The following is a 115,343-nucleotide window of genomic DNA, read 5'->3' as shown; positions in this document are numbered from 1 at the left end:
AAGGAGATTCACCACGAGTTCCGGCTGACGCTGATCTACGTCACGCATGACCAGACCGAGGCGCTCACCTTTGCCGACCAGGTGGTGGTGATGTCGCGCGGCAGGGCGGTGCAGGTGGGGCCGGCCGATGCGCTGTTCGAGCGCCCGGCGCATACCTTCGTTGGCAACTTCATTGGCTCGCCGGGCATGAACTTCCTGGCAGGGGCATGGCGCGATGGCGCCATCGAAATTGCCGGTCGGCGCTATATGCCAGAGTTCGCGCCGACCGTCGCCACGGCCTTGCAGGCGGCCGGCAGCTTCAAGGTCGGCGTGCGCCCCGAGTACCTGCGCCTGGCCGCGAGCACCGATCCGCAGGCCGTGCCCGCACGCGTGGAGCGCGCGCAGGACATTGGCACCTACTGGCTGGTCACCGCCACCGTGCAGGATGCCAGCGGCCACGCTGCCACCGTGCGCGGCCGGCTCGGCAATGAGGGCGCGGCGCTGCGGGCGGGCGAGACCGTGTGGCTGTCCGTGTTCAACCGTCATACCTGTTACTACGTCAACGAGGAGCTGGTGGCATGAGCACGCTGAAGCCCGTCAACCAGAAGGCCTGGCTGCTGGTCATCCCGGTGGTCCTGTGCGTGGCGTTCTCTGCCATCCTGCCGCTGATGACCATCGTCAATTACTCCGTGCAGGACATCATCTCGCCCGAGCGGCGCGTGTTCGTCGGCACCGAATGGTTCCGCACCGTGCTGCGCGACGGCGAGCTGCACGACGCGCTGCTGCGTCAGCTTGGCTTTTCGCTGGCGGTGCTGGCGGTGGAGATCCCGCTGGGCATCCTGCTGGCGCTGTCGATGCCGGCCAAGGGGGTGAAGGCGTCGGCGGTGCTGGTGGTGATCGCGCTGTCACTGCTGATTCCATGGAACGTTGTGGGCACGATCTGGCAGATCTTCGGGCGCACCGACATCGGCTTGCTGGGTGCGGGGCTTGCCGGCATGGGCTTTGCCTACAACTACACCGGCAGCGCGGTGGACGCGTGGTTCACGGTGCTGGTGATGGACGTGTGGCACTGGACGCCGCTGGTGGCGCTGCTGTGCTACGCCGGCTTGCGCGCGATTCCCGACGCGTACTACCAGGCCGCGCAGATCGACGGCGCCTCGCGCCTGGCGGTGTTCCGCTATATCCAGCTGCCCAAGCTGCGTGGCGTGCTGATGATCGCGGTGCTGCTGCGCTTCATGGACAGCTTCATGATCTACACCGAACCCTTCGTGCTGACCGGCGGCGGGCCTGGCAATGCGACCACGTTCCTGTCGCAATACCTCACGCAGAAAGCCGTGGGCCAGTTCGACCTGGGCCCGGCCGCGGCATTCTCGATCGTCTACTTCCTGATCATCCTGCTCATGTGTTTCATTCTCTACAACTGGATGCAGCGCGCGGGCACCGCCGGCAGCGAGGACATGCCCAATGCGTGAAGCCAAACGTGAAGCCAAGCAAAGCGCCACTTACTGGCGTGCAGTCTTCCTGGTGGTGTACCTGGTCTTCGCCATCCTGCCGATCTACTGGATGCTGAACATGTCGTTCAAGTCCAACGAGGAGATCGTTTCCACGCTGTCGCTGTGGCCCAACGATTTCACGCTGGAGCACTACAAGACCATCTTCACCGATCCGTCCTGGTACTCGGGCTACATCAACTCGATGATCTACGTGGCGATGAACACGGTGATCTCGATCACAGTGGCGCTGCCCGCGGCCTATGCGTTTTCGCGCTACCGGTTCATCGGCGACAAGCACGTCTTCTTCTGGCTGCTGACCAACCGCATGACGCCACCGGCGGTGTTCCTGCTGCCGTTCTTCCAGCTCTACACCACCATCGGCCTGATGGACACGCACCTGGGCGTGGCGCTGGCGCACCTGGTGTTCAACGTGCCGCTGGCGGTGTGGATCCTGGAGGGCTTCATGTCGGGCGTGCCGCGCGAGATCGACGAGACGGCCTATGTGGATGGCTATTCCTTCCCGCGCTTCTTCATCACCATCTTCCTGCCGCTGATCAAGGCCGGCGTGGGCGTGGCCGCATTCTTCTGCTTCATGTTCAGCTGGGTGGAGCTGTTGCTGGCGCGCACGCTGACCTCGGTCAACGCCAAGCCGATCGTTGCCACCATGACGCGCACGGTGTCGGCCTCCGGCATGGACTGGGGCGTGCTGGCCGCGGCCGGGGTGCTCACCATCGTGCCCGGCGGCATCGTGATCTGGTTTGTGCGGCACTACATCGCGAAAGGCTTCGCGATGGGCCGCGTGTAAGGAGAGGATGCCATGTTCAACTGGATGGTATGGACCACCCCGGTGGCCGTGTTCTTCATCAGCATCGCGGTGATGCTGGTTGGCATGACGATGTGGGAGACGCGCGCCCCTACCATGGAGCGCAAGGGCTTCCTGCCCATCGCGACCACTCGCGGCGACCGCCTGTTCATCGGCCTGATGTGCGCGGCCTGGATCAACCTGGCGTGGGTAGGCCTGGGCGAGAAGATGATGGCGTGGTTTTCGCTGGCGGAGGAGCCTTCGATCTGGATCAGCCTGGTGCTGTCCATGCTTGCGCTGAGCCTGGTGATGCGCAAGGGCTGAGCCGCATGCGGATCGCGTACCTGAGCCGACAAGAATAAAGCGACGGATTTTTCGTCAATGGGCATAGCGGCCTGCACCTTCCCCGGACCGCGACCCAGACAAAGAGCAGGGAGGGGGATTCTCGAGGAGACGTCAATGAAGGTGCACGTGAAATTGGGCATGACGGCGCTGGCCTGCGCAGCGGCGCTCGCTTGCGGCCACGCCGCTTGGGCAGGCGAGGCCGAGGCCAAGAAGTGGATCGACAGCGAGTTCCAGCCGTCGTCGCTCGCCAAGGACAAGCAGCTCGCTGAAATGAAGTGGTTCATGGACGCTGCCGCCAAGCTCAAGGCGAAAGGCGTGACGCAGATCAGCGTGGTCTCGGAGACCATCACGACCCACGAGTACGAATCCAAGACGCTGGCCAAGGCCTTCGAGGAAATCACCGGCATCCAGGTCAAGCACGACATCATCCAGGAAGGCGATGTGGTGGAGAAGCTGCAGACCTCGATGCAGTCCGGCAAGTCGATCTATGACGGCTGGATTTCCGACTCCGACCTGATCGGCACGCACTATCGCTACGGCGCCATCCTGCCGCTGACCGACTACATGGCCGGCGCCGGCAAGGAGTGGACCAATCCCGGGCTGGACGTGAAGGATTTCATCGGTACCAAGTTCACGACCGCGCCGGATGGCAAGCTCTACCAGCTGCCCGACCAGCAGTTCGCCAACCTGTACTGGTTCCGCGCCGACTGGTTCGCGCGCAAGGACCTGCAGGACAAGTTCAAGGCCAAGTACGGCTATGACCTGGGCGTGCCCACCAACTGGTCGGCCTACGAGGACATCGCCAGCTTCTTCTCCAACGACGTCAAGGAACTCGACGGCAAGAAGGTTTACGGCCATATGGACTACGGCAAGAAGGATCCGTCGCTCGGCTGGCGCTTTACCGACGCCTGGCTCTCGATGGCCGGGTCGGCTGACAAGGGCCTGCCCAACGGCATGCCGGTGGACGAATGGGGCATCCGTGTCGGCGCTGACAAATGCACGCCGGAAGGTGCATCGGTCTCGCGCGGCGGTGCCACCAACAGCCCGGCCGCGGTCTATGCGCTCACCAAGTACATCGACTGGATGAAGAAGTACGCGCCGCCGCAAGCCATGGGCATGACCTTCTCCGAAGCCGGCCCGGTGCCGGCGCAAGGGCAGGTGGCGCAGCAGATCTTCTGGTACACGGCCTTCACCGCCGACATGACCAAGAAGGGGCTGCCGGTGGTCAATGCGGACGGCACGCCGAAATGGCGCATGGCGCCGTCGCCCTATGGCCCGTACTGGAAGCAGGGCATGCAGAACGGCTACCAGGACGTGGGCTCCTGGACCTTCTTCAAGAACACCGATCCCAACCGCCTCGCGGCGGCCTGGCTCTACGCGCAGTTCGTGACGTCCAAGACGGTATCGCTGAAGAAGTCGCTCACCGGCCTGACCTTTATCCGCGACAGCGACATCCATCACGAGTACCTCACCAAGAATGCCGCGCAGTATGGCGGCCTGATCGAGTTCTATCGCAGCCCGGCGCGGGTGGCGTGGACGCCCACCGGCACCAACGTGCCCGACTACCCCAAGCTGGCCCAGCTGTGGTGGAAGAACGTGGCGACCGCTGTGACCGGCGAGAAGACGCCGCAGGCCGCGATGGACAACCTGGCCGAGGAAATGGACCAGGTGATGGGGCGGCTGCAACGCGCCGGCATGACGAACTGCGCGCCCAAGCTCAACGCCAAGAGCGATCCCGCCAAGTGGCTGTCCGACGACCACGCGCCCTGGAAGAAGCTGGCCAACGAGAAGCCGAAGGGCGAGACCATCGCCTATGACAAGTTGTTGCAGGCATGGAAGGAAGGGAAGGTGCGGTAAGCGCCATCCCCGATGGCGTAGCGGACGGTGGCCTTGTGCCACCGTTTTTTCTTCCGGAGTTTGTGATGCGTTATCGACAAAAGCGATCTCCTGAAAAACCCCTTGACTATCTATCTACCAGTAGATAATATTCAGCACATGGAAGCCGCTGCTCCGCCCCAGCAAGAAAAGCTGCAGCAGGAAAGGGGATCCAGCGCATCACCCGGGGAATTCCCGTTTTTTTTGGCCAGCTCATCTATCTACTAGTAGATAACAGGCGAAGGAAGCGAAGGGTTCCAAAGCGTACCGATTCGATTCCGCCCAAGCGCGGGTCCTCAAATGCAAATGGAGAACATCATGACCTCGAACCTCTTCGCCAAGACCCTGATCACCGCCGCCGCCCTTGCTGCTGCTTTCGTTGCCGGCACTGCCCAGGCTTCAGGCCCGAAGGACAGCACGTTCTCGGGTGACAAGTACGGCTACGTGTTCCGCACCACCACGCCCGACGCCTTCACCGACGGCGCGCGCAGCGGCAAGTTCGACCCGTTCACCGAAGGCGCACGCGTTGGCAAGGCTGACCCGTACACGGACGGTGCCCGCATCGTGGCCGGCCTGGATCGCACCGGCGTCTCGGCTTCGCCGTCGCGGGCCGTTGACCAGTTCACCGACGGCGCGCGTGCCGGCAAGTTCGACCCGTACACCGATGGCGCACGTATCGTCGCCGGCCTGGATCGTAGTGGCGTGTCGGCCAGCCCGGCTCGCAGCGTGGACGCCTATACCGACGGTGCCCGTACCGGAAAGTTCGATGTGTTCACGGAAGGCGCCAACGCTTGAGCTACGCGCGACGCCTGAGCACGCTGTGAATCCATCGGTCATCCAATGAATGCGGTGATACGTGCAAAGAGCCGGTAACACCGGCTCTTTGCCATTGCCGGCGCCTCGAGGGTCCGCCGAAAGGTGGATGCATGCCATGACGACTCCGTCCGTACGCGATCAACTGCTGGAGCACACCCTGGTGCTGGTGCGGCAGCGGGGGTTCAATGGATTCAGTTACCGGGACCTTGCCGAGCGGGTAGGGGTCAAGACCTCCAGCATCCATTACCACTTCCCCTCCAAAGAGGATCTGGTGCAGGCGGCGGTAACGGAGTACAGCGCCCGCAATTCGCAGCGCGTGCGCGGCATCGACACCAGCCTGCCGGTGGACGAGCAGGCTCGCGCTTACCTCGCACCCTGGCTGGCTACCGCGGGTGGCGACGCCATCTGCCTGGTGGGCATGCTGTCCACGGATGCCGTGTTCCTGCCGGAAGCGGTGCATCGCATCCTCAAGGATTTCTACCGCCTGCACGAGACCTGGCTCACGCGCCTGCTGGAAACCGCGCAGGCCGTGCAGCACAAGGCTTTGCCGATCCCGCCGCAGGCGCTGGCGCAAGCCGTGTTCGGCGCGCTGCAAAGCGGACTGGTGGTTGCGCGGCTGTTCGGCGCGCCACAGCGTATCGAGGCGGCGGCAGACCTGTTGACAGCATCGGTATCCGCCTAGGCGGCCCCGGGGCGTGTCACGGGCCAGGGGCCCCGAGCGCTCCGCGTGCGGCAAGCCGCCGGCGCCGGTTGAGCCAGAGCGGCACCGCGCCAACCGCGATGCCGCCCAGGGCCACCAAACGCGTGGCCAGGTCGAAGCTGGGGATGCTGTACAGCCCGATGAACCACAGGAACGCCGCGCTGCAAGCGGGCCAAAGCACTAGCAGCAACAGCCTGGCGGGTGCGCGGGCGGCACCGCGCCGGCAGTGCCAGGCACAGGCGAAGCCGGCTAGCCCGTAATAGAACGCCACCTGGAAGCCGATGGCATTGACCGAGTCCTGGATGATCTGGCCCACGCTGTTGAAGCAGGCGGACAGCGCCAGCAGCAGCAAGCCGAACGAGGCAATCACCGCGGTGGCCACCCACGGCGTGCGCCAGGTGCGGTGCAGCTCGGCATAGCGCGGGTGCAGCAGGCCATCGCGGCCTTTGGCGTAGAGCGTGCGGGTGAACTGCAGGATCGAGGTCTCCAGCGTGCCCACGGTGCTGAGCATGACGGCCAGCACGGCCAGGTAGTCCCACGGGCGCGGGAGCAGCCGCGCGGCGAGCGCAAACACCACGTTGGTGCCGGCTCGGCGGATCTCCTGGTCGCTCAGCACGGCCTGGCTGGCGATGACGAAGGCCATGAACAGTGCCAGCACGATGACCATCGCCATCAATGCGCCGCGCCCGGGCGCATGCGCCGGATCGCGCGTTTCCTCGGTCAGGTTCGCCGTCACGTCCCAGCCCCAGAAAAAGAACAACGCCACCAGCGCCCCATTGGCAAACAGCTGCGGGTTAAAGCCAAATGGTGACAGCATGGCCAGCGAGGGCGGGTGGGCAAGCGGCAGCGGCGCACGCAGCAGGGCGGCGAGCACGATCGCGGCCAGCACCCCGACCTCGACCAGCGTCATTGCCACCTGGGTGTAGCTGGTCAGCTTGACTCCCTTGACCACGACCACGCTGACCGCCAGCAGCCAGCCTGCGGCGACCAGGGTCACCACGGGCGGGCGCTCCGCCAGCGCCGGATCGAACAGGAGCAGGGTGGCGGTGGCAGCCGGAATGGTGCCGGATACCATGAATACCGCCGACGCCACCAACAGCGTCCAGCCCGCGAAAAAACCGAGCACCGGATGGAAGATCTCGCAGACCCAGGTGTAGCAGGCGCCCGCGCTGGGCTGCAGCCGGTTCAGTTGCTGGTAAGACAGCGTCACGCCGAACATGATCAGGCCGCAATACAGCAGGCTGGCCGGCGCCAGGCTCCCCACCGTCGCGACCAGGGTGGCGGTGGTGGCCGCCAGGCTGAAGGCGGGCGCCGTGCCCGCCACGCCCATGACGACGGATTCGCCCAGCCCGAGTGCGCCTGCGTCCAGCGTTGCCGGTGAATTCCGATCCATGGCGAAGCTCCCCGTGCCATCGGTGGCCGGTGGTGGCCTGCCGACAGCACCGTGCGCGAGCCCGTGGGGGCGGGCATGCTTCAGGCAACTATACTGCCTGCCTCCGCCTTTTCAACCGCTTCCGAGGCTCACGGGCATTGCCGCAGTTCCCCGGCCAGCCAGTCGATCACGGGCCGGAACCGGGAAGCGCCGCGAAACTCCTGCGGATATGCCAGCCAGATTTCCCGTACGACCTCCGGCACCTCGCGCACCAGCGCGAGCCGGGCATCGTCCCGCGCCAGATAGTGCGGCAGCAGGCCGATGCCCAAGCCGTTGCGAATGGCCTCGCGCACTGCCAGCAGGTTGTTCGACTGGAACCCCGTGCGTGCCGCCAGCGTGCGCGTCCATTCGGATTCCGGCAACGCCAGGCCTTCGTCCAGCAAGCCGCACAATGGCGCGCCGTCGAGATCCTGCTCGCGCCACGGGCCGGCGTTGGCGGGCCGTAGCGGCGCATACAGGCCAAAGCCCATGCTGCCCGCGCGCTGCGCGATGGCATCGCTTTCCTGCGGCCGCGCCAGCCTTACCGCGATGTGGGCGCGGCGCCGTGCCAGGCTGGCGATGCGATTGTCCGTTTCCAGCCTGACCTCGAGTTGCGGGTGCGCGCGATAGAGCCCGAACATGCGTGGTGTCAGGAAGTGGCTGCCGAGCGCGGCGGTGCAGGCGATGCTGACCACGCCGGAGACGCCGCTGCCGGCGTCCTCCACTTGGCGCAGCAAGCGCTGCGCCGAACTCTCCATCTGCTGCGCCGCGGCCAGCGCCGAGCGGCCGGCCGCAGAGAGCGCGAACGCGCCATCGGTGCGTGTTGCCACGGGCTTGCCGAGCGCCGTCTCCAGCCGCCGGATGCGGCGGATCGCTGTCGCGTGCGTGACTTCAAGCTCGCGGGCGCAGGCCGAGTAGTTGCCGGTGCGGATCAGCGTGGACAGGGTGAGCAGGTCATCCCAGTGGAGTGAACGTTTTTGCACAATGGATGTGAGCCAGTTGAGAATTGGCGAACAGCATAGCGCGGCTTATCATCGCTTGCATGGTAGTCACCCTGGTGGCGCCTGCCCGTGTATTTCCACGCCGTTTCCGACATCTGACGCACAAGCACTAGGAGCCATGATGACCACACCCTTTACCCTGCTCGACCTCGCCGGCGCCAGCCGCCTTCCTTCGGCGTGGGAAGCTGCCACGCTGGTGCTGATCGACCACCAGCGCGAGTATGTCGACGGCAAGCTCCCGCTGGTGGGCATGCCCGCTGCCATCGCGGCCTGCGGCGAGCTCCTGGCGCTGGCGCGCCAGCATGGCAGCCCGGTGGTGCACGTGGTGCATCACGGGCGGGCCGGCAGCGGCGGCGCCTTCGATCCCGAGGGCCCGTATGCGGCCATCATCCAAGGGCTGGAGCCGCTTGGCGGCGAGCACACCGTGGTCAAGGGCCTGCCCAACAGCTTTGCCGGCACCACGCTGGCCGCCATGCTGGACAAGCTAGGGCGCAAGGAGCTGATCGTGGCGGGCTTCCAGACGCATATGTGCATCAGCGCCACGGTGCGCTCAGCGCTCGATCATGGCTATCGCAGCACCGTGGTGGCATCGGCCTGCGCCACGCGCGACCTGCCTGACCCGCTGGGCGGGGCGCCGCTCTCGGCAGCGGAAATCCACCGTCACTCGCTGGCGGCGCTGCATGACCGCTTTGCCACCGTGGTGGCTGGCCCTGGCGCCTGGGCCTGAGTTGGCGGGAACGGGGCGCAGAGGGCCACCTGATGCGTGGTGGATCCTCTGCCGACCGTATGTCCCACGCTGGTACCCATGTTAAGGAAAGTCAAAGGAAAATGCGGTGTACCGCTGGCTGGCGCCGGGTGCCGCGCGAATCCCATGCGGGGCCGTCGCAGGGCTTGCAAATTGGTGCGCCGCCCATGGGGCTGGTGCATACTACGGCCTCGCTGCCAGCCAGCGAGATCCGTCCGCAACCCGATTCTCCATTTCCATGAAACGCATTCTCCTCATCAAGATCACCTCTCTGGGCGATATGGTGCACACGCTGCCGTTGGTGTCCGACCTGCGGCGCGCCTATCCCGAGGCCAAGATCGACTGGGTGGCCGATGCGTCGTGCGCCGATATTCCGCGCTGGGCCGTGGGCGTGGATCGCGTGATCGCGCCGCCGCTGCGCGGCTTCAAGAAATCCCGCAGCTGGGCCGACCTGCGTGCCATCATCGGCGCGCTGTGGGCCCTGCGCCGCGAGAAGTACGATGTGGTGGTGGATGTGCACGGCGTGTACAAGAGCGCCATCGTGGCCTGGCTGGCGCGCTCCAGCCGGCGCCTGGGCTACGCCGCCGAGTACCTTGGCGAGGCGCGCGCCGTGTTTGCCTACACGCAGATCTTCGGGCCGCATGGCGACGCTACCGCGCGCCACAAGATGCGCATGGTGGTGGCCAACGCGCTTGGCTATCCGCTGGATCCCGTTGAGCATTACGCGCTGCGCGTGCCCGCGCCCGCGGCGCCGCTCAATGCCGATGGCGTGCCGCGCGCGATGCTGTTCCACGCGACGTCCGTCGAGGCCAAGAAATGGCCTGCGCAGCGCTGGATCTCGGTCGGCAGGACGCTCACCGAGCGCGGCTACCGGATCCAGCTGCCCTGGGGCTCGCCCGCGGAGCGCGAGCAATCCGAAGCCCTGGCAGCGGAGATCCCCGGTGCCGAGGTCCTGCCGCGCATGACCATTACCGAATGCGCGCAACGGGTGGATGCCGCCGCGCTCGTGGTTGGCACCGATACCGGTTTCGTGCATCTGGCGGATGCGCTGGGCAAGCCGTCGGTGATGCTGTTCACGGTAACCGACAGCCAGCACTTCGGCATTAACACGCCCGGTCAGTCTGTCTCCGTTGGCGCGCGTGGCGTGGTGCCGGAGATTGCGGACGTGCTCGCCGCGATCGGCCAGGTCACGGCCGGCCAGTCCAGGCCGCAACTGGTGGCCGCCAGCCAGGGCTGAGCGCCGCCCGCCCCGCCGCAACGGCGGGGCGTCCTGTCCACTTGCGCGGTACCGGCAGTGCCCGGCGCCCGCGCCGCTCCCCTTGTTCATCACGGAATGCAGGCCGTCCATCCGGGCGGCCGTCTGCGTTGCCCACGCTTGCCCGCATTTTTGCCTTGTGTTCTATATCGACCGATATATAATGCGTTCTATATCGTGTGATACAGAATCTATCCACCCCGACCGACCCAAGTCAGGCAAGCCGGAGCCACCATGGCGCGACCACGCGAATTCGATGAGCAGCAGGTGCTGGAGGCAGCGGGAGACGCATTCTGGGCGAATGGCTTCGAGGCCACCTCCACACGCGATCTCGTGAAGTGCACGGGATTGACGCAGCCCAGCCTGTACAACGCCTTCGGCGACAAGCGCGGGTTGTTCCTGCGGGCGCTGGAGCACTACCTAGACCGTACCCTGCGCGAGCGCATCGGCCGGCTGGAATCTTCGCAATCGCCAGCGCATGCCATTGCGGCGTTCTTTGGCGAGATCGTCGAGCGCTCGGTCGCGGACGTGCAGCACCGCGGCTGCATGCTGGTCAATGCCGCGGTGGAGTCCACGCCCGGCGACGAAGCCTGCCGGAAAGGCATCGCCGACGAACTCGCCCAGATCCAGGATTTTTTTCAGCGCCGCATGGTAGCGGGGCAGGCGAGCGGCGAGATTCCCGCGGCCATGCCGGCGGCGGATGCGGCTGCGCATCTGCTGGCGGTGCTGCTCGGCGTGCGCGTGCTGGCCCGGGTCAGGCCCGAACGGGCGTTGCTGACGGGGGCCGTTGCCCCAGCGCTTAGCCTGCTGGGCCTGCCGCCGCTGCCCGCCGGACCGCGCACGGCATGAGCTCGCATGAGCGCAACAAACGCACACACCGTATCCGTAGGAATGCATCATGTCCGAGCACACAGCCACCATCCCCGGTCCCATGGCATCGACACTCGATGCCCGCGCGTTGTTCGCCACACTGGCCGGGTTGTGCGCCAGCCTGGTGGCCATCGGCCTGGCGCGCTTCGCCTACACGCCGCTGATTCCGCCGCTGATCCAGGCGCAGTGGTTCACGTCGTCGCAGGCGGTGACGCTGGGCGCGGCGAACTTCGCGGGCTACCTGGCCGGCGCGCTGCTGGGCCGTCCGCTTGCCACGGCGCTGTCGAACCGTAATGCGCTGCGTCTGCTGATGGTGATTGCCACCGCCGCGTTCTTTGCCTGCGCGTATCCGTTGTCGGTGAGCTGGTTCTTTGTCTGGCGCTTTGCTTCCGGCGTGTCCGGCGGCGCCATCATGGTGCTGGTCGCCACCACGATCCTGCCGCATATCCCGGCCGCGCGGCGCGGCTTTGCCAGCGGCATGATCTTCCTGGGGCTCGGGCTGGGCATCGCCGCCTCGGGCACCATCATTCCGGAGTTGCTGCGCCTGGGTTTGAAGGACACGTGGATCGGCCTGGGCGTGTTCGCGGCTATCCTCACCGCCGTGAGCTGGTTCGGTTGGCCGGGCGCCACACCGGCGGCACCGGTGGTAGCGGGGTCCAGCGTGAACGCAAGGCCGGCTCGGCGTGCGAGCACCGCCATGCGCGTGCTGTACGGCCAGTACGCCGCGAACGCGCTGGGCCTTGTGCCGGCCATGGTGCTGCTGGTCGACTACGTGGCGCGCGGGCTCGGCCGAGGCGCGGAGATCGGCGCAGGCTACTGGGTCTTGTATGGTGTTGCTGCCATCGCCGGCCCCCTGGTGTGCGGCAACGTGGCCGACCGCATCGGCTTTGGCCCTGCCTATCGCCTCGCGTTGCTGTTGCAGGCGATCGCCGTGGGTACGCTCGCGTTGTCGGGTAGCCCGGTGCTGGTCGGCGTCGCCACCGTGGTCCTGGGCCTGTTCACGCCCGGCATCGTGCCGCTCGTGCTTGGACGCATCCACGAGATGGTGCCGCATGACCATGCCGAGCAGCGCGCCGCGTGGAGCCGCGCCACCACCGCTTTCGCGCTGTTCCAGGCGCTTGGCGGTTACGGCTACTCGTACCTGTTCACGGTGTCCCACAACAATTACGCGCTGATCTTCCTGTGCGGCGCCACGGCGCTGGGCGTGGCGTTGGTCGCCGATCTCGTCACCCGGCGCGCGCCGCTTGCGGTGGCTGCGCACTGAAATGGCGCGACGACGCAAAAAAACCAGGCGTTCTAGAATGAAACGCCATGCCTGCCGCAAGCCGGCGCTACAGACAGCAAGGAGTCTCTCCCATGAGTGAAAGTCAGTTGTTCCAACCCTTTTCGATTGGCAATCTACGGCTGGAAAACCGCATCGTGATCGCGCCCATGTGCCAGTACTCGGCCGAGGAAGGCTCGGCCGAGTACTGGCACATGATCCACCTTGGCCAGCTCGCGCTGTCGGGCGCCGCGATGCTGATCATCGAGGCCTCGGCCGTGTCGCCGGAGGGGCGCATTACGCCGGGGGATCTCGGCCTGTACTCGGATGCAAACGAGGCGGCGCTCGGCAAGGTGATCAAGGCCGTCAGGGCGCATTCGCCGATCGCGCTGGCGATACAGCTGGCGCATGCCGGGCGCAAGGCATCGAGCCACGCACCCTGGGAAGGCGGTAGCCAGATCCGGCCGGACCAGCCGTCAGGCTGGAAGACACTGGCGCCATCCGCCGTGCCGCACGCCGAGGGCGAGGATGCGCCGTTGGCGCTCGACCGCGCGGACATGGACAAGGTGCGGGACGATTTCGTTGCCGCGGCCAGGCGCGCGGCCCGCCTTGGGCTCGATGGCATCGAGCTCCACATGGCGCATGGCTACCTGCTGCATCAGTTCCTGTCGCCGCTGGCGAACAAGCGTGATGACGAATACGGCGGCAGCCTGGAGAACCGCATGCGGTTCCCGATCGAGGTGTTCGACGCCGTGCGCGCGGCTTTTCCCGCGGACAAGCCAGTCTGGGCTCGCATCTCGGCCACCGACTGGGTGCCGGGCGGGTGGGATATCGAAGGCACGATCGCGCTGTCGAACGCGCTCAAGGCACGTGGCTGCGCGGCCATCCATGTGACTACCGGCGGCGTTTCGCCGGCGCAGGCGATCAAGCTGGGGCCGGGCTACCAGGTGCCTTACGCGCAGCGGGTCAAGGCGGAGGTGGGCTTGCCGACCATCGCGGTGGGGCTCATCACCGAGCCCGAGCAAGCGGAAGCCATCATTGCCAATGGCGAAGCCGATGCGGTGTCGCTGGCGCGCGCCATGCTCTACGATCCGCGCTGGGCGTGGCATGCGGCGGCCAAGCTTGGCGCGCAGGTGCATGCGCCAAAGCAATACTGGCGCTCGCAGCCGCGCGAGTACAAGGACCTGTTCATTGATGCCAGTTTCGGGCAGCGCTAGGCTGCGCCGGAAAGCAAACGGCGTCCGGATTCCGCGGGGGAAGCCGGACGCCGTCGCCTTGCACAGGCTCAGCCAGTCGATCCATCAATCGGCCTGGATGCCGAACTCCTTGACGATCTTGGCGTAGCGTGTCGAGTCCGACGCGATCAGTTTGCTTAGCGTTGCGGGCTCGCCGCCAACGGGCGTGATGGCGATGGTTGCCATGCGTGCCACCACGTCAGGCATTTTCAGGATGTCGTTGACGTGCGCATTCAGCATTTTCACCAACTCCGGCGGCAGTCCCTTGGGTGCCAGCAGCGCTTGCCACGCGCCCACCTCCACATCCTTGTAGCCCAGCTCCGCGAGCGTCGGCACATTCGGCGCGAACGGCGAGCGTTTCATGTCCGCGACGGCCAGCGGCACGATGGCGCCCGTCCCTATGTATTGCGCCACCGCGCCCAGCGTGGAGTACGTCATCGGCACTTGCCCGCCGAGCACGTCGACCACCGCCGGCGCGGTGCCGCGATACGGCACCTGTGAGATGTTCACGCCCGCGGCCTTGTTGAACAGCTCGCCAAGGATGTGCATGGGCGATCCGTTGCCAGGCGTGGCGTAGGTCTGCACCGTACCCGCCTTGGCGCGCGCGACCAGCTCGGGCAGCTTGGTGATGCCGGTGCCTTTGTTGACCACCACGAATAGCGACTGCACGCCAAGCTGGGCCACCGGCGTGAAATCGCCGCGCACGTCGTAGCTGGCGCCCGTGCCGTTCTTGAGCACCAGCGGCGCGATGGCAACGGTGTTGGGCGCGACCAGCAAGGTGTAGCCATCGGCGGCGGATTTGGCGACGTACGAACTGCCGATGGTGCCGGCCGCGCCGGTGCGGTTCTCGACCACCACCGACTGGCGCAGGCGCGCCGAGAGTTTCTCTGCGAGCAGGCGGGCCAGTACGTCGGTGTCGCCGCCGGCCGGGTAGGCAACGACCAGCGTGATGGGTTTGGTGGGGTAGGCCTGCGCTCCGGCGCCGCCTGCCATCATGGCCGTCGTGGCCGCGATGGCAGCAAACAGAATGCGAGTTGCGAGCTTCATGGGGAAACGCCTCTAGATTGACTTCGTGCTGGCATGCAGCGCGTTGCGCGCCGCATGCCAGCCAGTGCCGCGCAGCGACGCGCCGGCGCTTAGAACGTGTGCTTGATGCCGATCATCGTGCCCAGTTGGTTGCCGCCGGGCTTCGGGTTGGAACCCGTCTGGGCACCGCTGACCGACAGGGCGAGCTGGCCGCCGTTGTCGATGAAGCCAGCCGTGGCGTACACGGAGGTGCGCTTGGAGAAGGCGTAGGTACCACGCAGCGCGTACAGCATCGCCTTGTTGTCGCTGTTGTGGTACTTGAGGTAGTAGACCTGGCCGGCCAGCGTGAACGCCGGCGTGATGTCATACGCCAGGCCCGCATACCAGAGGTCGCTGCGCGGCGTGGGGCTGCCGTCATTGTCGCGGCGGATCACGCCCAGGCCCATCTTGGTCTTGGACAGCAGCACGTAGCCGTTGAGCGAGAGCCGGTCGTCCGTCAGGTTGCTCTTGGTCAGGCCGCCAAACGCGCCAGGCCCGCCACGCAGCGAGTCATAGGCCGCGGCCACGCCCCACCACTTGTTGTCGTACTGGAGCAGGGCCGACCATTCGCGGCATTGCTTGCTGTCGGCCGCATTCTCGCCCGCGCAGTTGGTGCCGGCCGGGCTCGGGCCCGCGTTCACCGTATCGCGGCCAAAGCTATAGGTGGCACCCACCGTGAAGCCGCCAAACGTGCCCTTGTAGGAAACGGCGTTATCGGCGCGCGCGTTCGGCAGATAGCTGTCGAGCGAGCCCGAGCCGTACACGTTGGGGCCGAGGATGTCCGGGTCCAGCGTGGCCCAGAACAGCATGGTGTACTGGCGGCCCAGGGCGACCTGGCCCCAGGGGCCGGAAAGTCCCACCAATGCCTGCCGGCCGAACAGGCGCGCGCCCTGGTTGGAGGTGCCGGAATCGGGGGCGAATCCGGATTCGAGCACAAACAGGCTCTTGAGCCCGCCGCCGAGATCCTCCGTGCCGCGGATGCCCCAGCGCGATGGCACCGTGCCCGTCAGCGTGTTCACGCGGGCCACGTTGTCCTTCGCCGCGCCAACATTGTTCACATACTCGATACCGGTATCGACGACGCCATACAGCGTCACCGTCGATTGGGCCGAGGCCAGCATGGGTACTGCGGCTGCAAGGGCAGCCAGTGCAATCCGTCCAAGTTTCATCGTTCGTTTCCTCTTCCTTTTCCTTTTCCGCCGTGTCGATCGGTTGGCGTTGCAGCGCTTCGTCAGGCCATCTTCGAGCTGGGTTTGTGCCTGCTGCCAGGAGCACTTTCCCATTTCTTTTGTTTTATAGGTAAAACATCGGATTACATAAGAAACAACGGGCAAAATATAGCTGGTCATTTCGGGAAACACATGGGTGGGTAATCCCTAGTGATGCGGAGAAGCGACGAGTGGCCTGCACCAGAACGGCGCTGTTGCGCACCATGCTGCGCAACAGCGAGGAGGGCGGCGCGCAGCCACCAGGCCGGGGAGCCGCACCCGTATTGGTATGCAAGGCCGTTGCGCCAGAAAGGGGATTTGCGGGCGCTCCAACGTCGGCGGAGAGCCGGGCCTGACGAAATTTTTTTGCAGGGGGTTAACCCGGATCAATTTCCAGATTCAGGCGGTCTATATTTCTTAAGTTTTATTAGAAAACTATGGTTTCATATATGGAACAAAATAATCTGGTGCAGGCACCCCAGCCGGCTGAAGCGTTGCTCCGCGCACTCGATAGCGGCTTCAGCGAGCGGCGCATAGCCGCCGGCCGCGACGGCGCGCCGCTCGCTTACCGGTGCGGCGGCAGCCACGGGCCTGTGGTGGTGCTGCTGCATGGCATCAGTTCCGGCGCGGCCTCCTGGCTGTCGTGCGCAAGCCTGCTGGCGGCGCACGCGCGCGTGATTGCGTGGGACGCGCCCGGCTATGGCAATTCGCCGGCCCTGCCCATCGCAGCGCCCAAGGCTGCCGACTACGCGCTGCGCCTGCAGGACCTGATGCGCGCCCTGGACGTACGGCCTGATGTGATCGTGGGGCACTCGCTCGGCGCGCTGATGGCGGCCGCCTATGTGGCCGAGGCTAGCCCGGCGCTGCTGCCCGCGCAGTTGCTGCTGTTGAGCCCTGCGCAGGGATACGGCGGCCCCGGCAAGGAGGACAAGGCAAGGGACGTGGCGCGCCAGCGGCTCGAAGCGCTTGCGGCCGTGGGCGTGGAAGGCCTGGCCGAGCGGGGCCCCAGCCGCCTGTTGAGCGCCGCGGCCAGTGCCGATGTGCAAGCCTGGGTGCGCTGGAATATGCGTCGGCTGGATCCGGACGGTTACCGGCAGGCGGTGGCGATGCTGTGCGGCGATGCCATTGACGACTACCTCGGGCGCCGGGGGCAGGGCGTTAAGGTGCGGGTCGGCTGCGGCGCGCTGGATGTCGTGACGCCGCCGCCCGGGTGCGCGGCGCTGGCGGAGCGCTTTGCCTTGCCATTCGAGCTGATCCCGGAGGCAGGGCATGCCTGCTACGTGGAGCAGGCCAGCCGGGTCGCGCGCTGGATTCGCCACGGGCTTGCCGCGGCTTAGCCTTCCCACTTTCTGTTCCTCGTCCTGTTTCTTCGTACCCACCCGCCTCAGGCCGCCGCGCCGATGCCGATGCCACGTTCTCGTGGCATTGGTAAATCAAAAGGGTAAACCCCAGTCAATTTTTGAAGTTTCGTTGTCTATAGTGGTGTCTGTGTTCAATATTTAAATCAGCGTTTTATAGGTGAAACAAAACGCTCGGTTAGCCGGTTGGCAATAAGGGAAAGGAGTAGCGCAATGGAAAACCTCGCATACAACCCGAATCTGGCGCCCTGGGAGCGTCCGGCTCCGAACAATGTCGCTGGCAAGGGCCACATCGAGCAGCCCGGCAAGGTGGCCAACATCGTGTGGCAGACCCGCGCCGCCATGCCCACCGCCTACGAAGACGCGCTGGGCGATGCGCTGGAGGCCGCCTTCGAAGCCGGTGCGAAAAGCCCGGAAGACATCGTGCGTTCGTTCAACCAGGCGGGATTGCTGGGCGCGGATGGCCAGGCCTGGACCGAAGCGCGTTTCCTCGCCGAAATGCACCGCCTGGGCGCCTGAGCGAGGCGCCACGCAGTTCAAGAACATCAAAGCGATTGCGTCACGAAGGGCAGTGCAATCAGGCGCCCCTCGAAAGAGCGATCCGATCCGGTACCCGCAAGAGAGCAAACAATGGAATCGAACAAGCAAGCGCGTGCTGAGGCGCGCCTGAACACCGGCCTGCACAACTATTGGTATCCGGTATCGGCCGCATGGGCGGTCACGCATGCACCGATCGGCATTACGCGCCTGGGCCAGAACATCGTGCTGTGGCGCGATGGCGATGGCCAGGTGCACGCGCTGGAAGATCGCTGCCCGCACCGCGGCGCGCGCCTGTCGATGGGCTGGAACCTTGGTGACCGCGTGGCCTGCTGGTACCACGGCGTGGAAGTGGGTGGCGATGGCCAGGTCAAGAGCGTGCCGGCCGTGGACAGCTGCCCGCTCGAAGGCAAGACCTGCGTGCGCAGCTACCCCGTGCAGGAAAAAGCCGGTGCCATCTTCCTGTGGTTCGGTGAACGTGCTCCCGGGCAAGCCGATGCGCTGCGCCTGCCGGAAGAACTGGAAAGCGACGAGCACACCAATTTCCTGTGCGTGGCGCACTGGGACTGCAACTACCGCTACGCCATCGACAACGTCATGGACCCGATGCATGGCGCTTACCTGCACGCTGTGTCGCACTCGATGGCCAGCGGCGAAAAGCAGGCTGTGATGGCCGTGCGCGAGACCGACACCGGCCTGGTGTTCGAGAAGACCGGCCAGCGCGGCGTGAACTTCGACTGGGTGGAGTTCGGCGAAACCGGCACGATGTGGTTGCGCCTGGCCATCCCGTATCGCGCCAAGGTGGGCCCTGGCGGTCCCTTCGGCATCGTTGGCATCGCTACGCCGGTGGATGAGGAGCACTGCATGGTGTTCTTCTGGCGCACCCGTCACGTGCAGGGTTGGGAGCGCGATGTCTGGCGCTTCCTGTACCGCAACCGCCTGGAGGGCCTGCACTGGGACGTGCTGGAGCAAGACCGCGTGGTGCTGGAAATGATGGCGCCGAACGCGCGCGAGCATGAAACGCTGTACCAGCACGATGTCGGCATCACCCGCGTGCGCCGCCTGCTGCGCCGCCGTGCCGACCAGGAAGTCGCCGACGAGCCCGTTGCCATGTTGAAGCCGGTTGGCGGGGTGGCAAGCCATGCCTGAGATCGATCGCCACAACCTGCTGGCTGGCCGGCGCGTGCTGGTGACCGGCGCCGCGCGCGGGCTTGGCCTGGCGTTTGCCACCGCGATTGCCGAAGCCGGCGCCGCCGTCGCCATGGCGGACATTCTCGCGGACCGCCTGCACGAGGAAGCGGCTGCGCTGCAGGCCCGCGGGCTGAAGGCGCTGCCGTTTGTGCTCGACCTGGGCAACCCCGAATCGGTGACGGCCTGCGCCAACGCGGCGGCGGCCGGGCTGGGTGGCCTGGACGGCCTGGTCAACAACGCCGCGGTGACCGATTCCGGTGGCCGCGACGCCAGCGCCATCGACATCGCCACCTGGGACCGCGTGATGAATATCAACGTGCGCGGCACCTGGCTGATGACCACCGCCTGCCTGCCGGCGCTGCGCGCCTCGGGCCGCGGCGCCATCATCAACCTGGCGTCCGACACGCCGCTGTGGGGCGCGCCCAACCTGCTGGCCTACGTGGCCAGCAAGAGCGCCATCATCGGCATGACCCGTTCGCTGGCGCGCGAGCTGGGCGACGACCAGATCACCGTCAATGCCATCGCACCGGGGCTGACCCTGGTGGAGGCAACCGAATACGTGCCCCAGAAGCGGCGCGACCTCTATCGCGAGCAACGCGCGATTTCCCGCGAGCAGCTACCCGAGGATGTCTCCGGGGCCGTGCTGTTCGCCCTGTCCGACCTGTCCCGCTTCGTGACGGGCCAGACGCTGGCCGTCAACGGCGGCTTCGTCATGCACTGAGCTAGAAGGAATCCAAATGAGCGATCTTTCCCAACAAGACAATATCAAGCGTTCCTGGGAGCAGCCGTCCGGCGCTTCCTTCGACCAGTGGATGGAGAGCCGCGTCGCGCGTTTCTCCACCCGCCGCTACGACTGGGACGCGCTGAAGTTCCAGGCTGACTACGATCCCAAGTACCGCCGTGCGCAGATGCGTTACCTCGGCACCGGCGGCACCGGCGTGGCCACCGACACCAATACCGTGCCGTCCGAGAACTTCACGTTCTCGACCATGATCATCCCGGCCGGCCACGAAGGCCCGTCGCACCTGCACACGGACGTGGAAGAAGTCTTCTTCGTCATGCGCGGCAAGATCAAGCTGATCCTGGAAAAGGACGGCGAGCGTTTCGAAACCATCCTGACCGACCGCGACCTGGTCTCGGTGCCCCCCGGCGTGTACCGCGAGGAAATCAACATCGGCGAGGAAGACGCGCTGATGTGCGTGATGCTCGGCGCCAAGAAGCCGATCACGCCGACGTACCCGCCCGAGCATCCGCTCACCAAGGTCAAGCGCTGAACAGCGCGCGGCCGGCGCGCCAATCGGGGTGCCGGCCCAGTTGAAACACAAGCCATCTCATGACTCAAGAACGCCTGTCGGAAGACACCCAGGACAAGTACATCGTGCCCGGACTGGAACGCGGCCTGCGCCTGCTGGCCGAGTTCAGCCGCCGCGACCGCACCTTGTCGGCGGCCGACCTGGCGCGCCGGCTCAAGGTGCCCCGCTCCACGGTGTTCCGGCTGCTGGCCACGCTGGAGATGATGGGCTTTGTCGAACGCACCGACGGCGGCCGCGATTACCGCCTCGGCATGGCGGTGCTGCGCCTGGGTTTCGAATACCTGGCTTCGCTGGAACTCACCGAGCTGGGGCGCCCGCTGCTGGATCGCCTGCGCGACGACATTCGTTACCCGTGCAACCTGGTAGTGCGCGACGGCCGCTCGATTGTCTATGTGGCCAAGTCCGTGGCGCCCACGCCATTCAGCAGTTCCGTCACCGTGGGGACCCGCCTGCCGGCGCACGCCACCGTGCTCGGACGCGTGCTGCTTGAAGACCTGACGCTGGCCGAGTTGCGCCAGCTCTATCCGGAGCCGCAACTGGAAGTGTTCACGCCCAGCACGCCGCGTACGGTCGAAGCACTGTTCGAGATGGTGCAGCGCGACCGCGAGCGCGGCGTGGTGCTGCAGGAAGCATTCTTTGAGGCCAGCATCTCGACCATCGCGGCACCGGTGCGGGATCGTACCTGCAAGGTGGTGGCGGCGCTGGGCGTGACCATCCCTGCCTCGCGCATCGATCCGGAGCAACTGGACATGATGGAAGAGAAAGTCAGAGACACCGCGGGCGAGCTGTCTCGCCTGCTGGACTACCGCCCGCGCGAGCACGGCAAGGTGGTCAACCTGTATCGGGAGTGAGGACGATGTCCATGATTGAACTCGACGGCAAGGTTGCCGTCGTCACGGGTGGATCCTCGGGCATCGGCCTGGCCACCGTCGAACAACTGCTGGAAGCGCGCGCCGCCGTGGCGCTGTGCGGGCGCAACGAAGCGCGGCTGCGCGAAGCGGAACGCCATCTGCGCGCACGCTTCCCCGATGCCCGCCTGTACGCGGCTGCCTGTGATGTGCTGGACCCCGCGCAGGTAGCCGCCTTTGCCGCCGCCAGCGAGACCGCGCTCGGCCCCGCCGACATGCTGGTCAATAACGCCGGGCAGGGCCGCGTCTCCACGTTCTCGAGCACCGAGGACGCGGCTTGGCTCGAAGAGCTGCAGCTCAAGTTCTTCTCGGTGATCCATGCCACGCGTGCGTTCCTTGCGCAACTGGAGCGCTCGGACAGCGGTGCCATCGTCTGCGTGAACTCCCTGCTGGCCGTGCAACCCGAGCCGCATATGGTGGCGACGTCCGCGGCGCGCGCCGGCGTGCATAACCTGGTGCGCTCGCTGGCAACCGAATTCGCCCCCAAGGGCATCCGCGTCAACGGCATCCTGCTCGGCCTGGTCGAGTCGGGCCAGTGGCGCCGGCGTTTCGAAGCGCGCCCGGATGCCGAGCGCGACCTCGACTGGGCCGCGTGGACCGCGCGCCTGGCGCAGCAAAAGCATATTCAACTTGGCCGTCTTGGCCTGCCGCAGGAAGCCGCACGCGCGATCCTGTTCCTTGCCTCGCCGTTGTCTTCGTACACCACGGGCAGCCACATCGATATTTCCGGAGGACTTTCCCGTCATGCGTAACGAACAGCAACAAGTCACGGTGGGCTACGCCATCGCCGCCTTCCTCGAACAATGCGGCGTCAAGGCAGCGTTCGGCGTGATCTCGATCCACAACATGCCCATCCTCGACGCGATGGGCGAGCGCGGCAAGATCCGCTTCGTGCCCGCGCGCGGCGAAGCCGGCGGCACCAATATGGCCGACGCCTGCGCCCGCACCACCGGTGGACTGGGCGTGTGCCTGACCAGCACCGGCACCGCTGCGGGCAACGCCGCCGGCGCCATGGTCGAAGCACTGACCGCCGGCACGCCGCTGCTGCACCTGACCGGACAGATCGAAACGCCGTACCTGGACCAGAGCCTGGCCTACATTCACGAGGCGCCGGACCAGCTGACCATGCTGAAGGCCATCTCCAAGGCCGCGTTCCGCATCCGCAGCGCCGATACCGCGCTGAGCACCATCAAGCTCGCCGTGCAAACCGCGCTGACCGCGCCGACCGGCCCCGTCAGCGTGGAAATCCCCATCGATATCCAGGCCGCGCTGATCCCGATGCCGACCGACCTGCGCCCGCTGGCGGTGCCCACCCATGTGCCGTCCGCCCACGCGCTGGACGAACTGGCCGAGCGCCTGTCCAAGGCAAAGCGCCCGCTGCTGTGGCTGGGTGGCGGCGCACGCCACGCTGGCGCGCAGGTCAAGCGCCTGATGGCGCTGGGCTTTGGCGTGGTCACCAGCACGCAAGGCCGCGGCATCGTGGCCGAGGACGATCCCCGCTCGCTGGGCGCGTTCAACCTGCACAAGCCGGTGGAGCAGTTCTATCAAACCTGCGACGCCATGCTGGTGGTGGGCTCGCGCCTGCGCGGCAATGAAACGCTGAAGTACGAACTGAAGCTGCCGCGCCCGCTGTTCCGTGTGGATGCCGATGCATCCGCCGAAGGCCGCTGCTACCAGAGCGACTACTTCGCCAGCGGCGATGCAGCGCTGGCACTCGATGGCCTGGCCGATCGCCTGGAAGGCAAGCTCAAGGTGGACCCGAACTTTGCCGCTGACCTGCGCAGCGCGCACGAGTTCGCCATGAGTGGCCTGATCGACGGCCTGGGCCCGTACTCGGCGCTGGTGGAAGCGCTGCAAGGCGCGGTGGGCCGCAATTTCAACTGGGTGCGCGACGTGACCGTCTCCAACAGCACCTGGGGCAATCGCCAGCTGCGCATTTTTGACTCCCGTGCCGGCGTGCATGCGCTGGGCGGCGGTATCGGCCAGGGCCTGGCGATGGGCATCGGCGCCGCCGTGGGCGCGGCAGTGACGGCTTCCGGCAAGAAGACATTCTGCCTGGCCGGCGACGGCGGCTTCATCCTGAACCTGGGTGAACTGGCTACCGCCGTGCAGGAGCGCGCCGACGTGGTCTTCGTGCTGATGAATGACAAGGGCTATGGCGTGATCAAGAACATCCAGGACGCGCAATACGGCGGACGGCGCCACTACGTGGACCTGCATACACCGGACTATGCGCAACTGTCGCAATCGCTGGCCCTGCGCCATCGCCGCGTCAGCAACCTGGCCGACGTGGGTGCCGCGCTGGAAGAAGCCACCATCGAATCCGGCCCGTTCCTGCTGGAAATCGACATGCTGTCCATCGGTACGTTCAAGACCGCGTTCGCAGGCCCGCCGGTCAACAAGGAAGCGGATGCCGACGCCGAGAAGACCGCACGCGCGGCCGAACGCAGCACTGTGACCGCCTGAGGGAGACGCAACATGCTGCACGTGTCGATGGTGGGATGCGGAGCGATCGGGCGCGGTGTGCTCGAGCTGCTCAAGAGCGATCCGGACGTGGTGTTCGACGTGGTGGTGGTGCCCGAGGCGCAGATGGACCAGGCCCGCCATGACGTCTCCGCGCTGGCGCCGCATGCACGGGTTGCCACCTGCCTGAGCCAGGCCGACGGACGGCCTGACCTGCTGGTGGAGTGCGCTGGCCACCATGCGCTGGAGGAGCACATCGTGCCGGCGCTGGAGCGCGGCATCGCCTGCATGGTGGTGTCGGTGGGCGCGCTCTCCGAGCCGGGCCTGGCCGAGCGGCTGGAAGCCGCGGCACGGCGCGGCGGCACGCAGGTGCAGCTACTCTCCGGCGCCATCGGTGCGATCGACGCACTGGCGGCAGCGCGCGTGGGCGGGCTGGACTCGGTGGTCTACACCGGGCGCAAGCCGCCCGGCGCGTGGAAGGACACGCCGGCCGAGGCGCTGTTCGACCTCGACGCGTTGACCGAAGCCACGGTGATCTTCGAGGGCAACGCCCGCGAAGCCGCGCGGCTCTATCCGAAGAACGCCAATGTGGCGGCTACGCTGTCGATGGCCGGCCTCGGGCTGGACCACACGCAGGTCAAGCTGCTGGCGGATCCGGGCGTGGATGAAAACGTGCACCACGTGGAAGCGCGCGGTGCCTTCGGCGGTTTCGAGCTGACCATGCGCGGCAAGCCGCTGGCGGCGAACCCCAAGACTTCGGCGCTGACAGTGTTCAGCGTGGTGCGTGCGCTGGGCAACCGTGCCCACGCCATGTCGATTTAAGCAGCGCAGCAAGGCAATCATCATGAAGCAAGACATTCTCCCCATCTGTATCGCAGGCGAGTGGCGCGTGGGCGGCGGCGAGCGCTACGCCACGCGCTACCCGGCCACCGGCGAAGTCGTCGCGGAACTGAATGCGGCAAGCCTGGACGACGTGGAAGAGGCCGTGCAGGGCGCGCATCGCGCGTTCCTCACCAGCGGCTGGGCCCAGCGCAAGCCGCACGAGCGCGCAGCCGTGCTGCATCGCGTGGCCGACCTGATCCGCGCGCGCGCCGAGCCGCTGGCTCAGCGCCAGCGCCTGGACAACGGCAAGCCCATCAGCGAGACGCGCGCGCTGGTGGCCAGCGCCGCCGGCACGTTCCAGTTCTTCGCGGCGGCCTGCGAAACCCTGGAGGAGACGCTCACGCCCGCGCGTGGTGATTTCCTCACCATGAGCGTGCATGAAGCCATGGGCGTGGTGGCCGCGATCACGCCGTGGAATTCGCCCATCGCCAGCGAGGCGCAGAAGCTGGCGCCCGCGCTGGCCGCCGGTAACGCGGTGGTGATCAAGCCCGCTGAGATCACGCCGCTGATGGCGCTGGAACTCGCCGCCATCTGCGAGGAAGCCGGCGTGCCCAAGGGCCTCATCAGCGTGCTGCCGGGCAAGGGCTCGGTGATCGGTGATGCCATTACCAAGCACCCGCTGGTGCGCCGCGTGTCCTTTACCGGTGGCACCACCACGGGACGCCATATCGCCCACATTGCCGCCGACAAGATGATGCCGGTGTCGCTGGAGCTGGGCGGCAAGTCGCCCACCATGGTGTTTGAGGACGCGGACCTGGACCACGCGGTCAACGGCGTGCTGTACGGCATCTTCAGTTCCTCGGGCGAATCGTGCATCGCGGGTTCGCGCCTGTTCGTGGCACGTTCCTTGTATGAGCCTTTCATGGACCGCCTGGCCGAGGGCGCGGCGCGCCTGCGAGTGGGCGATCCGGCCGACGAGCGCACCCAGATGGGGCCGCTGATCAGCGACCGCCATCGTGACTCGATCGAATCGTATGTGGCGCTTGGCGTATCCGAAGGCGGCCAGCTGCGTACGGGAGGCATCCGCCCCACGGTGGCGGGCTGCGAGAACGGCTACTTCTACACGCCGACCATCATCGAGGGGCTGGATAACAGCGCCCGCGTATGCCAGGAGGAAATCTTCGGGCCGGTGCTGGTGGCGATGGCCTTCGACGACGAGGACGATCTGATCGCACAAGCCAACGACAGCGTGTACGCGCTGGCGGCGGGCGTATGGACGCGCGACTACAAGCGCGCGTGGCGCTTTGCGCGTGCGGTGCAGGCCGGCAATGTGTGGATCAATACGTACAAGCAGTTCTCGATCTCGACGCCGTTCGGCGGCTGGCGCGACAGTGGGCTGGGGCGCGAGAAGGGGCGGCTGGGGATCCTGCAGTACATGGAACAAAAGAGCGTGTATTGGGGCATGCATGAACAACCGCTGCCGTGGGCTAACTAAGTGAGCGCGACGACATTGGACGCTGCAAAAGCGACACAGCAGGAGAGGGTAATGAACACGATTCTGGGCATCGACGAAATCGTCTACGGTGCCGACGACCTGGACGCCTGCCGGCGCTTCTTCGCCGACTGGGGCCTCACGCTGGTGCGCGAGGATGCGGCCGGGCTGGATTTCGAGACGCTGAACGGCTGCCGCGTGCTGGTGCGCCGCACCGACGACCCGGCACTGCCGGCGGCAATGGAAGACGGCCCGACGCTGCGCGAGGTGGTGTGGGGCGTGGACACGCAAGCCGCGCTGGACCGGATCGCGGATGCCATCCGCGCCGAGCCGGGTTTCGTCAGCACGGGCGAGCACGGCGTGCAGGGCGAGCAAGGCGAACGCGTTGGCTGCACGGATCCGAACGGCCTGGCCGTGCGCTTCCAGCTGACCCGCAAGCGCGAGGTCGAGGTGGAATGCGCCGCGATGAACACGTGGAACGACAAGCCGCGCATGAACCAGCGCAGCCCGATCTACGAACGTGCCACGCCGATCGAGGTAGGGCACGTGGTCTTCTTCGTCAAGGACGTGGCCGCCACCGAGCGTTTCTACACCGAGAGGCTGGGCTTCGTGCCGTCGGACCACTATCCGGGCCGTGGCGCCTTCCTGCGCTGCGCGCCGGACGGCGGCCACCACGACCTGTTCCTGCTGCAGCTGCCTCAGGCCAAGAGTGGGCTGAACCACGTGGCCTTTACCGTGCGCGACATCCACGAGGTGTTCGGCGGCGGCCTGCATGTGTCGCGCAGCGGCTGGGATACGCAGCTTGGCCCGGGCCGGCATCCGATTTCGTCCGCGTATTTCTGGTACTTCAAGAATCCGGCCGGCGGCCTCATCGAGTACTACGCCGATGAAGACCAGTTGGATGCCGACTGGGAGCCGCGCGATTTCGAGCCGGGTCCGACCATGTTCGCCGAATGGGCAGTGGAAGGCGGGCTGGATGGCAATACGCGCAGGCAGAAGAACGCAGGCGGCCCGCAGGGCAAGTTCCTGACGGAGAAGCGCTGAGCACGGCGTAGCAACACAGGCAACGCGGGCAACACAAGCAACGCAGGCAAGACAAGCAAGACAAGCAACACGAAGCAACCGAAGGAAGTGCCATGAGTACCAGCCAATCCCTGAGCCTGCGCGTGCAGGCCATGCGTTTCGAAGCGCGCGGCATCGTCAGCGTGGAACTGCGCGATCCGCACGGGCATGCGTTGCCCGAGTACGCGCCAGGCGCGCATATCGACCTGCATCTGGGCAATGGCCTGGTGCGCAGCTACTCGCTGTGCGGCGCGCCGGAAGTGCGCGACCGCTACGTGGTGGGCGTGCTGCTCGACCGCGGCAGCCGTGGCGGCTCACGCTATGTGCATGAGCAACTGCGGGTGGGCAGCACGCTCACTGTGGCTGCGCCGCGCAACCACTTCGCGCTGGACGAGGGGGCGGCACACACGGTGCTGGTGGCCGGCGGCATCGGCGTGACGCCGATCGTGTGCATGGCGCGTCGGCTGCATGAGCTCGGGCGTTCCTTTACGTTGCTTTACTGCGCACGCTCGCGTGCGGAAGCCGCCTTCGCGGACGAGCTGGCCGCCTACGGCGACGCGGTGCGCATGCACTTCGACGACGAGGCGGGCAGCCCGCCGGACCTGTCCACGCTGCTGGCCGGGCAAGCTGCCAGCACGCACTTCTATTGCTGCGGCCCGGGCCCGATGCTGAACGCCTTCGAAGCCGCCTGCGCCGGCCATGGCTATCCCGAAGTCCATATCGAACGCTTCGCCGCCGACCCGTCGGTGGCGGCGGTGCAGGACGGCGAGTACACCGTGGCGCTGGCAAGCACGGGCAGCGAGCTGAAAGTGCCCGCAGGCAAGTCCCTGCTGGATGCCTTGCTCGAAGCGGGCATTGCGGTAGAGCACAGCTGCAAGGAAGGTGTATGCGGCTCGTGCGAGACGCGCGTGCTCGAAGGCATTCCCGAACACCGCGACGGCGTGCTCAGCAAGAGCGAGCGCGAGTCGAACCAGACCATGATGGTTTGCGTGTCAGGCTGCAAAGGCAAGCGCCTGGTCCTGGACCTCTAAGCGCGCCACCGCGCGCCGCGTCCATCGCGGCGCCAACGGTGGTGGCCATTGCCGGGCAAGTCCGGCAATGCGCCAGCGCGGGGCGGCTGCCTGCCTCGGATACTTTAGAAGAGAAACACCGTGTTGATCCAGAGACAAGAGGCCCCGCTCGCCAACGCGAGCGCCGAGGGTGTGGCGACCCCATCCAGCACCAGCACGGCAGGCGGTGGCGCGCGCGCCATTGACGCCCCCGTGGCAACCACCCGGGGCGAGATCATCGCCCGCATCGAGCGCCTGCCCAGCAATGGCATGCATGTCAGGGCGCGGCTGCTGATCGGCCTGGCCACGTTCTTCGATGGCTTCGACGTCATCGCCATCGCCGCCACGCTGCCGCTGCTGATCTCCATGTGGTCGCTCACGCCGGGGCAGATCGGCTTCCTGATCGCGGCGCCGTCGGTCGGGCAACTGATCGGCGCGCTGCTGTTTCCCGCGCTGGCCGAGCGCTTTGGCCGCCTTAACTCGATTGGCTGGAGCGCGGGCATCATCGGGCTGATGAGCATCGCCTGCGGCTTTGCGCCCTCGTTCGAGATCTTTGCCTTGCTGCGCATCGTGCAGGGCCTGGGCCTGGGCGGTGAGCTGCCGGTGGCCGCCACTTATATCAACGAAGTGACGCGTGCCCACGGGCGCGGGCGCTTCGTACTGCTGTACGAGGTGGTGTTCCCGATCGGCCTGCTGATCTCCAATGCGGTCGGCGCGTGGCTGGTGCCGCGGTTCGGCTGGACCGTGATGTACTTCATCGGCGGCGCCCCGGTCATCCTGTTCTTCATCCTGCGTCGGGCCATTCCCGAGTCGCCGCGCTGGCTGGCGGAGAAGGGCCGCCTGGCCGAGGCCGACCGCGCGCTCGTGGCGTTCGAGTCCCGCGCCAAGGGGCCGCTGGCGCCGCTGGGCGATGTATCCGCGTACGACGCGATGACCGGCAAGCACCCGCGCCGGCGTGTCCGGGATCTGCTGAGCAAGGCCTATATTGGCCGCACGCTGGCGGTGTGGATGTTGTGGGCGACCTGCGGCTTTATCCAGTACGGGCTGTCGACCTGGTTGCCGACGATCTACAAGACGGTGTATCACGCACCGCTGCAGCTGGCGCTGAACCTGGCCGCGGGCGCATCGGTGCTCGGGGTGATCGGCTCGCTGGTGTGCGCGATGATCGTCGATAAGGTGGGCCGCAAGCCGGTGATCAACGTCTCGTTCATCCTGTGCGCGATATCGCTGGCGCTGGCCGGCGTGTTCCACGCGGAGTCGGTGTACGTCGTGGCCGGGCTCTGCGCGCTCTCGCTCGGTTTCCTGGCCAGTGGCTTTATCACGGCCTACGTGTACACGCCAGAGCTGTATCCCACCAGCATCCGCGCCATGGGCTGCGGCTTTGGGGGCGCGTGGCTGAAGCTGGCGGCGATCTTCGCGCCGACGCTGGTGGCCAGCACGATCGGCTCGGGCAATCTCAGCACTGCTTTCTACGCGCTGGCGACGGTGCCGTTCGTGGCGGCGCTCACCATCCACTTCCTTGGCATCGAGACCAAGGGCAAGGTGCTCGAGCAACTCGAGGCCTGATCCGCGACGCACGACATGAAGCCCGTGGCAGCGCCAGCTGCCACGGGCTTTGTTCGTTTTCGTGCGCGCTTACTCGCCCCCGCCCCCGCCGGCGTCGCCGCGCCCGGGCGTCACGCACAGGCCGTGCAGCTTCCTCAGCGCCTGGTACATCGCGCGGCGCTCCTCCGGCTCAAGCAGCCGGATCACCTCCGCCTGGCCTTTCCTGGCCAGCGGCATCACTTGCTTATGCAGCGCCAGGCCTTCCGGCGTGATGCTGCAGATCAGCTTCTTGCGCGGGGTGTTGCCCTCGGCATCCAGCTTCACCAGCCCGCGGCCTTCGAGCAGCCGCAGCGTGCGGCTCACCAGCGCCTTGTCCGATGTGGATTGCAGCACCAATTCTGCGAAAGGCAACTGCCGTGCGTGTGCCAGCAGGGCCAGCAGGCGCCATTCGGGCACCGTGAGCGCGAACTGCTCGGCGTAGGGCAGCGTCACGGTGCGCCGCAGCGCGTTGACCAACTGGCTAAGCATCGTCGTCAGGAAGTCGTCGACATCGAGCCCGCTGCCTTGCTCGTCCAGTTGCGCCCAGGGGCAGTCGGTTTTCGGGGGCATTGCCTTGTCACCGGTGTCGGTTGTCGTTCCGGCTGCGCGCTTCATCAGATCCATGTCTTTCAGGAGATGCCGCCGGACGGCGGCTGATCAGGGGAGGGCGGAGCCGATTGTCTCATAGGGAATCCGATGTGCCGCCTTCTTCTCGTCATGATTCTCTCTTTCTGAGTTTATAAAAAATAGATATGTCAATTGGGGATTAACGTAAGTTGAGTGGTCAACATTAGCATTCTAGTATGAATGACACGTTCCTCTCCTGAACTAATGTTTCGCTAATAAAACGCACATCGAATGCGTTCCCGTCCCTTAGCCGTGCCTAACCCCGCCCCCACCATGCCATTCCCCGCTGAAGTGGAGCGCCCCCACAGGAGCCGTAGATGAACCTTGCCCGCCGACACGTCCTTGCCACAGCGCTCGCCGCGATTGCCCTGGGAGGCGGCAGCGCCTTTGCACTCGGCTATCCCGCCAAACCGGTCACGATCGTGGTCGCCTATCCGCCGGGCGGCGACACGGACTCCATGGCGCGCATGTACGCGGAGAAGCTGTCGATGCGCCTCAAGCAGCCGGTGATCGTGGAGAACAAGCCGGGCGCCGGCGGCGTGGTCGGCAACGCCATGGTTGGACGCGCGCCGGCCGACGGCTACACGCTCTTGTTCACGCCCAACCCGTTCACGACGGCGCCGATGGTGCTCAAGCTCCCCGCCAGCGCCAGCTACGACGCGCTGCATGGCTTCACCCCGGTCATCCAGACCGGCACGCAGACCGTGCTGCTGGTGGCGTATCCGGGCGGTGGCATCAAGACCGTGCAGGAAATGGTGGCCGCGGCGAAGGCAGGCAAGCCGCTGACGTATGCCACCCCCGGCGCGGGTTCGCCCATGCATATCGCCGGCGAGTGGCTGAACCGCGCCGCTGGCGTGAAGATCCAGCATGTGCCGTACCGGGGCGTTGCGCCCGCCGTCAATGATGTCGTCGCGGGCCACGTCAACTTCGCCTACGTGACGCTGGGGCCGGTGGCCCAGTACATCAACACGGGCAAGCTGCTCGCGCTGGCCGTGACCGATCCGAAGCGCTCTGCGCTGCTGCCCAATGTGCCGACGCTGTCCGAGCTTGGCTACAAGGACGTCATCGTCGGCGCATGGCACGGCGTCATGGCGCCCAAGGGCACGCCGGCCGAGGTGGTGAAGCTGCTCAATGAGCAGCTCAACGAGATCGTCAAGATGCCGGACATCGCCGAGAAGATGGCCACCTTTGGCGCGGTGCCGGTGGGCGGCGCGCCCGCCGTGCTGGAAAAGATCAATGCTTCCGACTACGAGCGGCTGGGCAAGGTCATCAAGGATTTCGGCATTACCGCCGAGTGACGCGACGCCGGCGGCAACGCTCGCCGGCGTCTTCATGGTTTTCAGTGGTTTTCTGACTAGCAGGAGGTCGGCATGAGCACGTCGACAGTGGGAAGCGCCACGCCGCAAGTGACGGCGCGGGAGAAGGTGATGGGCAGGGCCGTGTATGCCGGCGACATCAAGCAGGCCGGCATGCTGCACGCCAAGGTGCTGCGCAGCCCGTATCCGCATGCCCGCATTGTTCGCATCGACACCGCGGCGGCGCGCGCGCTGCGGGGCGTCAAGCTGGTCCTGACCGGCGAGGACACGCCGTCACGGCTGTGGGGCACGCATCGCAAGGAGCAGCGCATTCTTGCCGCTGGCGTGGTCCGCCACGTGGGTGAGGAGGTCGCCGCGGTGGTCGCGGTGGATGAGGAAACCGCGCGCGATGCACTGGACCTGATCCGCGTGGAGTACGAAGAACTGCCCGCCATCTTCAGCGCCGATGCAGCGCTTGTCGATGGCGCGGCGGAGCTGCACCCGGGCACGCGCAATATCGCCCATGAGATGCATATCGAGCGTGGCGACGTCGAAGCCGGCTTCGCCCGGGCCGCGGTGGTCTACGAGGCCACGTACGACATGCACTCGCAGTATCCCGGCTACCTGGAGCCGATGGCTACCGTGGCCGCCCAGGATGGCAATGGCCGGCTCACGGTCTGGGCCTCGACGCAGTCCGTGTTCCTGGCGCGCGCGCGGCTGGCCGAAGCGCTGGACCGGCCGGTGTCCACTATCCGCGTGATCCAGGCGGTCACCGGTGGCGGCTTTGGCGCCAAGATCGTGGAGGAGAGCAACAGCCTGATCGCGGCCTTGCTGGCAACGCGGCTCGACCGCCCGGTGCGCCTCGTCAACAACCGGCTCGAGGATTTCCTCGGCGCGCGCTCCAGCGTGCCGGCGCGGGTCTGGCTGAAGATGGGCCTGGACGCGCAAGGGATGATCGTCGCCAAGGACGTCAATATCGTGGCCGAGTGCGGCGCTTATGCGGGCCTGGCTGGCGACGTGATGCACGTGAGCGCGATGCGCAGCGACAACATGCATCGCTTGGAGAACGTGCGCTCCAACGCCGTGCTCGCCTATACCAACAATCCGCCGCGCGGCGCGTTCCGCGGCTTTGGCGGCCAGCAGATGCAGTTCCCGCTGAACAGCCACCTCACCATGCTGGCCGAAATGCTCGGCATGGACCCCATCGAAATCCACAAGCGCAATGCCATCCGCTCCGGGGACACCAGCGTGCATGGCTGGAAGATCGGCAGCAGCGGCCTGGTGGAATGCCTCGAGCAAGCGCGCGAAGCGATCCAGTGGGATGCGCGCCGCGCCGATGCCTCGCGGCGAACCGGCACGCGCCGGCGCGGGCTCGGCATCGCGGCCGCCATGCACGTCAGCGGCAACCGCACGCTGGGCAACTGGGACGGCTCCACCATCGTGCTCAAGGTCAACGAGGACGGGCGCGTCATGCTGCTCACCAGCGAGTGCGACATGGGGCAGGGCGCCAACACCATGCTCAGCCAGATCTGCGCCCAGGAGCTGGGCATTGCGCTGTCGCATGTCACCGTGAGCACGCCGGATACCGATGTGGCGCCGTTCTGCCTCGGCTCGCTGGCGTCTCGCGTCACGATCATTTCCGGCAACGCAGTGATGCGGGCCGCGCGCGAGGCGAAGCAGAAACTGCTGGCCGTGGCCGCTGAGAAGCTCGGCGTGCCAGAGGACGAACTGGACCTGCTCGACGGCGTGATCCGCGCCCGCAATGACGACAGCAAGCGCGCCACGCTCGCCGAGATCGCGCGCTTGCATATCTTCCGCCACGGCGGTGAAGGGCTGATGGTGCGCGCCACCTACGATGCGCCCACCGTGATGCACGACGCCAACTACTACGGCAACATCGCGCCAGCCTACTCGTTTGCGGCGCAGGCCGTCGAAGTGGAAGTGGACATGGCCACCGGGCAGGTCACGTTGATCGACAGCTTCGTGTCGGACGACTGCGGCAAGGCCATCAACCCGCTGGCCGTGCACGGCCAGACGCACGGCGCCACCGTGCAGGCGATCGGCTGGACGCTGTACGAGCATGTGCAGGTCGAGGATGGCCGCATCCTGAACGGCAACTTCGCCGACTACACGATGCCGACCGCTGACGCGGTGCCCGCGCTGCGCACGGATGTGGTCGAGTCCGTTGAGCCCAACGGGCCCTATGGCGCCAAGGGCGCCAGCGAAACCGCGATCCTGCCGGGCGCGGCGGCCATTGCCAATGCGGTCTATGACGCCATCGGCGTGCGTATCGCTTCGCTGCCCATCACGCCGGAGAAGGTGCTGGCCGCGCTGCGCAAGCGCAAGGAAACGGAGGCGCGCCATGCGTAATTTCGAATTTCTGGAGCCCGGCTCGGTGCAGGAAGCCAGCCGCATGCTGGCCGACCTGGGCGACGAGTGTCGGGTAATCGCCGGCGGCACCGCGCTGATGCTCGGCATGCGCCAGCGCATGCTCACGCCCACGCACCTGGTATCGCTCGGCCAACTCGATGCACTGCGCAAGATAGAGTTCGATCCGCGCACCGGCTTGCGCATCGGCGCGCTGGCCTTGCATGCGCAGGTGGCGCGCTCAAAGCTGGTGCAGGCGCGTTACCCCATGCTGGCCAGCATGGCAGGGCGCGTGGCCAATCCGCAGGTGCGCAACCAGGGCACGATCGGCGGCAACCTTTGCTATGCCGATCCCGCCACCGATCCGCCGGGTTGCCTGATGGCGCTGGGGGCGCAGGTGGTGCTCGCAGGCAGGAGCGGCGAGCGCGTGCTGGAGATGGAGGCGTTCCTGGTCGACTACTACACCACGGCGCTCGAGCCCGACGAGATCGTGACCGAGATCCGCATTCCCGCGCCGGCGCCGGATGCGCTCGGCCACTACGCGCGTTTCCTGCGCACGGCCGCCGAGCACCGGCCGCTGGCCAGCGTCGCGCTGCTGGCTCGCCGGACTGGCGCCACATGTATCGAGGCGCGCCTTGCTGTCGGCGCATCGACGCCGATTCCGGCGCGGATGCGGCATGCCGAGGCGTTCCTGGCCGGCAAGGCCGTCACGCCCGAAGTGGCCGCCGAAGCGGCGGACATCGTCGCCGCGGGCATCGACCCCATATCCGATATGCGCGGCAACGCGGACTATCGCCGCGAGATGGTACGGACCGTGGCGCGGCGAAGCATCGCCGCGCTATTCGGGCTGGCGGCGGACTAAGGATTCCCCATGCAAAAGATCCATATCGAACTCACTGTCAACGGCGAAGACCACAGCGTGGAAGTGCCCGCGCGGCGCCTGCTGTCGGACCTGCTGCGCGACGACCTCAACCTGACCGGCACCAAGCGCGGCTGCGAGACCGGCATCTGCGGCGCCTGCTCCGTGCTGGTGGACGGCGAAGTCATGAAGTCCTGCCTGATGCTTGCCGTGCAGGCGCGCGGGCGCGACGTGACCACCGTCGAAGGCCTCGGCGCCGGCGGCGAACTGCACCCGCTGCAGCAAAGTTTCATGGAGTGCGGCGGCTTGCAGTGCGGCTACTGCACCCCTGGCTTCCTGATGACCTCCTGCGCCATGCTGGCGCATAACCCCAACCCGACAGAAGAGGAAGTCCGCGCCGGCCTGAACGGCAACCTGTGCCGCTGCACCGGTTACGTCGGCATCGTCGAATCCATTCTGTCCGCCGCGGAGAAGATGCGTGGAAATTGAAAAAACCCTGATCGTCGGCGCAGCGCCGGCGCAAGTTTGGGCGCTGCTGCTCGATCCCAATGTGATGGGCGGCTGCGTGCCGGGCATGCAGTCGATCGAGGTGGTCAGCGATGTGGAGTACATCTCGCACATCCAGGTCAAGATCGCCTTTGTCAGCGCGCGTTTCAAGATCAAGACCACCATCGTGGAGATGCGCGCGCCCAACTACCTGCGTAGCGAAGGCACAGGCGAGGACGCCTCCGTGGCCAGCTCGCTCAAGCAGTCCAGCGAGATCTTCCTGACCGGGCAGCCCGACGGCAAGACCGAACTGCGCATGAAGATCAACGTGGACGTGCTGGGCCGCCTTGGCACGTTCGGCCTGAGCGTGATGAAGACGAAGGCGGACCGGATGTGGGAGGAGTTCGGCACGAATTTGTCGGCGCGGTTGGCGGCGCCTGCCGAGGCGGCGCCGGTTGCGGCGTCCGCAGCGCCCGCAGCACCGGCTGCGGCGCAAACGGTTGCGAAGGCGCAGGCCTCTTCGCCCGGCTCGCCCGCCTCGCCCGCCTCCGCCATCGAGGGGATTCCCGCTTGCCCGGCCGCCGTCCCGGCTCACACCGTACAAGCCAGCCCCAATCGCAGCACAGGCTGGTGGTCGCGCTTGTTCTCGCCCGCACCCGCCGTGGACAGGGGCCCGCTCACGGACATCTGCATCGAAGTGCGCCAGCCCAATGCGACCATTACCGTGCGCTGGCCGGCACAGCACGCGGGCGAGTGCGGCGCCTGGCTGCGGGACTATCTGAAGTAGGCATGCGCGGCTTCGGTGATGGAAGTGCTGGAGGATAGATGCAGGGCGTGTTATATCGGACAGTCGCGGGCGGCGCATCGGGATGCAAGGTGCGTCATCCGCACCGGCCGGGCCGCAGGGCAGGGCCGAAGCCAAAGCCGTTACCATATAGCACGCCAAAGTACTCATTCGCAGAGATATCACCATGACAGATGCCCTCGAGCCTACCGATCTCCAGGACAAGTACATCGTGCCGGGGCTGGAACGCGGCCTGCGCCTGCTGGGCGAGTTCAGCCGCAACGAGCGGACCCTGTCTGCCGCCGAGCTGGCGCGCCGGCTGCAGGTCCCGCGCTCCACGGTGTTCCGCCTGCTGACCACGCTGGAGATGATGGGCTTTGTCGAGCGCACCGATGGCGGCCGTGAATTCCGGCTCGGCATGGCGGTACTGCGCCTTGGCTTCGACTACCTCGCTTCGCTGGAGCTGACCGAACTCGGCCGGCCACTGCTGGACCGCCTGCGCGACGAGATCAACTTCCCATGCAACCTGGTGGTGCGTGACGGCCGCTCCATCGTCTACGTGGCCAAGTCCGTGGCGCCTACGCCGTTCGCCAGCTCGGTCAACGTCGGCACCCGGCTGCCGGCGCACGCCACCGTGCTTGGCCGCGTGCTGCTTGAAGACCTGACGCTGGCGGAACTGCGTGAACTCTATCCCGAGCCGCAGCTGGAAGTCTTCTCGGAGAGCACGCCCAAGACCGTCGAAGCCCTGTTCGACATGGTCCAGCGCGACCGCCAGCGCGGCTACGTGCTGCAGGAAGGCTTCTTCGAAACCAGCATCTCGACCATCGCCGCGCCGGTGCGGGACCGCAGCGGCAAGGTAGTGGCGGCGCTTGGCGCCACCATCCCGGCTTCGCGGATCGATCCGGAGCGGCTCGATGGCATGGTGGAACAGGTGAGGAGTGCGGCGGGGGAGCTATCCCGGTTGCTGGACTATCGGCCGTCGGAAGGTGGAGCCGTAGTTAATTTGTAGGGCGCCGGCCAGCCTTGTCGGCCAGTAGTGACGGGCAAGCACCGCGACTTCCCCTGGCCGCGCATATCCGGCATTGGGCCAGGCGGGGACCTGGAATGTGCACTGGAAATTCGTGTCTAACTACACGAACGCGTCAGGAATTGGCGATGGGCACATGTATCAAAATCCTCACAATCGTTGCGGCCATGACGCTGGCCGGGTGCGCGGCAGTGCCTGCATATGACGGCTATGGCTACGGCTATCCGCCCGAAGGCACTTATCCTTACGGCGCTTACTATCCCGCTTACCCCTATGGCCCCTACTATGACTACGGCTGGTGGCCCGGGTTTTATGGGGGTGGTGCCGTGTTCTTCCATGGTGGTGGCCACGGCGGTGATGGTCACCATGGTCATGGCGGCCACGGCGAGGGGCATGGGGAGGGTCATGGCGGTGGTCATGGCGGTGGTGGTCATAACGGTGGCGGCCATGGCCGATGAGCGTTGGAGCAGGCCCGATCGGAGTCCGTCATGCCGGTTCTCCCCCCCCTTGTCGCTGCCCTGCTGATCGTCGGGGTGTACGCGTTCGCGATCCGGGCCATCTTTCATCGCGAACCCAAGGTGCGGGGAAGACCTGTCCGGCGTTGCCGACGATACTATCGGCGCACCTGACGGCGAGCGAGATCCGCATCCGCCTTGACTGCCTGTCGGGCACCCATCCCTTATTCGTTCTGATCGTTGGCGATATGCCTGCTAATCTTGCCTTGTGCAGAACCTGTGCGGAAGAATGAAGAGGAGGGCAACATGGCAGCGGTCCGCGAATCCCTGATTCACGAACTCCACCCGACGCAACTGACGGTGGGCATGATCGAAGTGCAGGACAAGAAGAAACACCTGGCCTCGCTAAAGCCTGCGGAGCAGCGCGAGTTCCTGCAGGCCCATCCGATCCCGGCGGTAAACGGGCCGGGCGGCAAGCTTTACATCACCGATCACCATCATCTCGGGCGGGCTGCCCTGGAGGCCGGCGTCACCAGTGGATTTTTCACCGTGGAAGCCGATCTGTCGGCTTGCGCGCAGGACGATTTCTGGGTGCAGATGGATAAGAGCCTATGGGTTCATCCCCTGGACGAACACGGCGTGCGGCACTGCTACGCTGCGGTTCCCCATCACCTGGAGAAACTGGTCGACGATCCATATCGGTCGCTGGCCGGGTATGTCCGGGACGCTGGTGGCTACACCAAGACGCCTACCGCCTTTGCGGAGTTCGTGTGGGCGGACTTCTTTCGCCGCGCCATCGCCGTCGAGGACCTTAGCGCCGACTTTCACGCAGCGGTCCGGCGAGGCATCACGCTGGCAAAAGGCAAGCTGGCTGTCGGCCTGCCCGGATACGCAGCGTAATCAGCACCAGGGTAAGCGGCACCAGAGTCAGCAGCAGGGGCTCGGCAAATGATTGGCCGAGCTGACTCTCCCGGCCTGGCGCGTTGGCCGATACCGGGCAACAAAAAACCCAGAGAGCTTTCGCTGTCTGGGTTTTTCGGCAACGTAGGCAGTTGCTAGCCACTAATTTGGTGGGTGGTACAGGGATTGAACCTGTGACCCCTGCCGTGTGAAGGCAGTGCTCTACCGCTGAGCTAACCACCCCTGCTGCTGCGCTGTTACTGCTGTGCTGCAGAGAAACAAGATTATGTCAGCGCCGTTGTATCTTGTAAAGCCCTTCCTGGAAATTTCTGCAAAAAATCCGTTGGCTACTTTCGGCCGGCAATCTTGCCCCGTCTATGCGGCTTCGCTCGCCGGCGGTGCTTCCTTCCATACGACTTTGCCACCGCTCGCCTTTTCCAGCTGTTTGAGCACCGCCAGGTGGGCGGTGGCTTCATCTTCGCTGGCCATCAGCACGGGCAGGTCGAGGCGGGAGAGGTCGGTGGCGGCCACTGCGTCGCTCTCGGCGCCGCCGCCGTCGAGCATGTCGATCACCAGTGAGTTCTGCCCGCGCGTCATGGCGAGGTAGACCTCGGCCAGCAGCTCGGCATCGAGCAATGCGCCGTGCAGGGTACGGTGGGCGTTGCTGACGCCCAGGCGGTCGCACAGGGCGTCCAGCGAGTTGCGCTTGCCGGGGAACATCTGGCGGGCTTCGCGCAGGGTGTCGATCACATTGCCAGCGTGCTCGCGAAACGGCGGCAGCCCGACAAGCTTGAACTCCATGTCGAGGAAGCCAAGGTCGAAGGGCGCGTTGTGGATGATCAGCTCGGCGTCCTGGACGAAGTCCCGGATCTCGTTGACCACTTCCGCGAACTTGGGCTTGTCGGCCAGGAAGTCTACGGTGATGCCGTGCACCGCGATCGCGCCTTCGTCGATATCGCGTTCCGGGTTGACGTAGAAGTGCAGATGCCTGCCCGTGAGGCGGCGGTTGAGCAGCTCCACGCAGCCGATTTCAATCAGGCGGTCGCCGGTGGCGGCGCTCAGGCCGGTGGTTTCTGTGTCGAGAACGATCTGTCGCATGGCGGGCATTCTAACCGGTGGGGCGGGGGAAGTCGGGCCGGTGTGGGGCGCTATGAGGCGGTACGGGGCCGGCTTTATCCCTTGAGCGAGTCGACGCCACGGTTGGCAAGGGCATCGGCGCGTTCGTTGCCGGGGTGGCCGTTGTGGCCGCGTACCCAGTGCCAGGTGATGTCGTGCTGCTGCGCGAGCTTGTCCATTTCCTGCCAGAGGTCGGCATTCTTTACCGGCTTCTTGTCGGCAGTCTTCCAGCCGCGGGCCTTCCAGCCCGGCAGCCATTCGCCGATGCCTTTCTGCACGTATTGGGAGTCGGTGTAGACCTTGATCCGGCAGCGGCGCTTGAGCGCGCGCAGGGCCTCGATCACGGCCGTCATTTCCATGCGGTTGTTGGTGGTGAGGGCTTCGCCGCCAAACAGCTCTTTCTCGTTGGTGCCGGACACCAGCACGGCGCCCCAGCCGCCGCGCCCGGGGTTGCCTTTGCAGGCGCCGTCCGAATAGATGATGACGTCTTCGATTTCGCTGGGTTCCATTGGGTATTGGGTATTGGCTAAGCTAAGGGTGGCACCGCGATGAGGCGGGGCCAACCGGGGGGATTGGGGGGGCGGCAGCGCTTGGATGGCGCTTAATGCTCGTCGCCGGGGGACTTGCCGTGGGTGCCCGTGGGGGTTGCCACCGGCGCGGCGACTGGCGACAGCGCAGCCTTGGGACTCTTCCAGGCGGGGCCGACCAGGCGGATATTGCGCACGCGCTTGACCGCCGAGATCATATAGACTGAACCGAAGATCGGCCACCAGCGGTCGCCGGCCTTCTCCATGAAGGCGGCGCGCTGCAGCCAGCGCTCGGTGCGGTACGGTGGGCAATAGCAGCCGAACCGGCCGCGGATAATATCGAAACCCAGGAGTTTGAGCCAGTCCTTGATGCGCACGAAGCCGATGGACTGGCTGTCGTTGGGCAGGAAGGGGTCGGCGCCGAGCCGTTTGAGGCCTTGGCGGGCGCCCCACAGGCTCATGGGGTTGAAGCAGGTCACCACCACCCGGCCTTCCGGCATCAGCACGCGGGACACCTCGCGCAGCACCTCGTGCGGGTCTTCCGAAAACTCCAGGATGTGGGGCAGGGTGATCAGATCGATACTTTGCGTCTCGAACGGCAGTTCGTCGAAGCGGCACAGCAACTGACGCGAATCGGCCTGTGCCCGTGGGCCGTGGGGTCCGTTGCCGGGGGCAAGGGCCAGTGCGGAGAACGGCATGCGGTTCTCGCGCAGGGTGTCGATGTGCGGCAGGCCGAGCTGCACCGCGTGGTAGCCGAAGATATCCACCACGATCCGGTCGTACTGCGCCTGCTCCCACTCGAGCATGTATTGCCCGGGAGGCGAGGCAAGCCAGTCTTCCCAATTTATAATCGGACGCTTGGACATAGGAGCACGCATGTTGAAGGTGGAGCCGATTCCCGCATTCCAGGATAACTATATCTGGGCAATCCACGACGGTCACTGCGCCGCCGTGGTCGACCCGGGCGAAGCCGCGCCGGTCGAAGCCTTCCTGGCACGCGAGGGGCTGACGCTGGGCGCTATTGTAATCACCCACCACCATGGCGATCACCAGGGCGGGGTGGCCGGGTTGCTGGCGGCGCATCCCACCGCGCCGGATGGCGCCCCGTTGCCGGTCATTGGCCCGGCCGGCGAGCGCATCGGCGCACGTACCGTGGCGGTGCGCGAGGGCGATACCGTGAACGTGGTGCACCCGTCGCTGCAACTCAAGGTGCTCGACGTGCCGGGCCATACCGCCGGCCATGTCGCGTACGTGGCGGACCTGCCGGGCGCAGGGCCTTCGGTCTTCTGTGGCGATACGCTGTTTGCCAGCGGCTGCGGCCGCCTGTTCGAGGGCTCGCCGGCGCAGATGTTGTCGTCGCTGGACAAGCTGGCGGCGCTGCCCGGCGCCACCCGGGTGTACTGCGCCCACGAGTACACCCGCAGCAATGTGCGGTTCGCCCGCGCGGTGGAGCCGCATAATGCCGAGCTGGCAGCCTGGGAGGCACGGGTGGATGCGTTGCGCGCGGTCGGCACACCGACCGTGCCGACCACAATCGGGCAGGAGCGCGAGGTCAATCCCTTCCTGCGCTCGCGTGTGCCCGCGGTGCGCGAGGCGGTGGCGGCCCACGCCGGCGGGGTGGCCGGCAATGACGCAGCGGCCTTTGGCGCGCTGCGTGGCTGGAAAGATAATTTCCGCTGATTTGCGCTGATCCCCGCTTGCCGTTACGTCCTTCCGTGCGCCCGCAAGCCTTGGGCGCGCTTGGCCGGGACGGCGTTTTTCACGTACCCGATACGTCCCAGCCGGCCTCGGCCCAGTGCCGCGGCAGGGAGAATTTCATTGACGCGAAAGCCGCTTTTTCTTAGCATCAGGCAAATTTTTAGCGTCACGATTTGAGAACTTAATGAAAATTGGTCGATTACTGGCGGTAGTTGCGTGTGCCGCGCTGCTTGCAGCGTGTGCCAGCACGCCCACTCCGCCCGAGGGCGCCGATGGCGCCACAGCGACCGCCTCCGCTTCCAGGCCCGCGATTTCCAAGCCTGATCCGCTCAACTCGATCAACAGCGCAGGTGTCATCAACGTGGACCGCGACAGCCTGGACTGGTTGCGCGGGCCGTCGAGCGACATCTGGGACCGCATCCGCCGCGGCTTCGGCATGCCGGACCTGGAAGGCACGCTGGTTGACGATCGCACGCAGTGGTACGCGCAGCGCCCGGAATACATGGAACGGATGGTGGGGCGCTCGAGCCGCTACCTCTATCACATTGTCGAGGAGTTGGAGCGCCGCAAAATGCCCACGGAGCTGGCGCTGCTGCCGTTCGTGGAGAGCGCGTTCAACCCACAGGCCGAGTCCACCGCCAAGGCGGCCGGCATGTGGCAGTTCATTCCCAGCACCGGCAAGAGCTATAACCTGAAGCAGAACATGTTCCGCGACGAGCGGCGGGATGTGCTGGCCTCGACCGACGCGGCGCTGGACTACCTGCAGCGGCTGTACGACATGTTCGGCGACTGGCAACTGGCGCTGGCGGCATATAACTGGGGCGAGGGCGCGGTGTCGCGCGCCATCGCGCGCAACCAGGCGCGCGGGCTGCCGACCGACTACGCCAGCTTGAGCATGCCCAACGAGACGCGCTATTACGTGCCGAAGCTGCAGGCGGTCAAGAACATCATTGCCAATCCCCAGATGTATGGGGTGAAGCTGCCGGATATTCCGGATCACCCGTACTTTGTCACGGTGACCACCTCGCGCGACATCGACGTCAAGCTGGCGGCCAAGCTCGCCAACCTGCCGCTCGACGAGTTCAAGGCGCTCAATCCGTCCTTCAACCGGCCGGTGATCCTGGGCGCGGCAAATCCGCAGATCCTGCTGCCCTTCGATAACGCCGAGCGCTTCCAGTACAACCTGAACACCTACCGTGGCGGCCTGTCGAGCTGGACGGCCGTGACGGTGGATAACCGCGAGCGCATCGAGGCACTGGCGGCACGGCTGAATATCGATGCGGACACGATTCGCGAGATCAACCGCATTCCCAAAGGCATGCGGCTGAAGGCCGGCTCCACGGTGGTGGTGCCGCGCTCCGAGGATCACAACCAGGACATCAGCGCCACGCTGGCTGAAAGCGCCACGATGGCCATGGAGCCAGACGTGCCGGACGCACGCCGCGTGGTGGTGCGGGCCGGGCGGCGCGATACGGTGGCAACGCTTGCGCATCGCTATGGCGTGTCGGCTGGCCAGGTGCAGTCCTGGAACAAGCTCTCCGGCACCAAGCTGGTGGCGGGGCAGAGCCTGGTGCTGATGGTGCCGGCGCGCTCCCGCTTCGTCAGCGCGCCCGAGCCGGCTCCCACCGCTACCGCGCTGGTCCCGGTGCGGGCCGAGCCGGCGCGGGGAACGGCCAAGTGGCGCGCCGCGCCGCGCCAGCGCGTGACGGTCGAGGCCGCGCCGCGCAAGGGCGCCGCGGCCACGGCAAGGTCATCGGCCAAGCCTGCGCCGACCGTTTCGGCAGCCAAGGCCAGCGCCAAGCCGGCCAGTGCCAAGGCGGCCAGCAAATCAGTGGCGGGGCCGGCGAAGACCAAGGCGCACGCGCGCTAAAGCGGTAGTGGGTTTGAGCCAGATCAAGGGCGTGCCAATGGCACGCCCTTTTGCCTGGTGCGGCGCATTGTGGGTAAGCCTTGCGTAAGGCGGCATGCGCAGACTGCGGGAACCAGTGGCTCGGATCGGCCACGGCATGCCAGGCGCCATGCCGCCCCGGTGGTGGCAAACTAGCGACAGCAAATCAATAAACCAACAAACAACCCCACAAACAAACCAATAACCCGCATCCAAGCGGAGGAGACAAGCCATGACGGCTACCCGTGCCTTGCACGCCCGCTCGCTGAGCGACCCCGAAGGCTTCTGGGCTGAACAGGCTCGCCGCATCGACTGGGAAACCCCGTTCGACACCGTGCTGGACGACAGCTGCCCGCCATTCACCCGGTGGTTCGTCGGTGGCCGCACCAATCTTTGCCATAACGCCGTCGATCGTCATCTGGCCGAGCGCGCGGACCAGGCCGCGCTGATCTACGTATCGACTGAAACCGGCCTGCACCGCACCTGCAGCTATGCCGAATTGCACGACGAGGTCAACCGCATGGCCGCAATCCTGCAGCAGCTGGGTGTGGTAAAGGGCGACCGCGTGCTGATCTACATGCCGATGATTCCCGAGGCCGCGTTTGCCATGCTGGCCTGCGCGCGCATTGGCGCCATTCATTCCGTCGTGTTCGGCGGCTTTGCCTCGGTGAGCCTGGCCGCGCGCATCGACGATGCGCAGCCGCGCGTGATCGTCAGTGCGGATGCCGGCTCGCGCGCCGGCAAGGTAGTGCCCTACAAGCCGTTGCTGGACGAGGCGGTGAAACTGGCCACGCACAAGCCGGAGCGCGTGCTGCTGGTGGATCGCCAGCTTTCCCCGATGGCGCTCACGCCTGGCCGCGATGAAGACTATGGCGCCTGGCGCGAGCGCGTTGGCACGGCGCGCGTGCCGTGCGTATGGCTCGAATCGAGCGAGCCGTCCTACGTGCTTTACACGTCCGGCACCACCGGCAAGCCCAAGGGCGTGCAGCGCGATACGGGCGGCTACGCGGTCGCGCTGGCGGCCTCGATGGAGTACATCTTCTGCGGCAAGGCTGGCGACACCATGTTCTCCAGTTCCGATATCGGCTGGGTGGTGGGGCACAGCTACATCGTCTACGGGCCGCTGCTGGCGGGCATGGCCACGATCATGTACGAAGGCACGCCGATCCGCCCGGACGGCGGCATCCTGTGGCAACTGGTGGAGCAGTACCGCGTGAACATCATGTTCAGCGCGCCCACCGCCATTCGCGTGCTGAAGAAGCAGGACCCGGCCTGGCTCACGCGCTACGACCTGTCCAGCCTGCGCCTGCTGTTCCTGGCCGGCGAGCCGTTGGATGAGCCCACCGCGAGCTGGATCCAGCAGGGCATCGGCAAGCCGGTGGTGGACAACTACTGGCAGACCGAGACGGGCTGGCCGATCATCGCGATCCAGCGCGGCCTTGACCCGCTGCCGGCCAAGCTCGGCTCGCCGGGCGTGCCGGTGTACGGCTACGACCTGAAGATCGTCGACGAGGCCACCGGGGCCGAATGCCCGCCGGGGCAAAAGGGCGTGGTCGCCATCGACGGGCCGCTGCCGCCGGGCTGCATGACCACGGTATGGGGCGACGACGAACGCTTCGTCAAGACGTATTGGTCCGGCGTGCCGGGACGGCGCTGCTATTCCACGTTCGACTGGGGTGTGCAGGACGAGGATGGTTATATCTTTATCCTCGGCCGTACCGACGATGTGATCAATGTGGCGGGCCACCGTCTTGGCACGCGCGAGATCGAGGAGAGCATTTCGTCGCACCCGGCAGTGGCCGAGGTAGCGGTGGTGGGTGTGCACGATGCGCTCAAGGGCCAGGTGGCGATGGCCTTTGTGATCGTGCGCGATGCGGGCCATACCGCCACCCAGCCAGACCGGCTGGCGCTGGAGGCCGATGTGATGAAGACGGTGGACCAGCAACTGGGGGCAGTGGCGCGCCCGGCACGCGTGTTCTTCGTCAACGCGCTGCCCAAGACGCGTTCCGGCAAGCTGCTGCGCCGCGCCATGCAAGCGGTGGCGGAAGGGCGTGACCCGGGCGACCTGACCACGATTGAGGATCCCACCGCACTCGCGCAGTTGCACACGGCGATGCAAGGCTGAAGGCAGGGGCGCCCGCCTTCCGGCTGGCGCTGCACTGCGCAAAAGATTGTCCTTGCCAGGGGGCCGCATGCCGACTAATATTTTAAGTATCAAATATTTAAGCATGATCTAGATGCGCTACCGGCGCATCGCATGTGCCGCACGGCTCTCCTGGAACTCAGAATCCCAGGGGCCACGCCGGCACGCAGGAGACGAAAAAATGCGAGTGCTCTGTATCGGCGGTGGCCCCTCGGGCCTGTACTTCGGCTTGCTGATGAAGCTGCGGGACCCTTCCAACGAGGTCTACGTGGTGGAGCGCAACCGGCCCTATGACACCTTTGGCTGGGGCGTGGTGTTCTCCGATGCCACCATGGACAACCTCAAGCAGGCCGATCCGGTCAGCGCGGAGCAGATCAACGCGGCGTTCAACCACTGGGACGATATCGATATCCATATCGGCGGGCGCACCCTGCGCTCCGGCGGGCATGGCTTTATCGGCATCGGTCGCAAGCGCTTGCTCAACATCCTGCAGGCGCGTTGCGAGGCGCTCGGCGTGCACCTGGTGTTCGAGACCGACGTGACGGACGACCAGGAACTGGCGCGGCAATACCAGGCCGACCTCGTGATTGCCGCCGATGGCATCAACAGCCGCGTGCGCGGGCGCTATGCAGAGACCTTTCAGCCCGATATCGATACCCGGCTGTGCCGCTTTGTCTGGCTCGGCACGCGCAAGCTGTTTGACGCCTTCACCTTCGCCTTTGAAAAAACCGAGCACGGCTGGTTCCAGGCCCATGCCTACCGCTTCGACGACAACACGTCGACGTTTATTGTCGAAGCGCCCGAAGATGTGTGGCGTGCCGCCGGCATCGAGCAGATGAGCCAGGAGGAGGGGGTGGCCTATTGCGAACGGCTGTTCGCCCGCTACCTCGATGGCAATGCGCTGATCAGCAACGCCACGCACCTGCGCGGCTCCGCCAACTGGATTCGTTTCCCCCGCGTGATCTGCGGCACCTGGGTGCGCTGGAACACGCTGGCCGATGGCCGCCGCGTGCCGGTGGTGCTGATGGGCGACGCCGCGCATACCGCGCATTTCTCGATCGGCTCCGGCACCAAGCTGGCGCTGGAAGACGCCATCGACCTGGCCAACAATATCCGCGACGCCGGCGCGGGCGGCGCCGACGTGCTGCCGCAGGCGCTGGAGCGCTACCAGGCCACCCGCAGCGTAGAAGTGCTCAAGATCCAGAATGCCGCGCGCAACTCCACCGAGTGGTTCGAAAATGTCGAGCGCTACGCGGGCTTGGCGCCGGAGCAGTTCGCCTATTCGCTGCTGACGCGCTCGCAGCGCATCTCGCACGAGAACCTGCGTGTGCGAGACCCCGGCTACGTCGAGGGTTTCGAGCGCTGGCTGGCGGGGCAGGCGGCTGTCAACGTCGCCAAGGCCACCAGCACCGGGCAGGCGGCCGAGGCTCGCGCCGTGCCGCCGATGTTCACGCCGTACCGCGTGCGCAATGTCACCTTGAAGAACCGCGTGGTGGTGTCGCCGATGGCCATGTACTCCTGCGAGGACGGCGTGCCGGGCGACTTCCACCTGACGCACCTGGGCGCGCGCGCGCTCGGCGGCGCGGGCATGGTGGTGGCGGAAATGACCTGCACCTCGCCGGATGCGCGCATCACCCCGGGCTGCCCGGGCTTGTGGAACGATGAGCAGCGCGATGCCTGGCGCCGCATTGTCGATTTCGTGCATGCCAACAGCGACGCACGTATCGCCATGCAGATCGGCCACGCCGGGCGCAAGGGCTCCACGCAACTCGGCTGGGAGCAGATGGACTATCCGCTCGCCGAAGGCAACTGGCCGGTGCTGTCGGCTTCGCCGCTGCCGTATATGCCGGGCATCTCGCAAGTGCCGCGCGAGATGAGCCGCGCCGATATGGACGCCGTGCGCGACGATTTCGTGGCCAGCGCGCGGCGCGCTGCCCAAGCCGGGTTCGACTGGCTGGAACTGCACTGCGCCCACGGCTACCTGCTCTCCAGCTTCATCTCGCCGCTGACCAATCAGCGCAGCGACGAATACGGCGGCTCGCTGCAAGCGCGGCTGCGCTACCCGCTGGAAGTCTTTGCCGCCGTGCGTGCCGTATGGCCGCAGGAGCGCCCGATGTCCGTGCGGATCTCGGCCCACGACTGGGTCGAAGGCGGGATCACGCCCGACGACGCGATCGAGATTGCGCGCGCCTTCAAGGCCGCGGGCGCCGACATGATCGACTGCTCGTCCGGGCAGGTGAGCCCGGACCAGGCACCGGTGTACGGCCGCATGTACCAGACGCCGTTTGCCGACCGCATCCGCAACGAAGCCGGCATCGCCACCATCGCTGTTGGCGCGATCTTCGAGGCGGATCACGTCGACAGCATCATCGCCGCCGGCCGCGCGGACCTGTGCGCGATTGCCCGTCCGCACCTGGCCGATCCCGCGTGGACCATTCACGAGGCGGCGCGGCTGGGGCATCGCGACCTGGCCTGGCCCAAGCAATACCAGGCCGGCAAGCGCCAGCTCGAGACCAATCTGGAGCGAGCGGCACAACTAGCCCGTCAAGCCCAGCAAGCCCGCCAGCCGGAGGATCACTGAGCATGAATGCGCATCTTTCCCTGCAGGGCCGGCACGCGCTGGTCACGGGCGGCGGGCGCGGCATCGGCGCTGCCATCGCGCGCCGCCTGCTCTCGCACGGCGCTAGCGTAACCCTGCTGGGCCGCGACGCGGCTACGCTGGCGGCCACCGCCGATACGCTGGCCGAGGCGGTCGTGTCGCCCGCCATGCTTTGCACTGTGGCGGCGGATATCTCGCAGGCCGACAGCGTGGCAGCGGCCTTTGCCGACGCCGCCGGCAAGGCAGGGCCCATCGACCTGCTGATCAACAATGCCGGCCAGGCGCGCAGCGCGCCGTTCGGCAAGACCGATCTTGCGCTATGGCAATCCATGCTCGAGGTCAACCTCACCGGCACCTTTCTCTGCACGCAGGCCGCGCTGCCGCACATGCTCGCCAATGGCTGGGGCCGCATCATCAATGTGGCCAGCACGGCCGGGCTGGTTGGCTATGGTTATGTGAGCGCCTATTGCGCGGCCAAGCACGGCGTGATTGGCCTGACCCGCGCGCTGGCGCTGGAAACGGCGAGCAGCGGCGTCACCGTCAATGCGGTCTGCCCGGGCTATACGGAAACCGACATCGTGCGCGACGCGGTCGCCAACATCGTGCGCAAGACCGGCCGTACCGAGGCGCAGGCCCGCGCCGAACTGGCCAAGGGCAATCCGCAGGGGCGGCTGGTGCAGCCCGACGAAGTCGCGGACGCCGTGGCGTGGCTGTGCCAGCCATCGGCCAGCGCGATTACCGGACAGTCGATCGCCGTGGCCGGCGGCGAAGTCATGGCGGGTTGATCGCCAACGCATGCAAGCCAACCAGAATCAGAACGAACAAGCGAGAAACGAGATGAGCGAAATAGCACTGGACATGCGCCACCACAAGCGCAGCTTCGCCGGCTACCAGCCACGGCACTTCCTGTGGTCGGTCTCGGCCGACGGCAAGGTCGGCACCGTGACGCTGAACCGCCCCGAGCGCAAAAACCCGCTCACGTTCGATTCCTACGCCGAGCTGCGCGACCTGTTCCGCGGTCTGTGCTACGCCACCGACATCAAGACGGTGGTCATCACCGGCGCCGGCGGCAACTTCTGCTCGGGCGGCGACGTGCACGAGATCATCGGTCCGCTCACGCGCATGACCATGCCGGAGCTGCTGGAATTCACGCGCATGACCGGCGACCTGATCAAGGCCATGCGGGCTTGCCCGCAGCCCATCGTCAGCGCCGTCGACGGCATCTGCGCTGGCGCCGGCGCGATGATGGCGCTGGCCTCGGATATGCGTCTGGGCACGGCGCAGGCCAAGACCGCTTTCCTGTTCGTGCGGGTCGGGCTGGCCGGCGCCGATATGGGCGCCTGCTCGCTGCTGCCGCGCGTGATCGGGCAGGGCCGTGCGAGCGAGCTGCTTTACACCGGTCGCGCGATGACCGCGGCGGAAGGGCTGCAGTGGGGCTTCTTCAATGCGCTGCATGCGCCGGACGCTGTGCTCGCCGAGGCGCAGGCACTGGCCGCGCAGATTGCGGCTGGCCCGACGTTCGCCCACGGCGTGACCAAGAAGCTGCTGCACCAGGAATGGAATATGGGCCTGGACGAAGCCATCGAGGCCGAGGCCGAGGCGCAGGCCATCTGCATGCAGACCCGGGATTTCCGCCGCGCCTACGACGCGTTCGTGGCCAAGACGCGCCCGGTGTTCGAAGGCGACTGAAAGGAATAGCAAGCCATGTCCGACAAAGGTTATCTCTGCCTGCCGTTCTTCGACGACGCGCACCGTGAACTAGAGCAACGGCTCGACGCGTGGGCCACGGCCTCGCTCAAGGTCGACCACAGCGACACCGATGCCGCCTGCCGAGCGCTGGTGCGCCTGCTCGGCGCGGCCGGCTGGCTGCGCTACTGCGTGCCAGCCGCCTACGGCGGCGCGCTCGACACGCTCGACTCGCGCTCGCTGTGCCTGCTGCGCGAAACGCTGGCCCGCCATGATGGCCTGGCCGACTTCGCCTTCGCCATGCAAGGCCTGGGCAGCGGCGCGATCACGCTGGCCGGCAGCGACGCCATGCGCGAACGCTACCTGCCGCGCGTGGCGCGCGGCGAGGCGATTGCCGCGTTCGCGTTGTCCGAACCCGATGCCGGTTCCGATGTCGCCGCGATGCAATGCCGTGCTGTGCTGGATGGCGATCACTACGTGCTCGATGGCGTCAAGACCTGGATCTCCAACGGCGGCATCGCCGACTTCTATTGCGTCTTTGCCCGCACCGGCGAGGCGCCGGGTGCGCGCGGCATCTCCGCCTTTGTCGTGGATGCGCACACCCCCGGCCTGACCATCGCCGAGCGCATCGACGTGATGGCGCCGCACCCGCTTGCCACGCTGCGTTTCGAGAACTGCCGGGTGCCCGTCACCGCAAGGCTTGGCGAGGCAGGGCAGGGCTTCAAGGTGGCCATGATGACGCTGGACATCTTCCGCGCGTCGGTGGCTGCCGCCTCGCTGGGTTTTGGCCGCGCCGCGCTCGACGAAGCGCTGGCCCGTGCCACCGCGCGGCCGATGTTCGGCGGCGTGCTGGCGGACCTGCAACTGACGCAGGCCGCCATCGGCGACATGGCCACCGCCATCGATTCGGCGGCGCTGCTGACCTACCGCGCCGCGTGGCTGCGCGATGTGGCCGGCGTGCGCACCACGCGCGAAGCTGCCATGGCCAAGATGGTCGCCACCGAGAACGCGCAACAGGTGATTGATCGCGCGGTGCAGATGTTCGGTGGCCTTGGCGTCAAGGTCGGCACGCGCGTGGAAAGCCTGTATCGGGAGATCCGTTCCTTGCGGATCTACGAGGGCGCCACCGAAGTGCAGAAGCTGATCATCGCGCGCGAAACGCTGGCGCAGCACCGCGCTTAGCGAGAACGCACCACCCTTACCAGCATCACCAGAATGAAGGAAGCGGAGACAACCATGGCGAGCACAGCCCACCTCGATACCTATGCACTGGACCGCTTGCCGCCCCCGCAGCAGTGGCCGGCGTTCCTGTTCAACGCCGATACCCGGTATCCGGAGCGCATGAACTGCGCGCTCGAACTGGTCGAGCGCCACGTGCGCGAGGGGCGCGGCGAGCGCGTGGCAATCCGCTACGAGCAAGACGGTGCGCACCGTACCGTCAGCTATGCCGAACTGGCTGCGCTATCGAATCGCATTGCCCATGTGCTGACCGGCGACATGAAGCTGGTGCCGGGCAATCGGGTGCTGCTGCGCGGCCCAAACAACCTGATGATGGCGGCGTGCTGGCTGGCCGTGGTCAAGGCGGGCCTGATCGCAGTGCCGACCATGCCGCTGCTGCGCGCGAAGGAGCTCAAGCAGGTGATCGACCGTGCGGCAGTCAGCGCCGCGCTGTGCGACGAACGCCTGCGCGAGGAGCTGGAGGCCAATCTCAAGCCAGGCGGCGAGCACCATTGCCCGAGCCTGACCCAGGCGCTGTACTTCAACGGCAGCGGCGCCGGTTCGGTAGAAGCCGCGATGGCGGACAAGCCCGAGCGCTTCGAAGCCTGCGATACCGCGGCCGATGATATCTGCCTGATTGCCTTCACCAGCGGCACTACGGGGCAGCCCAAGGGCACGGTGCATTTCCATCGTGACGTGATCGCGATGTGCGACCTGTTTCCGCGTCACGTCCTCAAGCCCGGCCCGGACGATATCTTCTGCGGCACGCCGCCGCTGGCCTTTACGTTTGGCCTTGGCGGCATCCTGTGCTTCCCGCTGCGGGTCGGGGCTTCCACCGTGCTGGCCGAACGGCTCACGCCCGAAAGCCTGCTGGCGCTGATCCAGGCCTGGCGCGCCACCATCGTGTTCACCGCGCCGACCTTCTATCGGCAGATGGCAGCGCTGGCACCGGGCTACGATCTGTCCAGCCTGCAGAAGAGCGTGTCGGCAGGCGAGGCGCTGCCGGACGCCACGCGCCAGAGCTGGAAGGCGGCCACGGGCATCGAGATGACCGACGGCATCGGCGGCACCGAGATGATGCATATCTTTATTTCCAGCGCGGGCGCGGACGTGCGGCCCGGTGCCATCGGCAAGGTGGTGCCCGGCTATATCGCGCAGATCGTCGACGAGCAGATGCAACCCGTGCCGCATGGCACGGTTGGCAAGCTGGCGGTGCGTGGTCCCACCGGATGCCGCTACCTGGACGACCCGCGCCAGGCCAACTATGTAAAGGACGGCTGGAACCTGCCGGGTGATACCTTCAAGGCGGATGCCGACGGCTACTACTACTACCAGGCACGCTCCGACGACATGATCGTCTCGGCCGGCTACAACATCGCCGGGCCGGAAGTGGAGAGCGCGCTGATGCGCCACGAGGCGGTGGCCGAGTGCGGCGTGGTCGGCATGCCCGACCCCGAGCGCGGCCAGATTGTTGCTGCCTATGTGGTGCTGCGCCCGGGCGTGGCGGCAAGCGACGAGACTTGCGCGGCACTGCAGTCCTACGTCAAGGCCGAGATCGCACCGTACAAGTATCCGCGCAAGGTGATTTTTGTCGATGCGCTGCCGCGCACCGAGACCGGCAAGCTGCAGCGTTTCCGCCTGCGGCAGATGGCCGAGCAGGGCGGGGCACCGGAGGGTGCGAGGCAGCCGTGAACGCGTTCTTCAGCAACAGCGCGCGGGTGCGCTTCAAGGATTGCGATGCTGCCGGCATCGTGTTCTTCCCGCGCTACTTCGAGATGCTCAACGACTTGGTCGAGGACTGGTTCCGCGACGCGCTCGGCTGGTCCTTCGCCGAAATGCATGGCGCAGGGCGGGCCGGCGTGCCGACGGCGGAATTGTCCACCCGCTTTGTCGCGCCCAGTCGCCTGGGCGAATTGTTGACGCGGGAGCTGCGCGTGACGCAGCTGGGTCGCAGCAGCTTTTCGTTGCGGGTGCGCTTTGTCGGGCCGGCAGGGGACGTGCGGGTGGAGATCGCGCAGCGGCTGGTATGCGTGGATACCGCGCAGATGACGTCGCGCGCGCTGCCGCCGGAAGTCCGCTCGGCCATGGAGCGCTTCCTGGCGCCCGATGCCCCGGCGGCCGCACCGATGTACCCGTCCGGGGCGTAGGGCGAAGCCGGCCAAACAAAAAAACAAGATCCCAATCCTAGATCCTGATCACTTCTTACCTTACGGAAAACCGACCATGAAGATTCTCCAGCCACCAGACTGGGCCGCGCCACGCGGCTATTCGAACGGCACCATGACCGAAATGCAGGTGGGCAGCCGCCTGCTCTTCGTCGGCGGACAGATCGGCTGGAACGGCCTGTGCGAGTTCGAGACCGATGACTTCGCCGAGCAGGTTGGCCAGGCGCTGCGCAATATCGTGGCGGTGCTGGCGGCGGGCGGCGCGCGTCCGGAGCACATCGTGCGCATGACCTGGTATGTAAAGGACAAGGTGGAATATGTGGCGGCCTACCGCGCCATCGGCGAGCACTACCGCGCCACCATCGGGCGTCATTTTCCGGCCATGACGGCGGTGGAAGTGGCCGATCTGGTGGAGGCGCGCGCCAAGGTGGAGATCGAGGTGACAGCGGTGGTGCCGGCCGGCGAATGACGCCATCGGCCCGGCATGCCGCCGGGCTGCCGGGCCCGTTGAGGAGGGTGGAGGCGTCCGCAAGTCCTTGATAACTTGAGAAAATGGGTGGCGCGGGGTATAATCCAAAAGTTTCGCTTTCAGAACCCCTCACCCTAGCGCCTACCGAATTCCACCTTCCGCCGCCCCCATTTCGCCCTGGCTCCGCCGCATTGTTTTATGTGGCGTATCGAGCACCGAGCGAACGGCCCCGGCGACAAGCATCGCGCCCAGTCGACGAAATCGACAATCCGCGCGCTGCCTGTCGCCCCGCCGGACAAACGGGGCAAGAGGCGTTGAGCAGGTCGGTCACGGGGTGAATCCAGCAGGAGCCTACCCGTGTTACCGTCTTTTCCGTCCGCCATTCTCGCGCTTGCAGACGGCACGGTCTTTCGTGGCTATTCCATTGGCGCTTCCGGCCATACCATCGGCGAAGTGGTGTTCAACACCGCGCTGACCGGTTACCAGGAAATCCTCACCGACCCCAGCTATTCCCGGCAGATCGTCACGTTGACGTATCCGCATATCGGCAATGTCGGGGTCAATACTGAGGATGTCGAAGCCACGAAAGTCCATGCCGCCGGCCTGATCATCAAGGATCTGCCGCTCCTGGCCTCCAACTTCCGCAAGGAACATTCCCTCGGCCATTACCTGAAGCAGGAAAAGGTGGTGGCGATTGCCGGCATCGATACCCGCAAGCTGACCCGTATCCTGCGCGAGAAGGGTGCGCAGAACGGCTGCATCCTCGCTGGCGAGGACAATGTGCAAAAGGCCATCGACCTGGCGCGTTCCTTCCCCGGCCTGGCCGGCATGGACCTGGCCAAGGTGGTGTCGGTCAAGGAACCGTACGAATGGAACCAGACCGAATGGGTGCTGGGCCAGGGCTACGGCAAGCTGGAGTCGCCGCGTTTCCACGTGGTGGCCTTTGACTACGGCGTGAAGTTCAACATCCTGCGCATGCTGGCCGCACGCGGCTGCAAGGTGACCGTGCTGCCGGCGCAAGCCAGCGCGGAAGATGCCCTGGCGCTCAACCCGGATGGCGTGTTCCTGTCGAACGGCCCAGGCGATCCCGAGCCCTGCGACTACGCGATCCGTGCCACCCGTGAGTTCATCGCCCGCGGCATCCCGACGTTCGGCATCTGCCTGGGCCACCAGATCATGGCCCTGGCCGCCGGCGCCAAGACGCTGAAGATGAAGTTCGGCCACCATGGCGCGAACCATCCGGTGAAGGACCTCGACGACGGCCGCGTGGTGATCACCTCGCAGAACCACGGTTTTGCGGTGGACGCCGACACCCTGCCCGCCAACGTGCGCGCCACCCACGTGTCGCTGTTCGACGGCTCGCTGCAGGGCTTCGCGCTGACCGACAAGCCGGCATTCTGCTTCCAGGGCCACCCGGAAGCCTCGCCGGGCCCGCACGACGTGGCTTACCTGTTCGACCGCTTCACCAAGATGATGGCGGACGCACGCCAGTAAGCACGTTCAAGCCAAGACGAGACGTTACGTAGACAAGCAGACCGCAGGACGACCCGATGAACGCCTTCATGCATACCGCGCTGGGCATTACCGATTTCTGGACCTTTGTGCTCGGCACGATCTTTATCGTGCTGCTGCCGGGGCCGAACTCGATGTATGTGCTATCCGTTGCGGCGCAACGCGGCGTGCGCGAAGGCTACAAGGGTGCCTGCGGGGTGTTCCTGGGGGACGCCATCCTGATGGTGCTGTCGGCGGCGGGCGTGGCCTCGCTGCTCAAGGCCAGCCCCGCCTTGTTCTACGTGGTGAAGACCATCGGTGCCGCTTATCTGGGCTGGATCGGTTTCCAGATGCTGCGCGGTGCCGTGCGTGCATGGTTGAGCCGTGGCAGCGATGGCGGGACGGCGGCGCAGGTTCAAACGCCTGTGGACCGCGCGGTCAGCCCGTTCCGCAAGGCACTGGTGGTGAGCCTGCTCAACCCCAAGGCCATCCTGTTCTTCATCTCCTTCTTCATCCAGTTCGTCGATCCGCAGTTCGGCTACCCGGCGCTGTCGTTTGTCGCGCTGGGGCTGGTGTGCCAGTTGTGCAGCTTCGCCTACCTGACCGCGATCATCTTCGTGGGCGCCAGGCTGGCCGAAGCATTTCGCCGCCGACGACGCCTGTCGGCGGGCATGGCGAGCGGGGTAGGCGCCATGTTCATCGGCTTCGGCGCCAAGCTGGCGACGGCCACCCTGAACTGAATCGAATCCTGATATCCGGTGCGGCCCGCGCGATGGTGCGGGCCGGCCAATAATGAGAGCGTGCAATGCCAAAGCGCACAGACATAAAGAGCATCCTGATCATCGGCGCCGGCCCCATCATCATCGGGCAGGCGTGCGAGTTCGACTATTCCGGCGCCCAGGCCTGCAAGGCGCTGCGCGAGGAAGGTTTCAAGGTCGTGCTGGTGAATTCGAACCCGGCCACGATCATGACCGATCCCAACACGGCCGATGTGACCTACATTGAGCCGATTACCTGGGAAGTGGTCGAGCGCATCATTGAAAAAGAGCGTCCCGACGCCATCCTGCCGACCATGGGCGGCCAGACCGCGCTGAACTGCGCGCTGGACCTGCATCGCCATGGCGTGCTGGCAAAGTACAACGTCGAGTTGATCGGCGCGTCGCCGGAAGCCATCGACAAGGCCGAGGACCGCCAGAAGTTCAAGGAAGCGATGACCAAGATCGGCCTGGGCTCGGCCAAGTCCGGCATCGCCCACTCGATGGAAGAAGCGCTGGCCGTGCAGACGCAGATCGCCAAGGAAACCGCGACCGGCGGCTACCCGATCGTGATCCGCCCGTCCTTCACGCTGGGCGGCTCCGGCGGCGGCATTGCCTACAACCGCGAAGAATTCGAGGAAATCTGCAAGCGCGGCCTGGATCTCTCGCCGACCCGCGAACTGCTGATCGAAGAGTCGCTGCTGGGCTGGAAAGAGTATGAGATGGAAGTGGTCCGCGACAAAAAGGACAACTGCATCATCATCTGCTCGATCGAGAACCTGGACCCGATGGGCATCCACACCGGCGACTCCATCACGGTGGCGCCCGCCCAGACCCTGACCGACAAGGAATACCAGATCCTGCGTAACGCCTCGCTGGCGGTGCTGCGCGAGATCGGCGTCGATACCGGCGGCTCCAACGTGCAGTTCTCGATCAACCCGGCCGATGGCCGCATGATCGTGATTGAGATGAACCCGCGCGTATCGCGTTCGTCGGCGCTGGCCTCCAAGGCCACCGGCTTCCCGATCGCCAAGGTTGCCGCCAAGCTGGCGGTGGGCTACACGCTGGACGAGCTGAAGAACGAGATCACCGGCGGCGCGACCCCGGCCTCGTTCGAGCCGTCGATCGACTACGTGGTCACCAAGGTGCCGCGTTTCGCGTTCGAGAAATTCCCGCAGGCCGACAGCCACCTGACCACGCAGATGAAGTCCGTGGGTGAAGTGATGGCCATGGGCCGTACCTTCCAGGAATCTTTCCAGAAGGCCCTGCGCGGCCTGGAAGTGGGCGTGGACGGCCTGGATGACAAGTCCACCGACCGCGACGAGATCGTCGAAGAAATCGGCGAAGCCGGCCCGGACCGCATCTGGTACGTGGGCGACGCCTTCCGTATCGGCATGTCGCTGGAAGAAGTGCACGCCGAGACCGACATCGACCCGTGGTTCCTTGCCCAGATCGAAGACATCGTCAAGACCGAGACCCTGGTCAAGGCACGCAAGCTGGACAGCCTGTCGGCCGCCGAGCTGCGTCACCTGAAGCAGAAGGGGTTCTCGGACCGCCGCCTGGCCAAGCTGATGGGCGCCGAGCCTGCAGCCGTGCGCGCTGCGCGCCATGCCGCCGGCGTGCGCCCGGTGTACAAGCGCGTGGACACCTGCGCCGCCGAGTTCGCCACCAACACCGCCTACATGTACGGCACGTATGAAGCCGAACACGGCGAGTGCGAAGCCGACCCCACCACCAATCGAAAGATCATGGTGCTGGGCGGCGGCCCGAACCGGATCGGCCAGGGCATCGAGTTCGACTACTGCTGCGTGCACGCCGCGCTGGCGCTGCGCGAAGACGGGTACGAGACCATCATGGTCAACTGCAACCCGGAAACCGTGTCGACCGACTACGACACCTCGGACCGCCTCTACTTCGAGCCGCTGACGCTCGAAGACGTGCTGGAAATCGTCGACCGCGAAAAGCCCGTCGGCGTGATCGTGCAGTATGGCGGCCAGACCCCGCTGAAGCTGGCGCTGGACCTGGAAGCCAACGGCGTGCCCATCATCGGCACCAGCCCCGACATGATCGATGCCGCCGAAGACCGCGAGCGTTTCCAGAAGCTGCTGCATGAACTGGGCCTGCGCCAGCCGCCCAACCGCACCGCCCGTGCCGAGGACGAAGCGCTGCGCCTGGCCACCGAGATCGGCTATCCGCTGGTGGTGCGCCCGTCGTACGTGCTGGGCGGCCGCGCGATGGAAATCGTGCATGAGCCGCGCGACCTGGAGCGCTACATGCGCGAGGCCGTCAAGGTCTCGCATGACTCCCCGGTGCTGCTGGACCGCTTCCTGAACGACGCCATCGAGTGCGACGTCGATGCCCTGTGCGACGGCCAGCGCGTGTTTATCGGCGGCGTGATGGAGCATATCGAGCAAGCCGGCGTGCACTCGGGCGACTCCGCCTGCTCGCTGCCCCCGTACTCGCTGGCGCAAGCCACCGTGGACGAGCTCAAGCGCCAGACCGCGGCGATGGCCAAGGCCCTCAATGTGATCGGCCTGATGAACGTGCAGTTCGCCATCCAGCAAGTCAATGGCGAGGATATCGTCTACGTGCTGGAAGTGAACCCGCGCGCCTCGCGTACCGTGCCTTATGTGTCCAAGGCCACCGGCCTGTCGCTGGCCAAGATCGCCGCGCGCTGCATGGCGGGCCAGACGCTCGACTCGCAAGGCGTGTTCGATGAAGTGGTGCCCCCGTACTTCAGCGTCAAGGAAGCGGTGTTCCCCTTCAACAAGTTCCCCGGCGTCGACCCGGTGCTCGGACCAGAGATGCGCTCCACCGGCGAGGTGATGGGCGTGGGCAAGACCTTCGGCGAAGCCCTCTTCAAGAGCCAGCTGGCCGCGGGCTCGCGCCTGCCGGAGAAGGGCACCGTGTTGCTGACCGTCAAGGACAGCGACAAGCCGCACGCGGTTGGCGTGGCGCGCATGCTGCATGACATGGGCTACCCGATTGTCGCCACCCGCGGCACCGCGTCGGCCATCGAGGCCGCCGGCATCCCGGTGCGCGTGGTCAACAAGGTGAAGGACGGCCGTCCGCACATCGTCGACATGCTCAAGAACGGCGAGCTGGCGCTGGTGTTCACCACCGTGGACGAAACCCGTACCGCCATCGCCGACTCGCGCTCGATTCGTATCTCGGCGCTGGCCAGCCGGGTGCCTTACTACACCACCATCGCCGGCGCGCGCGCCGCGGTGGAGGGCCTCAAGCACATGCAGAGCCTGGAGGTCTATGACCTGCAAAGCCTGCACGCCTCGCTGGCCTGAAGCGCGAAGACCGATAGACGGTAGAGTGGACGGCTGAAGGCCTCCGGGCCGCCCGCAGTTGCTGCGGGCGGCCGTCTTGGCCTAAACTAACAGCAATTTCGTCGATCTAACCGTCGATACAACCTGACAACCTCAAAGCCGCGGTTGAGCGGAAGTGCCCCGGGCAGTGATGCCGGCGCATGGTTCCTGCTCCGCTGCGGCTCATTTTTTTGTTGAACGAAGACATGAGCATTCCGATTACCAAGCGCGGTGCCGAGCTGCTGAAAGAGGAACTGCAGCGCCTGAAGGCCGTCGAACGTCCCGCCGTGATCAACGCCATTTCCGAAGCGCGTGCGCAAGGCGACCTCTCCGAGAACGCCGAGTACGACGCCGCCAAGGAAAAGCAGGCCTTTATCGAAGGCCGGATCATCGAGGTGGAGTCCAAGCTGTCGGCGGCGCAGGTCATCGACCCGACCCAGCTCGATACCGATGGCCGCATCGTGTTTGGCGCTACCGTCGACCTCGAAGACCTGGAATCGGGCAAGCCCGTGAGCTACCAGATCGTCGGCGACGACGAGGCCGACCTGGATAGCGGCAAGATTTCCGTCAGCTCGCCGATCGCGCGTGCACTGATCGGCAAGTTCGAGGGCGATGTGGCGATCGTGCTGGCCCCTGGCGGCGAGCGCGAATACGAAGTCATCACGGTTCGCTACGTCTGAACGAGGCTGCGTGTTCTCTTCCTCCTATTCGAGCCTGCCGCCGCTGCCGCATCGGATCTTCCTCCTGCTGACCGTGGTCTGGGCCGGCAGTCTGTGGACAGTGGGCTACATGGTGGCCCCGACGTTGTTTTCCGTGCTGCCCAGCCGCGAGACGGCAGGCTTGATCGCCGGGCAGCTGTTCCGGACCGAGGCCATCCTCGGCGTGGTGGTCGGTGTGCTGCAGCTGGCGCTGTGCAACCTGATGATCCGCCGTGGCGCGGGACGCTATCGCGGCCTGCGCTGGCTTGTGCTGGGCATGCTGCTGTGCGTGCTGGCGGGGTATTTCGGTATCCAGCCCTTCATGGAAAACCTGAAGGAGAAGGCGACGGCGCTTGGCGTGGGCGTGTCCGACTCGCCCTATAAGGGGCAATTCGGCATGCTGCATGGGGTGTCCAGCGTGTTCTACCTGGTGCACAGCTTGCTGGCGCTGGTCACCGTGTGGCGCGCAGCGGCGCCGCGCTCGGCTGGCGAGTGAGACCGAAGGGGCGAGCCCAGGTGGCCGTCCCTTGCCATGCCAGCGGCCCAGGCGGGCGCGCTGGCATGGCTTCGACATTAGTCGAGCGCTTTCTTCTTCTGGCTGGTCGGGCGGACGCGCGCGCGCTTGACGTTGCCGCCGGCGGTGACGCGTTCATTGCCCAGCACCGTCACTTGCGAGCGCTTGGGGCGCCGATTGGGCGCGGCGCTAGGCTTCTTGACCGTGACAGTGCGCGGGGCGGCGCCGCCCCGCGGGGCCAGGCGGCCCAGTTCCTGCGGACGATTTTCCTTCAGGACGGCCGGGCCCGGGCGCCATACCACCAGCAGCTTGCCGATATGCTGGATCGGAGCGGCGTCCAGATCTTCGCAGATGGTTTCGTACATGGCGATGCGGCTTTCGCGGTCGTCGCCGAATACGCGGATTTTGATCAGGTCGTGAGAGGCCAGGCTACGATCGATTTCGGCCAGGACGGGACGCGTCAGACCCTCGCCGCCGATCATCACGACCGGATTGAGGCCATGGGCACGGGAGCGGAGTTCTGAACGCTGGGCGGGAATAAGTTGAAGAGCGGGCATAAGTAAAGCGCAGGCGAGGGCGCAAATGGGCGCGCAAGTGGTGCGCAAACCAAGGCACCGAAGTGCCGAAAAAGCGAATCGGCGCGTATTATCCGTCAAACTGGCGCGGTCAGGCTGCAAAAACAGCAAAACGAGTGAAAAACGCACGGGCGGCCGCGGGCCGGCGGCGTTTTTCTCCATACAGATGTATCCGGAATGGCCAAGAACAAATTCAATCAGGCGTGGTTGCACGACCATATCAACGATCCCTACGTCAAATTGGCGCAGCGCGAGGGCTATCGGGCCCGCGCAGCGTATAAGCTGAAGGAGATCGACGAGCAGGACAAGCTGATCCGCCCCGGCCAGGTCATTGTCGACCTCGGCGCGGCCCCCGGCAGCTGGAGCCAGTACGCCCGCAACAAGCTGGCGGCGTCTTCGCGCGCCAAGGACGGCGGCATCGACGGCGCGGTAATTGCCATCGACCTGTTGCCGATGGAGGCTGTCGCCGACGTCACATTTATCCAGGGTGACTTCCGCGAGGAGGACGTATTTCGCCAATTGGAGGAAATCGTGCTGCAAGCGTCCGGCGGCGCAAAGATTGATCTTGTTTTGTCGGACATGGCCCCCAATTTGTCCGGTGTAGCCTTTGCCGATGCGGCCCGTATCGATTACTTATGTGACCTGGCGCTGGAATTTGCCCAGGCCCATCTGAAGCCGGAGGGCTCATTGCTGGTAAAGTGTTTCCATGGCAGCGGTTACAGCCAGATCGTGGAGAAGTTCAAGCGCCAGTTCAAGGTGGTCGCGAAACGCAAGCCCAAGGCGTCACGCGATAAGTCTTCCGAGACCTTCATTCTTGGGCGTTTCCTCAAGTCGGCGGGGTGAAGCGGTGCCTATCGCTTCGATGAATTTGCTTTTTACCCCGACGCCGGGCGCTGCATTACAATGCAGCTATCCCGTTGGCAAGGCGTTCGTAAAGGAGTTTGGCCTTGAATAACAACCTGTTTCAAAAGGCGGCAATCTGGCTCGTGATCGCGCTGGTGTTGTTTACCGTCTTCAAGCAGTTCGACAAGCCCCGCACGCAGGAAGGCGTCACCTATTCGCAGTTCATGGATGATGCCAAGGCCGGCAAGGTGGGCCGGGTTGACGTGCAAGGCCGCAATCTGGTGGTGACGCCCAAGGAAGGGCAAAAGTACACCATCATTTCGCCGGGCGACATCTGGATGGTTGGCGACCTGATGAAGTTCGGCGTCCAGGTCACCGGCAAGGCAGACGACGAGCCCAACATGCTGGTGCAGGCCCTGTATTACCTCGGGCCCACCCTGCTGATCATCGTGTTCTGGTTCTACATGATGCGGCAGATGCAGGGCGGCGGGAAAGGCGGTGCCTTCTCCTTTGGCAAGTCGCGCGCGCGCCTGATCGATGAAAACCAGAATGCAGTCACTTTCCAGGACGTCGCCGGTTGCGATGAATCCAAGGAAGAAGTGATCGAACTGGTGGACTTCCTCAAGGATCCGCAGAAATTCCAGAAGCTGGGCGGCCGTATCCCGCGCGGCGTGCTGCTGGTCGGCCCTCCGGGCACCGGCAAGACGCTGCTGGCGCGTGCCATCGCCGGCGAAGCCAAGGTGCCGTTCTTCAGCATCTCCGGCTCGGACTTCGTTGAAATGTTCGTCGGCGTGGGCGCGGCCCGTGTCCGCGACATGTTCGAGAATGCCAAGAAGCAGGCTCCCTGCATCGTCTTCATCGATGAAATCGATGCGGTTGGCCGTCACCGTGGCGCCGGCATGGGCGGCGGCAACGACGAGCGCGAGCAGACCCTCAACCAGATGCTGGTCGAGATGGACGGTTTCGAGGCCAACTCGGGCGTGATCGTGATCGCCGCGACCAACCGTTCGGACGTCCTGGACAAGGCGCTGCTGCGCCCGGGCCGTTTCGACCGCCAGGTGTATGTCGGCCTGCCCGACATCCGCGGCCGCGAGCAGATCCTCAAGGTCCACATGCGCAAGGTGCCGATCGGCAACGACGTCGACGCCTCGGTGATTGCACGTGGTACCCCGGGCTTCTCCGGCGCTGACCTGGCCAACCTGGTCAACGAAGCCGCACTGTTCGCCGCCCGCCGCAGCAAGCGCGTGGTCGACATGCAGGACTTCGAGGACGCCAAGGACAAGATCTACATGGGCCCGGAGCGCAAGTCCACGGTCATGCGCGAGGAAGAACGCCGCGCAACCGCGTACCACGAGTCCGGCCATGCGGTGGTGGCCAAGCTGCTGCCCAAGGCGGATCCGGTGCACAAGGTCACCATCATGCCGCGCGGCTGGGCACTGGGCGTGACCTGGCAGCTGCCGGAGCACGACAAGTACTCGAAGTACAAGGACAACATGCTTGACGAGATCGCCATCCTGTTTGGCGGCCGCGCGGCGGAAGAGGTCTTCCTCAACGCCATGAGCACCGGTGCTTCCAATGACTTCGAGCGCGCCACCAAGACGGCTCGCGACATGGTCACCCGCTTCGGCATGAGCGACACCCTGGGCACCATGGTGTACGTGGATACCGAGCAAGATGGCATGTTCGGCAAGATGTCGTCCAAGACGGTGTCGGAAGCTACCCAGGTCAAGGTCGATGCGGAAATCCGCCGCATCGTCGACGAGCAATACGGCCTGGCCAAGCGCCTGCTCGAAGAAAACCGCGACAAGGTCGAAGCCATGACTGCGGCCCTCATGGAATGGGAAACCATCGATGCGGACCAGGTCAACGACATCATGGCGGGCAAGCCGCCGCGGCCGCCGCGTGGCGCGTCCAGCCAGAACGGTGGTGGCAACACGCCGTCGGGCGGCTCGCCGGTGGCCCCGACCAACGCTCCGGCCACGGCCTGAGCGGATGGCCGGCACGATAGTGTCGTCGGCGTTCCGGTAATCCGGATCGCGCCGGCGCGGTTGTCGTGGTTGTAGCGGTCGTTCACCAAGCCTGAAGCCGGCGCCTTGTGCGCCGGCTTTTTCATTGCAGGCGCGTACGTCGCGCTGCGGTTTTCCACTTTCCTGGCTTTCGTCCTTTCGTATCTTGTCGTCGATCTCAACCGATTCGAGTTTCCAGTGCGGCCGTTACCGCTTCGCGCGCGACCGCCGTCCGCTGGTGATGGGCATCCTGAACGTCACCCCCGATTCCTTTTCCGATGGCGGCCAGCATGCTGGCCGCGATGCCGCCTTGCGCCATGCCGAGCGCATGATTGCCGAAGGCGTGGACATCATCGATATCGGCGGCGAGTCCAGCCGGCCGGGGTCGGCGGCATTGCCGCTGGACGAGGAGCTGGCGCGTGTGGTGCCGATGGTCGAGGCGCTGCGCGACTGTGGCCGGCCGCTGTCCATCGATACCTACAAGCCGGAAGTCATGCGTGCGGCGCTGGCTGCCGGGGCGGACCTGATCAATGACATCTGGGGCTTTCGCATGCCTGGCGCCGTCGAGGCGGTGAGTGAGGCCCAGGCGGGGCAGGCCGGACTATGCGTGATGCATATGCAGCGCGATCCGCAGACCATGCAGGAGCAACCCCAGTACGAGGATGTGGTGCAAGAGGTGGCTGGTTTCCTGCGCGAGCGGGTGGGCGCGCTGCGCGCCGCCGGCGTGGCTGAAAGCCGCATCACGCTCGATCCGGGCTTTGGCTTTGGCAAGGCGCCGGATCATAATCTGCGGCTGCTGGGCCAGTTGCCGCAACTGGCGGTGGATGGCCTGCCCTTGCTGGTTGGCCTGTCGCGCAAGTCGACGCTCGGCGCGATCCTGGGCGGGCGGCCGCCGCAGCAGCGGATCGCCGCCAGCCTGGCAGCGGCGGTATGCGCCGCGGAACGGGGTGCGTATATCGTGCGTGTGCACGATGTGGAACAAGCTGTGGATGCCCTCAAGATCTGGTGGGCCATCCGTCATGAAACTATTGCCTGTTAACATTTGTTTTGATTGCGGGCATCCAGCATTGCGCGCTTAGCCTTTAGCATTCGGCATCCGCAACATCGAACAACGGGAGAATGATCATATGACACGCAAGTATTTCGGCACGGATGGGATTCGTGGCAGGGTTGGCGAGGCGCCGATCACGCCCGACTTCGTGATGCGCCTGGGCTATGCGGCGGGCATGGTGCTCGCCCATGGCGCGAAGCAGCAAGATCAGGCGCGTCCGACCGTCCTGATCGGCAAGGACACGCGCATTTCCGGCTATATGCTGGAGGCTGCGCTAGAGGCCGGCTTTACCTCGGCAGGCGTCAACGTGCTGCTGACCGGGCCGCTGCCGACGCCGGGCGTGGCCTATCTCACGCGTGCGCTGCGCTTGTCGGCAGGCGTGGTGATCTCCGCCAGCCACAACCCGTACTACGACAACGGCATCAAGTTCTTCTCCGCCGATGGCGACAAGCTGCCGGACGCCGTGGAAATGGCGATCGAGCAAGCGCTGGAAGAGCCGATGGTCTGCGTGCGCTCGGACGATCTCGGCCGCGCGCGCCGCATCGAGGACGCCGCGGGCCGCTACATCGAATTCTGCAAGAGCACGTTCCCCTACGAGCAGGACCTGCACAAGCTCAAGCTGGTGGTGGACTGTGCGCATGGCGCCGCTTACCACATTGCTCCGCACGTCTTCCATGAGCTTGGCGCTGACGTGATCTCGATCGGCAACCAGCCGGATGGCCGCAACATCAACGCCGGCTACGGCGCGACGGCCCCGGAAAAACTGATCGAAGCGGTCAAGGCCAATGGCGCTGATCTCGGCTTGGCCTTCGACGGCGACGCGGACCGCCTGCAGGTGGTGGACCGCGATGGACGCCTGTTCAACGGGGATGAACTGCTGTACCTGATCGTCCAGGACCGCCTGCAGGCGGGCCAGGCCGTGGAGGGCGCGGTGGGCACGCTGATGACCAATATGGCGGTGGAGCTCGCGCTCAAGCGCCAGGGCGTGGAGTTCGTGCGCGCCAAGGTGGGCGATCGCTATGTGCTGGAAGAGCTGAACAAGCGCAAGTGGACGCTGGGCGGCGAGGGCTCGGGTCATCTGCTCTGCCTGGACCGCCACACCACCGGCGACGGCATTGTCTCCGCGCTGCAGGTGCTGGCCGCGTTGCGCCGTAGCGGCAAGACCCTGTCGCAATTGCTGGAAGGTGTTTCGCTGTTCCCGCAAACGCTGATCAATGTGCGCGTCGAAAAGGGCTTTGATTGGCAGTCCCACGCGGGCCTGAGCGCGGCGCGTGCCGTGATCGAGCCGCAGCTCGAGGGCCGGGGCCGGGTATTGATCCGAGCATCGGGGACCGAGCCGGTGGTGCGCGTGATGGTCGAAGCCGAGAAGGTCGAGACCGCGGAGCAGGCAGCGCAGACGCTGGCGGACGCCTTGCGGGCCTGAAACCGCGTCATCGCCGCCAGTTGTTGCCAAAACGCCGGGCTTTTCGCCCGGCGTTATTTTTTGTTGGAAGGCAATTAGCCGCAAGTTTTAGGCTTGTCTGCCGCGGGATGCGGGCCGGGGAGGGCGTTGCCGACGAGTGGATCAATGTGATGTGGGAGGCTGCTTCCGCTGACTTTGAAGAAGATCTCGTGATGTCATTGAATTGTCATAGTCGGGGCTTAAAGTTCGACTTGTCAAAAAATTGTCATTCCCCAACCATGTCTCTGGAGGACATATGAAGCTGGTCAAGACTGCCGTTGCAGGCATTGTGTCGTTGGTGGTAGCGGGCACTGCGTTCGCGGCGGAAATTACCGGTGCTGGCGCTTCTTTCCCGGCGCCCGTGTATTCCAAGTGGGCCGATGCATACCAAAAGGCAACGGGTAACAAGGTCAACTATCAATCCATCGGCTCGTCTGGCGGCATCAAGCAGATCGGCGCCAAGACTGTCGACTTCGGTGCTTCCGACGCGCCCCTGAAGGATGAAGAACTGGCCAAGCAAGGCTTGGTGCAGTTTCCCACAGTGATCGGCGGCGTGGTGCCGGTGATCAACCTGCAAGGCATCAAGCCGGGCGAACTGACCATCACCGGCGACGTGCTGGCGAACATCTACCTGGGCAAGATCAAGAAGTGGGACGATCCCGCCATCAAGGCACTAAACCCGCACGCCAAGCTGCCGAGCCAGGACATCCTGCCGGTGCGCCGCGCTGATGGTTCGGGCACCACCTTCATCTTCACCAACTATCTGTCCAAGGTCAGCACCGACTGGAAGAGCTCGGTGGGCGAGGGCACCACGGTCAACTGGCCGGGCGGTGGCACTGGCGGCAAGGGTAACGAAGGCGTGGCCGCTTTCGTGCAACGCCTGAACGGCGCCATCGGCTACGTTGAGTACGCCTACGCCAAGCAGAACAAGATGACCCACCTGAACATGAAGAACGCTGCCGGTGCAGTGGTTCAGCCTGGTGACGACGGCTTCAAGGCAGCGGCAGCAGGCGCCGACTGGAGCAAGACCTACTATCAGATCCTGACCAACGAACCGGGCAAGACGGCATGGCCGATCGCCGGCGCGACCTTCATCCTGGTGCACAAGAACCAGGAAAAGGCAGCGCAGGGCGCCGAAGTGCTGAAGTTCTTCGACTGGGCGTACAAGAGCGGTGGCAACATGGCCAGCGAACTTGACTACGTACCGCTGCCGGACGCCGTGGTGAACCAGATCCGCGCGACCTGGAAGAACTCGGTCAAGGACGGCTCGGGCAAGGCGTTGTACAACTGATCGGCGGGCCGCCACGGCAGCCGCGCCGTGCCGGTCCGGTGCCCCAAGGGCGCCGGACCGGCAGCATTGAAGACAGCAAGGCAGTAGAAGCAGCAGTAGAAGCAGCGCAGCAAACGCGGCAACCCGCGCGGGCAAGCGCGACGCAATGCAAGGGCCTATTGGCCCGAGCGGTCGGCGCGGCCAGCCAGCCGCCTATTAAACGAACTCCAATACCACATCATGGCGACTACATCCGATCTATCCGCAGTACGGCCGCCTAGCCGTACCGGTGACATCCTGTTTGGTGGCCTGACGCGCGGCGCCGCCATCGTGACCTTGCTGCTGCTTGGCGGCATCATCGTGTCGCTTGCAATCAGCGCCTGGCCTTCGATCGAGGCCTTCGGCCTGCGCTTCCTGTGGACCGCAGAGTGGGATCCACCCGCGGACGTCTATGGCGCGCTGGTGCCGATCTACGGCACCATCGTCACCTCCCTGATCGCCCTGATCATCGCGGTGCCCATCAGCTTTGGCATCGCGCTGTTCCTGACCGAGCTGTCGCCGGCCTGGCTGCGCCGCCCGCTCGGCACCGCCATCGAATTGCTGGCTGCCGTACCCTCGATCGTCTACGGCATGTGGGGCCTGCTGGTCTTCTCGCCGATCTTCGGCGAGTACTTCCAGAAGCCGCTGGCCGCCACCGTGGGCCAGGTGCCGCTGATCGGCAAGCTGTTCCAGGGTGCGCCCCTGGGCATCGGCCTGCTGTGCGCCGGCGTGATCCTGGCGATCATGATCATTCCCTACATCGCGTCTGTGATGCGCGATGTGTTCGAAGTTACCCCGGTTTTGCTCAAGGAATCGGCCTATGGCATCGGCTGCACCACGTGGGAAGTGATGTGGCGTGTGGTGCTGCCCTTCACCCGTGCCGGCGTGATCGGCGGCGTGATGCTGGGCCTGGGCCGCGCGCTGGGCGAGACCATGGCGGTCACCTTCGTGATCGGCAATACCAACCTGCTGGACAACGCCTCGCTGTTCTCGCCGGGCAACAGCATCACCTCGGCACTGGCCAATGAGTTCGCCGAAGCCGGCGCCGGCCTGCATACCGCCGCGCTGATGGAGCTTGGCCTGATCCTGTTCTTTATCACGTTCGTGGTCCTGGCGCTGTCCAAGATCCTGTTGCTCCGCCTGGCCAAGAACGAGGGTGCAAAATGAGCCAAGCCGCCATGTCTTCCTCTTCCTCTACGTCGATTCCGGCAGTCAGTCCGGATGCGGATGCCACGCGCACGCGTCTGCAGGCACGGCGCCGCCGCACCAACTTCTATGCCCTGACGGCGTCGCTGGGCGCCATGGGGTTCGGTCTGTTCTGGCTGGCCTGGATCCTGTGGACCACCATTTCGCTGGGAGTGGGCGGCCTGTCGATGGATCTGTTCACGCAGATGACGCCGGCGCCGAATACCGCTGGCGGCGGCCTGGCCAATGCGATCTACGGCAGCTTCGTGATGGTGGGCCTCGCCACGCTGTGCGGAACGCCCTTGGGCATCCTGGCCGGCATCTACCTGGCCGAATACGGCAAGACGTCGCCGTTGGCCAGTTTTATCCGCTTTATCAATGACATCCTGCTGTCGGCGCCGTCGATCGTGATCGGCCTGTTCGTCTACGCGCTGGTGGTGACCCGCATGGGCCATTTTTCCGCCTGGGCCGGCATCTGCGCGCTGGCGTTGCTGCAGATTCCGATCGTGGTGCGCACGACCGAGAACATGCTGAACCTGGTCCCGAATGCGCTGCGCGAGGCCGCCTTCGCGCTCGGCACGCCCAAGTGGAAGATGGTGCTGTCGATCACGGTGAAGTCGTCATATGCAGGCATCGTCACCGGCGTGCTGCTGGCGGTTGCGCGTATCGCCGGCGAGACCGCGCCGCTGCTGTTCACGGCCTTGTCCAACCAGTTCTGGACCAGCGACCTGAACAAGCCGATGGCGAACCTGCCGGTGACCATCTTCCGCTTCGCCATGAGCCCGTTCGTCGAGTGGCAGCAACTGGCCTGGGCCGGCGTGTTCCTGATTACCGTTGGTGTGCTGGCGCTCAATATCCTGGCACGCATGCTGTTCAAGAAATGACCGGCAGCGCGATAGCCGCACGGCCTACCCCAAATTCTTTGCGAGAGACGAGCATGACCTCGACCGTCATCGACATTCCCGACACGACCCGCGCCAAGATCGACGTGCGCGACCTGAACTTCTACTACGGCCAGTTCCATGCGTTGAAGAACGTCAATATGTCGATCCCCGAGCGCAAGGTGACGGCCTTTATCGGCCCGTCCGGCTGCGGCAAGTCGACCCTGTTGCGTACCTTCAACAAGATGTACGCGCTCTATCCGGAGCAGCGTGCCGAGGGCGAGATCAACATGGATGGCGAGAACCTGCTGACCGCCAAGAAAGACATCGCTCTGCTGCGCGCCAAGGTTGGCATGGTGTTCCAGAAGCCCACGCCGTTCCCCATGTCGATCTATGACAATATCGCCTTTGGGGTGCGCCTGTTCGAGAAGCTGTCGCGCTCCGAGATGGACGACCGCGTGGAATGGGCACTGTCCAAGGCGGCGTTGTGGAACGAAGCCAAGGACAAGCTCAACCAGTCGGGCTACGGCCTGTCCGGCGGCCAGCAGCAGCGCCTGTGCATCGCGCGCGGTATTGCCATCCGCCCCGAAGTGCTGTTGCTGGATGAGCCGTGCTCCGCACTTGACCCGATCTCGACCGGCCGCATCGAAGAGCTGATCGCGGAGCTGAAGGACGAGTACACGGTGGTGATCGTGACCCACAATATGCAGCAAGCCGCGCGCTGCTCGGACTACACCGCGTATATGTACCTGGGTGAACTGATCGAGTTCGGCGAGACCGAGAAGATCTTCATCAAGCCGCATCGCAAGGAAACCGAAGACTACATCACCGGCCGTTTCGGCTGATTGAGCGTTACGCACATAACGCATAGCATACGAATAGAGCGGCTAGGAGAGCAACATGTCTGACAAGCATCTGTCGACCCAATTCGACGCCGACCTCAACGCCATCAGCACGAAACTGCTGCAGATGGGCGGTCTGGTCGAGTCGCAGATCGAAAACGCCATGCGGGCGCTTTCGGAGTTCGACGCGGGCCTGGCCGACCAGGTCATCGCGCGCGAGCACCACCTGAATGCCCTGGAGCTCGAGATCGATGCCGATTGCGGCAACATCATCGCGCGCCGGCAGCCGACCGCGCGCGATCTGCGCCTGGTGATGGCGATTTCGAAGACCATCACCAACCTGGAGCGCGCCGGCGACGAAGCGGAGAAGATCGCCAAGCGCACCAAGCACATCATGGAAGACGCAGGCGCCCACCAGATCAATTACTCCGAGGTGAAGCTCTCGGGTGATCTGGCCATCGCGCTGCTGCGCCAGGCACTCGATGCCTTTGCGCGCCTGGACACCGTGGCTGCCGCCCGGATCGTCAAGGACGACAAGGCCATCGACGACGAATTCCGTGCGTTCGTGCGCAAGCTCATCACCTATATGATGGAAGACCCGCGCACGATCTCGGTCGCGCTGGATTTCCTCTTTATCGCCAAGGCGATCGAGCGCATTGGCGACCACGCCAAGAACATCGCTGAATTCATCATCTACATCGTCAAGGGAACCGACGTCCGCCACGCCTCGCGTGAGGACATGGAGCGCGAAGCGCTGAGTTAAGGCGCCACCGCGGAGAAAATTACATGCCAAGCAGCATTCTTGTTGTCGAAGACGAACCCGCGATTGCCGAACTGATCGCGGTTAACCTGCAACACGCGGGACACTATCCGATCCGGGCCTATAACGCCGAGCAGGCGCTGTCACTGATGAGCGACGTGCTGCCCGACCTGGTGCTGCTCGACTGGATGCTCCCGGGCAAGTCGGGAGCCACCTTCGCCAAGGAGCTGCGCAATAACGACCGCACCAAGCAGATTCCTATCATCATGCTTACCGCGCGCAGCGAGGAGCAGGACAAGGTGCTGGGGCTCGAGGCCGGCGCGGATGACTACGTCACCAAGCCGTTCTCGCCCAAGGAACTGCTGGCCCGCATCAAGGCCGTGCTGCGCCGCCGCGCCCCCCAACTGACCGACGACGTCGTTGCCATCAATGGCCTGCGCCTTGACCCGGCTACGCACCGGGTCACCGGCCAGGATGAATCTGGCCTGATCAAGCTGGACCTGGGTCCTACCGAGTTCCGTTTGCTGCACTTTTTGATGACGCATCCGGAGCGCGTTCACAGCCGTTCGCAGTTGCTGGACCAGGTGTGGGGCGATCACGTGTTCGTGGAAGAGCGGACCGTCGACGTACACATCAAGCGCCTGCGCGCCGCGCTGACCCCTGGTGGCTACAGCAACATGATCGAGACGGTGCGCGGCAGCGGCTACCGCCTGGCTCGCGCGCCCAGCCACTGATGGGCAGGCTTGCCACGTCGTTTCCGGCGTGGCGCCTGTTACAGCTTGCCTGTTTCGTGGCACACTCCACCGCATTCCATGCGGTCTTGCCGCCTGCCTGACCTTCTCACTTCTTCATGAACGTCATCTGGGCCCGTTCGGCGGCCATCCTGATTTTCCTGGCCCTGGCTTCGGCCGGGCTGTACTTCTTCCTTGGCCCCGTGCCAGCGCTGGCCGTGCTGTGCGTCGGGTTGCTGGGGCATCTGCTCTATTACATCTACCAGATCAACCGGCTCTGGAAAGTGCTGGACGCGCCTGCCTACGGCGAGATTCCCAGCGCGCTGGGGCTATGGGGCGAGGTGTATTACCGCCTGCATCGCCTGGTCAAGCGCTGGCGCACCCAGGTGTTGCAGGTCGAGCAGCAACATACTCGTTTTATCCAGGCCATCCAGGCGTCGCCCAATGGCGTTCTGATGCTGGATGATGCCGACCAGATCGAATGGTGCAACGATGTGGCCGAGCAGCATTTTGGCCTCAATGCGCGGCGCGACGTGCGCCAGCGCATCACCCACCTGATCCGGCGGCCGGAATTCGTCCAGTACCTGCACTTGCAGCGTTTCGATGAGCCGCTGGTGATGCGCGACATGGGCGAGCACAAGCGCAGCGTGATCGCCGTGCAGATCCTGCCTTACGGCGAAAGCCGCAAGCTGGTGTTGACACACGACATCACCAAGGTGGAGAACACGGAGGCGATGCGCAGGGATTTCGTCGCCAACGTCTCGCACGAACTGAAGACACCACTGACGGTGCTGACCGGCTTCCTGGAAACGGTGCGCGACCTGCCTGTGTCGGAGCAGGATCGCAACCGCTACCTCGACATGATGCTGGTGCAGTCCATGCGCATGCAGCACCTGGTCGAGGACTTGCTGGTGCTGGCCAAGCTGGAAAGCGACGAGCAGCCGCCGAGCCAGGACCGGATCGACCTGGCCGAGCTGGTTGCGCACCTCGTGCACGACGCCGAGGCGCTGTCCCAGGGCGAGCACCAGATCTCCGCGCAGATCGACCCGGCCGTCATGATCCGCGGTGCGGAGCGTGAACTGCTGTCGGCCTTCGGCAACCTGGTTTCCAATGCGGTGCGCTACACGCCGGAGGGCGGGCGCATCAGCATCGCGCTGAACTACGAGAACGAGCACGCCATTTTCTCGGTCACCGATACGGGCCTGGGCATTGCCGCCGACCATATCCCGCGCCTCACCGAGCGTTTCTACCGGGTCGACCGCAGCCGTTCGCGCGATACCGGTGGGACCGGCCTCGGGCTCGCCATTGTCAAGCATGTGCTGTCGCGCCACCATGCCGACCTGCGCATCACCAGCGAAGTGGGGCGCGGCAGCGTGTTCCGCGTGGTCTTCCCTGTCGATCGCAGCGGCTATATGCCTAGCGCCTTGCCGCGGCCGGGAGAGTCGCCGCAGAAGGCGGCCTGAGCAGCGCCTGCTCGCGGCGTGGTGCATGGCACGGCGCACGCGAGGCGCGCCGTGCCGACCTCACCTCACCCTCACCCTCAGGCGCTGCCGAACAGGGCCAGCAGGTCGTTCTGGCTGACGTGCGGCTGCTTGGACTTGGTGTGCTTGCGGATGTAGCTGCCGTCGGGCTGCATGATCCATGCGGAGGCATTGTCGTGCAGATGTACTCGCAGGCTCTCCTTGATGACCCGCGCCTTCAGTACTTTGTCCAGTACCGGGAATGCCACCTCGACGCGACGGAACAGGTTGCGGTCCATCCAGTCCGCGCTGGACAGGTAGACCACCTCCGTGCCGCCGGCCAGGAAGTAATAGACCCGGTGATGCTCGAGGAAGCGCCCGACGATGGAGCGCACCGTGATGTGCTCCGACAGGCCCGGCACCCCTGGGCGCAGCGCGCACACTCCACGGATGATCAGGTCGATCTTCACGCCGGCGCGTGATGCCTTGTACAGCTCGTCGATGATGGATGGTTCCAGCAGCGCATTCATCTTGGCCATGATGCGCGCGGGCTTGCCGGCACGGGCGTTGCGGGCCTCCGCGCGGATATGCTCCACCAGATTGCTCTGCATGGTGAACGGCGACTGCCACAGGTGATTCAGGCGGATGGTGCCCGCGGTGCCCGTTAGCAGCTGGAACACGTGCTGGACGTCCTCGCAGATCTTCTCGTTGGCGGTGAGCAGGCCGAAATCGGTGTATAGCCGCGCGGTGCGCGGATGATAGTTCCCGGTGCCCAGGTGCGCATAGCGGCGCAGCTTGAACTGCTTGCTCTTGGCGCCTTCCAGTTCGCGGCGCACCATCAGCAGCATCTTGGCATGGCACTTGTGGCCAACCACGCCATAGACCACATGCGCGCCGGCGGATTCGAGCCGCTCGGCCCAGTTGATGTTGGTTTCCTCGTCAAAGCGCGCCAGCAGTTCCACCACTACAGTGACTTCCTTGCCATTGCGCGCCGCGGTCATCAGCGCCTCCATCACCGGCGACTCGTTGCCGGTGCGGTAGACGGTCTGCTTGATGGCTACCACGGCAGGGTCGACGGCGGCTTGCTGCAGCAGGTCGAGCACCGAGCTGAAGCTCTCGTAGGGATGGTGCAGCAGCACGTCCTGCTGGCGGATCGCGTCGAACATCGATGCGCCGGGCGCAAACACCTTGACCGGCGCCGGCACGTGCGGCGGGTATTTGAGGGCGGGGCGGTCGACCAGGTCGGGGATCTGCATCAGCCGCACCAGGTTGACCGGGCCGCTCACGCGGTACACGTCCTGCTCGCCCAGGCCGGATTCGAGCAGCAGGCGGCGCGCCATGGCCGGCGGGGTGTCGGCCGAGATTTCCAGGCGCACGGTGTCGCCGAAGTGGCGGGTCGGCAGCTCGCCTTGCAGTGCCTCGCGCAGGTCCGTGATATCGTCCTCCGACACGAACAGGTCAGAGTTGCGGGTGACGCGGAACTGATAGCAGCCGTTGACCTTGATAGCGGGGAACAGCTCATGCACGAAGGCTTGCATGAAGGACGACAGCAGCACAAATCCGTAGGGATAGCCCGAGAGTTCCTCGGGCATCCTGACTACGCGCGGCAGCGCGCGGGGTGCCTGCACGATGGCCAGGTCGGCCTCCCGGCCGAAGGCATCCTTGCCCGATAACTCAATGACGAAATTCAGGCTCTTGTTAAGCACCCGCGGGAAGGGGTGGGCCGGGTCCAGCGCGATCGGCGTCAGGACCGGGCCGAGCTCGCGCGTGAAGAAGCTGCGCGCCCATTCGCGCTGCGCCTCGTTCCAGGTGGAGGCGAGGTGAAAGAACACCCCTTCTTTTTCCAACAGGGGGAAAATCACGTTTTGCAGCATGTCATACTGCATGGCCACCAGCTTTTGCACGCGCTCCGTGACAATCTGGTATGCCTGCTGCAAGGAAAGGCCGTCGGGCGTGATGCCGGAAGGATTGTCACGCATCTGCTCCTTCAAGCCGGCCATGCGGATCTCGAAGAACTCGTCCAGATTACTTGAAACAATACAGATGAATTTCAGACGTTCGAGCAGCGGCACGCTGGCGTCAGCTGCCTGTGCCATGACTCTCGTATTGAATTCCAGAATGCCCATTTCGCGGTTGAGCAGCGTGCCGGGTGGGCTTGTCGACATAGGCATGACCTTCTTTTGGTAATGCGGCGACTTTTTCATAGAATCATGTCAAATTGATGACAATGTGATTTTGTCACGATGCAGACATGATAAAGACATATTTTCTAAGGTTGGGCGAACCTGACTGCCCGACACCGTTATTGACGCCGCGGCTTGCGGCTTTTACCCACATTCCCCTACCGCGATGAACCAAACCCCTCGCTTGCTGGCTGCCGTCGACATGGGCTCAAACAGCTTCCGCCTGATGATCGGGCGGGTGGATGAGAGCCTGACCGCATCCGGGCCGGCCAGCCAGCTATTCCAGGTCGATGCGCTGCGCGAGCCGGTGCGCCTGGCCGCGGGCCTGACGCCAGACAAGTACCTGGACCAGCCGGCCCGCCGGCGCGGCATCGACGCCCTGCGGCGTTTCGGCGACCGCCTGCGCGATTTCTCCCCTGACCAGGTGCGGGCGGTGGCGACCAATACGCTGCGGGTAGCCAAGAACGCGTCGGAATTCCTGATCGAGGCCGAGCACGCGCTCGGATTCCCGATTGAAGTGATTGCCGGGCGCGAAGAGGCGCGGTTGATCTACCTGGGCGCCTCGCACGATGCGCCGGCCTGTGCCGGCAACCGGCTGGTGGTCGATATCGGTGGCGGCTCGACCGAGTTCATCATCGGCAGCGGCTACACATCCAAGCTGATGGAGAGCCTCTACATCGGCTGCGTCTCGCACAGCCGCCAGTTCTTCCCCAGCGGCAACGTCGATGACTACGCGATGAAGCAAGCGGAACTGGCCGCGCGCAGGGAGATCCAGGTGCTCGTGCGCCAGTACCGGGCGGCCGGCTGGCAGCAGGCGGTGGGTTCGTCGGGTACGGCGCGCGCGCTGGCCGAACTGATCGAGCTCAACGGCATGAACGACAACCCGGCCGAGCACGGCATCACCCGCGAAGGCCTGGAGCGCCTCAAGCGCGCGCTGGTCAAGGCGGAGAACGCCAACCGGGTCAAGCTGGTGGGCCTGAAGGCGGACCGCATCCCCGTGCTGCCAGGTGGCCTGTCGATCATGCTCGGCGTGTTCGCCGAGCTCGACATCGATCGCATGGACGTCACCGACGGCGCGCTGCGCCTGGGTGTGCTGTACGACCTGCTGGGCCGCACGCACCACGAGGACATGCGCACCATCACCGTGGATCAGTTCATGCGCCGCTATGGCGTAGACCGCGCGCAAGCCCAACGCGTGCGCCAGGCCGCGCTGGGTTTGCTGGCGCAGTTTCCCGAGCCGCGCAATGAGCGCCGCGACGACAATCTGGCACTGCTGGGCTGGGCCGGCGGGCTGCATGAGATCGGCATGACCATCTCGCACAGCGGCTACCACAAGCACTCGGCGTACATCGCTACGCACGCCGATATGCCGGGCTTCTCGAAGACCGACCAGGCACGGCTGGCAACGCTGCTGCTCGGGCATGCCGGCAAGCTAGGCAAGCTTTCCGGCAGCGGCAAGTTCCTCGACTGGCGGATGCTCTTCAGCCTGCGCCTGGCGTTCGTGCTGTGCCGGCGCCGTGCCGACGAACCGCTGCCCGAGATCACCGTGGGCCAGCGTTCGGATGCGCTGGACGAAGGTTTCGAGGTGCGCTTGCCCAAGGCCTGGATCGAGGCCAACCCGCTGGTCGAATACAGCCTGGCGCAAGAAGCCGATGAGTGGGAGCGCATCGGCAAGCGCTACAAGGTGGTGTACGCCTAAGCAGAGCGCGGGGGCGGCCAGATGGCGGCCCCCGTTTCGATCGGCGGGCGTGAACCAATGCAGGCGGCGAGCGCCCGCACAGGCTCAGGCGTCGCGGTTCAAGCCAAGGAAGTGGCGCGCATAGCGGGGGTTCATGTCGTTTACGCGCAGCAGCGTGAGGAAGTCCGCCACGTTGAAGTCGGGATCCCACGCCGGCATGCCGCAAATTCGCGCGCCTAGCCGCAGGTAACCCTTGATCAGCGCCGGCGGCTCTACGTCCAGCGTCTGATTGAGCTCGTCGATCGGCAGAGGCAGGCGCGGGAACGCGTGATATTCGATCGGCGCCAGGGCGCGCTCGGCGAAGACCCGGTACAGGCTGGCCGCATAGTGGCCGCCATCGCTCATCGGCACGCTCGCGCATCCGAGCATCGACTCGATGCCCCAGCGCTGCAGGTACTCGCCCAGGCCACCCCACAGCGCCATGATCACGCTGCCCGAGCGGTAGTCGCGGTGCACGCACGAGCGGCCCAGTTCCACCATCTTGGGCTTCAGGTGAGCCAGGCGCACCAAGTCGAATTCCGACTCGGCATAGAGGCAGCCAATACGCTTGGCCTGGTGGGGCGCCATAACGCGGTAGGTGCCGACCACCTTGAGCGTGGCCGTATCGCGCACGATCAGGTGGTCGCAGTAGGCGTCGAACATATCCACGTCGAGTTCAGGCCTCGACGGGTTCAGCCTGGCGCCCATTTCTTCGGCGAAGACCTTGTAGCGCAGGCGCTGCGCTTCTTCTACTTCATCCTGGTGGCGCGCCCACGCCACGCTGAAAGCAGGCTGGTCATGCGCTTGTTCATGTGCTTGTGCAGGTTGCTGGCGATGAAGACGCCTCCGCGCCGAATGGCCTGACAGGCCACTGGGCAGGGAATCGAACAACGGCTGGGTGGGCGTCGGGAGCTCTCGCATCAGTATGTCCTTTCGGTGACGAAACTGTTGCGGTCGAATGTAGAGAGGGCAGGTGACAGTGCCGTGAAGCGGTCGTGACGGTTCAGTGACGGCGGCCCGGAAAGCCGGGCCGCGCCGTTGCGGGGTGCCCAAAAATGCTAGAGAAATTCCGGATTGATGACTGCGCGCAACACGACCTGCGATTCACTTTCGCGCGTGCGCCCCGACAGCCACCAGATGCCGCTCTTGCGCACGCTCCAGTTCATTTCCGAGCCCGCCAGCAGCAGGCTGGCAAGTTGGCCAAGCCAAGGCTGGTGCCCGACCAGCACGGTGTGCTCGGCGCCTTGAGGCCAATCGATCGCGGCCAGCACCGCGCTGACATCGGCGCCCGGGGCAAGCTCGGGCAACACCTCTGCGTTCTCGCGCAGGGCGGCGGCGGTTTCGCGCGTACGCAGGGCCGGGCTGCAGACCACCCGCGTACCGGGAGGCAGATGGCTGCGCAGCCATGCGGCGGAGGCATCCGCCTGCTTATGTCCGCGTTTGGTCAGGGGGCGTTGCAGGTCGGCATTGCGGGAAAAGCCAAGCGCGCCAGACAACTCCTCGGCTTCGGCATGACGCCACAGGATCAGGTTCATGAGAGCGGTGTGCTCAAGCTAAAGGGGAAAAGGGGAAAGGGAAAACGGGAAATGGATGTTTCGAGTATGGCCACGCGCGCAGGTGCGTGCAAGACGGGCAAACACCGGGCGGGAACGCAGCATGGCACTGCCAAATGACACGCACGTGGCGAGCCATACATGGCGGAAGCTGCCGCAGCCTGGGGTGAAGCGATAGGGGGGGGGCAATGGCCGACAAGCCACCGGCATCGACCAGCGCTCCAGGCCTGAGGCATCAGGATGGAATAGCCATCATGATTGTTTCAGTGGAGCCGCTAATGCGCGATGCGTGCAGGTGGCTATGGCCAGATGTCTCCCAGGGCGGGACCGCCGCGATGCGGTGCCCTGGAATGCGGTCTAGCGCAACGCTCGCCGGGGGCGAGTGTGGAAGAAGATCAGACTTTGTGGCGGAAGTTGATGCGGCCCTTGGTCAGATCGTAGGGCGACATTTCCAGCGTCACGCGGTCACCAGCCAGAATGCGGATGCGGTGCTTCTGCATCTTGCCCGAGGCATAGGCCCAGATTTCCACGCCGTTTTCCAGCGTCACGCGGTAACGATTGTCCGGCAGGGCTTCCGAGACAACACCGCCAAATTCGATAAGTTCTTCCTTAGCCAATCTTCTTCCTTTACGGCAGCCTTGGGCTGCATGAATTTAGGTAAATCCGGTGAGGCGAGCGCTGGCATGCCTGCATGCTCGCGAGGTCCGGGTGCCAGCAGTGACAAGCGCCGGCTTGCTTGGTTGCGCCTTGAAGTTGCGGGAGGCAAGCTGACCCGGACCGGCACGGCAAAAAAGCGCGTGCAAAAAAGTCCACGTTAGGGAATCGCCGGGGGGCGCGTCAGTGCCCGGCAGATTGCCTTGCCGGTTGCGGTCGCAAGCTAATGCGGCCGTGCTACCGTGATAGGCGCGGGGGCAATGAAGCGGGCAAGATGTTCCCGGTGGCTTGCCGAACTGCGCTGGATACTGCGCTGCAGTGTGATGGCTGCATTCCTCGGCAAGGGCGCCCGGTTACAGGGCATGCTGCATAAACCCCGGGCTAACGCGCGATTATATCATGGGTGTGCAGTCCAGGCGTGGCGCGCGCATGGCCGCCTTACCCGGATATGGCCGCGAAAACAAGAGAAAAAGCCCGCCGCCGGGTGGGTTGCGGGCTTAAAAGTGGTGCGGGCGGTTCGCAGACCCGCCCGCTGCCAGTGTCTGTGTTTCAAGCGCGCAGGGGATCCCATATTCATGGCATTGCCATTGGGTGCTGCGGTGCAGTGAGGTGGGTGCCCGGCGCAGCGGCCGGCACTGGCCCGGACAAAATCAGGCGACAAAAAAAGGCTTAGACCTTGCGGTCTAAGCCTTTGATCTTATTGCTAAATACTGGTCGGGGCGACATGATTCGAACATGCGACCCTCTGATCCCAAATCAGATGCGCTACCAGGCTGCGCTACGCCCCGAAGCCGTGGATTGTAGCTCGGCGGCGGGGCCGGGGTCAAATTTTACTTTTGCACCGGCCAAGCGAGGCGCCGGCAGATGTGGGGGTCGCCGCAGGATTTGATGGATAAAAGGTTCGCTTGACTTGGTCGCAAGCGCTGACATAATCCGCACACCGCAGCGGCCAGGCCCCGCGCCCGGTCAGGCGCACAGGCAATCCGTGCCGCTAGCGGGACTGGCGCCGAACATGAGAATAAGAGTGCCCTCGCCACGATCGCGAGGCCCAGCCCCTGTCCGCCGGGGCGCATGAAGACGGTCAGAAGCTTAAAAAGAAAGAATGGCGAAAACCTCGGGTCCGCGCGGGTCCCGGGGCGCATGGTGGCGTGACGGAACGCTGCCTGCCAAGTTGGACGGGGAAATCATGTTTCAGTCGCAGGTTAGTGTGCTGGTCGCGGGCCTATTCGGGTTGCAGATGGCGGTGGTGTTCGCAGTCTTGCAGCGCACACCCGGCATGGGCCGCGCCGGTTTGAATTCTTGGGTGACCGGCGCGTTGCTGGTCACCGCAGCCACCGTCTTGCTCGCTGCGCAGGACTATCTGCCGGAATGGCTTACGCTCAATCTGGTGGATCTGGTCATGACGGCGGCTTTGTCCTTGATGGTCTATGGCACGCGCCGCTTTTTCGGCAAGCGCGGGGGTGCGGCTGCGCTCTGCTTGCTGAACCTTGCCGTGCTGGCCAACGCCGCGTACTTCGATTGGGCGGGCGTGTCGCCGGCGGAGCCGGCGCTCGTCTTTATCCTGGCCAATACCTATCTTCCGCTGTTGTTGCTGCGCGTGGTGGCGCCGCAAGTGCGCGCCAGGCGCGGCACCGGCCGCCTGGCGGCGCTGTCGCTCGGGCTGATCGCGCTCGCTTGCGCGGTCATGGGCCTCTATCAAGCCATCGACCTCAAGCTGCTCCCCGCTGGCCTGGCCTGGCTGGCAAAGCGCCCGCCCCGGGAAACCTTTGCCGTCCTGCACGCCTTTGGCATTGTCAGCCTGGCCGTGAGCTTCGCGCTGCTTGCCCACGATAGCCTGCGCCGACGTCTGGAGCACCGCGCCAGCTATGACGACCTGACCGACGTCCTGTCGCGCGGCCCTTACTGGGAGGCGCTGGAAGAGGCCTGCAAGCAAGCGGACCGCCAGCAACGCCCGCTGACCGTGGCGTTCATCGACCTGGATCATTTCAAGGCCATCAATGATCTCTATGGCCATCTGGCCGGCGACAGCGTGCTGCGCCACTTCAGCGGCTTGCTGCGCAAGTCGGTGCGCGCGGACGATTTCGTCGGCCGGCTGGGTGGGGAGGAGTTTGGCATCGTGATGCCCGGCACCGCGCTGGACCAGGGCCGGGCGATCAGCCTGCGCCTGAGTGCGCTTGTGCGCACCACGCCGTGCCCTTCCGAGCCGGATGCGATTTCCTACACGGTAAGCATCGGCATGGCGGAGCGGCTGCCGGGGGAGGGGGCGGATACGCTCATGCGCCGCGCCGACAATGCCCTCTACGATGCCAAAACCATGGGGCGCAACTGTGTGTCCACGCAACCCATTGACCGGCTTGCCGGCATGGCCACGACGCCGCGAATGCGGGTTTCGCAGGCATCCTGAGCCGGGCTGTGTCGGGCCGCATGCCGACACGGTAGGATCGGCCGCGGGGCTGAGGTAGAATACCGGGCTTCGCATGCTAAGCCGTTCAGCAGCATGCGAAGCCCTCTGCATTTCAGTAGTTCCTCCTGTCCGCCCTTAGCTCAGTTGGATAGAGCACTCGCCTTCTAAGCGAGCGGTCACACGTTCGAATCGTGTAGGGCGGACCATTTTCTCCCGCATTCCTCAGCATTCCCCCAGCATTCTCCATCGCCCAGAGGCGCCATCGCATCGCGAACTCAGGCGATGGGCTGCCGATGGCCGCCAGTCCGGTCTAAGATTTCGGGGATGTCGTGGTTTTTTCTGGCACGGCGCCTTTCCCGAGGCTAGTCCCATGGCGAAGTTCAACACAGGTGCAGGCAGGAAGCTCCGTTACTGGCTGGCCGGCGGCGCGTGCCTGCTGATGCTGGCCGCCATTGCCCGCCATGCCTTGTTCCTGGCGGTCGAGGAGGACGCGTTCGAGCCCAAGCCGGCCGATGCGGCCGACGCGATGACGCCGGACCGCCTGGGGGTCGCGTCGCGCCAGTTCGCGTTTGCCAGCGGCGCGCGCATGCTGCGCGCCTCTTGCGTCCTGGCTCAGGGCGGTGACGCGCCCGCCGTGCTGATCTACCACGGCGACGAGGAAAACTTGTCGGACTGGGCCAGCGCGCAGGCGTTGCTCTACCACAATGGGATCTCGTCCTGCGTATTCGACTACAGCGGCTATGGCGCCAGCGGCGGCAAGCCCGGCGTGGTCAACCTGCATGAGGACGGCCTGGCCGCGTATGGCCAGTTCCTCGCCATGACGCCGCGTGCCAGCCGGCGCTATGTGATGGGCTTTTCGCTGGGTTCCGGGGTGCTGCTGGACGTGATCCCCGCCTTGCGCCCGGCGCCCGCTGGCCTGGTGATTGCCGCCGGCTTCACGTCCGCACGCGAGGCGGCGGTGGTGACCGGGCGGGTGCCGGCGTGGGTGGCAAGGCTGCTTCCGGAACCGTGGGACAACGAGGACCAATTGCGAAATTCAATGCTGCCGCTGCTGCTTGTGCACAGCCGCGCGGACGAAGTGATTCCCTTTGCATATGCCGAGCGGCTGGAGCGCGCCGCCGGTGGCCCCAGCCGGCTGGTGGCGCTGTCGGCGCTGCCGCACGATGCGGCGATCCAGCCGGAGCGCCAGGACGCGTTCTGGGCGCCTATCGTCACCTATCTGCGCTCGGGCTGCCTGGGCGGGCAGGTCGCCAAATAGGCCGCGCACGCTGTGCCGCCGGGCGGGCACGAAAAAGGGGCGTCGGCCAAAGCCGCACGCCCCTTTTTCGCGATGGCCGCCGTGAGAGGCGGCCGCGCCGGGATTACGCTTCTTCGGGCAGGCTCGCACCCACGGTGTTGAAGCCGGCGTCCACGTAGGTGATCTCGCCGGTCACGCCGCTGGACAGGTCCGACAGCAGGAAGGCGGCCACGTTGCCGACCTCGTCGATGGTCACATTGCGGCGCAGCGGCGCTGCCTCCTCGATGTGGCCCAGCAGCTTGCCGAAGCCCTTGATACCGGATGCGGCCAGGGTCTTGATCGGGCCGGCGGAAATGCCGTTGGCACGAATGCCGCGCGGGCCCACCGAAGCGGCCAGGTAGCGCACGCTGGCTTCCAGTGATGCCTTGGCCAGGCCCATGGTGTTGTAGTTCGGGACCACGCGCTCCGCGCCAAGGTAGGTCAGCGTCAGCAGCGAGGCCTTGTCAGACAGCATGGGCAAGGCGGCCTTGGCCAGCGCGGGGAAGCTGTAGGCGGAGATGTCGTGCGCCATGCGGAAGGACTCGCGCGAGAGGCCTTCCAGGAAGTCGCCGGCGATGGCTTCGCGCGGCGCGAAGCCGATCGAGTGCACCAGGCCATCGAGCTTGTCCCAGCTTTGGCCAAGCGCGGCGAAGGTGGCGGCGATCTGTTCGTCGCTGCCAACGTCGCATTCGAATACCAGGCTGCTGCCAAATTCCTTGGCGAAGTCGTTGATGCGGTCCTTGAAGCGCTCGCCGACATAGGTGAAGGCGAGCTCGGCGCCTTCGCGCTTGCAGGCCGTCGCGATGCCGTAGGCGATCGAGCGATTGGACAGCAAGCCGGTGATCAGGATTCGCTTACCTGCGAGAAATCCCATAACTTCTCCAATGATGTTCGAGGTGGACGGGCACGTTTCGTGCAATGGCGTCCGGGTTGCGGCGCGCACCGCGCGGCGGCTGCTTTTCAGCAGGCTGACGACCGGCAAAACAGCGGTGCCGCGTACTGGAATGTCCGGATGGCTGGATGCCAGCCGAACCCATGTAAAATTGTCTCATAACTTGACCGCGCCGCCGAAGGCTGCGGACGATCCGATTCAGGTGGAGGACCCAAACCGGATGCATATTCGCGCACGTAGACCGCTTCAGGCGGCATGGCAGCGCTTCCGCACATTTGCGGCGCTGGGCTGTGGATTAGTAGCCCTGTGTACCGCGGGTTTTCCCTTGTCAGCCGGAGCCGCCCATGGCTTCGCACAGTATGGCGGCCTCAAGTATCCCGCCGATTTCACCCATTTCGACTACGCTAACCCGGACGCGCCGCGCGGCGGCACGCTGACGCTTGCCAACCCGGACCGCCGCACCAGCTTCGACAAGTTCAACCCGTTCACGCTCAAGGGTACCTCCGCCCCGGGTGTGAACGCGCTGATGTTCGAGTCGCTGTTGATTGCCAGCAGCGATGAAACCGCCAGCGCCTATGGCTTGCTGGCGGATGACGTGACCGTGGCGCCGGACGAACTGTCCGTTACCTTCCACATCCGGCCGCAGGCGCGTTTCAGCAACGGCGATCCGGTGCTGGCCGGCGACGTCAAGTACTCCTACGACATGCTGATGAGCAAGGCATCCAGCCCTGGCTACCGCAGCATGTGCACCGACGTGAAGGCCGTCACGGTGGTGGATTCGCGCACGGTACGGTTCGATTTCAGGCAGCGCAACATCGAGCTGCCGCTGATCGTTGGCTCCTTGCCGGTGTTCTCCAAGAAGTGGACCGCCACGGTGCCGTTTGACAAGCTGACCTTCGAGGATCCAGTGGCCAGCGGGCCTTACCTGATCGAGCGCTACGATGCCGGGCGCGGCATCACCTTCAAGCGCGATCCGTCGTACTGGGGCAAGGACCTGGCGGTGCGCCGCGGCACTTTCAACTTCGACCGGGTGGTCTATCGCCTGTACAAGGACGAGACCGCCAAGCTCGAAGCCTTCAAGGCTGGCGAGTTCGATGCCATCGTCGAGTACAAGGCCAAGAGCTGGGCCAAGAGCTACGAGGGCAAGCGCTTTTCCAATGGCGAACTGCTCAAGACCGATTTTCCGCACCGCAACGGAGCCGGCATGCAAGGCTTCGTCATGAACATGCGCAAGCCGATGTTCCAGGATGTGCGGGTGCGGCAGGCCCTGATCCTGGCGCTGGATTTCGAGTGGCTCAATCGCCAGCTGTTCTATGGCGCGTATCGCCGCCTCGATAGCTGGTTTTCCAACAGCGAGCTGGCCGCCAGCGCCACGTTCGACGGCCGGCCCGGCCCCGGCGAGCTGGAACTGCTCGAGCCGCTGCGCGCGCAGCTGGCGCCCGAGGTGTTTGGCCCCATCGTGTCGATGCCCACCACCAATCCGCCGCGTTCGCTGCGCGACAACCTGCGCGATGCGCGCCGGCTGCTGGCACAGGCCGGCTGGACCTACGCGGATGGTGCGCTGCGCAATGCCAAGGGCGAGCCTTTTGTCTTCGAGTTCCTGGACGACGGCGGGGCCATGAGCCGCGTCATCACCACCTACGTGCGCAACCTGGAAAAGCTGGGGATCGAGGTGAACCAGCGCACCACCGATTTCGCGTTGTACCAGAAGCGGCTGGAAGACTTCGACTTCGACATGGTGTCGATCCGTTTCCCTGATTCGCAGAGCCCGGGCAACGAGTTGCGCGACCGCTTCAACAGCGAGGCGGCCGGCACGCCTGGCTCCGACAATCTGTTTGGCCTGAAATCGCCGGCGATCGACCGCTTGGTGGACAATGTCCTGCACGCCCATACTCGCGAAGAACTGATCAATGCCGGGCGTGCGCTGGACCGCGTGCTGATGCACGGCTACTACATCGTGCCCAACTGGTATAGCGCGTCGCATCGGGTGGCATACCGGAAAGAGCTGGTCTATCCGCAGCGCCTGCCGTACTACTACACGGCGGAGGGCTGGGTCCTGAGCAACTGGTGGCGTGCCGACACCAAGCCGGCCGCACAATAAGCGCGACAAGGAAACAAGATGCTCGCCTATCTGCTCAAGCGCGTACTGTTGATGATCCCGACCCTGCTCGGCGTCATCACGCTGACCTTCGCGGTGATCCAGTTCGTTCCGGGAGGGCCGGTCGAACAAATGATGCTGGAACTCAAGGGGCGGGGTGGCGGTGGCGGGGAGGCCAGCGGCGGCGGCGCGGAGTATCGCGGCCGGCGCGGCGTGGACCCCGACAAGATCAAGGAGATCCAGGCCCTGTATGGCTTCGACAAACCGCCGCTGGAGCGCTATTTCATGATGCTCAAGCGCTTCGCCCAGTTTGACCTGGGGCAGAGCTATTTCCAGCACCGTAGCGTGTGGGAGCTGGTGAAGTCGAAGATGCCGGTCTCGGTCAGCCTGGGGCTATGGACCTTTTTCCTGACCTACCTGATATCGGTGCCGCTCGGCATATCCAAGGCGATCCGGGCGGGCAGCCGCTTCGATGTCGTGACCAGCATGGTGGTGCTGGTGGGCTATGCCATTCCAGGCTTCGTGCTGGGCGTGTTGCTGCTGGTGCTGTTCGGAGGCGGTACCTTTGTGCAGTGGTTCCCCTTGCGCGGCCTCACATCGGATAACTGGGACCAGCTCACGCTGATGGGCAAGGTGATGGATTACCTGTGGCACCTCGTGCTGCCGATCACCGCCTCGGTGGTGGGCAGCTTCGCGGTCGTCACCATGCTGACCAAGAACGCGTTCCTGGAAGAGATCCGCAAGCAGTACGTCCTGACCGCCCGCGCCAAGGGGCTGGCGGAGCGGCGCGTGCTCTGGAAGCACGTCTTCCGTAACGCGCTGATTCCGCTCGTGACCGGTTTCCCGGCAGCCTTCATCGGCGCTTTCTTCACCGGCTCCCTGCTGATCGAAACCCTGTTTTCGCTCGACGGGCTTGGCCTGCTGTCCTACGAGGCGGTGCTGCGGCGGGATTATCCTGTTGTGCTGGGCACGCTCTACCTGTTCACCCTGATCGGCCTGGTGACGCGGCTGATCTCCGACGTTTGCTATGTGATGGTCGACCCGCGCATCCACTTCGAGGCGGTGCACCGATGAAATTCAGCTCGCGCACGCTCCCCAACGGGCTGCCGCATTCCCTGTCACCGCGCCAGCGCGCCTGGCAGCGCTTTCGCCGCAATCGCCTGGGCTACTGGAGCCTGATTCTCTTCGTCGCCATTTTCCTGCTGAGCATGGTTGCCGAGACCTTGTCCAGCGATCGGCCGCTGGTAGTGAAGTACAAGGGCGAGTGGTATTTCCCCATCGTCAAGACCTACGCCGAGAGCACCTTCGACGGGGACTTTCCCACCAAGGCTGACTATCTCGATCCGTTTATCCGCGACCGCATCACCAGCAACGGCAATTTCGCCATTTTCCCGCCCAACCGGTACTCATACGACTCGATCAACTATTTCTCCAAGGAGCCGAACCCGGCGCCGCCTTCTGCGGAGAACTGGCTGGGTACCGATGACCGCGGGCGCGATGTGCTGGCGCGGCTGCTCTATGGGTTCCGCGTCTCGGTGCTGTTCAGCCTGGCGCTGACGTTGATCGGCGTGGTGATCGGCACCTTGACGGGCGCGCTGATGGGTTTCTTCGGCGGGCGCTTCGACCTGATCTCGCAGCGCGCCATCGAGATCTGGAGCTCGATGCCCGAGCTCTACTTGCTGATCATCTTCGCGTCCATCTTCACGCCGAGCCTGGCGCTGCTGATTATCCTGCTTTCGCTGTTCGGCTGGATGGGTTTGTCCGACTACGTGCGCGCCGAGTTCTATCGCAACCGCTCGCTCGACTACGTCAAGGCGGCGCGGGCGCTGGGACTGTCCAATGTACAGATCATGTGGCGCCATATCCTGCCCAACAGCCTGACACCGGTCATCACCTTCCTGCCATTTCGCATGAGTGCGGCCATCCTGGCCCTGACCAGCCTCGACTTCCTCGGCCTCGGCGTGCCACCCACCACGCCAAGCCTGGGCGAGCTGCTGGCGCAAGGCAAGGCCAACCTCGATGCCTGGTGGATTTCCTTGTCGACCTTTGCCGTACTAGTGGTGACGCTGCTGCTGCTGACGTTCATGGGCGACGCGCTGCGCGACGCCTTCGATACGCGCCTGGGCCTGGCCCAGCTGCGCGGCCGTGTTGAGCCGAAGGCGCCAGAGGGTTCTCCCGCGGCCGAGGCGGTGTCATGAGCGCAATGCAACAAGCCGCACAGGCCACACGGGCCACGCAAGCCAGCGCCAACGACCCAACGCAACCCGCGCAGGCCAAGGGGGATGCCGGCGGCCCGCTGATGTGCATCGACAGCCTGTCAGTCACCTTCGGTCATGGCGAGGATGCCACCCGGGCGGTGCGCGATGTCAGCTTCGACCTGCGCGCCGGCGAGCGCTTTGCGCTGGTGGGCGAGTCAGGCTCGGGCAAGACTGTCACGGCGCTGGCGATGCTGCGCCTGGTGGACGATGCGCGCTACCAGGGCTCGGTGCGCTTCGAGGGGCGCGACCTGCTCAAGGTGTCGGAGCGCGAGATGCGCGGCATCCGCGGCGCCGACATCGCCATGATCTTCCAGGAGCCGATGACCGCGCTCAATCCGCTCTACACCATTGGCAACCAGATTGTGGAGACGCTGGCGCTGCATGAGGGCCTGGACCGGCGCGCGGCGCGCGAGCGTGCCATCGCGCTGCTCGAGCGCACGGGCATCAGCGACGCGGCGCACCGTTTCGACAGCTTTCCCCACCAGCTTTCGGGTGGCCAGCGCCAGCGCGCCATGATTGCCATGGCGCTTGCCTGCCGGCCCAAGCTGCTGCTGGCCGACGAGCCCACCACGGCGTTGGACGTCACCATCCGGGTCCAGATCCTGGAGTTGCTGCGCGACCTGCAGGCGGAGTTCGGTATGGCCGTGATGCTGATCACGCACGACCTCAACCTGGTGCGGGCCTTCGCCCAGCGAGTGGGGGTGATGGAGAAGGGCGTGCTGGTCGAGGTTGGCGAGACTGCCGCGATCTTCGCAGCGCCCCAGCATCCTTACACCCGCAAGCTGATCGACAGCCGTCCGCGGCGCGAGGTGCTTCCGCTTGTGCCGCTAGCCCCCGTGTTGCTGGAGGCGCGCGGCTTGTGCGTGAACTATGCGCGCAAGCGCCGCGGCCTGGCCGGATGGTTTGGCCGCGACCAGTTTGCCGCCGTCAAGGACGTGAATTTCGCGCTGCGCGAGGGCGAGACCATCGGCATCGTGGGCGAGTCGGGCTCAGGCAAGACCACGTTGGCCCATGCGGTGCTGAACCTGCAGCGCCGCGGCGCCGGGGATATCCAGTTCCTGGGCAAGAGCCTGGACGAGGTCTCCCGGCGCGAGCGCAGCGCCTTGCGCTCGCGCTTGCAGGTGGTGTTCCAGGATCCGTTCGGCTCGTTGTCGCCGCGCATGACCATTGAGCAGATCGTGGGGGAGGGCCTGGCCCTGCACCAGCCTGGCTTGTCGCGCGATGCCATGCGCCAGCGCGTCACCGAGGCGCTGCGAGAGGTAGGCATGGACCGCACTGCCCTGGGGCGGTATCCGCACGAGTTTTCCGGCGGCCAGCGCCAGCGCGTTGCCATCGCGCGCGTGCTGATCCTCAAGCCGCAGGTGCTGGTGCTCGACGAACCCACCTCGGCGCTCGACGTGTCCATCCAGCAGCAGGTGCTGGCGCTCCTGACGCAATTGCAGCGCAAGTACAACCTGAGCTATCTCTTCATCAGTCACGATCTCGCGGTGATCCGCGCCATGGCGCACCGCGTCATCGTGATGAAGTCCGGCGAGGTGGTCGAAGCAGGGGATACCGAGGCCGTCCTGGGTGCTCCGCAGCACGCATATACCCGCAAGCTCATGATCGCGGCCGAAATTGGTGCGAGCGACCCGACGCCGCCACAACTTGGTGCAGCTGAACTCAGGGTGTCACCCGATTGACCTGCGGTTGACATAATCAAACCGAGAAAGCATCTGCGACTTTCGTCGTATAGCCTTGATTGCAAAGCGTTTTATTTGAATTTTGTAACGAACTTTGACATGTGGATGACAACCTTATACCATCCGGCGAGAACTATTTTCGGGGGTGGTTCGCGCGTCGCTTATGCGTGTGGCGAGTGGTTTGCATCACTTGGTCCGCTTTTTGCGTGCGAGTCATCCCATTGATTTCAAGCCCGCCCGGTGTGTTTTCCCGGGGGCGGTCAAGAACGATTCATCAGGAGAACCAATGCAGCGAATGCTTCATTCCCTGGCGCGCGGCGCCGTAGGAATTGCCATTGCCTGCGGTGCCACTCTATCGAATGGAGTGCTGGCTGATACGGTGTTCAAGGATCCCGACGCCCGCATCGATGCACGTACCGAACTGAGTGCGGACCCGCATCCGGAAGGCAAGCGCGGCTTGCTCTCTTCGGTCATGAATTCCACCAGCCATGTGGCCAGCAAGGCCGGCGACCTGGTCATGAATGCCCTCGGGCTGATTGGCGTGCGCTACCGCTTCGGTGGCAACAGCCCCGAATCGGGCCTGGACTGCAGCGGCTTCGTTCGCTACGTGTTCAATGACACCTTTGGCTTTGTGCTGCCGCGCCGCTCGGTCGAGATGAGCCAGGTCGGCACCACCGTGGCATCCAACGACCTGCGCCCCGGCGACCTGGTGTTCTTCAACACCATGCGCCACACCTTCTCGCATGTTGGCATCTATATTGGCGACAACAAGTTCGTCCACGCGCCGTCCACCGGCAGCAAGATCCGCGTCGACGACATGCGTGCCTCGTATTGGGTGACGCGCTATAACGGCGCGCGCCGTATCGATGACGCGCCGCAGGACAGCGGCAGTGCCAACAACCTTGGCAATATGGTCGAGACCCTGAAGCGTTTCGATCCGAATGCAGTCAATCGCCCGCTCTACGGCGGCTGATCGGCGCGCGGACGCGGTCCGCGCCAGTCAAGGAAAAAGGACTGCCACGCAGTCCTTTTTTCGTTTGTGCTGCCTGCCGCTTACTGCGCGGCTACTGTGCCGGCGGGCCGCAGCCGTGCCTGGGCGAGCTTGTCGCGCAGGCTCGCCATCACGGCGGCGGCGGCTTGCTCGCCGGCCAGGATGGCGCGGTTGCGCGAGTTGAAGTCGCTGCCGCTCATGTCCGGCAGGTCGGGGCGGATCACAATGTCGGCTCGCGCCAGCGCCATCTTGCTGATCGACTGCCCCATGATGGCGGTGGTCTGTAGCAATACGCCGCTCTGGCCATTGCTTTTCTGGCTGGAAGGCTCGGCGGAGATATTCACGGCAATCACGAAGTCCGCGCCCATGGTACGCGCGGAGTCCACCGGCACGGGCTCGACCAGGCCACCGTCCACATAGTCGTGTCCCTGGATCGAGACTGGCTGGAACACCCCCGGCACGCTACTCGACGCACGCACCGCCTGGCCCGTATTGCCGCGCCGGAACAGGATGCCCTGGCCGGTCTTGAGATCGGTGGCGACGATGCCCAGCGGCAGTTTCATGGACTCGATGGAGCGATTGGCGATCAGCTTGTTCACATAGTTCTGCAGCGCCTCGCCCTTGAGCCAGCCGCCGAAACGGGTGCCAAAGGGCAGGGCCCAGTCGGCGATGGCGGCTTCGTCCATCGTCAGCGCCAGCTTGTTGAGCTGGAAGCCGCTCATGCCCGAAGCGTAGAGCGCTGCGACCACCGCGCCCGCGCTGGTGCCGGTGACGAGGTCCGGGTGGATGCCTTGCGCCTCCAGCGCCTTGATCACGCCGATATGGGCAAAGCCGCGCGCGGCGCCGCCGCCAAGCGCGAGGCCGATCCTGATGGGGCGAGGTGGCACCACGGGCACCAGGGACGGCACGACCGGTGTTTCCGGTGTGGCGGTGAGGGTGCCCGGCCTGGGGCCAAAGGAGCAGGCGGCCAGCAGTGCTGCCGCGCCGGCGCCAAGGAAATTGCGTCGTTGCATGGATAACCGAGGGAAGAGAAGTGGCGCATTAGGCATAGCTAGCGCCGCGACGGCAGGAATGTGCCGTCCGCGCTGGCCACGCGTCCCGCGCGACAGCATTCAGACCGGGCAGAGCATAAATGATTCCGCGCGGCCGGGCATCCCGGCGCCGGATGGGGCGGGATGCCGCGCCCTGCTTGCTATAATGCGGCGATCCTACACTCCGGCCTGCGCGCATTCGTGCGCGGGCTTTTTTGTTTCATTCCTCTATGACACAACAACGCGTCCGCACCCGCTTCGCGCCGAGCCCGACCGGCTTCATTCACCTCGGCAATATCCGCTCCGCGCTCTACCCCTGGGCCTTTGCGCGCCGCATGAAGGGCGATTTCATCCTGCGCATCGAGGACACGGACGTCGAGCGTTCTTCGCAGGAATCGGTGGACGTGATCCTGGAAGGCATGGCCTGGCTCGATCTCGATATCGACGAAGGCCCGTTCTACCAGATGGAGCGCATGGACCGCTATCGCGAGGTGGTCAAGCAGATGCTGGACAGCGAGCTGGCCTATCCTTGCTACATGAGCACCGAAGAGCTGGACGCGCTGCGCGACGCGCAGCGCGAGCGCGGCGAGAAGCCGCGTTACAACGGGTTCTGGCGTCCCGAGCCGGGCAAGGTCCTGCCGGCGCCGCCGGCCGGCGTGCAGCCGGTGATCCGCTTCAAGAACCCGATTGGCGGCAGCGTGGTCTGGGACGATGCGGTCAAGGGCCGGATCGAAATCTCCAACGACGAGCTGGACGACCTGGTGATCGCGCGCCCGGACGGCACGCCGACCTATAACTTCTGCGTGGTGATCGACGATCTCGACATGCGCATCACCCACGTGATCCGCGGCGACGACCACGTCAACAACACCCCGCGCCAGATCAACATTATCCGCGCACTGGGTGGCGTTGCCCCCGTGTACGCGCACTTGCCGACCGTGCTCAACGAGCAGGGCGAGAAGATGAGCAAGCGCCATGGCGCCATGCCCGTGACCGGCTACCGCGACGAAGGCTATCTGCCCGAGGCCGTCCTAAACTATCTGGCCCGCCTGGGCTGGGCACATGGCGACGCCGAGATCTTTTCGCGCGAGCAGTTCGTGGAATGGTTCGACCTGGAGCACCTGGGCAAGTCGCCGGCGCAGTACAACCCGGAAAAGCTGGCCTGGCTGAACAACCACTACATCAAGGTAGGCGACAATGCGCGCCTGGCCGGGTTGACCCAGCCGTTCATCGAGGCGCTGGGTGGCAAGGTGGAGGGCGCAAGCCTGGAGGGTGTCATCGGGCTGGTGAAGGACCGTGCCAATACCCTGAAGGACGTGGCTCAGGCCGCGCTGCTGTTCTACCGCGGCGAGCCGCAGCCGGATCCGGCGCTCAAGGCAGAACACCTCAACGCCGACATCCTGCCGGCACTGCAGGCCCTGGCCACGCGGCTGGCGGCACTCACCGAGTGGAAGCGCGAGGAGATCAGCGCGGCCTTCAAAGCGGTGCTGGCCGAGTTCGGCCTGAAGATGCCCAAGCTGGCCATGCCGGTCCGCCTGCTGGTGGCGGGGCAGTTGCAGACGCCTGCCATCGATGCCGTGCTGGAGTTGTTTGGGCGCGATACGGTGCTGCGCCGCATCCAGGCCGGGCTCGCCTGAAATAATTTGCAGAAATTCCTGACAGGGGCTTGCGCTACTGCCAGGAATTCAGCATAATCTTGTTCTCCCTGCAGCGCGGACAAAAACCAAGCGGGCATAACGGATGGAAGCGATAAGAAGTAATCCCGCAGTAATGTGGATCGCAGAAAAAAGTTAAAAAAAGGGTTGCAAAAAAGCAAGGTTGTTTATATAATCTTGTCTTCGCTGAAACGAAGAAACAAACGCGAAACGCTGCGAAAGCGGCGGCAGAAAAAAGAAGTGGGCGGTAACGTAGTACCATGGGGCTATAGCTCAGCTGGGAGAGCGCTTGCATGGCATGCAAGAGGTCAGCGGTTCGATCCCGCTTAGCTCCACCAAAATGCCGGAAGTTTCGAGTGTGGTAAATCGAGATTTCCAGGGTGCTGTGAAAATCTTGTTTTTGGGATGTTCACGGTGCCAGACGGAATAAGTCGAAAGACAAGTTTCTGTCCCCATCGTCTAGAGGCCTAGGACATCACCCTTTCACGGTGAGTACAGGGGTTCGAATCCCCTTGGGGACGCCAAATAACGAACGTAACCAAACGTTCGGTTTGTCGTCGAAAGCATCACTGTCGATGATAAGTAAGAGTATGGAGTGGTAGTTCAGTTGGTTAGAATACCGGCCTGTCACGCCGGGGGTCGCGGGTTCGAGTCCCGTCCACTCCGCCAAAACTAAACCCGCATGGTTATGCCATGCGGGTTTTTTCTTTTGCCGTTCGGCATTCACTCGATCAGTTTCCGATAATCCCTGCTATTTGATTCGGCTCGCGCATGGTGGTGGTGCGGCGACATTATGCCGGGCCATGCCTGATAGCCAGGCAGGAATTATCGCGTTGTGGCTGGCCGCGGTCTGCGCTTGTTCGGCTATATGCCCTTGTCGCAGCGGAGATAATCCATCCGCTGCGCGTTCCAGGCTTGCTCAGCCTGTACGGCGCCGGCTGACTGTGACGAAGTAGCGCACCAGCAGCGAGCCGGCGATCGCGAGGCTGATGCTGTTAGCCAGCCAGAACCCCGCTGCTCCACGCGTGAAGGCGGGCAGGGCATCGATCAGGCCAAAGCCCAGCACGTAGCCGCCCCCCAGGCCGACTCCCCAGAGAGATATCGCGTAGATCAAGGTCGGCACCAGTGCGATCTTGTAGGCGCGCAGGATGAATGCCGTCATGACCTGGACCGCGTCGAATGCTTGGTAGAAGGCGATGAACAACATGAGAGGAAGGGCAGCGCGTACCACTGCCGGATCCTTTGCGTAGGCATGCAGCAGCGGTTCTCGCAGGATCCACAGCAGGCCGCCGACCATGATCGCCAGCGTAGCTGCCAGGCAGATGCCGCGGCGGGCAATACGGCGTGCGCTGTCCTGATCGCGCGCACCGATGGACTGTGCTACCAGCGTGGAGGTGGCAATCGCCAGCGACAGCGGCAACATATAGGCCACGGCCCCCAGGTTGGCAATGATCTGGTGGCCAGCCAGCACCACGGTGCCCATGCGCGTGATGAAGATCGACATCAACGTAAACGAGGTGATCTCGATCAGGTAGGTCAGCCCCATCGGCACGCCCAGGCGCAGCAGTGCGCGGATCGGCTGCGCTTGCGGCCACGCCCAGCTGGAAAAGATCTGCAAAGGGCGGTAGGCCGCGTTGCGCCGCAGGATCAGGATGCCGGAGATGCACCAGATCCAGCTGATCAGCGCCGAGGCGAGCGCGCAGCCCGGCCCGCCCATCGGGGCCAGGCCGAAGCCACCGTCGATGAACCAGGCATTGAGCGGAATCTTTACTACCAGCCCGACGAGCTGCAGTACGGTCACCATGATCGGGCGCGACAAGGCGTTGTTGAGCGCGGAGTAGATGCGAAAGCCCAGTGCGGCCGGCAAGCCAAACGCCTGGATATGCAGGTACTGCGTTGCCTTCTCGACCAGCTCCGGCGGTGCCTGGGCAAACTCCAGCAGCGGGCCGGGGAACAACAGCAGCAACATGCCGGGGATGGCCAGCGCCAGTCCCAGCCAGGCGGCCTGTCTGACTTCATTGCCAATTTCCGCCGCGCGCCCGGCGCCATGGAGCTGACCGGCGATCGGGGAAAGCGCCTGCAGCACGCCCATCAAGCTGATGTAGACCGTGATGTAGATGGACCCGCCCAGCCCCACGGCGGCCAGGTCGATGGCAGAGGCTCGCCCGGCCATGATGGTGTCGATCACGCCAAAGGCGATCACCGCAAGCTGGCCGACCAGGACCGGCGCGGCCAGCACGGAAATGCGGCGGATATCGTGGAACATGCTCATGCGGGCAGGCGTGGCGCCGCCACGTCAGGGGTGGCTTGGCAGCCGGCGTCCAGGCAGGCTGGGCCGGGGTGGTGCGACCCGGGACATATCGACCAGGCGATACATGCGGAAGCGCTCGTCGCGATCGGAGGGGCGCCGGCCTTCCCAGATCAGGCGCCATTCGAAGTGCGAGATGCTGGTGGGCTCGCCGTAGTCGACGGGGTCGTGGCGCAGCAGGACGTCGCAGCCGTCATCCGGGCCGCCAAAGCGGATATGGCCGAAATAGGCAAACGAAGCCAGCTGCGCGTCGCCCATGCGAATCGGCTGCACGCAGTTATACGCCGTGGGCAGCGCCATCGAGGCGGCCTGGGCCACGTCCCGATAGGTCTTGCCGTAGTTGATCGAAGGCATCCACAGCGTCATGGCCAGCACCCACATCAGGGTGGTGCCGGCGGCCGAAATCACCACCGGGCGCCAGATCTGCTTCGGCGCGCGCGACAGGCGCCAGCGCACGATCAGGATCCAGGCTGCCGTCACCAGCAGCGCATAGACGACTGCGCTGACGGTGAAGTCTTGCTGGAAGCCCGGCAGCAGGCGATAGATATTGGCCGCGACGCGCGGAGGCTGGCCCGTCGTCCTGGCGATCCACATGAACCAGACGAAGCCGCCGAAGATGGTGAAGAACAGCAAGGCGAACCAGTCGATCGCGTTGATGGCGGCGCGCGTGAGCGTCGGCAACCCGAACGCGGCAAGCACGGCCATCGGCGGCAGCAGCAGGATGAACTGTACGTCGCCCGGCGCACGCAGCAGAAACAGCAGCAGCAGCGGCGGCAGCAGCATCGCCAGGGGCAGCGCCACATGCGGCGCACGGCGCATGCCCGACCAGCTCAGCCAGGCCCAGCAGGCAATTGGCCACACCGGCCAGGTAAACAGCAGCAGGTTGCGTGCAATGAAGTTGAGCGCAGCGGCGTTCGGCGCGCCATAGGTGCGGCGATCGTAGCGCGACCACTCGCGGATAAAAGTCACGGCATCGTTGTGGTCGGTCGCGCCGAAGTAGGCGGCGGCCATCCAGGCTGCCACCAGCGCCAGTGCCAGCGGCACGCTTGCCAGCAGCACGCGCGGCAGGGGCAGGGGCTTGCAGGCCAGGCCGCAGATGATGACCGACGCCAGCAAGACCAGCGGAATGACTGGCCCGCTGGACAGGGTCAGCGCGCCCAGCCCGACGCCCAGCCAGATGCCACCTTGGATTGGCTTGTCCAGGCTGCGCACCATGCCATACAGGCTCATGGCGACAAAGCAAACCTGCCCAACCTGTGGCGTGGTTTCGTGGCCGCGCATGGCCAGGCCCACGCAGGCCAGGAAGATCAGCAGGGCGCCGTCGGCCAGCGTGCGGCCGTAGTCGCGCGCGTTGGGCTGGCCGCCGAAGACATAGGCGAAAGGCTGGACCTCGGCACGCCGGCCGAGCAGGTAGGTCGCGTACCAGATCAGTGAACAGGTGCCGAAGTAAAAGAGTGCCGTGGCGATGCGCGACGCGTCCGGCGCGCCAAGCCAGCCGCCAAACAGGCGGATCATCAGGGCGCCAACCCAGAACACCAGCGGGCCGTCTTCGCCGTAAGGGCGGCCCACGATATTGGGCATCAGCCAGTCCTGGGTGCCGCCGGTGGCCAGTTGCCACATCACGCCGAAGCCGGCCGCATCCTCGTTTTTCCACGGATCGCGGCCGAACAGGCCAGCCAGGCCGTAAATGATGCAGATGGCCAGCAACAGTGCGCGCGGAAGCGTACCGGTGGCGGCTGCGGTCAGGTGGACACGGGAAGTCTTGGCTGCGCTCATTGATTGGTGGGTCTAGGGGGCCGCCGGGGCGGGGCGCTCCCGGTTAGCTGCGTCCGCAGGGCGCCGGTTGGTGCCGATCGCGCGGAGGCTGCAAAAGCAAAGAGGCAGCCGATGCTGCCTCTTTGCTTGGGTGCGCGGCGCCGGAGCATTTTGTCCGAGGCCATGCAGCGAGCGGGCTCGCGGCGAATTACTTCGCGGTGAGCTTGTTCAGCTTGCTGCCGAACTTCTGACGGAACTTCTCGACGCGGCCGGCCGTGTCCATGATCTTCTGGGTGCCGGTGTAGAACGGGTGCGATTCCGACGACACTTCGATCTTGGCCAGCGGGTATTCCTTGCCGTCGCGGGTGATCGTGTCGCGCGTCTGGATGGTCGAGCGGGTCACAAAGCTGAAGTCGTTCGACACGTCGAGGAATACGACTTCGCGATAATTCGGGTGAATGCCTTCTTTCATGGTGTTTCCTTTCAGGTTGGGTAGCCAGTCCGTTGTTTGCCGTGCTGCTGCTGCTGCCATTGCCAAAAGCGCTAAAAAAAGCGCCAGAAGCTGGATGCGCTGATTGCACTGGCAGCGTTGCGGCGAACGAACCACTTGCCGATAACGGACAATCCGGGATTATCGCAGAAAAACAAAAAGCTGGGCAAGTTTTGAGTGCGCGATGCGCACGGCGGCCGAGGGTGCCGAAAGGTTGATCTTCGATCACATCGAGGCCGGATCCTGACGATAGAACGCCGCGAGCGAATCATAGAGGACCGGCCAGTGCCTGCGAAGGCCGGCCGGCTCGACAAAGAAGGTCTCCGAGGCCACGGCGAAGAACTCGCTCGGCGCCTCGCAGCCATATGGGTCGATCACCCGCAGCGCGGGCGGCAGCCGTTCCGGATGGTCCCAGGCATGGTCGGACTGCTGCTCGCAGGCGTCCGCGAAGCGGTCGTACTCTGTGAGGAAGGACTCGGCCCATTGCTCTCGGTCGATGCCCGGATGGAGCACGCGTGAGAAGGGCGGCACGCCGTCCGGCTCGCCGTCGAGCATGTCGAGCTTGTGGGCGAACTCGTGGATGACTACGTTGTAGGTGTCATCGGGGTGGTGGGCATGGCGTGCATTCAGTCCGGCGCCGGGCGTCTGCACATCAGGCCAGGAAAGGATGACCGGTCCGTGTTCCCAGGCTTCACCACTGGCTTGCTCGACCACGCCATGCACCAGCCCGATCTCGTCCTCGACGGTGCGGCGGATGACGAATTCGCCGGGGTAGAGCACGATGCCGCGCCAGCCGCGATACCACTCGATGCCCAGCTTGAGAATGGGCACGCAGGCTTGCAGCGCGACGCTCGTCACCATCTCGTCGGTGAGCGGCAGGTCGTGCGCGGTGGAGTATTCCTTGTCGGCGATGAACAGGGTGGCGAGCTCGCGCAAGGCGGCGAGCTCGGCGGCGCCATAGCGCTGCACGAACGGCAGCGTGGCCACCGTGTGCGCCCACAGCGCGTCGGGAATGGCGTAGTGTTCGAGTTTGCGCACGCGCGAGCGCGCACGCAGGAAGTGGCTCAGTCGGCCGAACATGGGACTCCTGCAGGCACAGGGCGGAAATGCAAAAGGGCGCGCCGAGGCGCGCCCTTCCAGTGCATTGCCAGCGCGCGAACCGCAGCGCGCGGCATAGCGAACGATCAGCCGCCTCTGCGCATCATATCGAAAAACTCGGCGTTGTTCTTGGTCGCCTTCATCTTGTCGAGAATGAACTCCATGGCCTGCACTTCATCCATGTCCGAGATGAACTTGCGCAGCACCCAGACCTTTTGCAGGATCTCGGGCTTGATCAGCAGTTCTTCGCGGCGCGTGCCGGACTTGTTCAGGTTGATCGACGGATAGACGCGCTTTTCCGCCAGGCGGCGTTCCAGGTGCACTTCCATGTTGCCGGTGCCCTTGAACTCTTCGTAGATCACGTCGTCCATGCGGCTGCCGGTTTCGATCAGCGCGGTGGCGATGATGGTCAGCGAGCCGCCTTCTTCCAGGTTACGCGCAGCGCCGAAGAAGCGCTTGGGGCGTTGCAGCGCGTTGGCGTCCACACCACCAGTCAGCACCTTGCCCGAGGCCGGCACCACCGTGTTATAGGCACGTGCCAGGCGGGTGATCGAGTCCAGCAGGATCACCACGTCGCGCTTGAGCTCGACCAGGCGCTTGGCCTTTTCGATCACCATTTCAGCGACCTGCACGTGGCGGATGGCGGGTTCGTCGAAGGTCGACGCCACCACTTCACCGCGCACCGAGCGCATCATTTCGGTCACTTCTTCCGGGCGTTCGTCGATCAGCAGCACGAACAGGTCCGCTTCCGGATGGTTGTTCGCAATCGCGTGGGCGATGTGCTGCAGCATCACGGTCTTGCCGGACTTGGGCGAGGACACCAGCAGGGCGCGCTGGCCACGGCCGATCGGCGCGATCATGTCGATGATTCGGCCGGTGATGTTTTCCTCGGCGCGGATTTCGCGCTCCAGCGTCAGCGGCCGGTTCGGGTGCAGCGGCGTCAGGTTCTCGAACATGATGCGGTTCTTGACCGCTTCAGGTGCTTGACCGTTGACCTTGTCCACCTTCACCAGTGCGAAATAGCGCTCGCCGTCCTTGGGGGTCCGTACTTCGCCCTCGATCGTGTCGCCGGTATGCAGGTTGAAGCGGCGGATCTGCGAAGGGCTGATGTAGATGTCGTCCGTGCTTGCCAGGTAGGAGGTCTCGGGCGAGCGCAGGAAGCCGAAGCCGTCCGGCAGGACTTCCAGGGTGCCGTCACCAAAGATGATTTCGCCCAGCTTGGCGCGCTTCTTCAGGATCGCAAACATCAGCTCCTGTTTGCGCATCCGTTGTGCGTTGTCGATCTCGAGGGTCGCGGCCATTTCGAGAAGCGCAGACACGTGAAGCGATTTGAGTTCTGTCAGGTGCATAGACGAGGGGTACAGAGGCGCCCGGACGGGCTGGACCTAAAGGAGGGGGAGGAAATGAGCGAACGCTCGGGGAAGTTGTTGATGCCATCTTAGCACAATCCGGACGGTGCGCCAGGGAAGGCGCACGCACGTCGGATTGTGGCTACACCGGGGGGGCGCCTGATGGCGCCGCGCCCCGGGCCGGCATATTACAGATTGCCGTCGAGGAATGCGGTCAACTGCGACTTGGACAGCGCGCCAACCTTTTGCGCGGCAACCGCGCCATTCTTGAACAGGATCAGCGTGGGGATGCCGCGAATGCCGAACTTGGCCGGCACTTGCTGGTTCTCATCGACGTTGATCTTCGCGATCTGCAGCTTGTCGCCGTAGTCCTTGGCCACTTCGTCCAGGATCGGGGCGATCATCTTGCAAGGACCGCACCATTCTGCCCAGAAGTCGAGCAGGACAGGCTTGTCGGACTGGAGCACGTCTGCGTCGAAGGAGGCGTCGCTCACATACTTGATTTGTTCACTCATGGCGGAAAACCTCTGGTTTCGCTCTGTTTAATTTGAAGGCGGGATTTGCCGAACCGCTACATTACACGAGTTTGCGCATACCTGTAGGCACGCGCCTTACCCGGTGCGGGCTTGTCCCGAGCGACGGGACAGCCACGATTGGCGGGATGTTGCTCATATGTTACCAGTTGATGGGAATTCAATACCCTGCCCATCAACCTCACGGTGCGCTGCCGTACGCGGTGATGAAACCCGCCGATGCGGCGGCGTGTAGCACCATTCTGCCCGCGAAGCCAAGCCTGGTGGGATGATTGTATTAATCGGCGCAAGAGCTTTTATCAATCGGGAGCCGCGCCGAAGCTCGCCGTCAGGTGCCTGATGTGTGACTTATGAGTAACGCCGCCACGGCTTTGATACGCGGCGCGGGGGGCTTGAGCAAACGCAATCCAATGCGATGCAAAGGTCGCGCGGCGCCCCTGGGCGCGTAGAATAGAATCATGCGCCCGGCCTCGGCCCGGCGCCTTTCCGCGCAACAGACAAGGCTACAGACCATGACGCCAGACACCCCTTCCAAGCCGGATCCGCAGCAACCCCCCGAAGTGGAACACTTGAGCGACGCGCTGGATCACATCAATGCCGCGGTCGAGCAAGAGAGCATTGCCGGCGGCGCGGCCAAGGGCCTCCTTTACAGCGTCATCGAGACCCTGGGCACGCTGGTGGGCGACCCCGACCTGCCAGAGCACGCACGCTCCGGCTACCAGGGCCTGCTGGAGACCGCGCGCGAAATCCGCTCGCGCCTCGAGGCCGGCAGTCACTGAGGGCTCTCCGGGCTCGCCGGTTATTCCCGCGTCTTTCGCGCATCCCGTGCGCGATGCCCTGCTGCGCGCGCTGACCGCCGTGCGCTTTCTCGCCATGGCATCCGATCCGGCCGTTACTCTCGCTTCATGACCTCGCTGCAATTTCGTCCCGGCCCCGACTTCCTGCCGCAGGCCGCCGCCGCGGCCTGGTATTTCCTCGACCATTGCGGGGAGCAGCAAGCCGCCGCGCATGTGGTGGTGCCCACCGCTGCGCAGATCCCCGGCGTGCGCCAGGCGCTGGATGCCGCCGCGCGCGCGGCCGGCAAGCCGCGGCTGCTGCCGCGGGTCGTCACCATTGGCCACTGGCTGCTCGACTTGCCACCCGACCCGATCCCGGTGCGCAGCCATGCGGCGCGGCTACTGGCCGTGCAGCAGGCCATCCGTGCGCAGGAATGGCTGCGGCGCGCATTTGGCGCGCAGACCGAGGCCGCGGCGTGGGGGCTGGCGCAGACGCTGCTCGCCATCAGCGACGAACTGAGCGCACGCTGGCTCGACGATGACGCCATCCGCGATGAAGATGTCGATGGGGACGATCGCGCGGCCTTGCTGCAGGGCGCGCTGGAGCGGACCTACGCGCATCTGTCCTCCCGCTTCCTCGGAGAGGAAGCCCGCATCGTGATGGCCTTCTGGCAAGCCTTGTCCGGCCCGGACGATCCGCTGCCCGCGCGCCGGCGCGCGCTGCACCGGCTGGCCCAGCACCTGGACGGCCCGGTCATCTGGCTCGGGCCAACGCCGCCCCAGCCGATCGAGGAAGCGTTCCTGCGGCAGGCCGCCGAGCTCGTGCCGGTGATCCGCATCGGCTACGACTGGACCGCGCAGTCCGCGCAGGCGCCGAGCAGCGCGCTCGATGCCGATTTGGGCGATGAGGACGGGGAGCTCGACTGGTACGACACCTTGCTGGCACTGTGGCCCGAGGCGCGGCTGCCTGGCGCGAACGAAGCCGCCGCGCGCCGCGCGCCACGTAGCCTGCCGGCCGAGCGCCCGCGCGTGCGCGTGATCGGCAGCGCGCGCTTCGAGGACGAGGCCGGCGCTGCCGCCGAGCAACTGGTGCAGTGGCTCAACGACGGCCGCCGCCACGTGGCGCTGGTGGCGCACGATCGCGTAGTAGCGCGGCGCGCGCGCGCGTTGCTGGCGCGGGCCGGCGCGCCGGTGCGCGATGAAACCGGCTGGAAGCTCTCGACCACGCGAGCCGCGGCTGCGCTGATGCGATGGTTCGACCTGCTCAACCAGGACGGCGATACCTCGGCCTTGCTCGACCTGCTAAAGAGCCCGTTTTGCCTGCCAGACTTCGCGTTGCGCGGCGAGGCCATTGCCGCGCTGGAGCGGCAGATCCGGCGCGACGGCATCAGCGGTGGCTGGCGCCGCTTGCAGCAGCGCTTCCGTCCTGATACGGCCGACCAGGCCGGCGGCGATAGCAACGCCGGCGACGCCGCGCAAGACGACGCGCGCCGCGCCGCCCGGCAGGCCGCTTGCGAGCTGGTGCAGCACCTTGCGGCCGAAGCCGGCGCGTGGCCGCGCGGCAACGCACAGCACCCGGTCTCGACCTGGCTGGAACGCCTCGATGCCACGCTGGATGTGCTCGGCATGCGCGAGGCATTGTCTGCCGACGATGCGGGCACACAAATGCTCGATGCGCTGGCGCGCCTTGCCGACCTGCCGCAGGACGAGACGGGTGCCGGCGCCACGCTCAATCTCGGCGAATTCCGCTCCATGCTGTCAGCCTTGCTTGAGTCGGTTGCCTACAAGGAGCCTTCGGCCAGCGGCGCCGCGCGCATCACCATCCTGCCGCTTAACGGCGCGCGCATGCGCCGCTTCGATGGGGTCGTGGTGGTGGGGTGCGACGACACGCAGCTTCCCTCCAGCGCGGCCGAGCTGATGTTCTTCTCCAACCAGATGCGGCGCGAGCTCGCACTGGAAGACCGCGAGGTGCGCTTCGCCCAGCAGGCGCGCGACCTGGCCGAGGTCCTGCTGAACAACGACGACGTGGTGCTCACCTGGCAGCGCCTTGGCGCGCGTGGCGAGCCCAAGCATGTGTCGGGCTGGATCGAGCGGCTCAGCGCGCTGTGCTCGCGCGCGGGCGCGCCGATCGAGGCGAGCGCGCTGCCGGTGCTGCACGAGACCTTCGCCGAGGTGGACGGCATGCCCGCGCCCGCGGCATCGGAGCTGGTGCCTGCGCGCTGGAGCGCGCAGGCGTACAACATGCTGCGTCGCTGTCCCTACCAGTTTTTTGCCGGCCGCATGCTCGGGCTGGCGGGGCTGGAAGTCGTCAGCGACGACCTCGAAAAACGCGACATCGGCGAGCTGCTGCACCGCGTGCTGCTGCGTTACCACCGCGAAGCGTCGCAGGACGGCTTGCGCCGTGAAGATGCTCGCCTGGCGCGCCTGCGCGAGATTTCCGATCACGAGTTCGGCGCGCTGATGAAGGAAGACGGCAACGCCATCGGCTACTACCGCCGCTGGTGCGAAGTGCTGCCGTCCTACGTGGCATGGCAGGCTGAACGCGAGGCACAGGGCTGGTTTTGGGACGATGGCGAGCTCGATGCCGCTGTCGACCTGCCCATGCCCGACGGCCAGCCGCTGCGCGTCAATGGCCGCATCGACCGGCTCGATCGCGCGCGCGACGGCAGCCGCGCGGTGCTCGATTACAAGACCCAGACCGTGCTGCGCTTGAAGCGCAAGGTCGGGGACGTGGAAGAGGATTGCCAGTTGCCGTTTTATGGATTGCTGCGCGCCGACGTTGCCGCTGGCAGCTGGGTGGCGCTCGAAGGCGCGAAGGACGGGCCGCCGGCGCCACAGCGCGAAGTGAGCCTGCCTGACTTCGATGCCGCAGTGGCGTGGCTCGAACAACAACTGCGCAGCGACGTGATGCGCCTGCGCCAGGACGCGCCGCTGCCGGCCTTCGGGGACGCCAGCGCATGCACCTACTGCACCGCCCGCGGCCTGTGTCGCAAGGGCTTCTGGGAAAGCACGGCGTTGCCGCCGGGGATCGGAGGCCGCGCATGAGCATCCACGCCTATCTGCGCGATGGCCAGCCGGTGGCCGAGGCCGAGTTCACGCGCGCGGCCTGCGACCCCGCCAGCTCCGTGGTGGTCGAGGCTTGCGCGGGCAGCGGCAAGACCTGGCTGCTGGTGGCGCGCCTGCTGCGCCTGCTGCTGGCCGGCGCGGCGCCGCACGAGATCCTCGCCATCACCTTCACGCGCAAGGCCGCGGAGGAAATGCGCGAGCGCTTGCTGGAAGTGCTGGCGCAGCTCGCGCGCGACGATGACGACGCGGTGATTGCCGCGCTCACGCAGCGCGGGCTGTCGCCCGATGCCGCACGCGCCGCGCTGCCGCGCGCGCGCGGCCTGCATGCACAGGTGCTGGCCGCGCCCGGGCGCATGGCCATCGATACCTTCCACGGCTGGTTTGGCACGCTGCTGCGCGGCGCGCCGCTGGCGTCGGGCATCGTGCCGGGCGCCACGCTGCGCGAAGACGCACTGCGCATGAAGCGCGAGGCCTGGGCGCCGTTCTGGCAGGCCCTGGCCACGCCGCCGTATGCCAACCTGCGCGTCGCCTTCGAGCGGCTGGTGGATGCCATCGGCGAGTTCCAGGCGCGGGCCTTGCTCGACGCCATGTTCCATGCGCGCAGCGAGTGGTTTGCGTTCCGCGAAAGCGCCGATCCCGCCGAGGCGCTCGCCGCGGACCTGGGCGAGGATGCCCAGGTCGACGTGCTGCTGGACGTGCTGGCCGATGACGGCTGGCTTGACGCTTGCCAGGGCATGGCGTTGCAACTGGGCCGGGGCGGCAAGACCGAGCAGGCTCACGCTACGCGCCTGGCCGATGCGATCCTGGCGATCCGCGCTTGGCGCGAGGCGGGCGCCGAAGAGGGCGAGCCCGCCGAGCGCACCTTCGCGATATTGCGCGACGCGTTTTTTACCGCCGCCGGCAAGCCGCGATCGCTACGCGCCACCACGGCGCTGACCAAAGCGCTCGGTGGCGAGGCGATGGTCGATGCGTTCCTCGCCGAGCACGGCGACATGTGCGCCGCGCTGGAGCAGGTCGCGCAACGCCGCTGCGAGGCCGCGGTGCTGGCGGTCAACCTGGCGCTGTATGAACTGGGCGACGCGCTGCTGACGCGCTACCAGCACCACAAGTCCGAGCAGCGCGCGATGGACTTCGCCGACCTCGAATGGCTGGCCGCGCGGCTGATGCGCGACGAAGAGACCGCGACCTACCTGCAAGTCCGGCTCGATGCGCGCTACCGCCACCTGTTGCTCGACGAGTTCCAGGATACCAACCCGTTGCAATGGCGCATCCTGCAGGGCTGGCTGGCCGGCTACGCAGGCCTGGGTGAGCGGCCCACGGTATTCCTGGTGGGCGACCCCAAGCAATCGATCTATCGCTTCCGCCGCGCCGATGCGCGCCTGTTCCAGACCGCCGGCGAGATGCTGCAGTCGGGTTTCGGCGCCACCGTGCTGCGGACCAACCGCACCCGCCGTAACCGCCCGGAAGTGCTCGATTGGGTCAACGCGGTGTTCGACACCGCGCGCGCCGACGGGCGCTATCCGCTGTTCGAGACGCAGACGACCGCACTGGACGAGCCCGGCGGCCCGGTGTGGCTGTTGCCACTGGTCGAGCCCGAGGCAGAGCCGGCACCGCAGGACGACGCGGCTAGCGATGACGATGAAGCCGAGCGGGACCCCGCCATCCACCGCGATACGCTGACGCAGCCGCGCCAGCACGAAGGCGATTCGCTGCGGCTCGAAGAGGGCCGGCGCGTGGCGGCCTGGCTAAAGCATGTCCGCGCCACGGTGCCGGTTGCCGACAGCAATGGCCCGCGGCCCGCGCGCTGGAGCGATGTGCACTTGCTGGTGCGCCGCAAGACGCATCTGGCGGAGTACGAGCGCGCTTTCCGCGAGGCCGGCATTCCCTGCCTGAGCCCGCGCCGCGGCGGTTTGCTGGCTACGCTGGAAGCGCTCGACCTGTCCGCGCTGCTGGCGTTCCTGATGACGCCGGAGTCTGACCTGGACCTGGCCCATGTGCTCAAGAGCCCGCTGGTGGGCGCGACCGACGAGGACCTGATCGCCATCGCGCAGATGGCCCAGGCGCGCGAGCCGCGGCCAGGCTGGTGGGCCTGCCTGCGGGAGCAGGGGCTGCCCGAATTCGGCAGCCCGGCGCTGCGCGATGGCGTCGCGCGCCTGCGCCACTGGCTTGAGGTGGCGCCGCATCGCCCGGTGCATGACCTGATCGACCACATCTACCATGGCGGCGAAGTGCGCCGGCGCTACGCCGAGGCCGCGCCGGCCGAGATCCGCGACCAGGTACTAGCCAACCTCGATGCCTTCCTCAAGCTCTCGCTTGACCTCGATGGCGGGCGCTACCCGAGCCTGCCCAAGTTCATCGACGAGTTGCAGGAAATCCGGCGCGGCGAAGAAGGCGAAAGCCCGGATGAAGGCGGCATGGCCGATAGCGCCGAAGACGCGGAAGGCGAGGCCGATGCCGACGACGCCACCGACAATGCGCAGGACGCGGTCCACATCCTCACCGTGCACGCCGCCAAGGGGCTGGAGGCCCCGTTCGTCGTGCTGCTCGACGCAAATCATAGCGACGCCGCCGCGGATCGGAGCGGCATCCTGATCGACTGGCCGCCGTCCTCAAGCGTGCCGGTGCATTTTTCCGCCTATGGCAAGCGCAGCACGCGCGGGCTCGCTCGCGCGCCGTTGTTCGAGGCTGAGGCCGCCTTGGCCGAACGCGAGAACTGGAACCTGCTCTATGTGGCGATGACGCGCGCGCGCCAGGGCTTGCTGGTGAGCGGTGTCAAGGGGCGCGCATCGCGCAGCGCCGACAGCGCCGAGGGCAACCGCGAGATCGCCGGTAGCTGGTATGCGCGGCTGCTTGCGGCCGGCGTCGGCGTGGAAGTCGAGCCCTTTCCGGCGGCCACCGCGCAGGACGTGGCGGATGCCGCTGCCGGCAGTGATGCATGCGTGCGCTTTACCGATTTTCGCCAGCGTTACCGTGAAGCGGCCGAGAGCCTGGCGCCGGTGCTGGCGTGGGAGGACGAGGAGGCGGGGCAGGGCGCCGCCACGAGCGAGGACGGCGACCACACGATTGTGTTCGATGCCGACGCGGCGCGCCATGGCGAACTGTTGCACGCGCTGCTGGAACGCGTGACGCGCTACCCGGAGGCGTTCGAGGGCTTGCCCACGCCCGAGGTGGTGATGCGCTGGTTCCCGCTGGCAGGAGCCGGTACAGCGCAGGCGCGCACGCTGTGGCGGCACCAGGCGCATGCCGCGGTCGAAGGCGCGCGATTGATGCTGGAGGCGCCGGCATTGCGGCCGTTGCTGTTCCCGCAGGGCGCGCTCAGCGCCCGCAATGAGGTCGAGCTTTACGATGCGCGTGGCCGCCTGCTGCGGATCGACCGCCTGGTGGAGTTTGCCGATCGGGTGGTGATCATCGATTACAAGCTGCGCCTGCTGCCGCAGGAGCACGCGGCCTACGCGCAGCAGCTCGCAGGCTATGTGGCAGCGGTCAGGCCCATGTTCCCCGGGCGGCGGGTCGAGGCCGGCGTGGCCACGGCCGATGGGGAGTGGATTGCGGCGGATGCGCTGCAAACGTCGCGCCAGGGCACGCTGTTCTAGGCGAGTCCTGGATCATGGGAAACGGGAGGGCATTGCGTGGATGCGAATTCAGCGAGGCCCTGCCGAACATTGTGCTATCGGCGGCCTGATGCGCAGACTTGAAGAAAGCGCGATGATGCGAGGGGAGTTACTGCTGGACAGCTGCGGCTGGATAGCTGCGCAATACAGCTAGGGGGATGTTAGGGGGACGAGCCTGACCCTCGGCACTGGCGGAAAACGGCTGTGGCTGCTTCGTTCCCGACCTGACCAGGTTGACCGCGCCACCATGCGAGGAGGCCCGTCCGGTCGGCATTGTAACCCAGAGCGGGCGGGTCCGGCAGTTTTCCGCGAAATTGATTGCGTAAATTGATTGAGTCGCTTGATTGAGCCATGCAACCCAGACACCTGCGAGATCCACGATGAATGCCAAAGACCAGATGCTCCGCGCCACGCTGCCGCCCCAGGACATCTCCACGGAAGTCCTGCTGGAGAAGTACGCCAAGGGTGAGGAGGCGACCGCCGCCGACGTGCGCCAGCGGGTGGCGCGCGCGCTGGCCGAGGCAGAGCCCGAGGCGCAGCGCGCGCAATGGGCCGAGCGCTTCCTGTGGGCACAGGAGCAGGGCTTCGTGCCGGCGGGGCGGATCAACTCGGCGGCCGGCACGCGCATCGAGGCCACGCTGATCAACTGCTTCGTGCAGCCGGTGGGGGACTCAGTTTCCGAGGCGCGTGGCGGCAAGCCGAGCATCTACGCCGCGGTGGCGCAGGCGGCGGAGACCATGCGGCGTGGCGGCGGCGTGGGCTACGACTTCTCCGCGATCCGCCCAGCCGGCGCGCTGGTGAGGGGCACGCACTCGCGCGCTTCGGGGCCCGTGTCGTTCATGAAGGTGTTCGATGCCTCCTGCGCCACGGTGGAATCTGCCGGTTCGCGCCGTGGCGCGCAGATGGGCGTGCTGCGCTGCGACCACCCGGATATCGAGACCTTCATCCACGCCAAGGACCGCGGCGACCTGACCAACTTCAATATCTCGATCGGCGTCAGTGATGACTTCATGCGCGCAGTCGAGGCCGATGGCGAGGTCGAGCTGGTGCACGAGGCCGAGCCCGCGGCGGAAACCATCGCCGCGGGCGCGTACCGGCGCGACGACGGCCAGTGGGCCTATCGCCGCGTGCCGGCTCGCCAGCTGTGGGATCAGGTGATGCAGGCTACCTACGACCATGCGGAGCCCGGCATCTTGTTTCTGTCGCACATCAACGACGACAACAATCTTTATTACTGCGAGCGCATTGAGGCCACCAATCCCTGCGCGGAGCAGCCGCTGCCGTCCTATGGCTGCTGCGACCTCGGCTCGATCGACCTGACCCGTTTCGTGCGCCAGCCCTTCGGCACGGACAGCCGCTTTGATTTCGAAGCCTTCGCCGAGGTGGTGCGGCTGGCGGTGCGCATGCTCGACAACGTGCTCGACGTTACCTACTGGCCGTTGCCGGAGCAGCAGGCCGAGGCGCATGCCAAGCGGCGCATTGGCCTGGGCTTCCTCGGGCTGGGCAGCGCGCTGGTGATGCTGGGCATCCGCTATGACGCCGAGGCGGGGCGCGCGCTGGCTGCGCGCATCGCGCAGACCCTGCGCGACACAGCCTACCTGGCCTCGGCCGGGCTGGCGCGGGAGAAGGGCGCCTTCCCCCTCTTCAAGGCCGAGGCCTACCTGGCCAGCGGCTTCGCGCGGCGCCTGCCGGCGGCGGTGCGTGACGCCATCGGCCGCGACGGCATCCGCAACTCGCACCTGCTGTCGATCGCCCCGACCGGCACCATCACGCTGGCGTTCGCCGACAACGCGTCGAACGGCATCGAGCCCGCTTTCTCGTGGACCTACAACCGCAAGAAGCGCATGGCGGACGATAGCTACAAGGTGTTCGAGGTGGCCGATCATGCCTGGCGCCTTTATCGCCACCTCGGCGGTGATATGGCGCAGTTGCCTGACAGTTTCGTCACGGCGCTGCAGATGTCGGCGCTCGATCATATGAAGATGCTCGAGGCGGTCCAGCCCTATATCGACACCAGCATCAGCAAGACGGTGAACGTGCCGGAGGACTATCCATACGAGGCCTTCCGCAATCTTTACCTGGAAGCCTGGCGCGCGGGGCTGAAGGGGCTTGCCACCTACCGCCCCAATAGCGTGCTGGGCGCGGTGCTGTCGGTGACGCCGCCGCCGGCCGGCGCCCCGGCTGCGCCCGCCACGGCCGCTGTGACGGATGACCCGCTGCGCAAGCCATTCGCGAGCCGGCCTGTGGGTGACCTTGAAGGGGTGACGTCCAAGGTCGAGTACATGACTTACGAGGGGCACAAGACGGTCTACCTGACGGTCAATTTCATGCGTGTGGCCGGCCAGCTCGATGGCAAGCCGGTGGCCGTGGAGCGTCCGGTGGAGTTTTTCATGCCGGCCGGGCAACGCAACGACGGCCAGCAGTGGATCACGTCCACCATGCGGCTGCTGTCGATGGTGGCGCGTTCCGGGGGCTCGATCGCCAAGGCATTGGCCGATATGCGCAATGTTGTATGGGATAAAGGCACGGTGCGCTATGGCATGCTGGCGCGCCAGGACGGCACCGAGGTGCCGCGCTTCCACGATTCCGAGGTGGCGGCGATCGGGTATGCCCTGCAGCGCATCCTGATCAAGCGGGGTTTCCTCGATGCGGAGGGCATCCAAGTGCCGGTGGCGGCGCTTGCGGCCCGCCTGGCCGGGCTGGAAGGGCCAGGCGGCGGTGCCGTTGACAGTGGTGGCGCGGCCCCGGCAACGGGTGGCGCTGGCATGCCGGCCGCCGGGATGGGGCTGCGCTCGGGCAAGCCATGCCCGGAGTGCGGTGCCCATGCCCTGCATAAGGTCGATGGCTGCGCCAAGTGCGCCAACTGCGGGTATGTCGGGGAATGTGGCTAGGGGCCTGGGGCGCAGGGCAACGCACCTGGCCACCATGTGAAGCGGGCGTGAATCCCGCCTGAAGGACGGCTGCCTTTTGCTACAATCGCCGCCATGAGTTATCAAGTGCTAGCGCGCAAATGGCGCCCCCGGGATTTCACCACGCTGGTCGGCCAGGAGCACGTGGTCCGCGCGCTCACGCACGCGCTGGAACAACAGCGGCTGCACCATGCCTACCTGTTTACCGGTACGCGGGGCGTCGGCAAGACCACCTTGTCCCGGATTCTCGCCAAGGCGCTGAATTGCATCGGGCCGGATGGCACGGGCGACATCACCGCGCAACCTTGCGGGGTGTGCAAGGCCTGCACCGAGATCGATAGCGGGCGTTTCGTCGACTATATCGAGATGGACGCGGCCTCCAACCGCGGTGTCGATGAAATGGCGTCGCTGCTGGACAAGGCGGTGTACGCGCCCACGGCGGGGCGCTTCAAGGTCTACATGATCGACGAAGTGCACATGCTGACCAACCACGCCTTCAACGCCATGCTGAAGACGCTGGAGGAGCCGCCCGCGCACGTCAAGTTCATCCTGGCTACCACCGATCCACAGAAGATCCCGGTCACGGTGCTGTCGCGCTGCCTGCAATTCAACCTCAAGCAGATGCCGCCGGGCCATATCGTCAGCCACCTCGACCACGTGCTGGGCGAGGAGGGCATCGTGCGCGAGCCCAATGCGCTGCGCCTGCTGGCCCAGGCCGCCCACGGTTCGATGCGCGACGCGCTGTCGCTGACCGATCAGGCCATTGCCTACAGCGCCGGCCAGGTATCCGAGGCCGCCGTGCGCGGCATGCTGGGCGCGATCGATCAGAGCTACCTGGTGCAGTTGCTGGATGCGCTGGCCGCCGAAGACGGCCCCGCCATGCTGGCGGTGGCGGACGGCATGGCGGATCGCAGCCTGTCGTTTGCCGGCGCCTTGCAGGACCTGGCCTCGCTGCTGCACAAGATCGCGCTGGCGCAGGCGGTGCCCGCCTCGGTCCAGGAAGAATGGCCGGAAGCCGCCGAAGTGCGCCGCTTTGCCGCCGCCTTCGATGCGCAGGAAGTGCAGTTGTTCTACCAGATCGCCAACCTTGGCCGCAGTGAGCTGGCGCTGGCGCCCGACGAGTACGCGGGCTTCACCATGACGCTGCTGCGCATGCTGGCGTTCCGCCCGTCGGCCAGCCCCACACCTGCGGTGGCGCAGGGTGGCGGCCAACAGGCGCCGCGCGCACGCGGTGGCGCTGCGCCGGTGGCCCGGGTTGCGGCAGATGCGGCCGCAGCCAGCGCCGCCGTGGCGCCTGTTGCTCCGAGCTTGCGTGCGGCCGCGCCGATGCCGGCCGGCGATCCCGCGCCAGTCCAGGCACAACAGCCAGTGTCGGCCCCGACGCCGGCAGCACCCGCAAGGACGCTGAGCCCGGCTCCGGCAGCTGTCGCGCCGGCAGCCGCTCCCGCCGCCGGGGCGCCGATGTCGCCGGCCCGTGCGGCGCTGGCCGCGGCGCGCCTGGCCTCCGCCGCGCGCGCAGGGGGCAGCCCGCGCACGCCGCCGCCTGCAGCCGTAGCTGCTGCTGCGCCAGCTGCGCGCCCGCCCTCGGCCCAGCCCTTGCGTCCGCCCGGCCCACCCGCTGCAGTGTCGAGGCCGGCGGCCCCGATGCGTGCCGCCCAGGCCGCAGCCCCTTCGCACAGGGAGCCTGCGCCCGCGCGGCAAGCCGCCGCGGATGCGCGCGATGTCCGCGACAGCGGCCCGAGCGACGACGTCCCGCCGTGGGAACACGCAGGCAGCAGCGACGTGCCGCCCTGGGAAGACCTCCCGCCCGACCTGCCCGTGATCGGGCCGTACGACAGCGATCCCGAGCCGATGCCCTCGCGCCAGGCCGCGCCCCGGCGCGAACCTGCCCCGCGCGCCGCACCGCCTGCTCCCGCTGCCGTGCAAGCTGCCCCGGCCGAACCCGTGGCTCCGGTGCGGCTCACGCCGCCTAAGCCGCCGGTGGCCGGCGAAGATGGCACGCCGCCGGTGTTTACCGGCGCGTGGCCGGCACTGGCTGCCAGCCTGCCGCTCAAGGGCCTTGCGCAGCAACTGGCCTACCAGAGCGAGCTTGTCCAGGTCGTGGGCCGTACCTTCCACCTGCGCGCGCCGGTGGCGCCCATTACCGAGGCCGGCGTCGTCGAGCGCCTGCAGCAGACGCTGGCCGAGCACCTCGGCACCGACGTGCGGGTGCAGTGCGAGATTGGCGCGGTAGCCGATACCGCCGCCGCCGCGGATGCGCAGGCTCGCGCGGAGCGCCAGCGCGAAGCCGAGGCCACCATCGAAGGGGATCCCTTCGTGCAGGGTCTGCTGCGCGAGTTCGGTGGCACGATCCTGGAGGGATCGATCCAGCCGCGCGCCGCCTGACCTCTTATTTTTGCCAGGCTGCCGGCGCCCATGACGCGTGGCGGCCCGTAACTTCTATCCAAACGCTAATCAGGAGCACTCCATGATGAAGGGCCAACTGGCCGGGCTGATGAAGCAAGCCCAGCAGATGCAGGAAAACATGAAGAAGATGCAGGAGCAGCTTGCCCTGATCGAGGTCGAGGGCCAGTCCGGCGCCGGCCTGGTCAAGGTGGTGATGACCTGCAAGAACGACGTCAAGCGCGTCTCCATCGACCCCAGCCTGCTTGCCGAAGGCGAAGACAAGGAACTGCTGGAAGACCTGGTCGCCGCTGCGTTCAACGACGCCGTGCGCAAGGCCGAGGCCACCTCGCAGGAAAAGATGGGCTCGATGACCTCCGGCCTGCCGTTGCCCCCGGGCTTCAAGCTGCCGTTCTGAGCCTGACACGGAGCCCGCATGATTCTCGAATCCGCAGTGCTGCCGGTGCGCCCCGGCCAGGAAGCCGCCTTTGAAGCGGCCTTCGGGCAGGCGCGTCATATCATCGCGGGCATGCCGGGCTTTCTTGGGCTTGAGTTGCATCGCGGCATCGAGCAGCCGTCGGAGTACCTGCTGACAGTGCGCTGGCGCACGCTGGAAGACCACACCGAGGGTTTCCGCGGCTCGCCCGAGTACCAGCAGTGGAAA

General features: G+C 65.6%; 96 protein-coding genes, 6 tRNA genes and 1 other RNA gene (2 of these 103 only partly in view). 79 read left to right on the top strand and 24 right to left on the bottom strand.

The features are described from left to right. From AC07XB_RS11355 to AC07XB_RS11325, 7 genes are all read left to right on the top strand, one after another. Window positions 1-561, top strand: partial view of an ABC transporter ATP-binding protein gene (locus AC07XB_RS11355; protein WP_492376104.1) — the 3' portion only. 546 nt of this gene lie to the left of the window's left edge; only the last 561 of its 1,107 coding nucleotides appear in the window; its start codon lies off the left edge, out of view; its stop codon occupies window positions 559-561. Beyond that, window positions 558-1,451 carry a carbohydrate ABC transporter permease gene (locus tag AC07XB_RS11350; RefSeq protein ID WP_492376105.1) on the top strand — a complete coding sequence of 298 codons (894 nt, stop codon included), beginning with the start codon at window positions 558-560 and terminating at the stop codon, window positions 1,449-1,451. The genes AC07XB_RS11355 and AC07XB_RS11350 overlap by 4 nt, the downstream gene beginning before the upstream one ends. After that, the gene (locus AC07XB_RS11345; RefSeq protein ID WP_492376106.1) at window positions 1,444-2,277 is read left to right on the top strand and encodes a carbohydrate ABC transporter permease; all 834 of its coding nucleotides are present in this window, start codon (window positions 1,444-1,446) and stop codon (window positions 2,275-2,277) included. Before AC07XB_RS11350 ends, AC07XB_RS11345 begins: the two co-directional genes overlap by 8 nt. 12 nt (window positions 2,278-2,289) lie before the next feature. Next, window positions 2,290-2,598 (top strand): DUF2160 domain-containing protein, encoded by a 309-nt coding sequence (locus tag AC07XB_RS11340; protein WP_492829171.1) that lies wholly within the window; start codon window positions 2,290-2,292, stop codon window positions 2,596-2,598. Window positions 2,599-2,745: 147 nt separating this feature from the next. After that, window positions 2,746-4,476 carry an ABC transporter substrate-binding protein gene (locus AC07XB_RS11335; protein ID WP_492376115.1) on the top strand — a complete coding sequence of 577 codons (1,731 nt, stop codon included), beginning with the start codon at window positions 2,746-2,748 and terminating at the stop codon, window positions 4,474-4,476. Window positions 4,477-4,812: 336 nt separating this feature from the next. Continuing rightward, window positions 4,813-5,289, top strand: coding sequence for a copper resistance protein CopQ (locus AC07XB_RS11330; RefSeq protein WP_492376107.1), 477 nt, complete (start codon window positions 4,813-4,815; stop codon window positions 5,287-5,289). Window positions 5,290-5,425: 136 nt separating this feature from the next. Next, entirely contained in the window at window positions 5,426-5,992 is a 567-nt protein-coding gene (locus AC07XB_RS11325) for a TetR/AcrR family transcriptional regulator (protein WP_492829173.1), read from the top strand. A 16-nt stretch (window positions 5,993-6,008) separates the two neighbouring features. Here AC07XB_RS11325 and AC07XB_RS11320 read toward each other — a convergent pair whose 3' ends face one another. Then, complete coding sequence (locus tag AC07XB_RS11320) at window positions 6,009-7,403, bottom strand: APC family permease (protein WP_492376109.1); 1,395 nt, start codon at window positions 7,401-7,403, stop codon at window positions 6,009-6,011. 128 nt (window positions 7,404-7,531) lie between these two features. Then, a complete protein-coding gene (locus AC07XB_RS11315; RefSeq protein ID WP_492809140.1) occupies window positions 7,532-8,404 on the bottom strand; it encodes a LysR family transcriptional regulator in 873 nt (290 codons plus the stop codon). A gap of 139 nt (window positions 8,405-8,543) precedes the next feature. Between AC07XB_RS11315 and AC07XB_RS11310 the strand changes: the two genes are divergently transcribed. From AC07XB_RS11310 to AC07XB_RS11290, 5 genes are all read left to right on the top strand, one after another. Continuing rightward, window positions 8,544-9,149: a cysteine hydrolase family protein gene (locus AC07XB_RS11310; RefSeq protein WP_492376116.1), complete on the top strand. Its 606-nt coding sequence runs from the start codon at window positions 8,544-8,546 to the stop codon at window positions 9,147-9,149. A gap of 256 nt (window positions 9,150-9,405) precedes the next feature. Next, the gene (waaC, locus tag AC07XB_RS11305) at window positions 9,406-10,404 is read left to right on the top strand and encodes a lipopolysaccharide heptosyltransferase I (protein WP_492376111.1); all 999 of its coding nucleotides are present in this window, start codon (window positions 9,406-9,408) and stop codon (window positions 10,402-10,404) included. A 252-nt stretch (window positions 10,405-10,656) separates the two neighbouring features. Then, the gene (locus tag AC07XB_RS11300; protein ID WP_492829175.1) at window positions 10,657-11,271 is read left to right on the top strand and encodes a TetR/AcrR family transcriptional regulator; all 615 of its coding nucleotides are present in this window, start codon (window positions 10,657-10,659) and stop codon (window positions 11,269-11,271) included. A gap of 49 nt (window positions 11,272-11,320) precedes the next feature. Then, window positions 11,321-12,556, top strand: coding sequence for a YbfB/YjiJ family MFS transporter (locus AC07XB_RS11295; protein WP_492829177.1), 1,236 nt, complete (start codon window positions 11,321-11,323; stop codon window positions 12,554-12,556). A gap of 92 nt (window positions 12,557-12,648) precedes the next feature. Next, window positions 12,649-13,770 (top strand): NADH:flavin oxidoreductase/NADH oxidase, encoded by a 1,122-nt coding sequence (locus AC07XB_RS11290; protein WP_492829179.1) that lies wholly within the window; start codon window positions 12,649-12,651, stop codon window positions 13,768-13,770. Window positions 13,771-13,854: 84 nt separating this feature from the next. Here AC07XB_RS11290 and AC07XB_RS11285 read toward each other — a convergent pair whose 3' ends face one another. Both AC07XB_RS11285 and AC07XB_RS11280 read right to left on the bottom strand, forming a co-directional pair. After that, on the bottom strand, window positions 13,855-14,835 hold the full coding sequence (locus tag AC07XB_RS11285; protein ID WP_492375964.1) for a Bug family tripartite tricarboxylate transporter substrate binding protein: 981 nt from the start codon (window positions 14,833-14,835) through the stop codon (window positions 13,855-13,857). Between the two features lie 89 nt (window positions 14,836-14,924). Beyond that, complete coding sequence (locus AC07XB_RS11280; RefSeq protein WP_492375965.1) at window positions 14,925-16,022, bottom strand: porin; 1,098 nt, start codon at window positions 16,020-16,022, stop codon at window positions 14,925-14,927. Between the two features lie 488 nt (window positions 16,023-16,510). On the opposite strand from AC07XB_RS11280, the gene AC07XB_RS11275 reads away from it, so the two are divergent. The 13 genes from AC07XB_RS11275 (at window position 16,511) to AC07XB_RS11215 (ending at window position 29,822) form a co-directional block, all read left to right on the top strand. Further along, the gene (locus AC07XB_RS11275; protein WP_492375966.1) at window positions 16,511-17,398 is read left to right on the top strand and encodes an alpha/beta fold hydrolase; all 888 of its coding nucleotides are present in this window, start codon (window positions 16,511-16,513) and stop codon (window positions 17,396-17,398) included. Between the two features lie 234 nt (window positions 17,399-17,632). Next, a complete protein-coding gene (locus AC07XB_RS11270; RefSeq protein WP_174423394.1) occupies window positions 17,633-17,938 on the top strand; it encodes a recombinase-like helix-turn-helix domain-containing protein in 306 nt (101 codons plus the stop codon). Window positions 17,939-18,049: 111 nt separating this feature from the next. Beyond that, window positions 18,050-19,105 (top strand): Rieske 2Fe-2S domain-containing protein, encoded by a 1,056-nt coding sequence (locus AC07XB_RS11265; RefSeq protein ID WP_492375967.1) that lies wholly within the window; start codon window positions 18,050-18,052, stop codon window positions 19,103-19,105. Then, window positions 19,098-19,868: an SDR family oxidoreductase gene (locus tag AC07XB_RS11260; protein WP_492809143.1), complete on the top strand. Its 771-nt coding sequence runs from the start codon at window positions 19,098-19,100 to the stop codon at window positions 19,866-19,868. Before AC07XB_RS11265 ends, AC07XB_RS11260 begins: the two co-directional genes overlap by 8 nt. Window positions 19,869-19,884: 16 nt before the next feature. Next, the gene (locus tag AC07XB_RS11255) at window positions 19,885-20,421 is read left to right on the top strand and encodes a cupin domain-containing protein (RefSeq protein WP_006157660.1); all 537 of its coding nucleotides are present in this window, start codon (window positions 19,885-19,887) and stop codon (window positions 20,419-20,421) included. 59 nt (window positions 20,422-20,480) lie between these two features. Next, the gene (locus tag AC07XB_RS11250) at window positions 20,481-21,311 is read left to right on the top strand and encodes an IclR family transcriptional regulator (RefSeq protein WP_174423390.1); all 831 of its coding nucleotides are present in this window, start codon (window positions 20,481-20,483) and stop codon (window positions 21,309-21,311) included. A 5-nt stretch (window positions 21,312-21,316) separates the two neighbouring features. After that, the gene (locus AC07XB_RS11245) at window positions 21,317-22,120 is read left to right on the top strand and encodes an SDR family oxidoreductase (RefSeq protein WP_492375969.1); all 804 of its coding nucleotides are present in this window, start codon (window positions 21,317-21,319) and stop codon (window positions 22,118-22,120) included. Continuing rightward, entirely contained in the window at window positions 22,113-23,834 is a 1,722-nt protein-coding gene (locus AC07XB_RS11240; protein ID WP_492375970.1) for a thiamine pyrophosphate-binding protein, read from the top strand. Before AC07XB_RS11245 ends, AC07XB_RS11240 begins: the two co-directional genes overlap by 8 nt. Window positions 23,835-23,846: 12 nt before the next feature. After that, window positions 23,847-24,653 (top strand): aspartate dehydrogenase, encoded by an 807-nt coding sequence (locus tag AC07XB_RS11235; protein WP_492375971.1) that lies wholly within the window; start codon window positions 23,847-23,849, stop codon window positions 24,651-24,653. 22 nt (window positions 24,654-24,675) lie between these two features. Then, a complete protein-coding gene (locus tag AC07XB_RS11230; protein ID WP_416049127.1) occupies window positions 24,676-26,148 on the top strand; it encodes an aldehyde dehydrogenase in 1,473 nt (490 codons plus the stop codon). 51 nt (window positions 26,149-26,199) lie between these two features. Beyond that, window positions 26,200-27,189 (top strand): VOC family protein, encoded by a 990-nt coding sequence (locus tag AC07XB_RS11225; protein ID WP_174423386.1) that lies wholly within the window; start codon window positions 26,200-26,202, stop codon window positions 27,187-27,189. A gap of 92 nt (window positions 27,190-27,281) precedes the next feature. Further along, window positions 27,282-28,238 (top strand): PDR/VanB family oxidoreductase, encoded by a 957-nt coding sequence (locus AC07XB_RS11220; protein ID WP_492375972.1) that lies wholly within the window; start codon window positions 27,282-27,284, stop codon window positions 28,236-28,238. Between the two features lie 288 nt (window positions 28,239-28,526). After that, window positions 28,527-29,822, top strand: coding sequence for an MFS transporter (locus AC07XB_RS11215; RefSeq protein ID WP_492829208.1), 1,296 nt, complete (start codon window positions 28,527-28,529; stop codon window positions 29,820-29,822). Between the two features lie 69 nt (window positions 29,823-29,891). Here the strand turns inward: AC07XB_RS11215 and AC07XB_RS11210 are convergent, their stop codons facing one another. Then, window positions 29,892-30,410, bottom strand: coding sequence for a MarR family winged helix-turn-helix transcriptional regulator (locus AC07XB_RS11210; protein ID WP_492375973.1), 519 nt, complete (start codon window positions 30,408-30,410; stop codon window positions 29,892-29,894). A 374-nt stretch (window positions 30,411-30,784) separates the two neighbouring features. On the opposite strand from AC07XB_RS11210, the gene AC07XB_RS11205 reads away from it, so the two are divergent. The 8 genes from AC07XB_RS11205 (at window position 30,785) to AC07XB_RS11170 (ending at window position 38,640) form a co-directional block, all read left to right on the top strand. Beyond that, window positions 30,785-31,765, top strand: coding sequence for a Bug family tripartite tricarboxylate transporter substrate binding protein (locus tag AC07XB_RS11205; protein ID WP_492375974.1), 981 nt, complete (start codon window positions 30,785-30,787; stop codon window positions 31,763-31,765). 72 nt (window positions 31,766-31,837) lie between these two features. Then, window positions 31,838-34,132, top strand: coding sequence for a xanthine dehydrogenase family protein molybdopterin-binding subunit (locus AC07XB_RS11200; protein ID WP_492375975.1), 2,295 nt, complete (start codon window positions 31,838-31,840; stop codon window positions 34,130-34,132). Continuing rightward, complete coding sequence (locus AC07XB_RS11195) at window positions 34,125-34,991, top strand: FAD binding domain-containing protein (RefSeq protein WP_492829182.1); 867 nt, start codon at window positions 34,125-34,127, stop codon at window positions 34,989-34,991. Before AC07XB_RS11200 ends, AC07XB_RS11195 begins: the two co-directional genes overlap by 8 nt. A 9-nt stretch (window positions 34,992-35,000) precedes the next feature. Further along, window positions 35,001-35,477 carry a (2Fe-2S)-binding protein gene (locus AC07XB_RS11190; protein ID WP_150983239.1) on the top strand — a complete coding sequence of 159 codons (477 nt, stop codon included), beginning with the start codon at window positions 35,001-35,003 and terminating at the stop codon, window positions 35,475-35,477. Beyond that, complete coding sequence (locus AC07XB_RS11185) at window positions 35,467-36,261, top strand: SRPBCC family protein (RefSeq protein ID WP_492829185.1); 795 nt, start codon at window positions 35,467-35,469, stop codon at window positions 36,259-36,261. The genes AC07XB_RS11190 and AC07XB_RS11185 overlap by 11 nt, the downstream gene beginning before the upstream one ends. A 184-nt stretch (window positions 36,262-36,445) precedes the next feature. Further along, window positions 36,446-37,267 (top strand): IclR family transcriptional regulator, encoded by an 822-nt coding sequence (locus AC07XB_RS11180; protein ID WP_459371356.1) that lies wholly within the window; start codon window positions 36,446-36,448, stop codon window positions 37,265-37,267. A 146-nt stretch (window positions 37,268-37,413) separates the two neighbouring features. After that, the gene (locus tag AC07XB_RS11175; protein ID WP_492375978.1) at window positions 37,414-37,743 is read left to right on the top strand and encodes a hypothetical protein; all 330 of its coding nucleotides are present in this window, start codon (window positions 37,414-37,416) and stop codon (window positions 37,741-37,743) included. 303 nt (window positions 37,744-38,046) lie between these two features. Further along, the gene (locus AC07XB_RS11170) at window positions 38,047-38,640 is read left to right on the top strand and encodes a ParB-like protein (protein ID WP_492375979.1); all 594 of its coding nucleotides are present in this window, start codon (window positions 38,047-38,049) and stop codon (window positions 38,638-38,640) included. 168 nt (window positions 38,641-38,808) lie between these two features. Here AC07XB_RS11170 and AC07XB_RS11165 read toward each other — a convergent pair. The 4 genes from AC07XB_RS11165 to AC07XB_RS11150 all read right to left on the bottom strand — a co-directional run bounded on the left by AC07XB_RS11165 (window position 38,809) and on the right by AC07XB_RS11150 (window position 41,149). Continuing rightward, window positions 38,809-38,883, bottom strand: a tRNA-Val gene (locus tag AC07XB_RS11165). Window positions 38,884-39,015: 132 nt separating this feature from the next. Then, window positions 39,016-39,738 carry a DNA polymerase III subunit epsilon gene (gene dnaQ / locus AC07XB_RS11160; RefSeq protein ID WP_492375980.1) on the bottom strand — a complete coding sequence of 241 codons (723 nt, stop codon included), beginning with the start codon at window positions 39,736-39,738 and terminating at the stop codon, window positions 39,016-39,018. 74 nt (window positions 39,739-39,812) lie between these two features. Next, the gene (gene rnhA / locus AC07XB_RS11155) at window positions 39,813-40,250 is read right to left on the bottom strand and encodes a ribonuclease HI (protein ID WP_150983353.1); all 438 of its coding nucleotides are present in this window, start codon (window positions 40,248-40,250) and stop codon (window positions 39,813-39,815) included. 107 nt (window positions 40,251-40,357) lie between these two features. After that, on the bottom strand, window positions 40,358-41,149 hold the full coding sequence (locus AC07XB_RS11150) for a class I SAM-dependent methyltransferase (protein WP_459371350.1): 792 nt from the start codon (window positions 41,147-41,149) through the stop codon (window positions 40,358-40,360). Between the two features lie 10 nt (window positions 41,150-41,159). On the opposite strand from AC07XB_RS11150, the gene gloB reads away from it, so the two are divergent. From gloB to AC07XB_RS11075, 15 genes are all read left to right on the top strand, one after another. Then, window positions 41,160-41,963: a hydroxyacylglutathione hydrolase gene (gene gloB, locus AC07XB_RS11145; protein ID WP_492373905.1), complete on the top strand. Its 804-nt coding sequence runs from the start codon at window positions 41,160-41,162 to the stop codon at window positions 41,961-41,963. A gap of 202 nt (window positions 41,964-42,165) precedes the next feature. Next, window positions 42,166-43,851 (top strand): transglycosylase SLT domain-containing protein, encoded by a 1,686-nt coding sequence (locus tag AC07XB_RS11140; protein WP_492829187.1) that lies wholly within the window; start codon window positions 42,166-42,168, stop codon window positions 43,849-43,851. 250 nt (window positions 43,852-44,101) lie between these two features. Next, window positions 44,102-45,994, top strand: coding sequence for a propionate--CoA ligase (locus AC07XB_RS11135; protein ID WP_492809150.1), 1,893 nt, complete (start codon window positions 44,102-44,104; stop codon window positions 45,992-45,994). A gap of 199 nt (window positions 45,995-46,193) precedes the next feature. Next, complete coding sequence (locus AC07XB_RS11130) at window positions 46,194-48,593, top strand: bifunctional salicylyl-CoA 5-hydroxylase/oxidoreductase (RefSeq protein ID WP_492829189.1); 2,400 nt, start codon at window positions 46,194-46,196, stop codon at window positions 48,591-48,593. Between the two features lie 2 nt (window positions 48,594-48,595). Continuing rightward, window positions 48,596-49,396, top strand: coding sequence for an SDR family NAD(P)-dependent oxidoreductase (locus AC07XB_RS11125; protein WP_174423353.1), 801 nt, complete (start codon window positions 48,596-48,598; stop codon window positions 49,394-49,396). A gap of 52 nt (window positions 49,397-49,448) precedes the next feature. Then, entirely contained in the window at window positions 49,449-50,300 is an 852-nt protein-coding gene (locus tag AC07XB_RS11120) for an enoyl-CoA hydratase family protein (protein ID WP_459371343.1), read from the top strand. 15 nt (window positions 50,301-50,315) lie between these two features. Then, the gene (locus AC07XB_RS11115) at window positions 50,316-51,479 is read left to right on the top strand and encodes an acyl-CoA dehydrogenase family protein (RefSeq protein WP_492829192.1); all 1,164 of its coding nucleotides are present in this window, start codon (window positions 50,316-50,318) and stop codon (window positions 51,477-51,479) included. A gap of 54 nt (window positions 51,480-51,533) precedes the next feature. Then, window positions 51,534-53,207 (top strand): AMP-binding protein, encoded by a 1,674-nt coding sequence (locus tag AC07XB_RS11110; protein WP_492829194.1) that lies wholly within the window; start codon window positions 51,534-51,536, stop codon window positions 53,205-53,207. Further along, window positions 53,204-53,662 carry an acyl-CoA thioesterase gene (locus AC07XB_RS11105; RefSeq protein ID WP_492373898.1) on the top strand — a complete coding sequence of 153 codons (459 nt, stop codon included), beginning with the start codon at window positions 53,204-53,206 and terminating at the stop codon, window positions 53,660-53,662. The genes AC07XB_RS11110 and AC07XB_RS11105 overlap by 4 nt, the downstream gene beginning before the upstream one ends. Window positions 53,663-53,738: 76 nt before the next feature. Further along, entirely contained in the window at window positions 53,739-54,149 is a 411-nt protein-coding gene (locus tag AC07XB_RS11100) for a RidA family protein (protein ID WP_459371339.1), read from the top strand. Window positions 54,150-54,506: 357 nt separating this feature from the next. Further along, window positions 54,507-55,643, top strand: coding sequence for a glutamine-hydrolyzing carbamoyl-phosphate synthase small subunit (gene carA / locus AC07XB_RS11095; RefSeq protein WP_043347616.1), 1,137 nt, complete (start codon window positions 54,507-54,509; stop codon window positions 55,641-55,643). 56 nt (window positions 55,644-55,699) lie between these two features. Continuing rightward, on the top strand, window positions 55,700-56,380 hold the full coding sequence (leuE, locus tag AC07XB_RS11090; RefSeq protein WP_492373897.1) for a leucine efflux protein LeuE: 681 nt from the start codon (window positions 55,700-55,702) through the stop codon (window positions 56,378-56,380). A gap of 65 nt (window positions 56,381-56,445) precedes the next feature. Further along, complete coding sequence (gene carB, locus AC07XB_RS11085) at window positions 56,446-59,694, top strand: carbamoyl-phosphate synthase large subunit (protein WP_492373896.1); 3,249 nt, start codon at window positions 56,446-56,448, stop codon at window positions 59,692-59,694. 224 nt (window positions 59,695-59,918) lie between these two features. Then, on the top strand, window positions 59,919-60,392 hold the full coding sequence (gene greA / locus AC07XB_RS11080; protein ID WP_043352072.1) for a transcription elongation factor GreA: 474 nt from the start codon (window positions 59,919-59,921) through the stop codon (window positions 60,390-60,392). Window positions 60,393-60,402: 10 nt separating this feature from the next. Beyond that, entirely contained in the window at window positions 60,403-60,906 is a 504-nt protein-coding gene (locus AC07XB_RS11075; protein ID WP_492373895.1) for a DUF4149 domain-containing protein, read from the top strand. A 77-nt stretch (window positions 60,907-60,983) separates the two neighbouring features. Here the strand turns inward: AC07XB_RS11075 and AC07XB_RS11070 are convergent, their stop codons facing one another. Beyond that, the gene (locus AC07XB_RS11070) at window positions 60,984-61,481 is read right to left on the bottom strand and encodes a YhbY family RNA-binding protein (protein WP_043347609.1); all 498 of its coding nucleotides are present in this window, start codon (window positions 61,479-61,481) and stop codon (window positions 60,984-60,986) included. 195 nt (window positions 61,482-61,676) lie between these two features. Between AC07XB_RS11070 and AC07XB_RS11065 the strand changes: the two genes are divergently transcribed. The 11 genes from AC07XB_RS11065 to phoR all read left to right on the top strand — a co-directional run bounded on the left by AC07XB_RS11065 (window position 61,677) and on the right by phoR (window position 74,011). Next, on the top strand, window positions 61,677-62,342 hold the full coding sequence (locus AC07XB_RS11065; protein WP_043347605.1) for an RlmE family RNA methyltransferase: 666 nt from the start codon (window positions 61,677-61,679) through the stop codon (window positions 62,340-62,342). A 104-nt stretch (window positions 62,343-62,446) separates the two neighbouring features. Next, window positions 62,447-64,330 (top strand): ATP-dependent zinc metalloprotease FtsH, encoded by a 1,884-nt coding sequence (gene ftsH, locus AC07XB_RS11060; RefSeq protein WP_150983315.1) that lies wholly within the window; start codon window positions 62,447-62,449, stop codon window positions 64,328-64,330. 259 nt (window positions 64,331-64,589) lie between these two features. Then, complete coding sequence (gene folP / locus AC07XB_RS11055) at window positions 64,590-65,387, top strand: dihydropteroate synthase (protein WP_492829210.1); 798 nt, start codon at window positions 64,590-64,592, stop codon at window positions 65,385-65,387. An 88-nt stretch (window positions 65,388-65,475) separates the two neighbouring features. Continuing rightward, a complete protein-coding gene (gene glmM, locus AC07XB_RS11050; RefSeq protein ID WP_183035037.1) occupies window positions 65,476-66,822 on the top strand; it encodes a phosphoglucosamine mutase in 1,347 nt (448 codons plus the stop codon). A gap of 274 nt (window positions 66,823-67,096) precedes the next feature. Continuing rightward, entirely contained in the window at window positions 67,097-68,131 is a 1,035-nt protein-coding gene (gene pstS / locus AC07XB_RS11045; protein ID WP_174423343.1) for a phosphate ABC transporter substrate-binding protein PstS, read from the top strand. 219 nt (window positions 68,132-68,350) lie between these two features. Further along, window positions 68,351-69,316: a phosphate ABC transporter permease PstC gene (gene pstC, locus AC07XB_RS11040; RefSeq protein WP_174423342.1), complete on the top strand. Its 966-nt coding sequence runs from the start codon at window positions 68,351-68,353 to the stop codon at window positions 69,314-69,316. An 11-nt stretch (window positions 69,317-69,327) separates the two neighbouring features. Further along, a complete protein-coding gene (pstA, locus tag AC07XB_RS11035; protein WP_416049100.1) occupies window positions 69,328-70,218 on the top strand; it encodes a phosphate ABC transporter permease PstA in 891 nt (296 codons plus the stop codon). A 53-nt stretch (window positions 70,219-70,271) separates the two neighbouring features. After that, window positions 70,272-71,060 carry a phosphate ABC transporter ATP-binding protein PstB gene (gene pstB / locus AC07XB_RS11030; RefSeq protein WP_492373893.1) on the top strand — a complete coding sequence of 263 codons (789 nt, stop codon included), beginning with the start codon at window positions 70,272-70,274 and terminating at the stop codon, window positions 71,058-71,060. A gap of 55 nt (window positions 71,061-71,115) precedes the next feature. Further along, complete coding sequence (gene phoU, locus AC07XB_RS11025; RefSeq protein WP_441636912.1) at window positions 71,116-71,820, top strand: phosphate signaling complex protein PhoU; 705 nt, start codon at window positions 71,116-71,118, stop codon at window positions 71,818-71,820. A 23-nt stretch (window positions 71,821-71,843) separates the two neighbouring features. Next, window positions 71,844-72,551 (top strand): phosphate regulon transcriptional regulator PhoB, encoded by a 708-nt coding sequence (gene phoB, locus AC07XB_RS11020; RefSeq protein WP_043347578.1) that lies wholly within the window; start codon window positions 71,844-71,846, stop codon window positions 72,549-72,551. 116 nt (window positions 72,552-72,667) lie between these two features. Further along, a complete protein-coding gene (gene phoR / locus AC07XB_RS11015) occupies window positions 72,668-74,011 on the top strand; it encodes a phosphate regulon sensor histidine kinase PhoR (RefSeq protein WP_492373892.1) in 1,344 nt (447 codons plus the stop codon). Between the two features lie 77 nt (window positions 74,012-74,088). Here the strand turns inward: phoR and ppk1 are convergent, their stop codons facing one another. Then, the gene (gene ppk1 / locus AC07XB_RS11010; protein ID WP_492809156.1) at window positions 74,089-76,212 is read right to left on the bottom strand and encodes a polyphosphate kinase 1; all 2,124 of its coding nucleotides are present in this window, start codon (window positions 76,210-76,212) and stop codon (window positions 74,089-74,091) included. Between the two features lie 145 nt (window positions 76,213-76,357). On the opposite strand from ppk1, the gene ppx reads away from it, so the two are divergent. Next, complete coding sequence (gene ppx, locus AC07XB_RS11005; RefSeq protein WP_043347570.1) at window positions 76,358-77,890, top strand: exopolyphosphatase; 1,533 nt, start codon at window positions 76,358-76,360, stop codon at window positions 77,888-77,890. A gap of 84 nt (window positions 77,891-77,974) precedes the next feature. Here ppx and AC07XB_RS11000 read toward each other — a convergent pair whose 3' ends face one another. From AC07XB_RS11000 to AC07XB_RS10985, 4 genes are all read right to left on the bottom strand, one after another. Further along, a complete protein-coding gene (locus tag AC07XB_RS11000; RefSeq protein WP_082054896.1) occupies window positions 77,975-78,829 on the bottom strand; it encodes a GNAT family N-acetyltransferase in 855 nt (284 codons plus the stop codon). Between the two features lie 137 nt (window positions 78,830-78,966). Continuing rightward, window positions 78,967-79,443: a SixA phosphatase family protein gene (locus AC07XB_RS10995; RefSeq protein WP_150983323.1), complete on the bottom strand. Its 477-nt coding sequence runs from the start codon at window positions 79,441-79,443 to the stop codon at window positions 78,967-78,969. 413 nt (window positions 79,444-79,856) lie between these two features. After that, window positions 79,857-80,078 (bottom strand): translation initiation factor IF-1, encoded by a 222-nt coding sequence (gene infA / locus AC07XB_RS10990; RefSeq protein WP_006157708.1) that lies wholly within the window; start codon window positions 80,076-80,078, stop codon window positions 79,857-79,859. 748 nt (window positions 80,079-80,826) lie between these two features. Continuing rightward, window positions 80,827-80,903, bottom strand: a tRNA-Pro gene (locus AC07XB_RS10985). Between the two features lie 398 nt (window positions 80,904-81,301). Here AC07XB_RS10985 and AC07XB_RS10980 point away from each other — a divergent pair. The 3 genes from AC07XB_RS10980 (at window position 81,302) to AC07XB_RS10970 (ending at window position 83,777) form a co-directional block, all read left to right on the top strand. Further along, complete coding sequence (locus AC07XB_RS10980; RefSeq protein WP_492373890.1) at window positions 81,302-82,519, top strand: GGDEF domain-containing protein; 1,218 nt, start codon at window positions 81,302-81,304, stop codon at window positions 82,517-82,519. Between the two features lie 129 nt (window positions 82,520-82,648). Then, window positions 82,649-82,725, top strand: a tRNA-Arg gene (locus AC07XB_RS10975). Window positions 82,726-82,889: 164 nt separating this feature from the next. After that, entirely contained in the window at window positions 82,890-83,777 is an 888-nt protein-coding gene (locus AC07XB_RS10970) for an alpha/beta hydrolase (RefSeq protein WP_492829197.1), read from the top strand. A gap of 103 nt (window positions 83,778-83,880) precedes the next feature. Here AC07XB_RS10970 and fabI read toward each other — a convergent pair whose 3' ends face one another. Then, window positions 83,881-84,669: an enoyl-ACP reductase FabI gene (gene fabI / locus AC07XB_RS10965; protein WP_492373888.1), complete on the bottom strand. Its 789-nt coding sequence runs from the start codon at window positions 84,667-84,669 to the stop codon at window positions 83,881-83,883. Between the two features lie 238 nt (window positions 84,670-84,907). Between fabI and AC07XB_RS10960 the strand changes: the two genes are divergently transcribed. From AC07XB_RS10960 to AC07XB_RS10940, 5 genes are all read left to right on the top strand, one after another. After that, window positions 84,908-86,788, top strand: coding sequence for an extracellular solute-binding protein (locus AC07XB_RS10960; protein ID WP_492373887.1), 1,881 nt, complete (start codon window positions 84,908-84,910; stop codon window positions 86,786-86,788). An 18-nt stretch (window positions 86,789-86,806) separates the two neighbouring features. Continuing rightward, window positions 86,807-87,859 carry a microcin C ABC transporter permease YejB gene (locus tag AC07XB_RS10955; protein WP_150983328.1) on the top strand — a complete coding sequence of 351 codons (1,053 nt, stop codon included), beginning with the start codon at window positions 86,807-86,809 and terminating at the stop codon, window positions 87,857-87,859. Further along, on the top strand, window positions 87,856-88,983 hold the full coding sequence (locus AC07XB_RS10950) for an ABC transporter permease (protein WP_150983329.1): 1,128 nt from the start codon (window positions 87,856-87,858) through the stop codon (window positions 88,981-88,983). The genes AC07XB_RS10955 and AC07XB_RS10950 overlap by 4 nt, the downstream gene beginning before the upstream one ends. 101 nt (window positions 88,984-89,084) lie before the next feature. Continuing rightward, window positions 89,085-90,725 (top strand): ABC transporter ATP-binding protein, encoded by a 1,641-nt coding sequence (locus AC07XB_RS10945; RefSeq protein WP_492373906.1) that lies wholly within the window; start codon window positions 89,085-89,087, stop codon window positions 90,723-90,725. A 286-nt stretch (window positions 90,726-91,011) separates the two neighbouring features. Then, the gene (locus AC07XB_RS10940) at window positions 91,012-91,698 is read left to right on the top strand and encodes a C40 family peptidase (RefSeq protein WP_150983330.1); all 687 of its coding nucleotides are present in this window, start codon (window positions 91,012-91,014) and stop codon (window positions 91,696-91,698) included. An 80-nt stretch (window positions 91,699-91,778) separates the two neighbouring features. Here AC07XB_RS10940 and AC07XB_RS10935 read toward each other — a convergent pair whose 3' ends face one another. After that, window positions 91,779-92,729, bottom strand: coding sequence for a patatin-like phospholipase family protein (locus AC07XB_RS10935; protein ID WP_492373886.1), 951 nt, complete (start codon window positions 92,727-92,729; stop codon window positions 91,779-91,781). Window positions 92,730-92,977: 248 nt separating this feature from the next. Here AC07XB_RS10935 and gltX point away from each other — a divergent pair, with 248 nt between their 5' ends. From gltX to AC07XB_RS10915, 4 genes are all read left to right on the top strand, one after another. Continuing rightward, a complete protein-coding gene (gltX, locus tag AC07XB_RS10930; RefSeq protein WP_492809158.1) occupies window positions 92,978-94,384 on the top strand; it encodes a glutamate--tRNA ligase in 1,407 nt (468 codons plus the stop codon). 280 nt (window positions 94,385-94,664) lie between these two features. After that, window positions 94,665-94,740, top strand: a tRNA-Ala gene (locus AC07XB_RS10925). 110 nt (window positions 94,741-94,850) lie between these two features. After that, window positions 94,851-94,926, top strand: a tRNA-Glu gene (locus tag AC07XB_RS10920). Between the two features lie 68 nt (window positions 94,927-94,994). Beyond that, window positions 94,995-95,071 (top strand) — tRNA-Asp (locus AC07XB_RS10915). Window positions 95,072-95,321: 250 nt separating this feature from the next. On the opposite strand, the gene AC07XB_RS10910 is transcribed toward AC07XB_RS10915, so the two are convergent. The 6 genes from AC07XB_RS10910 to trxA all read right to left on the bottom strand — a co-directional run bounded on the left by AC07XB_RS10910 (window position 95,322) and on the right by trxA (window position 101,917). After that, a complete protein-coding gene (locus tag AC07XB_RS10910) occupies window positions 95,322-96,674 on the bottom strand; it encodes an MATE family efflux transporter (RefSeq protein WP_492829199.1) in 1,353 nt (450 codons plus the stop codon). Between the two features lie 24 nt (window positions 96,675-96,698). Continuing rightward, a complete protein-coding gene (locus AC07XB_RS10905) occupies window positions 96,699-98,486 on the bottom strand; it encodes an ArnT family glycosyltransferase (RefSeq protein ID WP_492373883.1) in 1,788 nt (595 codons plus the stop codon). A gap of 187 nt (window positions 98,487-98,673) precedes the next feature. Next, window positions 98,674-98,937 (bottom strand): type B 50S ribosomal protein L31, encoded by a 264-nt coding sequence (locus tag AC07XB_RS10900; protein WP_006157720.1) that lies wholly within the window; start codon window positions 98,935-98,937, stop codon window positions 98,674-98,676. A 243-nt stretch (window positions 98,938-99,180) separates the two neighbouring features. Further along, window positions 99,181-100,035 carry a M90 family metallopeptidase gene (locus AC07XB_RS10895; protein WP_492373882.1) on the bottom strand — a complete coding sequence of 285 codons (855 nt, stop codon included), beginning with the start codon at window positions 100,033-100,035 and terminating at the stop codon, window positions 99,181-99,183. Between the two features lie 104 nt (window positions 100,036-100,139). Then, entirely contained in the window at window positions 100,140-101,402 is a 1,263-nt protein-coding gene (rho, locus tag AC07XB_RS10890; protein ID WP_043347534.1) for a transcription termination factor Rho, read from the bottom strand. A 188-nt stretch (window positions 101,403-101,590) separates the two neighbouring features. Next, entirely contained in the window at window positions 101,591-101,917 is a 327-nt protein-coding gene (trxA, locus tag AC07XB_RS10885; RefSeq protein ID WP_010814265.1) for a thioredoxin TrxA, read from the bottom strand. A gap of 530 nt (window positions 101,918-102,447) precedes the next feature. Between trxA and AC07XB_RS10880 the strand changes: the two genes are divergently transcribed. The 3 genes from AC07XB_RS10880 to AC07XB_RS10870 all read left to right on the top strand — a co-directional run bounded on the left by AC07XB_RS10880 (window position 102,448) and on the right by AC07XB_RS10870 (window position 109,370). Continuing rightward, window positions 102,448-102,714: a hypothetical protein gene (locus tag AC07XB_RS10880; RefSeq protein ID WP_150983336.1), complete on the top strand. Its 267-nt coding sequence runs from the start codon at window positions 102,448-102,450 to the stop codon at window positions 102,712-102,714. A gap of 126 nt (window positions 102,715-102,840) precedes the next feature. Beyond that, complete coding sequence (locus AC07XB_RS10875) at window positions 102,841-105,756, top strand: PD-(D/E)XK nuclease family protein (protein WP_492829202.1); 2,916 nt, start codon at window positions 102,841-102,843, stop codon at window positions 105,754-105,756. Further along, window positions 105,753-109,370 carry a UvrD-helicase domain-containing protein gene (locus AC07XB_RS10870; protein ID WP_492829204.1) on the top strand — a complete coding sequence of 1,206 codons (3,618 nt, stop codon included), beginning with the start codon at window positions 105,753-105,755 and terminating at the stop codon, window positions 109,368-109,370. Before AC07XB_RS10875 ends, AC07XB_RS10870 begins: the two co-directional genes overlap by 4 nt. A 183-nt stretch (window positions 109,371-109,553) precedes the next feature. Here AC07XB_RS10870 and ffs read toward each other — a convergent pair. Next, an RNA gene (gene ffs, locus AC07XB_RS10865) (signal recognition particle sRNA small type) lies at window positions 109,554-109,652 on the bottom strand. Between the two features lie 116 nt (window positions 109,653-109,768). Between ffs and AC07XB_RS10860 the strand changes: the two genes are divergently transcribed. The 4 genes from AC07XB_RS10860 to AC07XB_RS10845 form a co-directional block, all read left to right on the top strand. Beyond that, the gene (locus tag AC07XB_RS10860) at window positions 109,769-112,279 is read left to right on the top strand and encodes an adenosylcobalamin-dependent ribonucleoside-diphosphate reductase (RefSeq protein WP_492373879.1); all 2,511 of its coding nucleotides are present in this window, start codon (window positions 109,769-109,771) and stop codon (window positions 112,277-112,279) included. A gap of 93 nt (window positions 112,280-112,372) precedes the next feature. After that, window positions 112,373-114,682: a DNA polymerase III subunit gamma/tau gene (locus tag AC07XB_RS10855; RefSeq protein ID WP_493688064.1), complete on the top strand. Its 2,310-nt coding sequence runs from the start codon at window positions 112,373-112,375 to the stop codon at window positions 114,680-114,682. A gap of 82 nt (window positions 114,683-114,764) precedes the next feature. Next, a complete protein-coding gene (locus tag AC07XB_RS10850; protein WP_006157727.1) occupies window positions 114,765-115,097 on the top strand; it encodes a YbaB/EbfC family nucleoid-associated protein in 333 nt (110 codons plus the stop codon). Between the two features lie 18 nt (window positions 115,098-115,115). Next, window positions 115,116-115,343, top strand: partial view of an antibiotic biosynthesis monooxygenase family protein gene (locus AC07XB_RS10845; RefSeq protein ID WP_174423318.1) — the 5' portion only. It continues 90 nt past the right edge of the window; 228 of the gene's 318 nt are visible here — the first part of the coding sequence; it begins with the start codon at window positions 115,116-115,118; its stop codon lies off the right edge, out of view.

It is taken from the genome of Cupriavidus sp. GW821-FHT02F09, from assembly GCF_059421605.1.
Note: the sequence above shows the minus strand (reverse complement) of the source record. Positions and strands in the feature narration are given on the sequence as shown.

Coding starts and splice junctions, on each gene's coding strand:
- AC07XB_RS11350 (WP_492376105.1), top strand. CDS start 558: ATGAGCACGCTGAAGCCCGTCAACCAGAAGGCCTGGCTGCTGGTCATC.
- AC07XB_RS11345 (WP_492376106.1), top strand. CDS start 1,444: ATGCGTGAAGCCAAACGTGAAGCCAAGCAAAGCGCCACTTACTGGCGT.
- AC07XB_RS11340 (WP_492829171.1), top strand. CDS start 2,290: ATGTTCAACTGGATGGTATGGACCACCCCGGTGGCCGTGTTCTTCATC.
- AC07XB_RS11330 (WP_492376107.1), top strand. CDS start 4,813: ATGACCTCGAACCTCTTCGCCAAGACCCTGATCACCGCCGCCGCCCTT.
- AC07XB_RS11325 (WP_492829173.1), top strand. CDS start 5,426: ATGACGACTCCGTCCGTACGCGATCAACTGCTGGAGCACACCCTGGTG.
- AC07XB_RS11320 (WP_492376109.1), bottom strand. CDS start 7,403: ATGGATCGGAATTCACCGGCAACGCTGGACGCAGGCGCACTCGGGCTG.
- AC07XB_RS11310 (WP_492376116.1), top strand. CDS start 8,544: ATGACCACACCCTTTACCCTGCTCGACCTCGCCGGCGCCAGCCGCCTT.
- waaC (WP_492376111.1), top strand. CDS start 9,406: ATGAAACGCATTCTCCTCATCAAGATCACCTCTCTGGGCGATATGGTG.
- AC07XB_RS11300 (WP_492829175.1), top strand. CDS start 10,657: ATGGCGCGACCACGCGAATTCGATGAGCAGCAGGTGCTGGAGGCAGCG.
- AC07XB_RS11295 (WP_492829177.1), top strand. CDS start 11,321: ATGTCCGAGCACACAGCCACCATCCCCGGTCCCATGGCATCGACACTC.
- AC07XB_RS11290 (WP_492829179.1), top strand. CDS start 12,649: ATGAGTGAAAGTCAGTTGTTCCAACCCTTTTCGATTGGCAATCTACGG.
- AC07XB_RS11285 (WP_492375964.1), bottom strand. CDS start 14,835: ATGAAGCTCGCAACTCGCATTCTGTTTGCTGCCATCGCGGCCACGACG.
- AC07XB_RS11280 (WP_492375965.1), bottom strand. CDS start 16,022: ATGAAACTTGGACGGATTGCACTGGCTGCCCTTGCAGCCGCAGTACCC.
- AC07XB_RS11275 (WP_492375966.1), top strand. CDS start 16,511: ATGGAACAAAATAATCTGGTGCAGGCACCCCAGCCGGCTGAAGCGTTG.
- AC07XB_RS11270 (WP_174423394.1), top strand. CDS start 17,633: ATGGAAAACCTCGCATACAACCCGAATCTGGCGCCCTGGGAGCGTCCG.
- AC07XB_RS11265 (WP_492375967.1), top strand. CDS start 18,050: ATGGAATCGAACAAGCAAGCGCGTGCTGAGGCGCGCCTGAACACCGGC.
- AC07XB_RS11260 (WP_492809143.1), top strand. CDS start 19,098: ATGCCTGAGATCGATCGCCACAACCTGCTGGCTGGCCGGCGCGTGCTG.
- AC07XB_RS11255 (WP_006157660.1), top strand. CDS start 19,885: ATGAGCGATCTTTCCCAACAAGACAATATCAAGCGTTCCTGGGAGCAG.
- AC07XB_RS11250 (WP_174423390.1), top strand. CDS start 20,481: ATGACTCAAGAACGCCTGTCGGAAGACACCCAGGACAAGTACATCGTG.
- AC07XB_RS11245 (WP_492375969.1), top strand. CDS start 21,317: ATGTCCATGATTGAACTCGACGGCAAGGTTGCCGTCGTCACGGGTGGA.
- AC07XB_RS11240 (WP_492375970.1), top strand. CDS start 22,113: ATGCGTAACGAACAGCAACAAGTCACGGTGGGCTACGCCATCGCCGCC.
- AC07XB_RS11235 (WP_492375971.1), top strand. CDS start 23,847: ATGCTGCACGTGTCGATGGTGGGATGCGGAGCGATCGGGCGCGGTGTG.
- AC07XB_RS11230 (WP_416049127.1), top strand. CDS start 24,676: ATGAAGCAAGACATTCTCCCCATCTGTATCGCAGGCGAGTGGCGCGTG.
- AC07XB_RS11225 (WP_174423386.1), top strand. CDS start 26,200: ATGAACACGATTCTGGGCATCGACGAAATCGTCTACGGTGCCGACGAC.
- AC07XB_RS11220 (WP_492375972.1), top strand. CDS start 27,282: ATGAGTACCAGCCAATCCCTGAGCCTGCGCGTGCAGGCCATGCGTTTC.
- AC07XB_RS11215 (WP_492829208.1), top strand. CDS start 28,527: ATGCATGTCAGGGCGCGGCTGCTGATCGGCCTGGCCACGTTCTTCGAT.
- AC07XB_RS11210 (WP_492375973.1), bottom strand. CDS start 30,410: ATGCCCCCGAAAACCGACTGCCCCTGGGCGCAACTGGACGAGCAAGGC.
- AC07XB_RS11205 (WP_492375974.1), top strand. CDS start 30,785: ATGAACCTTGCCCGCCGACACGTCCTTGCCACAGCGCTCGCCGCGATT.
- AC07XB_RS11200 (WP_492375975.1), top strand. CDS start 31,838: ATGAGCACGTCGACAGTGGGAAGCGCCACGCCGCAAGTGACGGCGCGG.
- AC07XB_RS11195 (WP_492829182.1), top strand. CDS start 34,125: ATGCGTAATTTCGAATTTCTGGAGCCCGGCTCGGTGCAGGAAGCCAGC.
- AC07XB_RS11190 (WP_150983239.1), top strand. CDS start 35,001: ATGCAAAAGATCCATATCGAACTCACTGTCAACGGCGAAGACCACAGC.
- AC07XB_RS11180 (WP_459371356.1), top strand. CDS start 36,446: ATGACAGATGCCCTCGAGCCTACCGATCTCCAGGACAAGTACATCGTG.
- AC07XB_RS11175 (WP_492375978.1), top strand. CDS start 37,414: ATGGGCACATGTATCAAAATCCTCACAATCGTTGCGGCCATGACGCTG.
- AC07XB_RS11170 (WP_492375979.1), top strand. CDS start 38,047: ATGGCAGCGGTCCGCGAATCCCTGATTCACGAACTCCACCCGACGCAA.
- dnaQ (WP_492375980.1), bottom strand. CDS start 39,738: ATGCGACAGATCGTTCTCGACACAGAAACCACCGGCCTGAGCGCCGCC.
- AC07XB_RS11150 (WP_459371350.1), bottom strand. CDS start 41,149: ATGTCCAAGCGTCCGATTATAAATTGGGAAGACTGGCTTGCCTCGCCT.
- gloB (WP_492373905.1), top strand. CDS start 41,160: ATGTTGAAGGTGGAGCCGATTCCCGCATTCCAGGATAACTATATCTGG.
- AC07XB_RS11140 (WP_492829187.1), top strand. CDS start 42,166: ATGAAAATTGGTCGATTACTGGCGGTAGTTGCGTGTGCCGCGCTGCTT.
- AC07XB_RS11135 (WP_492809150.1), top strand. CDS start 44,102: ATGACGGCTACCCGTGCCTTGCACGCCCGCTCGCTGAGCGACCCCGAA.
- AC07XB_RS11130 (WP_492829189.1), top strand. CDS start 46,194: ATGCGAGTGCTCTGTATCGGCGGTGGCCCCTCGGGCCTGTACTTCGGC.
- AC07XB_RS11125 (WP_174423353.1), top strand. CDS start 48,596: ATGAATGCGCATCTTTCCCTGCAGGGCCGGCACGCGCTGGTCACGGGC.
- AC07XB_RS11120 (WP_459371343.1), top strand. CDS start 49,449: ATGAGCGAAATAGCACTGGACATGCGCCACCACAAGCGCAGCTTCGCC.
- AC07XB_RS11115 (WP_492829192.1), top strand. CDS start 50,316: ATGTCCGACAAAGGTTATCTCTGCCTGCCGTTCTTCGACGACGCGCAC.
- AC07XB_RS11110 (WP_492829194.1), top strand. CDS start 51,534: ATGGCGAGCACAGCCCACCTCGATACCTATGCACTGGACCGCTTGCCG.
- AC07XB_RS11100 (WP_459371339.1), top strand. CDS start 53,739: ATGAAGATTCTCCAGCCACCAGACTGGGCCGCGCCACGCGGCTATTCG.
- leuE (WP_492373897.1), top strand. CDS start 55,700: ATGAACGCCTTCATGCATACCGCGCTGGGCATTACCGATTTCTGGACC.
- carB (WP_492373896.1), top strand. CDS start 56,446: ATGCCAAAGCGCACAGACATAAAGAGCATCCTGATCATCGGCGCCGGC.
- greA (WP_043352072.1), top strand. CDS start 59,919: ATGAGCATTCCGATTACCAAGCGCGGTGCCGAGCTGCTGAAAGAGGAA.
- AC07XB_RS11070 (WP_043347609.1), bottom strand. CDS start 61,481: ATGCCCGCTCTTCAACTTATTCCCGCCCAGCGTTCAGAACTCCGCTCC.
- AC07XB_RS11065 (WP_043347605.1), top strand. CDS start 61,677: ATGGCCAAGAACAAATTCAATCAGGCGTGGTTGCACGACCATATCAAC.
- folP (WP_492829210.1), top strand. CDS start 64,590: ATGGGCATCCTGAACGTCACCCCCGATTCCTTTTCCGATGGCGGCCAG.
- glmM (WP_183035037.1), top strand. CDS start 65,476: ATGACACGCAAGTATTTCGGCACGGATGGGATTCGTGGCAGGGTTGGC.
- pstS (WP_174423343.1), top strand. CDS start 67,097: ATGAAGCTGGTCAAGACTGCCGTTGCAGGCATTGTGTCGTTGGTGGTA.
- pstC (WP_174423342.1), top strand. CDS start 68,351: ATGGCGACTACATCCGATCTATCCGCAGTACGGCCGCCTAGCCGTACC.
- pstA (WP_416049100.1), top strand. CDS start 69,328: ATGTCTTCCTCTTCCTCTACGTCGATTCCGGCAGTCAGTCCGGATGCG.
- pstB (WP_492373893.1), top strand. CDS start 70,272: ATGACCTCGACCGTCATCGACATTCCCGACACGACCCGCGCCAAGATC.
- phoU (WP_441636912.1), top strand. CDS start 71,116: ATGTCTGACAAGCATCTGTCGACCCAATTCGACGCCGACCTCAACGCC.
- phoB (WP_043347578.1), top strand. CDS start 71,844: ATGCCAAGCAGCATTCTTGTTGTCGAAGACGAACCCGCGATTGCCGAA.
- phoR (WP_492373892.1), top strand. CDS start 72,668: ATGAACGTCATCTGGGCCCGTTCGGCGGCCATCCTGATTTTCCTGGCC.
- ppk1 (WP_492809156.1), bottom strand. CDS start 76,212: ATGAAAAAGTCGCCGCATTACCAAAAGAAGGTCATGCCTATGTCGACA.
- ppx (WP_043347570.1), top strand. CDS start 76,358: ATGAACCAAACCCCTCGCTTGCTGGCTGCCGTCGACATGGGCTCAAAC.
- AC07XB_RS11000 (WP_082054896.1), bottom strand. CDS start 78,829: ATGCGAGAGCTCCCGACGCCCACCCAGCCGTTGTTCGATTCCCTGCCC.
- AC07XB_RS10995 (WP_150983323.1), bottom strand. CDS start 79,443: ATGAACCTGATCCTGTGGCGTCATGCCGAAGCCGAGGAGTTGTCTGGC.
- AC07XB_RS10980 (WP_492373890.1), top strand. CDS start 81,302: ATGTTTCAGTCGCAGGTTAGTGTGCTGGTCGCGGGCCTATTCGGGTTG.
- AC07XB_RS10970 (WP_492829197.1), top strand. CDS start 82,890: ATGGCGAAGTTCAACACAGGTGCAGGCAGGAAGCTCCGTTACTGGCTG.
- fabI (WP_492373888.1), bottom strand. CDS start 84,669: ATGGGATTTCTCGCAGGTAAGCGAATCCTGATCACCGGCTTGCTGTCC.
- AC07XB_RS10960 (WP_492373887.1), top strand. CDS start 84,908: ATGCATATTCGCGCACGTAGACCGCTTCAGGCGGCATGGCAGCGCTTC.
- AC07XB_RS10955 (WP_150983328.1), top strand. CDS start 86,807: ATGCTCGCCTATCTGCTCAAGCGCGTACTGTTGATGATCCCGACCCTG.
- AC07XB_RS10950 (WP_150983329.1), top strand. CDS start 87,856: ATGAAATTCAGCTCGCGCACGCTCCCCAACGGGCTGCCGCATTCCCTG.
- AC07XB_RS10945 (WP_492373906.1), top strand. CDS start 89,085: ATGTGCATCGACAGCCTGTCAGTCACCTTCGGTCATGGCGAGGATGCC.
- AC07XB_RS10940 (WP_150983330.1), top strand. CDS start 91,012: ATGCAGCGAATGCTTCATTCCCTGGCGCGCGGCGCCGTAGGAATTGCC.
- AC07XB_RS10935 (WP_492373886.1), bottom strand. CDS start 92,729: ATGCAACGACGCAATTTCCTTGGCGCCGGCGCGGCAGCACTGCTGGCC.
- gltX (WP_492809158.1), top strand. CDS start 92,978: ATGACACAACAACGCGTCCGCACCCGCTTCGCGCCGAGCCCGACCGGC.
- AC07XB_RS10910 (WP_492829199.1), bottom strand. CDS start 96,674: ATGAGCATGTTCCACGATATCCGCCGCATTTCCGTGCTGGCCGCGCCG.
- AC07XB_RS10905 (WP_492373883.1), bottom strand. CDS start 98,486: ATGAGCGCAGCCAAGACTTCCCGTGTCCACCTGACCGCAGCCGCCACC.
- AC07XB_RS10900 (WP_006157720.1), bottom strand. CDS start 98,937: ATGAAAGAAGGCATTCACCCGAATTATCGCGAAGTCGTATTCCTCGAC.
- AC07XB_RS10895 (WP_492373882.1), bottom strand. CDS start 100,035: ATGTTCGGCCGACTGAGCCACTTCCTGCGTGCGCGCTCGCGCGTGCGC.
- rho (WP_043347534.1), bottom strand. CDS start 101,402: ATGCACCTGACAGAACTCAAATCGCTTCACGTGTCTGCGCTTCTCGAA.
- trxA (WP_010814265.1), bottom strand. CDS start 101,917: ATGAGTGAACAAATCAAGTATGTGAGCGACGCCTCCTTCGACGCAGAC.
- AC07XB_RS10880 (WP_150983336.1), top strand. CDS start 102,448: ATGACGCCAGACACCCCTTCCAAGCCGGATCCGCAGCAACCCCCCGAA.
- AC07XB_RS10875 (WP_492829202.1), top strand. CDS start 102,841: ATGACCTCGCTGCAATTTCGTCCCGGCCCCGACTTCCTGCCGCAGGCC.
- AC07XB_RS10870 (WP_492829204.1), top strand. CDS start 105,753: ATGAGCATCCACGCCTATCTGCGCGATGGCCAGCCGGTGGCCGAGGCC.
- AC07XB_RS10860 (WP_492373879.1), top strand. CDS start 109,769: ATGAATGCCAAAGACCAGATGCTCCGCGCCACGCTGCCGCCCCAGGAC.
- AC07XB_RS10855 (WP_493688064.1), top strand. CDS start 112,373: ATGAGTTATCAAGTGCTAGCGCGCAAATGGCGCCCCCGGGATTTCACC.
- AC07XB_RS10850 (WP_006157727.1), top strand. CDS start 114,765: ATGATGAAGGGCCAACTGGCCGGGCTGATGAAGCAAGCCCAGCAGATG.